This is a genomic window from Burkholderia sp. MSMB1589WGS (genome assembly GCF_001636105.1).
Lineage (GTDB): Bacteria > Pseudomonadota > Gammaproteobacteria > Burkholderiales > Burkholderiaceae > Burkholderia > Burkholderia humptydooensis.
This window is the reverse complement of record NZ_LNJT01000007.1, coordinates 962,906-1,073,299: the sequence shown is the minus strand read 5'-3', so window position 1 is coordinate 1,073,299 and position 110,394 is coordinate 962,906. Positions and strand designations below refer to the sequence as shown.

The following is a 110,394-nucleotide window of genomic DNA, read 5'->3' as shown; positions in this document are numbered from 1 at the left end:
CGGGCAACAACTGTCCGTGCCGCGCGAGCAACTGCTCGCCGGGCTCGAGGACGGCAAGGTGCTGTTCTTTCCGCGCCTGCGCTTCGCGATCGAAGGCGGCGAGGAAGCGCTGCTCGATCCGGCGCTCGCCGATCCGAAGCGCAAGAACATCAGCCTCGCGCCGAACGGCGGCACGCTCGCCGGCGTGGCGGGCGACGCGGTCACGCAGTCGGCCGTGCGCGCGCTGATCGCGCGCTTCCAGCAGCAGGCGGGCATGCTCGTCGACGGGCTCTTTCCCGAGTACCGCGGCAAGCTGCGCGTCGCGCCGACGAGCCTGCGCCTGATGCAGGTCGAGACGCGCCAGACGTCGTGGCGCAAGGACGACAGCCGGCTGCACGTCGACGCGTTTCCGTCGCGGCCGAACTACGGCGAGCGGATCCTGCGCGTGTTCACGAACGTGAATCCGGCGGGCGTGCCGCGCGTGTGGCGCGTCGGCGAGCCGTTCGAGGCCGTCGCGAAGCGCTTTTTGCCGCACATCAAGCCGCAGTTGCCGGGCTCCGCGCGGCTGCTCGAACTGCTGCACGTGACGAAGTCGCGCAGAAGCGCGTATGACCACCTGATGCTGAACCTGCACGACAGCATGAAGGCCGATCTCGACTACCAGAAGAACAGCCCGCAGCAGACGATGCCGTTTCCGTCGGGCAGCGTGTGGGTGTGTTTCTCCGATCAGGCGTCGCACGCGGTGATGTCCGGCCAGTTCATGCTCGAGCAGACCTTCTTCCTGCCGGTCGGCGCGATGGTTCGCCCGGAGCGCGCGCCGCTCGGCATTCTCGAGCGCCTGCAGGGCAGGGCCCTCGTTTGAGCGCGCGCGACTGGTTCGCCGCCGGAGCCGCCGCGCGATGCTGAGGGCGATCTATCGCGCGCTGTGGTGGCTGATCGCGCCGCTCGCGGTGCTGCGCCTTCTGTGGCGCTCGCGCAAGGAGCGCGGCTATCGCGAGCACGTCGGCGAGCGCTTCGGCTTCGGGGCGGGGCGCGCGCTCGCGCGCCACGTCGACGAATCGACGCCGGTCGTCTGGGTGCACGCGGTGTCGGTCGGCGAGACGCGCGCCGCGCAGCCGCTCGTCGACGCGCTGATGCGCGCGCGCCCCGACGTGCACGTGCTGCTCACGCACATGACGCCGAGCGGCCGCGCGACGGGCGAGCAGATCTTCGGCGAGCGCGTGTCGCGCTGCTATCTGCCGTACGATCTGCCGCACGCCGTGCGGCGCTTCCTGCATGCATGGCGGCCGTCGCTCGGGCTCGTGATGGAGACGGAAGTGTGGCCGACCCTCATCGACGAATGCCGCCGCGCCGACGTGCCGCTCGTGCTGACGAATGCGCGGATGTCGGCGCGCTCGTTCGGGCGTGCGATGAAGTTCGGCTCCGCCGCGCGCGAAGTGTTCGGCGGCTTCTCGCGCGTGCTCGCGCAAAGCCCGGCCGACGCGCAGCGCCTGAGCGCGCTCGGTGCGCGCAACGTCGCGGTGCTCGGCAATCTGAAATTCGACATGACGACGCCGCCCGAGCTCGCCGCGCGCGGGCGCGCGTGGCGCGCGGCGATCGGCGGGCGGCCGGTGTGGGTCGCGGCGAGCACGCGCGACGGCGAAGAGGCGCTCGTGCTCGACGCGTTCGCGGCGCTGCGGACGCCGGACGCGCTGCTGATCCTCGTGCCGCGTCATCCGCAGCGCTTCGCCGAAGTCGCGGCGCTCGCCGAGCGGCGCGGGCAGCGCCTCGTGCGCCGCACCGAATGGGCGGCCGACGCGACGGCCGCCGCCGCGGGCCGGCCGGCCGCATCCGCGCTGCCGGCGGATGTCTCGGTGCTGCTCGGCGATTCGATGGGCGAGCTGGGCGCGTACTATGCGGCCGCCGATGTCGCGTTCATCGGCGGCAGCCTGCTGCCGCTCGGCGGCCAGAATCTGATCGAGGCGTGCGCGGTGGGCGTGCCGGTGCTGATCGGGCCGCACGTGTTCAACTTCACGCAGGCGACGGCCGATGCGGTCACGGCGGGCGCGTGCGCGCAAGTGCAGGACCCGGCCGACCTCGCGCGCACGCTCGACGCGCTGTTCGCCGATCACGCGCGCCGCGCCGCGATGGGCGCGGCGGGCGCCGCGTTCGCCGCGCGGCATCGCGGCGCGACGGCGCGCACCGTCGACGTGCTGAACGCGCTGCTGCCGCCGCCGCGCGTCGCGTCGGCGGCAAACGACGAAGGCGAGGCGGGCGGGCTCGACGCGGGCGCCGCAATCGACTGAGCGGCGCGCGCGGGCGCCGTATTCATGCCGTCTCGGCGGCCGCGTCGCGCGGCGGCCGTGCGGCGCGGCCGCGCGAATGCTCGGCGCTCAGACCGTCAGCAATCCTTTCTTCTCGATAAATGCGATCACGTCGGCGACGCCATCGAGCGCCTTCAGATTGCACATCACGTACGGGCGCTCGCCGCGCATCTTCTTCGTGTCGGACGCCATGACGTCGAGGTTCGCGCCGACGAGCGGCGCGAGGTCCGTCTTGTTGATCACGAGCAGATCCGATTTCGTGATGCCCGGGCCGCCCTTGCGCGGAATCTTCTCGCCGCCCGCGACGTCGATCACGTAGATCGTCAGGTCCGACAGCTCGGGGCTGAACGTCGCCGCGAGATTGTCGCCGCCCGATTCGATGAACACGATGTCCGCGTCCGGAAAGCGCGCGAGCATCCGGTCGACCGCCTCGAGATTGATCGACGCATCCTCGCGGATCGCCGTGTGCGGGCAGCCGCCCGTCTCGACGCCCATGATCCGCTCTTCGGGCAGCGCGCCCGCGATCGTCAGGAGGCGCTGGTCTTCCTTCGTGTAGATGTCGTTCGTGATCGCGACGAGGTCGTAGCGCTCGCGCATGCCCTTGCAGAGCATTTCGAGGAGCGTCGTCTTGCCGGAGCCGACAGGGCCGCCGATGCCGACGCGCAGCGGCGGGAGCTTCTTCGTGCGGCGGGCTGCCGCCGCTGAGCGAGGTGCGTTCATGATTCGGTGCGTGACAATGCTCTGGGGTGCTTATGAACGGAACAGCCGCGAATACTGCGATTCGTGCCGCGCGGACAGGATGCCGAGCTGCGGCGCGAACGTGTTGATCGCATCGGGCGGCGTCGCGAGCGCGCGGCGCACCGCGTCGCGGATCGGTTCGCGCAGCGCGACGATGATTTTCTGGCCGGCGAGCTGGCCGAGCGGCACCGCCTTGATCGCGGCGGCCGTCTGGTTCTCGACCCAGCCGAACGCATACGCGGCGAGCGCCGCGTCGGGCGTCGCGCCGTGCGCGGCGGCGGCGAACGCGAACGCGCTCGGCAACGCGATCGGCGAGATCGACGCGAGCGTCGCGCGGCGCGCGGCGTCGCCCCATTCGAGCGATGCGCAAAGCTGCGCGAGCGACCAGCCCATCTGCTCGGTCTCGCGGCGCAGCTCCGACGATTCGCGGCTCGCGACGAATTCCTCGTTCGCGTCGGCGAGCGCCGTCGCGTCGTGCGCGTGCCAGCGCGCGAGCTGATGCGCGAGGAACGGCAGCTCGCCGTGCGCGAGCACGTCGGCAAGCCCGCTCGCGATCCAGTCGCGCACGCCGTCGGCATTGCGAATCAGCGGCGCGTCGAGCGCCGCTTCGAGCCCCTGCGAATAGCTGAACGCGCCGATCGGCAAGGCCGGCGACGCGAGGTGCAGCAGCGCGACGAGCTCAGCGGTGTCCATGACCGTGGCCGTGCGAGCAGGACGGACCATGCTGGTGATCGTGCGAGTGGCCGTGATGCTCGTCGAACACCTGCTGCGCGAGCGCGTAATCCTCGGCGAACGTCGCGTCGTGCCCGTGACGGTGCCCGCCGCCATACGCGCCGGCCTCCGGCTGGAACGGCGCGTTCGCGCGCTCGATCGTCGCGCCGAGCCGCGTCAGCATGTCGGCCAGCACCGGATCGTATTCGAGCTTCAGGCAGCCCGCGCCGATTTCGACGGGCGTATGGCGGTTGCCGAGGTGATACGCGGCGCGCGTGAGCGTGAGCGCGTCGGGCGCGCGCACGAGCAGCACGGCCTCGTGCGCGGCGGCCACGCGCACGAGCGCGCCGTCGTCGGCGACAAGCACGTCGCCGTCGTGCAATACGGTGCCGCGCGGCAGCACGAGCGCGACGTCCTCGCCCGTGTCGAGCGTCGCGGCGAGCCGGCTCCGGCAGCGCGCGTCATAGGCGAGCGTGAGCGCAGGCGCGCGCGCGACGAGCGTCGCGGCGAGTTTCACGTTCGGGGCGATGCGTTTGTCGATCGTGCGCATGATGATTCGTCAGGACTTCAGAACAGGAAGTAGCGCTGCGCCATCGGCAGCACGGCGGCGGGCTCGCAGGTGAGCAGCGCGCCGTCGGCGACGACGTCGTAGGTTTCGGGGTCGACGCTGATGGCCGGCTGCCATGCGTTGTGGATCATGTCGCGCTTCGTCACCGTGCGGCAGCCGCGCACCGGCACGAGCCGCTTCGCGAGTCCGTAGCGTTTGCCGATGCCCGCGTCGAGCGCGAGCTGCGACACGAACGTGAGCGACGTGCGCGCGAGCGCGCCGCCGCGGGTGGCGAACATCTCGCGGTAGTGGACAGGCTGCGGCGTCGGGATCGACGCGTTCGGGTCGCCCATCTGCGCGATCGCGATCATCCCACCCTTGACGATCATCGCCGGCTTGACCCCGAAGAACGCGGGCTGCCACAGCACGAGGTCCGCCCATTTGCCCGGCTCGATCGAGCCGACTTCGTGCGCGATGCCGTGCGTGAGCGCCGGATTGATCGTGTACTTCGCGACGTAGCGCTTCGCGCGGAAATTGTCGTTGCGCGCGCTGTCCTCGGCGAGCGCGCCGCGCTGCACCTTCATCTTGTGCGCGGTCTGCCACGTGCGGATGATCACTTCGCCGACGCGGCCCATCGCCTGCGAATCGGACGACAGCATCGACAGCGCGCCGAGATCGTGCAGGATGTCCTCGGCCGCGATCGTTTCGCGGCGAATCCGCGATTCGGCGAACGCGAGATCTTCGGCGATCGACGGATCGAGGTGATGACAGACCATCAGCATGTCGAGGTGCTCGTCGAGCGTGTTGATCGTGTACGGGCGCGTCGGATTCGTCGACGACGGCAGCACGTTCGGCTCGCCGCACACCTTCAGGATGTCGGGCGCGTGGCCGCCGCCCGCGCCCTCGGTGTGGTACGTGTGGATCGTGCGGCCCTTGAACGCGGCGACCGTCGCCTCGACGAAGCCGCCTTCGTTCAGCGTATCGGTGTGGATCGCGACCTGCGTGTCGGTGTCGTCGGCCACCGTCAGGCAGTTGTCGATCGCGGCGGGCGTCGTGCCCCAGTCCTCGTGCAGCTTCAGGCCGATCGCGCCCGCCCCGATCTGCTCGACGAGCGGCTGCGGCCGGCTCGCGTTGCCCTTGCCGAGAAAGCCGAGGTTGATCGGCCAGCCGTCGGCCGCCTGCAGCATCCGTTCCAGGTGCCAGGGCCCCGGCGTGCAGGTGGTCGCGTTCGTGCCCGTCGCGGGGCCCGTGCCGCCGCCGATCATCGTCGTTACGCCGGACGCGAGCGCCTCGTCGATCTGCTGCGGACTGATGAAGTGGATGTGCGTATCGATGCCGCCCGCCGTCACGATCAGGCCTTCGCCCGCGATGATCTCGGTCGCCGCGCCGATCGCGATCGTCACGCCGGGCTGGATGTCCGGATTGCCCGCCTTGCCGATCGCCGCGATGCGGCCGTGCTTGATCGCGATGTCCGCCTTCACGACGCCCCAGTGATCGAGGATCACCGCGTTCGTGATTACGGTGTCCGCGACGTCGGCCGCGCTCAGTTGCGATTGCCCCATCCCGTCGCGGATCACCTTGCCGCCGCCGAACTTCACTTCCTCGCCGTAGATCGTGTAGTCGCGCTCGACTTCGATCAGCAGCCCGGTGTCCGCGAGGCGAATGCGGTCGCCCGTCGTTGGCCCGTACATTTCCGCGTACGCGCGGCGGCTCAAACGTAATGTCATGTCGTCGAATCCTTCGGATGCCCGTGCGGGCGTGTCAGCGGAGCGCCGGCGCTCAGAGCGGCCCCATCACCTTGCCCTGGAAGCCGTAGACGGCGCGCGCGCCCGCGAGTTCGACGAGCTCGACCGTGCGCGTCTGGCCCGGCTCGAAGCGCACCGCGGTGCCCGCCGCGATGTTCAGCCGAAAGCCGCGCGCGGCCGCGCGATCGAACGACAGCGCGTCGTTGACTTCGTGGAAGTGATAGTGCGAGCCGACCTGCACCGGGCGATCGCCCGTGTTCGCGACGACGAGCGCGATCGTGTGGCGGCCGGCGTTCAACTCGTGCTCGCCGTCGTCGGTGAGGAGTTCGCCGGGAATCATGCGGCCCTCCGGCGTTGCGTGCGATGGGCGCGGAGTCCGCTGCCGGACGGCGGGAGGAAATGAGCCATGCAGTGAATCATGACGCGCCTTCACGGAATCGGGTGGTGGACGGTTACGAGCTTCGTGCCGTCGGGAAACGTCGCTTCGACCTGGATGTCGGGAATCATCTCGGCCACGCCTTCCATCACGTCGTCGCGCGTGAGCAGCGTCGTGCCGTAATGCATCACTTCGGCGACCGTCTTGCCGTCGCGCGCTGCTTCCATCAGCGCGGCGGTGATGAACGCGACCGTCTCCGGATAATTGAGCTTGAGCCCGCGCGCGCGGCGGCGCTCGGCGAGGAGCGCCGCCGTGAAGATCAGCAGCTTGTCTTTTTCTCGGGGAGTCAGTTTCATGAAAGAAACATTTTGGAAAACGTAATATTCGTGCGGCGCGTGTCGCAGCAGTCGCGAAGCTATCGTAGCACCGCGAACGTGCGCGTGCGGCGAAGCCTTCAGGTGTAAGTGAGCAAGGCATGTGCCATGCGTGTTGCGCGCGCGTTCATGCCGCGCGGCGGTGCGGCGCGCACCGCGATGGCGCGTTTTTCCGAAAGGCGTGCGTCAGGAATGTGCGGCGTTCAGGTTTGCCAGAGGCGCAGCGGTTTCGCGTCGACGCCGTGGATGATCGGGCGCAGCGCGAGCCATTGCTCGGCGAAGAGACGCTGCAGCGCCTCCATCGAATGCGCGAGCGCGCGGATCAGCATCGTGCCGGGCGCGACGCAGGTGACGCCCGCGCGCAGCGCGTCGTCGAACGGCAGCGCGGGCACGATCGATTCGGCGAGCGCGTCCGTGCAGGCCGCGCCGAGCGCCCACAGCGTGCCGTACACGGGAAAGCCGCCGAGCCCTTGCGGCGCGGCGCGCAGCGGATCGCCTGCATCGAGGCGCGCGCGCTCGACCCACATCGGCCCGCCCGACGGCCCGACGATCTTCGAGAACGACGCGATGCTGCCCGCCGACCAGGCTTCGCCCGCCGCCTGGCGGCCGAGCTGCGTCGCGTCCCAGCCGAGCGCGCTCGCGCCGTCGCCGAGCTTCAGCACGAATTCGAGCGACGCGTGCGCGGCGTCGAAGAACAGGTTGTTCTGCGGCAGCCAGTCGAGCTTCGCGCGCGCGCCGACGTCGATGTCGATCCGCTGCCGCGCGTCGAGCCCGTTCGACTTGTACCACTTCGTCGCGCCGGGCGTCGTCAGCACCGCGTGCGTGTCGGCGCCGAGCTTCACGTCGATCTCGAGCCGGTCGCCGCCCGCGACGCCGCCCGGCGGATGCACGATCACCGCGTGGCAGATCGCGTCGCCTTCCGGATAGAGCGGGCGCTGCACGCGCAGCGGGCCGACGTGCCGCCGATGCGCGAGCGCCGTGCGCCCGCCCGGCTGCCGCTCGAAGCCGAGTTCGAGGCGGGCGTGCCACGCCTTGGCGGCGGGGCGGATGAGGCGGGCGTGGGTTTCGTGGGCGGACATCGGTCGAATCGGGAGAATCGGGGAAGCGGGCGCGCCAATGCTACAGGATACCGGCTCGCCGCCGCGCGCGGCGGAGGATGACGATGGCGCGCGAACGCGAGCGCGCGCGCGGATGGGCACCGAAGCCGGCCGCTCGCGGACGGCGTACCGCGTCGTGCGCGCCGGGCATGCGACGCATGCCGCCCGGCCTGCACGCCGATGCGGACGCGGGCGCCGACGCTCAGACCGCGATCAGCTCGCGCACGCCGTGCGCGTCCATCTCGCTGCCCGCGCCGCCCGCGACGATCTCGCCGCGGCTCATCACCCAGTAGCGGTCGGCGATCGAGCGCGCGAAATCGTAGTACTGCTCGACGAGCAGCACCGTCATCTTCGTTTCGCCGACGAGCTGCCGCAGCGTGCGGCCGATGTCCTGGATGATCGACGGCTGAATGCCTTCCGTCGGCTCGTCGAGGATCAGGAGCTGCGGCTCGCTCATCAGCGCGCGGCCGATTGCGAGCTGCTGCTGCTGGCCGCCCGACAGATCGCCGCCGCGGCGCGCGCGCATGTCCTTGAGCACCGGAAAGAGCGAGTAAATCCGGTCGGGCACTCTGGACGGCGCCTTGCGGCTCGCCGCGCCGACGAGCAGATTCTCCTCGACGGTGAGGCGCGCAAAGATGTCGCGGCCCTGCGGCACATAGGCGAGCCCCGACGCGACGCGCGCATGGGGCGGCAGCGCGCCGAGCGGCTTGCCGCGCCACGCGATGCTGCCGCTTTTCGTCGGCACGACGCCCATCAGGCAGCGCAGCAACGTCGTCTTGCCGACGCCGTTGCGTCCGAGCAGCACGGTGAGCCGGCCTGCTTCGGCGGTGAGGCTCACGTCGCGCAGGATGTGGCTGCCGCCGTAGTACTGGTTCAGCGATTCGATTGTCAGCATCGCATCATCGTCCGAGGTAAGACTCGATCACCGCTTCGTCGCGCTTCACCTGATCGAGCGTGCCTTGCGCGAGCACCGCGCCTTCCGCCATCACGGTCACGCGCCCCGTCTCGCCCGCGAGCGCCGCGACGAATTCCATGTCGTGCTCGACGACCATCATCGAGCACGTGCCGCGCAGCGTGTTCAGCAGCTCGGCGAGCGCCATCGTCTCGTGGTCGGTCATGCCGGCCGCGGGCTCGTCGAGCAGCAGGAGCGCGGGGCGCTGCATCAGCAGCATGCCGATCTCGAGCCGCTGCTTCTGCCCGTGAGACAGCTCGCCCGCGAGCCGGAACGCACTGTCCTCGAGCCGGATCAGCGCGAGCGTCTCCTCGATCCGCGCCTGCGCCGCGCGATCGAGCCGCGCGCGCAGCGACGCGAGCCAGCGCTTGTCGGCCGCCATCGCAAGCTCGAGGTTCTCCCACACCGGATGCTGCTCGAACACGGTCGGCTTCTGGAACTTGCGGCCGATGCCCGCGCGCGCGATCTGCGGCTCGTTCATCCGCGCGAGGTCGAGCGTCTGGCCGAGGAACGCCTTGCCCGAATCCGGCCGCGTCTTGCCGGTGATCACGTCCATCATCGTCGTCTTGCCGGCGCCGTTCGGGCCGATCACGCAGCGCAGCTCGCCCACGTCGATCGCGAGCGACAGCTTCTTCAGCGCGCGAAAGCCGTCGAAGCTCACTTCGATGTCCTCGAGATAGAGGATCGTGCCGTGCGACGTGTCGATCGCGCCCGGCGTGACGACGTGCGACGTCCCGGCCGTGCCGCTGACGGCGGGTTGATCGGCGCCGTCCGGCTGCGCGAGGTCGGGAATCATTGCGTTCTCGTTCATCGTGGCGTTGCCCGGCGCGTGACAGTTTCGACGAGGCCCATGATTCCGCGCGGCAGCACGAGCGGCACGAGCACGAAGATGAGGCCGAGGAAGAACAGCCAGTATTCGGCGAAGTACGCGGTGAACACGCTCTTCGCGCCGTTGACCGCGAACGCGCCGACGATCGGGCCGATCAGCGTGCCGCGGCCGCCGACCGCGACCCAGATCGCCATCTCGATCGAGTTGCCGGGCGACATCTCGCTCGGATTGATGATGCCGACCTGCGGCACGTACAGCGCGCCCGCGATGCCGCACAGCACGGCCGACACGACCCACACGAAGAGCTTGTACGCGAGCGGGCTGTAGCCGAGGAACATGACGCGCGTCTCGCCGTCGCGGATCGCGGTGACGACGCGGCCGAGCTTGCTCGTGACGATCGCGCGCGCGGCGACGAACGACGCGACGAGCGCGGCGAACGTGATCAGGAACAGCACCGTGCGCGTGCCCGGCGACGTGATCGCGAAGCCGGCGATGCGCTTGAAGTCGGTGAAGCCGTTGTTGCCGCCGAAGCCCGTCTCGTTGCGATAGAAGAGCAGCATCGCGGCGAACGTCATCGCCTGCGTGATGATCGACAGATACACGCCCTTCACGCGCGAGCGGAACGTGAAGAAGCCGAACGCCCACGCGAGCGCGGCGGGCGCGAGCACGACGAGCGCGAGCGCATACGCGAGATGCTCGGTGCCGCTCCAGTACCACGGCAGCCGGTGCCAGTCGAGAAACACCATGAAGTCGGGCAGATCGCTGCCGTACTTGCCGTCGCGGCCGATCGCGCGCATCAGGTACATGCCGATCGCATAGCCGCCGAGCGCGAAGAACAGGCCGTGGCCGAGGCTCAGGATGCCGCAGTAGCCCCAGACGAGATCGAGCGCGAGCGCGGCGATCGCGTAGCACATCAGCTTGCCCGCGAGCGTCATTGCGTAGGATGACAGATGAAACGCGCTCGACTCCGGGGCGGCGAGCGCGGCGAGCGGCACGCCGGCGCCGACCGCGATGCACAGCGCGACGAGCGCGAGCCACGCGCGCCGCGACAGCAGCGCGGGGCGCGGCGGCAGCCCGAGCGCGAAGCGCGGCGAAGCGGGCGCGGCCGATGCGGTCGATGCCGCGGCTGCCGCGGACGACGCGCTGCGCGCGACGGAAAGGAAATGGATCGTCGAAGTCATGTCATGCCTCCGCGCTGCGGCCCTTCAGGGCGAACATCCCTTGCGGGCGTTTCTGGATGAACAGCACGATCATCACGAGCACCGCGATCTTCGCGAGCACGGCGCCCCAGAACGGCTCGATCGCCTTGCTGAGGAGCCCGAGGCCGAAGCCGCCGAGCACCGTGCCCGCGATCTGGCCGACGCCGCCCAGCACGACCGCCATGAACGAATCGATGATGTAGCTCTGGCCGAGGTCCGGGCCGACGTTGCCGATCTGCGACAGCGCGCAGCCGCCGAGGCCCGCGATGCCCGCGCCGAACGCGAACGCATACGAATCGACGCGCGCCGTCTTCACGCCGACGCACGCGGCCATCCGGCGGTTCTGCGTGACTGCGCGCACGAAGAGGCCGAGGCGCGTCTTCGTCAGCACCGCCCACGCGATGCCGACGACGGCGAGCGCGAACGCGAGGATCGCGAGCCGGTTGTACGGCAGGATCAGGTTCTGCATCACGGCCACGCCGCCGCTCATCCACGAGGGATTCACGACCTGCACGTTCTGCGCGCCGAAGATCATCCGCGTCGCCTGGATCAGGATGAGGCTCACGCCGAAGGTCGCGAGCAGCGTCTCGAGCGGGCGGCCGTACAGGTGCCTGAGCACCGTGCGTTCGAGCACGACGCCGAGCGCGCCCGCCGCGACGAACGACACGGGAATCGCGGCGAGCGGATACCAGTCGAACGCGCTCGGCAGATAGCGCTGCACGAGCGTCTGCACGACGTAGGTCGCGTATGCGCCGATCATCAGGAACTCGCCGTGCGCCATGTTGATGACGCCGATGAGGCCGTACGTGATCGCGAGGCCGAGCGCGGCGAGCAGCAGCACACTGCCGAGCGACAGGCCCGCGAACAGCGTGCCCGCGATTTCGCCGCGCCGCTGGATCGTGTAGAGCGCGTCGAGGCCTTGCTGCGCGGCTTCGCGCACGCGCGCATCGGGTTCCGTATCGCTGCCGTCGGGACGCTTCGCGACGAGCGGGCGCAACTGCTCGATCATGTCGAGATCGCTTCGCGCGGCGACGAGCCGCACCGCTTCGAGGCGCTTCGCGGGATCGGCATCGCGCAGCGCGGCGATCGCCCACAGCGCGTCGAGGCGGCGCTTGAGCGTCGGGTCGGTTTCCTTCGCGCGCGCCGCGTCGATCATCGGCTTGACCGAAGCGTCGGGGCTCTTCAGCAGCGCGTCGATCGCGCGGCGCCGCGTGTCGACGTCGGGCGACGCGAGATCGAGCCCCGACAACGCGTTCGCGATCCTCGTGCGCAGCAGATTGTTGAGCATCACGGGCTGCGCGTCGCCCGCCCGCGCGGGGGCGTTCGTCAGCGCGTCGCGAGCGGCGTCGCCGCTCTGGATCAGGATGCGTCCCGCGTCGGTCGCGAGCGCGTCGCCGTTCGCGAGCGCGTTCAGCAGCGCGACGGCGGCGGCGTCGCGCTCGGCGGCAAGACGGTCGATCGCGGCGCTCTTTGCATCGAAGTCGTCGCCGGCGAGCGCGGCGGTGTCGGCGGCCGTGACCGCGAGCGCCGCGCGCGGCGCGCCGAGCGAAAGCGCCGCGCAGACGGCGAGCGCCGCGAGCGCACGAGCGGCGCGGCTCAAAGGCGTGGGCATCGGTAGGTCCTCGCGAAAGGGGAGAAAGCGCGCGGCGTGGCCGCGCGCGACGACGGCGCCGCGCCGTTGCGCGGCGCCTGCGCGGGCGTCAGGCGAGCGCCGCGCGACGGCGGCGCAGGAACTCGGGGATCGAGCCGACCACATCGGGCTTGCCCTGGTTGCCCGCGATGAACGGGCTCCACGGCTGCGCGCGGACCGCCGTCTTCGTCTTCCAGACGACGTTGAACTGGCCGTCGCCGCGGATCTCGCCGATCATCACCGGCTTGTGCAGATGATGGTTGCCGTCCATCGTCAGCGTGAAGCCCGACGGCGCGGCGACGCTCTGGCCGATCATCGCCGTGCGCACGCGGTCGACGTCGGTGCTCTTCGCCTTCTCGACGGCCTGCTTCCACATGTGGATGCCGACGAACGTCGCCTCCATCGGATCATTGGTTACGCGCTTCGCGCCGCCCGGCAGGTTCTGCGACTTCACCCACGCGGCGAACTGCTCCTTGAACTTCGCGTTCGCCGGACCCTTCACCGACATGAAGTAATTCCACGCGGCCAGATGCCCGACGAGCGGCTTCGTGTCGATCCCGCGCAGCTCCTCCTCGCCGACCGAGAACGCGACGACCGGCACGTCGGTCGCCTTGATCCCCTGGTTGCCGAGCTCCTTGTAGAACGGCACGTTCGAATCGCCGTTGATCGTCGAGATCACGGCCGTCTTGCCGCCTTGCGCGAAGGTCTTGATGGTCGCGACGATCGTCTGGTAATCACTGTGCCCGAACGGTGTGTAGACTTCCTGAATATCGGCTTCCTTCACGCCCTTCGATTTCAGGAACGCGCGCAGGATCTTGTTGGTCGTGCGCGGATACACGTAATCGGTGCCGAGCAGGAAGAAGCGCTTCGCACCGCCGCCTTCGGCGCTCATCATGTACTCGACGGCCGGAATCGCCTGCTGGTTCGGCGCGGCGCCCGTGTAGAACACGTTGCGCGACATCTCCTCGCCCTCGTACTGCACCGGGTAGTAGAGCAGGCCGTTCAGCTCCTCGAACACGGGCAGCACCGACTTGCGCGACACCGACGTCCAGCAGCCGAACACGCACGCGACCTTCTCCTGCGTGAGCAACTGGCGCGCCTTCTCGGCGAAGAGCGGCCAGTTCGATGCGGGGTCGACGACGACGGGCTGGAGCGGCCGCCCGAGCACGCCGCCGCTCTTGTTGATGTCGGCGATCGTCATCAGCGCGGTGTCCTTGAGCGAAGTCTCGGAGATCGCCATCGTGCCCGACAGCGAATGCAGGATGCCGACCTTGATCGGGCCTTTGCCCGAATCCGCCGCGCGCGCGAGGGGGCTTTGTCCCGCGAGCGCCATGACGCCTGCCATCGATCCGAACTTCAAAAGACTGCGACGTTTCATCGAGTTCCCCTTGCCTGTTGGAGTGTGGGCGCGCACCGGAGCGGACGCGCGGCGAACCGGTTACGCAAGGCATGTGCCAGATGCGGGCCGGCGCGCGTGCGCGCGCCCGTCCACGGGGCTTCCGACGATGCGCCGCGGTGCCTGCGGCGCCCGCGTGCGTGCATTGCGTGGGCCGTCGCGGTGCAGCGCCGTGCACGCGCGTGCTGCATGGTTGTGCATCGCGAGCCGCATGCTTACACTCTCAAGGCGAATTTCCATCGATGCGGCGCTTGGGTGTCGCATCCGTCAGCGCGCATCGCGACGCATTCCAGACATCGTTCGATCGATCTCCGAGGAGCCTTTCATGACCGAGCACGTTTCGCAGACCCCCGACCTTTCCGCGTTCTGGATGCCGTTCACCGCGAACCGGCAATTCAAGGAAGCGCCGCGCCTGCTCGTCGCGGCGAAGGGGATGTATTACACGTCGCACGACGGCCGCCGCATCCTCGACGGCACCGCGGGCCTCTGGTGCGTGAACGCGGGGCACGGGCGCGACGAGATCGTCGCCGCGATGAAGGCGCAGGCCGAGGAGATGGATTTCGCGCCGACGTTCCAGATGGGGCACCCGAAGGCGTTCGAAGCGGCGACGAAGATCGCGCGCCACACGCCGGGCGACCTGAAGCACATCTTCTTCACGAACTCCGGATCGGAGGCGGTCGACACGGCGCTCAAGATCGCGCTCGCGTATCACCGCGCACGCGGCGAAGGCCAGCGCACGCGTTTCATCGGACGCGAGCGCGGCTACCACGGCGTCGGCTTCGGCGGCATCTCGGTGGGCGGCATCGCGCCGAACCGCAAGGCGTATTCGGGCGCGCTGCTGCCGTCCGTCGATCATCTGCCGCACACGCTGAACCTGAAGGAGGCCGCGTTCTCGAAGGGGCAGCCCGCGTGGGGCGCGCATCTGGCCGATGAGCTGGAGCGGCTCGTCGCGCTGCACGACGCGTCGACGATCGCCGCGGTGATCGTCGAGCCCGTGGCGGGCTCGACGGGCGTGCTGATTCCACCGCAAGGCTATCTCGAACGCCTGCGCGAATTGTGCGACAGGCACGGCATCCTGCTGATCTTCGACGAAGTGATCACCGGCTGGGGGCGGCTCGGCGCGCCGTTCGCGTCGCAGTTCTTCGGCGTGACGCCCGATCTGCTGACGATGGCGAAAGGCACGAACAACGCGGCGGTGCCGATGGGCGCGGTGGCCGCGAGCGGCGCGATTCACGACGCGATCGTGAACGGCGCGCCGGCCGGCATCGAGCTCTTTCACGGCTACACGTATTCGGGGCACCCGCTCGCGGCGGCTGCGGCCGTCGCGACGATCGATCTGTACGAGCGCGACGGGCTGCTCACGCGCGCCGCGCGGATCGCGCCGATCTTCGAGCGCGAGATCCACAAGCTGAAGGACGCGCGCCACGTGATCGACGTGCGCAACCTCGGCCTCGTCGGCGGCGTCGAGTTGAAGCCGCGCGACGGCAAGCCGGGTGCGCGCGCGTACGAGGTTTTCGTCAGGTGCTTCGCGAAGGGCGCGATGATCCGCTATACGGGCGACATCCTCGCGTTCTCGCCGCCCCTCATCGTCGAGGAGGCGCAGCTCGTCGAGCTGTTCTCGATCGTCGCGCAGGCGCTGAAGGAAACGGAGTAGGCGGGCAGGAGAGACGAGCGGTACGCCCAGGTGAAGCGGCGCGCGCCGCCGCCGCGATGCGATACGCGCTCAGTAACGCGGCACCGAAGGATCGACGTCGCGCGACCACGCGTCGATCCCGCCTTGCAGGTTGTAGAGCTTGGTGAAGCCGCGCGATTCGAGGAACATCGCGACTTGCGCGCTGCGCATCCCGTGATGGCACACGCAGACGATCTGCGCTTCGTCGTCGAGCTCCTCGCTGCGCGCGGGAATCTGCTGCATCGGGATCGACACGCTGCCGTCGATCTTCGCGGTCGCGATTTCCCACGGCTCGCGCACGTCGAGCACGACGGGCGCGGGGCGCGCCGGATCGCGCAGCCATTCGGCGAGCGCGGTGGCGGTCAGGATCTGCATCGGCGTGAATCGTCTCAGAACTTGAAGCGCGACGGCTCGATCGCGTTGACGAGGTGGTCGACGTAGGTTTCGAACACGTCGGCGACGCGGTACTGCTTGTCGTCGATGCGCGTGATGATCTGCGCCTTCATCACCGGCCGGCCGCCGACGAACGCCGCGAGGCGGCCGCCCACCTTCAGTTGCTCGAGCAGTTCCTGCGGGACGACGGGCAGGCCGCCCGACACGCAGATCACGTCGTACGGCGCCTTCGCGGGCCAGCCGCGCGAGCCGTCGCCGAGCACGACTTCGGCGTTCGTCACGCCGTTCTTCTTCAGGTTCTCTTCGGCGAACTTCGCAAGATCCGGATCGATCTCGACCGTCGTCACGCGCTGGCCGCGCGCGGCCAGCAGCGCTGCCATGTAGCCGGAGCCCGCGCCGATCTCGAGCACGTTCTCGTGCTTCTTCACCGCGAGTTCCTGCAGGATGCGCGCCTCGACGCGCGGGAACAGCATCTTCTGGCCGTTCGGCAGCGGCAGCTCGACGTCGGCGAACGCCAGGTCGCGATACGCGGCCGGCACGAAGTTCTCACGCTTGACGACCGACAGCAGGCTCAAGACGTCTAGATCCAGTACATCCCAGGGACGGATCTGCTGTTCGATCATGTTGAAACGTGCTTTTTCGATATTCATGGTGTCATGCGGGCCGGGTCGGCCGTCAGCGAGGGGACGAAAAACGCTCGGATTGTACCAAACGGGGTCGAGGTCTTGCCTTCAGAATGCCTGCGTGCCCGAAGCGGCTAGCGCTTGCTGTTCTTGATCTGCTGCTCGAACGCGACGTCGAGCTTGCTGACCTTGCGCGGCTTCTTCGGGCCGAGGCCGTCGACGAACGCGACGAAATCCTCGAGCGGCAACGGCGCGCAGAGCTTCTCGGCGGCGCCGCCCGAGCGGTCGACGAGGTAGAAGAGGCCGCCCGGCATGCCGACCGCCGAATACTGCGGGTTGCCGGTGCGGGTTTTTAGGCGTTCGACCGCGCGGGTCGCTTGCGTGGTGCGCATCGTGCGTCAAAAACGAAAGTGCGGTGAAACCGACACTTTATCAACAACGCGGGCCGAACGCGCTCAGACGGTCTTCGAGTAGCGGCTTTCGGACGCGCCCGACAAATACGCGTCGAACACCATCGCGATGTTGCGCACGTAGAGGCGTCCGGCCGGATGAATCGTCAGACGATCGGCGCCGATCGACAGCATGCCGTCGCGCTCGAAGCCGCGCAGCGTGTCGAGCTCGCGCGCGAACTTGTTCGCGAAGCGGATGCCGTACGCGGCCTCGACGTGCGAGAACGGCAGCACGAGGTTGCACATCAGATGCGTGATCACGTCGCGCCGCAGCCGGTCGTCGGCGGACAGCGTTACGCCGCGCACGATCGGCAGCCGCTGGTCGGCGAGCGCCGCGCCGTAGCGGGGCAGATCCTTCGCATTCTGCGCGTACACGTCGCCTACCTTGCCGATCGACGACGCGCCGATGCCGATCAGATCGGCGTCCGCCTGCGTGCTGTAGCCCTGGAAGTTGCGCTGCAGCGTGCCGTTGCGCTGCGCGTGGACGAGCTCGTCGCCCGTGCGCGCGAAATGGTCCATGCCGATGTACACGTAGCCCGCGCGCGTGAGCTGCTCGATCGCGAGGCCGAGCAGCGCGATGCGCGTCGCGGGCGGCGGCAGCGCGGCGCCGTCGATCTGGCGCTGCATCTTGAACAGATGCGGCATGTGCGCGTAGCCGAACACGGAGAGCCGGTCGGGCTCGAGTTCGACGATCGTGTCGAGCGTGCGCGCGAAGCTCGACACCGTCTGGTGCGGCAGCCCGTAGATGAGGTCGATGCTGATCGAGTGGTAGCCCGTCGCGCGCGCGGCGCGCACGAGGTCGGACGTCATCTTGAGCGGCTGCACGCGGTTGATCGCGCGTTGCACGTCGGGGTCGAAGTCTTGCACGCCGAGGCTCACGCGGTTGAAGCCGATCGTGCGCAGATGGACGAGCGTCGCGGGCGACGCGGTGCGCGGGTCGATCTCGATCGAGAATTCGCCGGTGCGGTCCGACGCGAGCGTGAAGTAATCGCGCGTGGCCGCCATCAGCTCGGTTGCCTCGACGTTCGACAGGAAGGTCGGCGTGCCGCCGCCCCAGTGGAGCTGCGTGACGGTCCGTTCGGGATCGAAGAGCGCGGCCTGCAGCGCGATCTCGTGCTTCAACTGATCGAGATACGGCCGCGCGCGCTTGCGGTTGCGCGTCGCGATCTTGTTGCAGCCGCAGTAGAAGCACGCGGTCGCGCAGAACGGAATATGGAAATAGAGCGACAGATCGCTCGCCGACGCGCCCGGATCGGCCGCCGCGCGGATGTAGTCGGCGGGATCGAAGTTTTCGCGGAACTGCGGGGCGGTGGGGTAGGACGTATAGCGAGGGCCGTTCGCCGTGTACTTGGCGAGCAGGTCGGGGCGAAACAGCGCCTCGGACGGAATCGGCTGCGTCATGCTGGAAGCTTGAAGTCGTGCTCTGTGACGTCGACCAGTATAGGAACCGGCGGTTTCATTGAATTGTGTAATAACGTCGCAGCGGCGGATGGCACAATACGGCGTTCGCGCGCGACTGCCCGCTTGCCGGGCGTTTCGTGACGATTGGCGTGGATTTTCGGATATTTGATGTGATGATTGGTGAAATTGCCGCGAGTTCGAGGGAAACGTCCGCGCATGCGTGCCGCGAAGGCTGCGGCGCGTGCTGCATCGCGCCGTCGATCTCGAGCCCGATTCCCGGCATGCCGGACGGCAAGCCGGCCGGCGCGCGCTGCGCGCAGTTGCTCGACGGCGAGCGCTGCGCGATCTTCGGCCGGCCCGAACGCCCCGCGTGCTGCGCGGGGCTGCAGCCGAGCGACGAAATGTGCGGCGCGTCGCGCGCGAGCGCGCTCGCGTGGCTCGCCCGGCTCGAAGCCGACACGCGGCCCGCCGCACCGCTTGCCTCAGCAGGAGATTCAGCATGACCCACATGAGCGCGCCGGGCCGGCGCCGCTTCCTGATCGCCGCGTGCGCGGCCGCGGGCGTTACCGTGTCGCTTGCCGCGTGCGCGTCGACGTTTCCGTTCATCCCCGATCACTACACGTTCTCGCAAGGCGACGTGCAGCGCGCGGTCGCCCGCAAGTTTCCATACCAGAAGACGGTCGCGCAGGTGATCGACGTCGCGCTCGCGAATCCGGTCGTCGGGCTGCTGCCGGACCAGAACCGCGTCGCGGTGCGCCTCGATGCGCGCTTCGAGAGCCCGTTCCTGCGCGCGCCCGTCAACGGCAAGTTCACGGTGTCGGGCCAGCTCGCGTACGACGCGCCGAGCCGCTCCGTCGTGCTGAAGGCGCCCGCCGTCGATAGCGTGAACGTCGACGGCGATGCGCAACTGTACACGCAGCAGATCAGCGCGGCGGCGGGCCTGCTCGCGACCCAATTGCTGACCAACTATCCGATCTACACGTTCAAGCCGGAGCAACTGCAATTTGCCGGCGTGAATTACGAACCCGGTACAATCACAATTCTTACAAACGGCATACGCGTGGCGATCGTCGAGAAATGACGTCGCGCCGCGCGCGGCCGGAGCGGCCGCGGCGGTTTCGTGGCCTCGGTTGATTCACTTCGGAAGCGGGCCACGGATGGACTGGATACTGATTTGCAAAGCGCTGGCGCTCGGCATCGTCGAGGGGCTGACTGAATTCCTGCCGGTATCGAGCACCGGCCACCTGATCGTCGCGGGCAGCTTCCTGCGCTTTCATCCTGAGCAGGCGAAGACATTCGACGTCGTGATCCAGTTCGGCGCGATTCTCGCGGTGTGCTGGGAATATCGCCGCAGGATCGTCGACGTCGTGACCGGGCTGCCCGCGCAGCGCGAAGCCAGGCGGTTCACGATGAACGTCGTGATCGCGACGATCCCGGCGGTCGCGCTCGCGCTGCTGTTCGAGAAAACGATCAAGTCGGTGCTGTTCGCGCCGGTGCCCGTGGCCGTCGCGCTCGTCGTCGGCGGCGCGGTGATCCTGTGGGTGGAGGGGCGGCAGCGCGAGCGGGGCGAGCCGGCGCGCGTGCAGTCGATCGACGCGCTGACGCCGCTCGATGCGCTGAAGGTGGGCCTCGCGCAGTGCTTCGCGTTGATCCCGGGGATGTCGCGATCCGGCTCGACGATCATCGGTGGAATGCTGTTCGGCCTCGAGCGGCGCGTCGCGACCGAATTCTCGTTTTTTCTCGCGATTCCGGTGATCTTCGGCGCGACGCTGTACGAAACCGCGAAGGACTGGCGCGCGTTCAACGTCGATTCGGTCGGGCTGTTTGCGATCGGGCTCGTCGCCGCGTTCGTCAGCGCGTTCGCGTGCGTGCGCTGGCTGCTGCGCTACGTGGCGTCGCACGATTTCACCGTGTTCGCGTGGTATCGGATCGTGTTTGGGCTGTTCGTGCTGCTCGTCGGGTATAGCGGCTGGATCGAGTGGACCTGAAGTCCGGCGTTCCGGCGGCCGTTCTGCTGCGACGCATTGCCCGGATATTCGTCGATCGCGGCGGCGAGCGTGCCGCCGCCGTTGCGGGCTTTCAGTTCGACCGGCGGCCATGCCGGTCGACGCCGCGCCTAGCGCGCGCGGCGTCGCGCGTCAGTCCGCGCGCTTCTTCCTGAACACGAGATCCCATACGCCGTGCCCGAGCCGCAGACCGCGGCGCTCGAACTTCGTCACCGGACGATAGTCGGGGCGGGGCGCAAAGTCTCGCGCGGTGTTTTCGAGCGACGGCTCCGCGCTCAGCACATCGAGCATCTGCTCCGCGTAGTTCTGCCAATCGGTCGCGCAATGCAGGTACGCGCCCGGCTTGAGCCGGGCCGCGAGCTGCGCGACGAATGCCGGCTGGATCAGCCGGCGCTTGTGATGGCGCGCCTTGTGCCACGGGTCCGGGAAGAAGATGTGCACGCCGTCGAGGCTGCCGGGCGCGATCATGTGCTCGAGCACTTCGACCGCGTCGTGCTGGACGATCCGGATGTTCGACAGTCGCTGCTCGCCGATCAGCTTCAGCAGCGCGCCGACGCCCGGCTCGTGCACCTCGACGCCGATGAAGTCGTCGCCCGGGCGAAGCGCGGCGATCTCGGCCGTCGACGCGCCCATCCCGAAGCCGATCTCGAGCACGCGCGGCGCGCGATGGCCGAAGATCGCGTCCCAGTCCGGCAGTGCGTTGTCGTATGGGACGACGAAGCGCGGGCCGAGCTCGTCGATTGCGCGGCGCTGGCCAGTGGACACGCGGCCGGCGCGCGTGACGAAGCTGCGGATGCGGCGCAGATGAAGCGGGTTCGATTCGTCGTCGGCGTGGCCGGTGGCCTGAGCGGCGTCGGTTGCCGAAGCGGGGGCGGCGTCGTTGGCGTCGTCGTGCGGCACGCCAGGGGCGTTCGGGTCGTCGTGGGTCATCGTGACAATGAAAGGCGAGGGGCGGGCCGGATGCGCGGCGCGCGACGGCGTCGCGTTCGACGGGCCGCCCGTACTGCGTATGAAATACGAAAAAGCCGCCTTCGACGAGGCGGCTTCGCATGCTCCGGCGACGGAGGGCATCCATAGCCGGGGAGGTGGAACGGGCGATGGGAACATAACGCTGCACCCAACCCATTGATTCAAAAACAGTTTCTTTCTGTTCGCTCAATGGGGCAAGGCCGTATTATGTACCGGCCGGTCCTTTTTCGGCAAGTCAGGCTGTCTGCTGACATCCATCGACGGCCACTCACTGCGGCCAAGGCTTGCTTGGTCTGCATCTCAGGATGCGGACCGAGAGCAGGTTCTCGCGGTTCATGTCAGCGGCGAATTCAAACTATCGGCATTGCAGCGAATGCAGCTTCAGCTTCGGGGCCGGCTCGCCTTGGACCAGCTCACGGCGTCGGCCCCGGCCGGGATTCGCAGGGGGCTCGACGGATCGTTCGCCGGGCGCCACACCGCTTCGGCCACGTCCTGCGCGTGCGTGATAAGGCTCGCGTACCGTTGCGATCGGGACGAACTCGGGCGCCGCAACGAAGGCCGTGCCGCCGAGATAGCGCAGCGGGTTGGCTACAGTTCCGCCAGCACCTTCGGCGTCGCCTTCACGCGACACGTCGGCCGGCCGCCTATACAGTAGGCGCGCGAGGAGCGGGTGGCCGGGGCCATCCCGCTTACCGCTCGATCTGCCGATTCCAGCGCGTATCCCACTGCGCGCGGCGCGCGTTGATCGCCGTCCAGTCGACCACCGTCACCTTGCGCACGAGATCGTCGACGTTGCCCAGGCTCTGCTGCATCGCCGCCGGCATCTTCGCGAGACGGTTGGTCGGGATCTGCTTGCCGGCTTCGGCGGCCTTCGTCTGTGCCGGCGCGGACAGCAGGAACTGCGCGAGCTTCTGAGCCAACTGCGGATCGGGATTGTTCGCGACCACGCATAGATCGACGAGCAGCAGCACCGGCCCTTCCTTCGGGTTCACATACGCGACCGGGATGCCCTTGTCCTGCAGGTCGCCGACGGCCGTCGGCGTCAGCGGGAACAGCCCGGCTTCACCCGTCTGCACCATCTCCGAGATCTTCGCCGAGTTCGGGATGTATTCGACGACGTTCGGCCCGACCGTGCTCGGCCACTTGCTGAAGCCGGGCTCGACGTTCTGCTCGTTGCCGCCGAGCAGGCGGTTGATCGCGAGGAAGCCATGCAGCCCGAACGTGCTGCTCGACGCGGACTGGAACACGACCTTGCCCTTGTATTTCGGGTCGGCGAAATCCATCCACGAAGCCGGCGGCGTCCAGCCTTTCTCCGCGAACAACTTCTTGTTGTATGCGATGCCGGTCATGCCGAGTTGCACGCCCGCGCCGACGTCGTCCTTCATCCGCGCGAACGGATACAACTCCTTCAGCGCCGGCGAATCGTCGAGCTTCTGACACACGCCGAGGCTGACCGCGCGCGCCATCACGCCGTCGTCGAGGAACGCGACGTGGATTTGCGGCTTGTTGCGGTTCGCGAGCAGCTTCGCGAGCACGTCCGACGACGTGCCGGGCACGATGACGACCTTTACGTTGTTCGCCTTCTCGAAGTCGGGCAGCACCTGGCTCGTGTAGGCCTTTTCCATCGGTCCGCCGTTCATGCCGACGTAGATCGTCTTCATTTGCGCGAACGCAGGGGCGCTGACGCACGTTACGCAAAGCGCGGCGGCGGCCGCGATCGTCCGGAGCAGTTTCATCGTTGGGTCTCCTCATGAGGGAAAGAGGCGGTCGGCGCGGCTTGCGGCGCAAAGCGGCCGATCGAGAATGCGTCGAGCGGCGTGGCGGTTTCGCCTGTCGTGACGAGATCGGCGAGCGCGTCGCCGACGCCCGGCGCGAGCAGGAAGCCGCCGCCAGAAAAGCCGAATGCATGCAGCAGGCGCGGCGTCGTGCCGCTCGCGCCGATGATCGGGTTGTGATCGGGCGTGCAGCCTTCGACGCCGCTCCACGTGCGGATCAGCAGCGCGTCGCGTAGCGCGGGCAGCAGCGCGCACGCGTCGCGCATCACGGCGCGCGTCGTGTCGACCGACGGCTGGCCGAATTCGCCGTCGCCGCGTCCGCGTCCGCCGCCGATCACGCAGTTGCCGCGCGCGACCTGCCGCGCGTAGACGCCGCCGCCGTACACGCCGAGGTTGTGCGCGATGAACGGCGGCAGCGGTTCGGTCACCCACATGTTCGGATAGATCGGCTCCATCGGCACGGCTTCGCCGAAGCGTGCCGCGATCGCGTTCGCCCAGGCGCCGGCCGAGTTGATCAGCCACGTCGCGGTGCACGCGCGGCCGGCCGCATGCAGATGGAAACGTGCGCCGTCGTGCCGGACGTCGTCGACGCTCGTGTGCTCGAACACGTCCGCGCCCGCCGAGCGGGCCGCGCGCGCGAACGCGGGCGATACGACGCGCGGGTTCGCCTGGCCGTCGGTCGCGCACAGCGAGCCGCCGAGCGCCGCGCGGCCGAGCCACGGATAGCGGCGGCGGAACGCGTCGCCGCGCATCACCCGCAGCGGCAGCCCGTGCTCGCCGGCGAGCGTTGCGTACGCGTCGAGCGCGTCGAGGTCGGCGTCGCTGCGCGCGAGCCGCAAGTGGCCCGACACGATGAATTCGCCGTCGATGCCGATCAACTCGGGCAGACGATCCCAGATGCGCCGCGCGCGCAGCGCGAGCGGCAATTGTTCGACCGGGCGGCCCTGGCAGCGCACGCCGCCGTAGTTCACGCCGCTCGCCTGCGCGCCGCAGTCGCGCCGCTCGAACAGCCCGACGCGCAGGCCGCGCCGGGCCAGCGCAAGCGCGGCCGCCGCGCCGACGAGGCCGCCGCCGACGATCGCGACGTCGTAATGCCGGGTCTCACTCATCGCGCGCCTCGTCCGGAATCGCCGCGACGTCGTCGCCCGCGAGCGCGGCCGCGATCGGAAACGGCTTCACGGGCGGCTGCGCGCGCAACCGGCCGACGTCGGCGAGCGGCCGGCCGGTTTCGGCGGCCAGCACGAGCGCGGCCGCGTCGCCGCACATGCGGCCCTGGCAGCGGCCCATCCCGACGCGCGTCAGCGCCTTCAGCCGGTTGAGCTCGGCCGCTTCGCCGCCACGGATGCAGCGCCGCAGCGCGCCCGCGTCGATCTCCTCGCAGCGGCACACGATCGTATCGTCGGGGCAGCGCGCGGCTTCCTCGGCGGGCGGTGCGAACGCCGCTTCGAGGCCCGCGCGGAATGCGCCGATGCGAGCAAGCGTGCGTTCGAGCGTGGCCGCATCGGGTTTGCCGGACAGCGACGGAGACGCAGACGCGATGCCGGCGTCGTCAAGCAACGCGAGCGCCGCGCGCCGGCCCGACGCCTCGGCCGCGTCGGCGCCTGCGATGCCCGCGCCGTCGCCCGCGACATAGACGCCGCGCACCGACGTGCGGCCGGCTGCGTCGCGTTCGGGCAGCCATGCGCGATTGACCGGATCGAAACGGAACCGGCAGCCGGCGAGATCGGCGAGTTGCGTTTCCGAACGCAGACCGAAGCCGAGACCGAGCGCATCGCAGTCGAGCACGCGCGGCGGCGCTTCGTTGCCGGACGCGCGCCATGCGAGCCCCGTCACGTGCTGTTCGCCGAGCACGCGTTCGAGCGCGACGCCCGTTTCGATCGCGACACCGTGCGCGTGCAGCCAGCCGATGTAATAGAGGCCCTTCGCGAACGTCGACGGCATGCGCAGCAGCGCCGGCGCGGCGGCAGCCTGGCGGCGCAGCGGGCTCGTGTCGAGCACGGCCACGACGTGCGCGCCGGCCTTCGCATACTGATAGGCGACGAGATACAGCAGCGGCCCCGTGCCCGCGAACACGATGCGCCGGCCGATCGCGCAGCCCTGCGCCTTCAGCGCGACCTGCGCGCCGCCGAGCGTGTAGACGCCCGCGAGCGTCCAGCCCGGCACGGGCAGCATGCGGTCGGTCGCGCCGCTCGCGACGATCAGGTGCGAGAACGGCACGGTCACTTCGTGGCCGTCCTGCAGCGTGTCGACGCGGCCCGCGCCGCATGCCCACGCGAGCGTGTCCGGCCGATAGTCGACGTGCGGCAACAGCGCGGCCATCGTCCGGTGCACCGCATCGGCCTTCGCGGCTTCGAAGCCGTACAGCGTGCGCTTGCCGCGCGCGAAGCCGCCGTCGGCAGGCGGTTGACGGTAGATCTGGCCGCCCCAGCACGCGTTCTCGTCGATGACGACAGGGCGCAGCCCCGCGTCGACGAGCGCCTCCGCCGCGCGCACGCCGGCCGGCCCCGCGCCGACGATCACCGGTTGCAGCGCGTCGTTCATCGCGCGTCTCCGGTGATGGGCGGCCGCGCGCCGGTGAGAATCCGCATGCCGTCGGCGATCGGCGTCGAACAGGCGCGCACGCGCGCGCCCGCCTCGGTGCGCACCCAGCAGTCCTGGCATGCGCCGATCAGGCAGAAGCCCGCGCGCGGCTGGCCGCCGAATTCGCTCACGCGCACGCGGCGCTGCGCGACGAGGATCGCGGTGAGCACGGTGTCGCCGGCGAGCGCGTGCGCGGGGCGGCCGTCGAGCGTGAACGCGACGTGCGCACGCTCGCGCTCGGCGATGCGCACGAACTGCGCGCCGTCGGCCGTGGCTTCGGACGTGGTGGAACGGGAAACGGGAGTCGACATCAATGTTGACCGATCAGGATGCGGTTCAGGCCGTACACGCGATCGAGCAGCAGCATCGCGCCGGCGGTGATGAAGATGACGAGCGCCGACACCGACGCCATCATCGGGTCGATCGACTCGGTCGCATACATGTACATGCGCACGGGCAGCGTGACCGTTTGCGGCGACGTGATGAAGATCGACATCGTCAGTTCGTCGAAGCTGTTGATGAACGCGAGCAGCCAGCCGCCCGTGATGCCGGGCACGATCATCGGCAGCGTGATGCGGCGCAACGTCGTCCACGGGTCCGCGCCGAGCGAGCAGGCGGCCTGCTCGACGCTGCGGTCGAGGCCCGCGACGGACGCGAGCACGAGCCGCATCACGAACGGCGTGATCACGATCATGTGCGCGAGCACGAGCCACGCGAACGAGCCGGTCGCGCCGATCAGCGCGAAGAAGCGCAGCAGCGCGATGCCGAGCACGAGGCCGGGGATCACGAGCGGCGACAGCAGCAGGCCGTTCAGGAATGCGCGGCCGGCAAACGTCGCGCGGCCGATCGCAAGGCCGGCGGGCAATGCGATCGCGAGCGACAGCGTCGCCGATGCGAACGCGAGCTTCACGCTGTTGACGAACGCGGTGACGAAGTCGGGGTAGTCGAGGATCGCGCGGAACCAGCGCAGCGACAGCCCGTGCGTGGGCAGCGTCAGCGTTTCGTCGGGCGTGAACGCGACGAGCACGACGATCGCGAGCGGCGCGAGCACGAACGCCATCACGAGCGTGTGGAACGCGAGGGCGAAGGGGCCGTTCTTGCTCATCGGGAGGCGCCCCCGAGGCTGCGCGCGTAGCGGCGTTCGAGCACGCGGTAGTAGGTGAGCATCACGATGAGGTTAGCCACCAGCAGCAGCACCGCGATCGTCGCGCCGAGCGGCCAGTTCAGCGAGCCGAGGAATTCGTCGTAGACGGCCGTGGCGGCGACCTTCAGCCGGCGCCCGCCGAGCAGGCCGGGGATCGCGAACGCACTTGCCGACAGCCCGAACACCATCAGGCTGCCCGACAGCACGCCCGGCACGAGCTGCGGCAGCACGATGCGGCGCAGCGTCGTGAACGGCGACGCGCCGAGCGACAGCGCCGCGTGCTCGGTCTGCGGATCGAGGCGCTGCAGCGCGGTCCATACGGGAATCACCATGAACGGCAGCATGACATGCACGAGCGCGATCACGATCGCGAAGGTCGTGTATTCGAGCTTGTACGGCCCAAGGCCGGCGAGCCCGAGCGCCTGGTTCACGAGCCCGTTCGTGTTCAGCAGCATGCTCCAGCCGAATGCGCGCACGACGACCGACACGAGCAGCGGCGCGAGGATCGCGAGCAGGAACAGCGAGCGCCACGGGTCGCGCATTTTCGACAGCACCACCGCTTCCGGCGTGCCGATCGCGACGCAGATCGCCGTCGTCAGCGCGGCGATGCCGAACGTGCGCGCGAAGATCGTGTGGAAGTAGGACGCGCCGAGCACTTCCGCATAGTTGCGAAGCTGGAACGCGGCGATCGGGCCCGTGGCCGGGTCGAAGCGGTAGAACGTGAGCACGAACGTCATCGCGAGCGGCACGAGCACGAGCGCGGCGAACAGCGCGAACGCGGGCGCGCACATCAGCCACGGCGGCGCATGCGCAGACCCTGTCGCACGCAGTGCGCGCGCGGCGGCGACGCGTGCGGGCACGAGGGCAGGTGCGGCATCCGCGGCGGCGGCCGGGCGCGCAAGGCCGGCCGGCGCGCCTTCGGACGGCAACGGGCGGGAAGGCTGTCGCATTCAGGCCTCCCGGCGCATCACGCGCACCGCGTCGCTGCGCCAGTCGACGCCGACCGGCGCGCCTTCCGCGAGCGGCTCCGCGCCTTCATTCTGGCAGCACACGAGCACCTCACCGAGCGCGCTGTCGACGCGATATAGCCACTGGCTGCCGAGGAAGAAGCGGCTCGTGACGGTCGCCGCGAAGCGGCCCGCGCCTGGCGCGCACAGCCGCAGCTTCTCGGGGCGGATGCACAGCGACACGGCGTCGCCGACGCGCACGTCACGCTCGCGCGGCGGCAGGTGCGCGGTGCGGCCCGTTTCGGCGAGATCGTGCCCGAGGTCGATGCGGATCGCGTCGCCATCGTGCGCGACGACCGTGCCGGGCAGCAGGTTCGCCTTGCCGATGAACTGCGACACGAAATGGTTTTCCGGGCGTTCGTACGCGTGATAAGGCGTGTCGATCTGCGTGATGCGGCCCGCTTCCATCACGACGACGCGGTCGCTGATCGACAGCGCTTCCGACTGGTCGTGCGTGACCATGATCGTCGTCGTGCCGATCTTGCGCTGGATCGCGCGCAGCTCGAACTGCATGTCCTCTCGCAGCTTCGCGTCGAGGTTCGACATCGGTTCGTCGAGCAGCAGCACGGGCGGCTCGATCACGACGGCGCGCGCGATCGCGACGCGCTGCCGCTGGCCGCCCGACAGCTCGCGCGGGAAGCGGTGCGCGAGCGTGTCGAGGCGCACGAGCGCGAGCGCGGCGCGGATGCGCTCGGCGCGCTCGGCCTTGTCGACGCCGCGCATGTCGAGGCCGAAGCCGACGTTCTCCGCGACGCTCATGTGCGGAAACAGCGCGTAGCTCTGGAACACGATGCCGAGCCCGCGGCGGTTCGGCTTCATCCGCGTGATGTCCCGCCCGTCGAGCGCGATGCGTCCGCGCGTCACGTCGACGAAACCGGCGATCATCTGCAGCGTCGTGGTCTTGCCGCAGCCCGAGGGGCCGAGCAGCGACACGAACTCGCCTTTTTCGACCGACAGGTTGACGTCGGCCACGGCGACGAGCTTGCCGAACGATTTCGTCAAGTCGGTTAGCGTGAGAAACGACATGGGGCGCTCCGGATTCGCGCATCGTGCGGCCGATGCGTCGTTGACGCGGACTCTAGCCAGCCATATTTCGGAGCGTCAATTTCGAATTCTGCTGAACGGGAGGAATTTTTGGAAAATTCCGGTGATCGGAATGAGACGGCAAGCCGCGTGCAAACCGTTCCGATGAGTGAAGGGCGCAAAGATCCGGAAATGCATGCGTCAATCCCGTGCACACCCGAATGCCCGCGAAATTTCGACGCAGCGAGAATGGCGGCTACTGTATTCCGTTCAACGAAATCGCCGAGGAGCACCCGCATGCAGGAACCTCTTTCGCACGGAATGGCCGCCGCGGCGCGCTTGCCGGGCGACGACGCGCGCGCCGCCGATCCGGCCGGCGCGCCGGGCACCGGCATGCTGCAACGCGCATTCGCGATCCTGCGCGCGCTGGCCGGCATGCAGCAGGATGGCGTGCGCGTCACGCATCTCGCGAAGGCCGTCGGTCTCACGCAAGGCACCGCGCACCGAATCCTGCAATCGCTGATTGCCGAAGGGATGGTCGAGCAGGACGTACAGTCGAAGCTGTACCGGCTGAGCGTCGACTTCTTCGCGCTCGCCGCGCAGGCCGGCAACCCGAGCAGCATGCGCACGCTGTGCCGCCCGGCACTGCTGCGGCTGTGCGCGAGCCTCGGCGAGACGATCTTTCTGCTCGTGAAGAGCGGCTTCGACGCGGTCTGTCTCGACCTGTGCGAAGGGCCGTTCCCGATCCGCTCGTTTACCGGCGACATCGGCGGGCGCATCGCGCTCGGCGTGGGGCAGGGCAGCCTCGCGATCCTCGCGTTCCTGCCCGAAGCCGAGCGCGAGGAAGTGATCCGCTTCAATGTACCGCGCATTCGCGGCTACGGTGTGCTCGACGAGGTGTACCTGCGCACCGAGATCGAACGGGTGAGGCAACTCGGCTATGCGGGCCGCAACAGCGGCGTGCTCGACGGGATGGCCGGCGTCGCGGTGCCGATCCTCGATCGCACCGGCTATCCGGTCGGCGCGCTGAGCGTCGGCACGCTCGCGTCGCGCCTCGGCGACGACCGGCTGCCGATGGTCGTCGAACTGCTCAGGCGGCAGACCGATGCGATCGGGCCGCGCACCAATCCGTTCGACGCGGCGCTGCGGTGGCCGATGCATGGGTTGGCGGGGAGCGCGAGGACTTTTGATCGATGAAACAGAACCGAATCCGGGTGTGGCAAAGCTATCCGAGCGCCTTCACTGCCGCGTCGCGGCTCGGCGAGCGGTGCGAGCGTGGCGTTGCTCCACCGGGATCGCTTCGGCGTTCACGGGGAGTTCGCGTGCCCCTGCGGCGTGCGCCAGCTCCGACCCACGTCAACCGGGGCCGCTTGCATGCCGTGCTTCCGTGCGAACTCGCTGCTCGTGGCCGTCACCGTCATGCGGAAAATAACAGCGGGTCTCGCTATCGAAATGTCAGGTGGACGTGCCTAACAGCAGTTTGGTAAAGCTTCTGGCGGTTGCGTGCAGTCGATCCGGATCGTGGTAAACGCGCTCGATCACGGTAAGCCCTCGCGAGAACACCACGATCATTCGGGCTGCCTGGGCCGGGGGAATGCTTAACGATGACCGAAGCGGCTCGCGCGAGAGAGATTCCGCTATGCGCGTCTCCAACCTATCGAGCAACGTCCGCAAGCACTCTTGAACCACTGGGCTTACCTCGTCACTTTCTCCCGCCATCTTTGTCGTCAGGCATCCGCGTGGGGGAGAACCAATCGACATGTTTCCGATTGCGAAGTCGAAAAAGCGTCGCAAAGCGAGTGATGCGGAGGGCGCATCAAGCGCGGCTTGCGCTTCCGACAAGAAGCATTTCGTGTATCGCTCATAGGCAAGCAGAAAGATTTGCTCTTTCCCACCGTAGGCGTGATAGAGCGAACCGCGCTGGACCTGAGTCGCCTCGGCGAGGTCCGACATGGACGTGGCCTGCCAGCCCTTCTGCCAGAAGACTTCCAGTGCCTTGTCCAACACGGATTCCTCGTCGAACTGCCTGACCATCGCCATGAAAACGATACTCCTCAAAGAGCGGTTAAGGTTCCACTTGCAACGTTCTTTGACAAATGTGTCAACGTTGACAATAATGACATTATAGGACAACGAGAGACGGTCAGGGTCGGACTGTCTTGAGTCCACGACGCGTTCGAAGCCCGCCAAGCGACGTGTCATCGTCCACAAGGGACTTTTACCTGACTTACGCCGCTCGTCATCCAATTGGAACCGTTTTTCTTCGTTTCTCACTTGATAAATAAGGAGTGCTATAGATGAGAAACAGTCAAATCAAATGCGATTGTGGTTTCGCCGTCTACCGCAGTACGCGCGATTGCCGCTTGACTCGCGGCGTCGCCGAGCGCTATCCGGATGGCTCGGTGGAGATAGTCCTACCTCTGCAATTGGTTGTTATCGACGAGCGCCCTTCTCAAGGGTCGGCTTACTACCGGACCAGTTCGAAGAAAGTACCTCAATGTTGCATCAGGGAGGGCGAAACAGCGGTGTCGAAGTGGCGGATCGATGATCAATCGGCGCTCAATCTCTTTGCTGGCCACGCTAGTGCCGAGGCCGAGCTTCCCGGCGATCTCTTCGAACGCAAGCCGTGTACTCCAGACTCGGTTTGGGCCAGTAGAAGTGCAACCTCTCGGATGTATGGCGCAAGAGCATCTTCACGCGATTTCGGCACGTGTCCAGCACGGTACGCACGCCTTTTTCGAAAAGCCTGAGCAACATTTCCAAGCGGAAGGTCCGCTTTACGGTCCCTTTTATGAGGGCCAATTTGATTTCCTTCGCGATGACGATGCATTCCGAATGCCGGAACTTCGTCGGAACACATCGCTTTGGGACAACCAGGCGGACGAGGACGGCACGTGCATGACGGTACCAATCGTGTCGAGAAGCGTCTACCAACTCAAGCGCGCCGTTGATGAGACCGCAATGTTCACCCGGGCATGATTCGGGCGAGACCGAGGCCCGGCCGAATCGTTAAAGAATCCGAATTGAATCGCCGATCCGGGGAGCGCACGCGCTCGCGATCATGACGTCCCCCATGCAAGGAGAAACAAGCATGCGTCTACTGAATCGCACACGAGTCCTCGTCGTCGGCGGCGGGCCGGCCGGCGCGACCGGAGCGGCATTCCTCGCCGCGATTACGAGGCGTTCGAGCGCCCGACGCCCGCAGCGCTGTCTCGCCATCGTTCCCGCGGTGCGCGGTGCGACGAACGTCCTGTGGTGCGCCGTTCGCGATGCGCGAGCAGATCGACAGCCTGGCGCTGTTAATGCTCGATGAGTTCAATTCAACGGGATGAAAATGCCCGACCTCGCAGGATGCGTGTGTCGCGAAACTCGATGTCGATCGATTGCCACGTAAGGAGGAGACGATGCTATCCGTTCACGAGGATTGCAATCTGACGAACCATCGCAACGAGAACGATTGGATACCCGATCGGATTAGCCTGCGCAACGCGTGGCTTCCACTTGCCCATACGTTTGAGATCAGCGAACGGGTTTCGCGCTGGCATATTCGATCGGTACCGTACTACCTCTGGCGAACGGGTGGTCGCATCCACACATCCCAGTGGCATCCCGAATTGCCAATCTCAAAACGTCCCCCGTCGCATCGGCAGGAGCACGCGGAACATTGCCCGGTGATCGAACGATATGGCTATGTATGGATTTGGTACGGCGATCCCGAGGCCGCAAGCGACACCTTTCTCCCAGATGTGCCGTTTCTGCCGCGCGATGGCGGTCTGCCCAAATATATGCAGGGCAACATCCGTTTCAATTGTTGCGCGCCTCTCCTGATCGAAAATCTGCTGGATTTGACGCACTCGGATTTCCTGCACGCGAAGGTGTTTGGTAACGAACGGTCCGATGAGGATCGGATCGACGTGCGTTATACATCTGAAACGGTGACGATGATCCGCCGCTGCAAGAACAAGTCGGTGATACCAATCATGCGTTGGTTCGGTGGCGTGCGCGCGAAGTATCAGGACGTTCACGCGGTGATTCATGTGCATGTGCGCAGTTCGATCGCGCTCGCGTATGGTCGCCACATTCCGGGCAGCGATCTGCCCTTGTTCCATCCGTGCGTGCCCGAGTCGGGCAACCACTGTCGGCTCAATTTCGCATTGAATGCGACGGCATCGCCGTGGCCGTTGCGCCTCATATTGCCATTCATGCCCTATGTCGTTGGGCCTCAAGACAACAGCATGGTTGATAGGCAACGTGGTCGCTACCTCGAATCTGGCGAGCGTCGTGATCTTTTCTCGCGCTTTGATCAGGCCGGTCTGCGCTATCGAATTCTGCTGCAGCAACTCGCGAAACGGCAGAGAGAAGGGGATTTCGCATACGCGGATGACGCACTGCCGAATCAGGACGCGCGCGATATCCTCGGAATGCCCTGCCTATAGTTCAGGGAGAGCACCGGATAGCTTCCGAACGACATGCGCTCGCATTTGTCGCCCCATGAGCAACGGAAGCGCCAGGTCTTTGGCGCCGGTGGCGGAGACGTAGAGACAGAGGCCGCCGAAATCGGCCAGCGTGTACGGTGTGCCGGTTGTTCGTGGCGATCGTGCTCATCATGTTCGCCGGCATCCCGTTCATCCCGGTCAATCTCTCCACGATCAAGTTCGACACGATCCGCTCCGAGCAGTGCCAGGTCAAAGTCCCGCAGCCAGCGGACACGGGCTGGGGCACGTCGTATACCGCGCTTAACAACCAGAGCGCGCTGGTGCTCGTCTGGTGGTTCTTCATGCACGCCATCTCGAAGGCCGTCACCGGGGCAGCCGTGGCGGCGATCCCGTGCGGCACCGACCTGCGCCAGATCCGTATGGACGTGGATGCCACCCGTATCAACGACCCGGTGCTTGCCCAGGAGGTCGCCGACTTCACGCACGACTGCTACGGGCCGTCGCGCGCCAAGTTCTTCATGAACCGGCCCACGCTGTCGGACGCGCAGATGAACGACGTGACCTGGATCGGCTCGAACTACTTTCTCAACACGGGCGGCTTCTACGACAGCTATCATTCGAGCACGGCGCGCACGGCCTGGCCCTACGATGCCAGCCGCGACGCGGGGTTGGCTCAGGTGGACAGCGGCGGCGGGTATCCGACGTGCCGGCAGTGGCGGTCGGATGGGCGCCAGGGGCTGCGCAGCCGTTTGCTGGCGCAGGTCGATCCCGACTTGCTGACCCGTATCGGGAAATGGGCCGGCTTCCTGTCGCAGGCAGAGGTCGACGACTCGGTGATCCGGGCGACCGTTTCTCCCCAGCAGCAGAAGATGAACCAAGGGCAGGTCTATGCGGATTACGGCGGCCAGGTGGGCATGACGTTGCCGAACGAGGTGACGCGCGGTGCCGGCGACGTGGGGCTGGCCGTGGGCTCGCTGGGCTTTTTCCCGGCGATGGACGTGGTGCGTGAGGCACTGCCGATGGTGCTGTCGTTTCTGAAGATCAAAGAAGTGACCCGCCGCTCAATCGTCGTCGGATACGTGCGGATCAATCCGCCAGTTGCTCTTGTCGTAGAGGCCGAAGCCGTTGGGGCCTTCCCGCCACTCAGGTTGCGGATCATCCTGATCCAAGCCACCGTGCTCCGCAAGCCAAGCTGCTACGACTGCAAATACCAGCAACAGTGCCAGCCAAAAGACGGCGTAGAACAGGATGGCCACCACGCCGAGCTTGACGATCCACAGCGTGGTAGTAGCGCCGCCGGCGGGCATCCCCTGAGCCACCAGCCAGGCCACAGCTTCGCGCTCACGGCGGACGTAGGCACGCCACATCCCGTCTAACCAGCGGCCGAGGCGTTCTGCGTGGCTGCTGGGTCTTCGTGCTCATGGCTCTCGTCACCTGCTACATGCGTGTGGGCTATGCCAGTTTGCTCCAATCGGTTCTGCTAATGGCTTCAATGCGTTCCATACCTGCCTCAGAACACTTCGTCATCAGGTTCCACCGGGCCGGGATCAGGCTCCACGGCGACACGATAGGTATCGACGAAGCGTGGCCAATCCGCATGGTCAATCAGGTCGATGTCCTCAATAACCCTGACCATCGCCTCGGCACGGTCAAACAAGGCGATGCTCGCAGCGGGGTAGTTGTTGCGCGATGGGTAGAGCACGCCTGCGAACAGCGGAAAGCCTTCGTCGCCGAGCATCGCATGCACCTGAGCGGACACCTGCTGCGTGTGCGTGTAGTCGCGGCTGGCCAACTGCTCCAGATTCAAGCCGAAGTAGCCCGCCATGACGCCCGGGGCCGTGAGGTCCGCGAGGCGCAGGTCGTCCAGAACACCCACGGCGCGCACCAGTCGGCTCTGAACTTCTTTCAGCGCGATGGCGCGCTTCGTGTCCGCGAGCCATTGGTGTTTGTGGAACACCGATTCCATCAACGCCGTGGGCAGGTCGCGGCCCAAGTAGAGCACACCGTAGCTCCGTGCGGGGTCGTCGTAGCGGTTGGTGCCGTCGCGGCCGTAGTACAGCGGGTCTCCCCGATACGCAGCGCGGCTTACGTGCTGAAGCAGTTCACCGGCCTCGATCGGGAACGACGGCAATTCAATACTCACTCCAACCTCGTCTCAATGAGCGTGCACGCCCAGCACGTTGAACACCGCCCTGGCGACGTCGTCGATCGAGCCGGCCGTCACCGCATCCACCGGCGAACGCCGGTCCAGGCCTTCGAGCGGCTCGGACAGCGCACGGTAGATCGTCCAGTTGTCGATGCCTTCGACTTCCTGGAGCACGGCCTGCGTCAACTGTTGTTTCACTGGGTCGAGCTGCCAGTCGGGCAGCTTCTGGCCGCGCGGCCCCACGTTCAACGCCAGCAGCCGACGAGCGTCGATGTCCTTGTAGATTTGCTGGCGCGACTTGTCCGCCAACTTGGCGAACTCGGCGAGCGGCAGATTGTGTGGCTGCTCGAAGGCTTCCAGCATCGCGGTGCGACCACGCTGGATGTCAGTTGCACCAGGCGTCCAGCGCGTACCGGCACGCAATGCAGCCGCCTTGCGTGCCAAGGTTTGCTCCACCGTCTCCGCTTCCAGGTTGGCAGGCAGTTCGACCGCTTCCACGCGCTCATGCACGAACGCCTGAAGCTCGGCCGCAAAGGCACGGGCGTCCCGGATTTCGACGGTCGTGAAGAAGCGATGTACATCTTCCACCGTGACGCGCGGCAGGTGGTCGGCAATGAATTCAAGGGTCTTGGGCATGGTCGTCTCCCGCAGGCAGGATGGAAACACAAGAACCACTCTAATCTCCTTTGTCTCGTTTGTCAATTTTGTAAAATTGCGGATTTCCTCCGCGACCCGACCGTCATCGACAGGGCGGACGCGGCACTCGCGCAGCATAGGACGGCTCCTCGCGCCTGAGCGCCGGCCAATCCGATCGGGGCCATCCCACATTGATGGTGGAACCACCTTCCGGGTTGCCCTATACCCAAAAAGTTGAAGGTCAAAGGGCTGGCAAGGGGCAAGGGAACGGGGGGCAAGGGGAAAGGCCCTACCCGAAAGGGCCAAAAGACTCCCCCGCCAGTCCATCACCGGGATTCGCCATGCTCTCGCTGTTCCAGCGCAAAAAGGTTCCGCCGGCCGCCAGCGCGCCGTCGGCACGGCCCATCGAGCCATCCAAAGGGCTGACGCGGCCAGAGCTGGCCGCGTCGCTGCTGGCGACGCCGCGGCGGCAGCGGCTACTGGAACACATCTGGCAACGCACGTCCGTCTCACGCAGCCAATTCGCCGCGCTGTACCGCGCGCCGCTGGAGCGCTACGCCGAGTTGGTCCAGCAGTTCCCCGCATCGGAAAGCCACCATCACGACTACCCCGGCGGCATGCTGGATCACGGTCTGGAGATCGTGGCCTATGCACTGAAGCTGCGGCAGTCCCATCTGCTGCCGGCCGGTGCCACGCCGGAAGCGCAGGCCGCCCCAAGCCGAGGCGTGGACTGCCGGCACCGCCTATGCGGTGCTGCTGCACGATATTGGTAAGGTGGCCGTCGATCTGCACGTCGAGTATGGCGACGGCGTCGTCTGGCATCCTTGGCACGGCCCGCTGTGCCGGGCGTACCGCTTCCGCTACCGCCCTGAACGCGAATACCGCCTGCACAGCGCCGCCACCGGCCTGTTGTACGCTCGCGTGGGTTCTGCTCCAGGCCCGGCATGATCACCAGTGCATACCGGAAAAGCTGGTTGAACCAGGTGCGTACCTTCTCGGCGACGGACGGTGCGCCGCGCTTTTCGATACGACCGACGATCTCGAGCAGATCAACACGGGTGACGTTATAGATCGACTGCTTGCGCAGAAGGGGGAGGATGTTCTTTTCGAAGATGCGCGGGATCATCGCGAGCGTGGTCTGCCGACCCATTTTGAGGCGTCCGTGTTCGCGGCGGAACGTGAGCCACTTTTCGTACACCGCCTCGAAGGTGTTCTGCTCGACTTGAGTGGCGATGTGCCGATCCTTTTCTCGTTGCCGCTGCGGGTTGATGTTCTTGGCCACCAGCGCCCGTGCATGATCGCGGCGGTTGCGGGCCTCGCGCAGGCTGATCTCCGGGTAGTCTCCCAGGGACATCCGCTTCTGACGGCCCTGCCACGTGTAGCGGAAGTGCCAGGACTTGGCGCCTGTTTTCGAGACTGCCAATGAGAGGCCATCGAAATCGGGGAGGGTGTAAGCGTTTCCGGTGGCCTTGGCCTGCCGGACGGCCATGTCAGTGAGTGCCATCTCTGCTCCTGAACAGAGTCAGAAGTCAGATACTCATCCCATGGCTCGCTTGACCCCAGCAACAATCCGGACTCGAACCCGACCGCTTTGGTGGACTAGCGGATGGACCAAATCAGTCCAGCAGTAGGGGGATTTCGATGGATTTCGCTGGAGGACTGTCGAGGAAAAAACCTTTATCGACAGCAGCTTATGGAAATCGGTGGATATCCATGGAAGCTCAAGTGGAGCGGGCGATGGGAATCGAACCCACGTCATCAGCTTGGGAAGCTGAGGTAATGGCCATTATACGACGCCCGCAAAATGGATAATTCTACAGGGTTTGACGGGAGAAATGCAATGGGCCGGCCACCGTTCGATGCATTGCCGCCGTTATCACCCGACGGGCATCGTCCAGCGCCATCACGCGCTGCGCACACGTCCGCACGAGCAGCGCCGCGCGCCCAGATCGATTTCCGCGAGCAGGCGAGACGCATCGCGCCCGCCGCCCTCCGCGTCACACGGTCAATATCACGCTCCCCGTCGTCTTCCCCGCTTCGAGCGCCGCATGCGCGCGCGCCGCATCGCTCAGCGCGTAGCTCGAGCCGATCGGCGCGACCATTCCGTCGGCAAGCACGTCGAGCAGATCGCTCGTGCCGCGCGCATACAACCGAGGATCGTTCGCGTACGCAAGCGAGCTCGGCCGCATCAGGCCGATCGAACGCGCGAAGCCGAGATCCTCGACGCGCACGGGTGGAATCGGCCCCGCCGGCTGACCGAGGCTCGCGACGACGCCGAACGGACGAACGACGCGCAGCGTCTGCGCGACCATGTTCCCGCCGATGCCGTCGATCGCCAGATGGACGCCACGGCGCTCCGCGATGCGCACCGCTTCGTCGGTCCAGCCCGGATCGGTATGGAGCAGCACGTGATCGGCGCCTGCCGCGCGCGCCAGCTCGATCTTGCCCGCCGAGCCTACCGTGCCGATCACTTGAGCGCCGAGCCGCTTCGCCCATCGCACGACGATCTGTCCGAGTCCGCCCGCCGCCGCGTGCACGAGAATCCAGTCGCCGCGCGTCGTTGGATGCACTTCGTGCAGCAGCATGTGCGCGGTGAGGCCGCGCAGCATCGAGCTGCCCGCCGCCTCGAACGACAGCGCATCGGGAATCCTGACGAGCCGGCTGGCCGGCAGCACGCGCGACTCGGCATAAGCGCCGATCGGCGCGCCCGCATACGCGACGCGGTCGCCCGGTCGCAGCCGCGTCACCTCGCTGCCTACCGCTTCGACGACGCCCGCGCCTTCGAAACCGAGCACGGCGGGCCGCGACGCGACCGGATACAGCCCGCTGCGGAAATACGTATCGACGAAGTTCACGCCGATCACCGATTGCCTGATGCGCGCGTCGAGCGGCCCCGGATCGGGAACGTCGAGTTCGATCGCCTTCAGTGCTTCGGGGCCGCCGGTTTGCGTGATCGCCATCGCAAGCGTCATGGTGTTTTCTCCAACGTGATGAACAGAAGGGGGAGCCGGGCGCGGATCCATGCGCCGAATCGAAACCAAGGTTATGGCTCGATGCGGTCCGGTGTAAATTCCCCGGATCTGCACTGTGTCTGTGGAAAATCGCACCGATGTTCGATTGGGAAAACCTGCGGCATTTTCTGGCGGTCGCCCGAGTCGGCACGCTCTCGGGCGCGGCGCGCGCGCTCGGCGTCGATCATGCGACGGTCGGCCGGCGCGTGACGATGCTCGAAACCGAATTGCAGGTGCGGCTCGTCGAGCGCTTTCCGCGCCACTGCGCGCTGACGGGCGCGGGACGGCGGATCTTCGAGATCGCGTCGGCGATGGAGGCGGGCGCGTTCGCGATCGAGCGCACGATCCAGGCGGAGCGCTCGCAACTGGCGGGTGCGGTCGTCGTCAGCGCGCCGCCCGTACTTGTCACGAACTTCTTCGCGAAGGCGACGACTGCGTTTCGCGAGCGCTATCCGGGCATTCAGCTCGCGCTGTCGGGGCAGGCGCAGAGCGTGTCGCTGAGCCGGCGCGAGGCGGACGTCGCGGTGCGGCTCGTGCGCCCGAAGGAGGCGGGCAACGTCGTGCGCCGCATCGGCGCGATGGAGTTCGCGCTCTATGCGGCGCGGCGCTATCCGTATCTGCAGGAGCCGGCACGCTGGGAATTCGTCGGCTACGACGATCAGTTCGACGACATGCCGCAGCAGCGATGGCTGAAGAAGATCGCAGGCAAGCGGGCGATCGCGTGCCGGCTCGGCGACATCACGAGCCAATACGCGGCGACGCGCGCCGGCGCCGGAATCGGGATGCTGCCGCGCTTTCTGCCGGCCGCGGGCGACGATCTCGTCGAGCTCGACGTCGACGCCGAGCCGTTCGTGCGCGACATCTGGCTCGTCGTGCATCGGCAACTGAAGGCGTCGCCGCCGATTCGCGCGGTGATGGATTTCATCGTCGAGCGGGTGCAGGGCACGCCCGCGCTGCAGCGTTCGAGCGCGACGGCGCGTTGATCGCGCGGCGGGCGCGCCGGTGGATGCGCATGGGAGGGGGCGGTCGTGCCCGCGCGCCGCTCGTCGCTTGCCGTCCAAAGTCCAAAACGCTTGGCGGTGCGCCGCGCGAGCGTATGATCGTCCCGACTTCGAACGAAATCTGGAGCGAAACCGCCGCGCCATGTCCGATTCACGCCGCCCGCCTTCGAACCTGTCGTCCGCGATGCGCGCCGCCGCGACGCCCGTCGCGGCCGAACTCGTCGACGCGGCCGTTCGCGCGTTGTCGCGCGCCGATGCGCTGCTCGTCACGGCGGGCGCGGGCATCGGCATCGATTCCGGGCTGCCGGATTTCCGCGGCGCGGAAGGATTGTGGCGCGCGTACCCGGCGCTCGGCGATGTCGGCTACGCGTTCCACGAATCCTGATGTTCGACGATGCCGGTTGGCTCGCGCGCGGGACGCGTGGCGGTGGTCGAAATCGGCGCCGGTACCGCGGTGCCGACGGTGCGCTTCTTCAGCGAACGCATCGGCGACGACGTGATCCGGATCAACGTTCGTGAAGCGCACGCGCGGCGCGGCGACGTGATCGGATTGCCGGGCGGCGCGCTCGAGACGCTGCGCGCGCTCGACGCCGCGTGGCGGCGGGATTGACGCTCGACTGCGCGCGCGACGGCTGTTGCCGTGCGGGTGCTTCGCGCGGTCGAGAGCGGCGTGGGCCACGCGCGTCGGCGCGTGCGGTTGCCGGCCGGTGGGCGAACGATCGACCGGATATCGGCGGCGATCCGGGCGCTGCCGGGAAAAACGAAAGAGGCCATGCTGCGCGCATCGCCTCTCTTGATCGTCTCGAACGTCTGCTCGTCCGCGTTCGGCCCGCGTTACCGGATTCTTCTCGCGGCGCGGCGTCGCCCGCCGCCGAGCGGGGGGCAGCCGGTCAACTCGTCAGGGTTGCGCGACGAGCCCCTGAACCAGGTCGAGCGCCTGCGGCGAGCCCAATCCCGTCACGTAGTCGTAGCCGCCGCTCGCGGTGCAGATCGTCCCGCAACTGCCGTTGGTGCCCGACGTGATGTCATGATAGTCGCTGCCGTATGCGGACTTGCCGACCGTATAGAGCTGGTTGTACGAGCCGGCGAGCTTGCCCTTGCCGGCCGCGGCGCGCATCGAGTTCGCGATCGCGAAGAGCGCCGCCCATTGCGGCGCGCCCGCGCTCGTGCCGCCCACGACGAACCAGCCTGATTGCCCCAGGTAGGTGACGGAGTCGTACACCGCGAAGCCCGAGCCCGGATCCGCGTCGTACGCGACGTCGGGCACGCCGCGGCTGCCGGCATACGGAATCGGCCACAGCGCCTGGCCCGACGGCTCCGGCTCGTATGTGCCGACGCCGCCGCCGCCGCCGCTCCACGCGGTTTCGCCGACGTAGTTGCCGGATGCGTCGACGGCGAGCGTCGTGCCGCCGACCGCGACGACGTACGGCGACGCAGCCGGATATTCGGTGCCGTTGCCGCTGTCGCCGGACGATGCGACGAACGTCACGCGCGACGGCGTGCTGAAGTGGCTGTCGTAGCCCGTTTCCGAGCTGAATTCGCTGCCGCCGAAGCTCATCGACACGACGGATGCGCCCGCGCCGACTGCCGCGTCGACCGCGGTCATCAGATCGTTGAAGCCGTTCGACGCCGCCTCGACGAGCACGATCTTCGCCTTCGGCGCGATCGCGTGCACCCATTCGACGTCGAGCGACATCTCGAGCGACCAGCCGGCGTCGGCGCGCGGCTTGCTGCCGCTCGCGTAGAGTTTCCTGAAGCAGCCGTTCGACGTCGTGCAGGGCGGCAGCGAGAAATTCTTGCTGAAGGCGCCAAGATCGGATTCGATCTTCGGATCGTCGTATGCGTCGACGATCGCGACGATCATGCCGTCGCCCTGGTTCGCGATCGAGTCGAAGCCGTACGCGTGCCGCACGGTGGCGGGCGCGAGGCCCGAGACGGTCGTCGCCGAGAAGCGCGCCGGATTCGTGTGGAACGGCGGCCGCGCGAAGCCTATCGGCACGCGAGTGCCCTCGACGTACGACGGCGGGTGCGCGGGGCCCTGCGCGAGCGAGGCTGTCGCCGCGAATGCCTGAATGCAGGCGGCCGTTATCAGGATGGACAGCAAGGGTTTGTTTTTCATGCTGTATTCTCCATATCAATAAATGGAGTGGTCTGTTTGAATTCTACGAACCGGAAAGGTTTTTTGAATAAAAAAATCGCATGTCGAGGGATTTCCCGAGCCTGTTTCCAAGCACTGAAAACGGGCATCGTTGCCACCGTCGAATCAACGGGGAGACCAGGCCGGGTGGGGGAGGGCTGCCGAGCCGGACGAGCATGCGGCGAATCGACAGAATCGGCAGCATCGGCCGATTCGACCGTTTCGTGCATTCGACATCCTGCGTAACCCGAGCCGTTCGTTCTTAAATAATCCGAATAATTGATTTTTTTGTGTTTATCGTTTTCGTTTTATTCGGCTTGTTGAAAATAGAACGAACGGAAGTTTTATTTGGAGTTTTACGTCATGGCGACGGAGCCGGATTGGCGAAGAGACGAAGCGGCCGGCAGGCGAAACGACGCAGCACGTTCCGGCCGGCCCGCCGATGCGTGCCGATGCGCGCCGAGCAGGCCGATTGCCGGGCGTGCGGAAATCCGCATAAAGTTGAGCATGTGCGTCGCCGGCCGGGCGCGTCCGAAGCCGCGAAGCCATGCAGCCGCGCAACTGCGCCGGCATGACGCCGGGCTCGGGCCCGGCAAGCGTCGCGCCAATCTTCTCCGTCACGCGTGGGGTGCCGCCTTGTTCTATTCGATCGTCGCGATTTTCGTCGGCGCCGGGCTTGGCGCGTTGCTGCGCTGGTTCCTGAGCATCGGCCTCAATGCGCTCCTGCCCGAAGTGCCGCTCGGCACGCTCGCATCGAACCTGATCGGCGGCTATCTGATCGGCATCGCGGTGGTCGCGTTCGCGACGCGGGCGGGGCTGCCGCCCGAATGGCGGCTGTTCGTGATCACGGGCTTCATGGGCGGGCTCACGACGTTCTCGACGTACTCGGTCGAAGTGATGACGCACGCGGTTCAGGGCGAGTTCGGCTGGGCGCTCGCCGTGGCTGCCCTACACTTGATAGGTTCGTTCACGTTGACGGGGCTCGGCATGTGGACCGCGCGGGCATGGCTCGCGCCGGCCTGATCCGGCGTCGGGGGAGGCGGCTATGGACGGGATCTTTCTGCGTTTCTACGTACATGAGAATCACCGGCTGCACTGGAAGCCGCTCTGGGAGTGGCTGCTGGAGGAGGCGAACCGGATGGGCGTCGCGGGCGGCTCCGCGTTTCGCGCGATGGCGGGGTTCGGCCAGCACCGGGTGCTGCACGAGGACCGCTTCTTCGAGCTGCAGGGGTCGCTTGCGATCGAGGTCGAATTCGTCGTCACGGAAGACGAGGCGCGGCGGCTCATCGAGCGCGTGTCGCGCGAGAAGGTGCGCGTGTGCTACGCGACGATTCCCGCGCGTCTCGGCGTGATCGACAATCTCGGCGACGGCACGCCCGGCGCCGCGCCGCCTGCCGCATAGCGCCTGCCGCCGGTCAGATGCCGAACAGCGTGAGCGACACCGCCGCGCGCGTGACGATCATGATCAGCACCTGAACGATCACGAACAGCAGGATCGGCGACAGGTCGATGCCGCCCAGATGCGGGATCAGCCGGCGCAGCGGGTTCAGGAACGGCGCCGTCAGTTGATACAGGATCGCCATCGCGGGGGAGCGCGGGTTCAGCCACGACAGCAGCGCCATCAGGATCGTGAGCCAGAGCACGAGATTGAGCGCCCACTTGACGACGGTCAGCAGCGCGACGACGAGGATCGTCGGGATGATCGACAGCGCGTCGACGCCCGCCATCGTCACCATCAGCGCGACGTAGACGAGCGACGTGACGACGGCTGCGACGATGCTCGCCCAGTCGACGCCGCGCACGCCCGGGACGATGTGCCGCAGCGGCAGCACGAGCCAGTTCGTCACCTGCAGCACGGCCTGCGTGACGGGGTTGTACGGCGGCACGCGCACGGCCTGCAGCCAGACGCGCAGGATCAATGCGGCGCCGAACAGCGTGAAGATGGTATTGAGCAGAAAACGGGCGATCTCGCCGAACATCTTTGAATCCTTTTCGTTATCCAGTCCAGTCGGGTAGCGTGCCGACGCCGCCTTCGGGCGGCGTGCATCGGGCGTCACCTTATCACGGCTCGTCGCGGGCGGGGCGCGCGAGGTCGAGCGAACGGGCGAGCGATGCGTCGAGCGCGTGCTCTAGCGCGTCGAGTGACGGGGGCGGCGACGCGCGCCTGCGCGCGAGCGCGACCGCGCGGCGGGTGTGGAGCGCGTAGAACGCCGCGTGGTCGCCGCCGCGCGATTCGAGCAGCGCGAGCTGCCGCTCGACGATGCCGACGTCGCCGCGCGACACGGGCCCGGCGAGCGCGTTCGCGAGCCCCTTGTCGCGCGCGGTCTCGATCGTGCCGGCGAGCATCGGCAGCAGCGCGCGCAGCGCCTCGTCCTCGGCGAAGCCGAGCGCGCGCCACAGCTCGACGCATTCGGCGAGGTTGCAGAGCGCGAAGCTCGCCGCGTAGTTCGCGGCCGCGTGGTAGAGCATCCGGCCGCCCGCCGGGATCGACAGCGGATGGCAGCCGAGCGCCGCGGCGAGTGCGGCGAGCACGTCCTTCAGCGCGCCGTCGGCTTCGATCGTCACCGAGCACCCGTCGATTCGCTCGAGATCGGCGTCGCCGCCGCCGAACAGGTAGAGCGGATGGAAGCCGCCCGTCGCCGCGCCTTGCGCGCGCGCGGGATCGAGCAGGTCGACGCCCGACGCGCCGCTGCAATGGACGAGCGCCTGGCCGCCGGCGCGCGCGGGGGCGAAGCGCAGCTCGGCGGCGATTCGGCCGAGCGCGTCGTCGGGCGTGGTGACGAAGATCAGGTCGGCTGCGTCGACGACTGCCTGCGGCGTATCGAGCGCGGCGCAGCGCGTGCGGCCGCGGTCGGCGTCGGAAGCGGCGTGCGGGGCGGCAGGCGCGGCGGCGGCGTGCGCGGCTCGCTCGGCGTCGATTTGCGCGGCGAGCGCGGCGGCCGACGCGCTCGAGCGGCTCGCGATCGCCGCGACGTCATGCCCGGCGCGCGCGAAGCGGCGGGCAACGCAGCGGGCGAGGCGGCCGGCGCCGATGAAGCCGATGCGGGGCGTAGCGGAAAGGGACATGGAAGCGATCCGTCATCTGCGGTAAACCATCAGTATCGCGTATTCGGCCGTGACGGCGTTCGGTCTGGCCCTAAAGCCGCATCGATGACGGGGGCGGAGCATGCGGCGGCGTCCTTCCGTGTCGCGCCGTCCGCATACTGTCTCTAATTTGTAATCGTTCATTACCGCGCGCCGAACGAGCGGCGCGGCGGCGTCCGCGGCGGCGCCCGCGATGTCTCGCGATCCGCCGAACGGCCGCCGGACCGCGCCCGCGCCGCCGTGCCGCAGAGCTTTGTGCAATTGCAATTTGCAACAAATGGGCGTGGCTCGCGATTCCGGATTTCGCTACATTCGTCTCATACGGCAAGGATGCCGTCGCTGTCGATACGGCGAGCGCCGCCGCCCGCCGTCAGGAGAACCAAAGTGAAAAAGCTCATTCCGTTGATCGCCGTCGCAGCACTGGGCCTCGGAGCTGCGAGCGCCGCCCAGGCGCACGTGTCGATCGGTGTCGGCATCGGGGTGCCGATCGCGCCGGCGTATCCGGTCTACGCGCCGCCGCCGCCCGTTTATTACGCGCCGCCTCCGCCCGTCGTCTACGCGCCAGCGCCCGTGTACTACGGGCCGCCCGCCGTCGTGGTCGGCGGCGGCTATTACGGCTACGGCCGTCCGTACTGGCACCATCACCGCGGCTACTACGGCCGTCCGTACTGGCGCTACTGATTGATGACGTCGACGCGCCGCCTGGCGGGCGGCAGCGTCTGACGCTGCGGCGCGTCACGGCGATGTCCGTGCCGCGCCGTTTTCTTTTCCGGTTGCTGCGCGAGTCGAGCGAAGCTGGGACAATGGCCGCTTCCTTGTCCAATGCGTTTTCGCACTCGCTGCCATGCCTGTTCAATCCGCCTCCGACCTCGTTCTCCCGACCTTCGACGACGTGACCGACGCAGCCGCCCGGCTCGCCGGCGTCGCGCATCGCACACCCGTCCTCACGTCCAGCACGGCCGATGTGCGCACGGGCGCGACGGTCTTCTTCAAATGCGAGAACTTCCAGCGGATGGGGGCGTTCAAGTTCCGCGGCGCGTACAACGCGATCTCGCACTTCGACGCCGAGCAGCGCCGCGCGGGCGTGCTCACGTATTCGTCGGGCAACCACGCGCAGGCGATCGCGCTCGCCGCGCGTCTCGCGGGCATTCGCGCGACGATCGTGATGCCGCACGACGCGCCGGCCGCGAAGGTCGCGGCCACGAAGGGCTATGGCGGCGAAGTCATCACCTACGATCGCTATACGGAGAGCCGGGAGGAGATCGGCGCGCGGCTCGCGCAGGAGCGCGGCATGACGCTCGTGCCGCCTTACGATCATCCGCACGTGATCGCCGGGCAGGGGACGGCCGCGAAAGAGCTGATCGAGGAAGTCGGCGAGCTCGACATGCTCGTCGCGCCGCTCGGCGGCGGCGGGCTGATGGCGGGCACTGCGCTGTCGGCCGCCGCGCTGTCGGCGGGTTGCGCGGTGATCGGCGTTGAGCCGGAGGCGGGCAACGACGCGCAGCAGTCGCTCGAGCGCGGCGAGGTTGTGCGCATTCCGGTGCCGCGGACGATCGCGGACGGCGCGGCGTCGACGCACGTCGGCGCGTACAACTTTCCGATCCTTCAGCGGCTCGTCAAGCGAATCGTCACGGCGAGCGACGCGCAACTCGTCGACACGATGCGTTTCTTCGCGGAGCGGATGAAGATGGTCGTCGAGCCGACCGGCTGCCTCGGCGCGGCCGCGGTGCTCGACGGCGTGCTGCCCGTCGCGGGCAAGCGTATCGGCGTGATCCTGAGCGGCGGCAACGTCGATCTCGCGCGCTACGGCGAGTTCCTGCGCGGGTGAGCGTGGATGCGGACGGCTGGCGGCGTGCGTTGCCGCGCCGGCCGGAATGCGTTGCGTCGATTCAGGATTGCGGCGCGCGCCTGACCCGATCGGCCGGCACGCGCGGGCGAGCCGTGCCGCGCGCGCACGCTCACCGACGCGCATCGCGCCGCCCGCCCGCGAGGGCGGCGAGCCGCGCCGCATTGCATCAAGCCGCCGCGTTCAGGATCAGGTCGCGATAGCCGCCGACGATCACGCTGTACGAGAAGTACGCAAAAAGCAGCGCCGACACGACGTGGCACGCGCGCATCAGCCCCGCGCCTGCGCGCTTGCGGCCCTGGCTCGCGAGCGTGCAGAGGAAGAGCGTCCACGCGAGCCCGCCGAGGAAGAAGCCCGACAGGAACACCGATGCGGTCGCGGGCGTCGTCGCGCCGGCCTTCGCGATCAATGCGCCGCCGACCGCCGCGAACCACAGGATCGCCGACGGCGACGACATCGCGAGCAGCATCCCGCGCGCGAAGTTGCGCCACGTGCCCTTCCGGGCAAGGGCGGCGGGCGCATCGTCGCCGATGTCGCGCGCCGGCTCGGGAAGGAGCGCCTCGCGCGCCATCTTCCAGGTGAGGAACAGCAGCACCGCGCCGCCGCCGAGCCACACGACCCAACGCACGGCCTCGAACTGCAGCAACACGGCCATGCCGGCGAGCGCGAGCGTCGCATAGACGAGGTCGCCGACGCACGAGCCGACGCCGAGCCAGAAACCCGGCTTGAATCCGTGCGACAGCGTGAGCGACAGCATCGCGACGTTCACGAGGCCGATGTCGAGACACAGGGAAAGCGACAGGAAAAAGCCGTCGGACAGCATCGACGTGGGGGCGAAGCTCATCATGTGCGGTTGTTATTGAACATGTTCGACGCGCGAGCGTTCACGACAGGCCGATTTCGGTCCACAGACGATCGACGCGCGCTTTCACGGCGGCGTCCATCTCGATCGGCCGGCCCCATTCGCGCTGGGTTTCGCCCGGCCACTTGTTGGTCGCGTCGAGCCCCATCTTCGAGCCGAGACCGGCGACGGGCGACGCGAAGTCGAGATAGTCGATCGGCGTGTTCTCGACGAGCACCGTGTCGCGCGCCGGATCGACGCGCGTCGTGATCGCCCAGATCACTTCCTTCCAGTCGCGCACGTTCACGTCCTCGTCGACGACAACGATGAACTTCGTATACATGAACTGCCGCAGGAAGCTCCAGACGCCGAACATCACGCGCTTCGCGTGCCCCGCGTAGCTCTTCTTCATCTGGACGATCGCCATCCGGTAGCTGCAACCCTCGGGCGGCAGATAGAAGTCGGTGATCTCGGGGAACTGCTTCTGCAGCAGCGGCACGAACACCTCGTTCAGCGCGACGCCGAGCACGGCCGGCTCGTCGGGCGGTTTGCCGGTGTACGTCGAGTGATAGATCGCGTCGCGGCGCATCGTGATCCGCTCGACCGTGAAGACCGGAAACCACTCCTGCTCGTTGTAGTAGCCGGTGTGGTCGCCGTATGGGCCTTCGAGCGCATGCTCGTAGCCGGCCGCGGCGCCCGCCGTCGGCCTCGGCGGCGCGCCTTCCGGCGCCGGTGCGGGCGCGCCCCGCTGCGGATGAATGAAGCCTTCGAGCACGATCTCCGCGCGCGCCGGCACCTGCAGCGTGTCGACGCCGGGCGTCAGGCATTTCGCGAGCTCGGTGCGCGCGCCGCGCAGCAGGCCTGCGAACTGGTATTCGGACAGCGTGTCGGGCACGGGCGTGACGGCGCCGAGCGTCGTCGCCGGATCGGCGCCGAGCACGACGGCGACGGGATAGGATTGGCCCGGATGCTTCAGCGCGAATTCGCGGAAGTCGAGCGCGCCGCCGCGATGCGCGAGCCAGCGCATGATCAGTTTGTTGCGTCCGATCAGTTGCTGCCGATAGATGCCGAGATTCTGGCGCGTTTTGTTCGGCCCGCGCGTGACGGTGAGGCCCCATGTGAGAAGCGGCCCGGCGTCGCCCGGCCAGCAGGTCTGGATCGGCAGCTTGTGCAGATCGACGTCGTCGCCTTCCCAGACGATCTCCTGGCACGGCGGCGCGGACACCGTCTTCGGGCCCATGTCCCACACGGCCTTCGCGAGCGACAGCAGCTTGCCCGCGTCCTTCAGGCTCTTCGGCGGATCGGGCTCCTTGAGCGCCGACAGCAGGCGGCCGATGTCGCGCAGCGACGCGAGCGCCGCGTCGTCGGCGGCGTCGACGCCCATCCCGAGCGCGACGCGCCGCGGCGTGCCGAACAGGTTGCCGAGCACCGGAAACCGGTAGCCGGCCGGCGCGTCGAACAGCAGCGCGGGACCGCCGGCGCGCAGCACGCGGTCGCAGAGCTCGGTCATTTCGAGGACGGGCGACACGGGTTGCGTGACGCGCCGTAATTCGCCGCGCTGCTCGAGGCTGTGAATGAAATCGCGTAAATCTTTGTATTTCATGAAGGATGTCCAGGCCGCGCGCGACAGGCGGCGGCGGTGGGGGCTGGGCACGGAGCACGCCCGAACGAGCGCCGATTTTACCCGGCCGGACGGCTAGGCGATGAAAACGTAGAAAATGGCGGCGGATCCGAACGCCAGACGGCATGCGGCTTCCGATTCCGATTCGTAACAAATCATTACTTTTTGTTATGAAATTGCATTTCTATAGTGTTGACGATCTATAAAACCCTGCTAGAATCCGCTCACATTGGTTGCAGGCCCCTGTAGTTGAACCATCAATCCCCGGCCCTATAGACGCAGCGCGTCGCCGTCCGCCGATACCTGCACGGCCTTCTGACGGTCTGTTTGTTGTCCTAGCCAGCGCCCAGTCGACGCTGGTTTTTTGCGTAGGAGCCTCGCGCGTCCGCCTGCCGCAAGTGCAGGCCCTGTTTCGACGTGGCTCCGAACGGTACTTATACCGTTTCTCCGATACCGAGGCGGTCCGACCAAGACGCTCGGTGTCTTGATTCCGCGGCAGCGCGCCATGTCTCGCTTCGAGCGCCAAGCGAGCCGCACGAATCATGTCCGTGGAGGATCTGAATGAACGCTTGGTTAACGTGGCGTCCCAATGAGCGGCATGCGCAGATGTTGCGCGCAGCGCTGCGTCGCGGGACGCGTGTCAGTCACCATCTATTCAGCGTGGTCGGTTGCTGCGCGGTCGCGATCGCGCTGGCGCTGTGGCTGCTGCCCAATGTGCGCGGCACGCTCGCGGCCAAAGTGATGCCGTTCGTGTCGGCCGCGGTCCAGGCCGGTCCTGCGCGGCTGCTGAGCGGCCATCCGCTGCCGACTTTCGGCCCGGCGAACGCCGACGAGAGCGAATCGATCAATGCGGACGCGTCGCCTTCGACGGCAGCTACCCCGGCCGACGCCGGCGCGACGTTCGACGCGACGCGCATCAGCCCGTCGCCCGTGTCGCTCGCGAAGCTCATTCCGACGCAGCGCGTCGCCGCCGATGCGCGCGACGACCGCGCGCTCGCGTCGAACCGCGAACAGGCGCTCGTCGCCACCTATCTCGCGCGCCGCTACCGTGTCGCGCAGGAGCCCGTCGGCCAGCTCGTGAAGGCGGCGTTCCAGACGGGCCGCGACGTCGGGCTCGACCCGCTCCTGATCCTCGCCGTGATGGCGATCGAGTCCGGCTTCAATCCGTATGCCGAAAGCGGCGTCGGGGCCCAGGGGCTGATGCAGGTGATGTCGAAGGTTCATTCGGACAAGTTCGAGTATTTCGGCGGCACCGACGCGGCGCTGCAGCCGGTCGTCAACATCCAGGTCGGCGCGCTCGTGCTGAAGGACTGCATCGCGCGCGGCGGCTCGCTCGCGGGCGGGCTGCGTCTGTACGTCGGCGCAACGACGCCCGACGACGGCGGCTACGGCGGAAAGGTGATCGGCGAACGCGACCGGCTGCGCGATGTCGCGCGCGGCCGCAAGGTGTCGATCTATGCGTCGCAGCAGCCGGCGCAGGGCGCAGTGACGACGGTGTCGACTTCGGGCGCGACGCAAAAGCGCGTGCGCACGACGCTCGACGGCGCGCACCCGCTGACGATCAAGGCTGCCGCCGCGCCGAAGGCGCCGCAGCAGGACGACGCAAGCGTCGACACGACATCGAAGCACGAAGCCTCCGCCTCGGAGCTCGGCACCTGACGACGCGGATCGGCGCGTGCCGGAGCGGTTGGCCGCCTCGGCTGCGATGGCTGCCGGGCATCGAAGACTGGGAATCATTGAAAAAGCCGGGTCCTGCGTTGAGCGGGACCCGGCTTTTTTCGTTTGGGCGAGCGGTGTTTGCAGTATGGTTTTTTGATGCAACTAACGGCAAGTTTGGGCATCCGCTGTTGCGGCGGATGGTTATGGCTCGTCGCCCTTGGTGTGGGGGCGGGTTCCCGGACTACGCTGAAGTCCGGGGCCGAATCTCAAACCGCATACGCCGACGCCATGCCCGAACGCCGAAGCGTGGCGCTGAGGCGTTGGACGAACGGCGCGCCGCGCGGGACCGGCCGCAACGGACGTCGGCCTCCAGCGCACCGGCTGGAGGCCGAGTGGACGGCGGCGAGGCGTCCTTCCGTCCTATCGACTATCGACCGAACAGCTTGCCGAGACGCTCGACCGCCTCTTCGAGCCGCGAGTATGCGGTCGCATAGGACAGCCGGATATAGTCGCGCGGCGCATGAACGCCGAAATCCATCCCCGGCACGAGCACGACGCCCGCGTCGTGCAGCATCGCGCTCACGAGCGCGGCGCTGTCTCCCGACGACGGATGCGCGACGCCGCCGCATTGCGCGTAGACATAGAACGCGCCGTCCGGCATCACGGGCACCTTGAAGCCGAGCGATTCGATCGCCGGCACGATGAAATCGCGGCGGCGCTTGAATTCGGCGCGGCGCGCCTCGTAGATCGCGAGCGTGTCCGGCTCGAAGCACGCGAGCGCCGCGTGCTGCGCAAGTGCGGACGGGCAGATGAACAGGTTCTGCGCGAGCTTCTCGAACGTGCCGACGAGTGCCGGCGGCACGACGAGCCAGCCGAGCCGCCAGCCCGTCATGTTGAAGTATTTCGAGAAGCTGTTGACGGTGACGACGTCGTCGCCGAACGACAGCGCCAACACGGGCGCGCCGTCGTAGCTCAGGCCCTGGTAGATCTCGTCGACGATCGAGAAGCCGCCGCGTGCGCGAACGGCGTCGACGATCCGGCCGAGCTCGGCGGGTTCGAGCGACGTGCCCGTCGGGTTCGACGGCGACGCGAGCAGCACGCCGCGCGTGCGCTCGCCCCAGCGCGCCTTCACGTCGTCCGCGGTCAACTGGAAACGGGTTTCCGGGCCGCTCGGCACGAGCACCGCGCGGCCCTCGGCGGTCGCGACGAAGTGGCGGTTGCACGGATACGACGGGTCGGGCATCAGCACTTCGTCGTCGCGGCCGACGAGCGCGAGGCACGCGAGCAGCAGCGCGGCCGAAGCGCCCGCCGTCACGACGATGCGCTCCGGCTCGATCGCGAGCCCGTACGCACGCGCATAGTGCGCGGCGATCGCCTCGCGCAGCGGCGCGATACCGAGCGCGCCCGTGTATTGCGTGACGCCGCGGCGCAGCGCTGCGGCGGCCGCGTCGACGACGGGCTCGGGCGCCGTGAAATCCGGCTCGCCGATGCTCATATGGATGACGTCGCGGCCTGCGCGCTCGAGCACGGCGGCCTCCTTGACGATTTCCATCACGTAGAACGGCTCGATCGCGTCGACGCGCGACGCGAGTCTCAGGAGCGAATCGGCAGCGGCATTCATCGTCGAATCAAAACGGTGGGGAAGGTGAAAAGCGGGCGCGCGCCGCGCGCCCGCGAACGGAGGATTACGCGTTGCGCCGCGCCTGCGTTTCGGCCGGGCGCAGCTTGACAGCCAGCTTGTCGAGCACGCCGTTGACGTACTTGTAGCCGTCCGAGCCGCCGAACGTCTTCGCGAGCTCGACGGCTTCGTTGATGATCACGCGGTACGGCGTTTCGATCTGGTGCGTGAGCTCGTACGTCGCGATCAGCAGCACCGCCCGTTCGACGGGCGACAACTGATCGATCGGACGGTCGAGGCTCGGCGAGATCGCCTCGGCAAGCGTCGCATGCTCGCGGATCACGCCATGCAGGATCGTGTCGAGCAGCGTCTTGTCGGCCTTGTCGTAACCCAGCGCGCCGCGCAATTGCGCGTCGATCTCGCCCGGCGCCGCGTTCGACAGCAGCCACTGATACAGGCCCTGCGTCGCCAGCTCGCGCGATTGTCGGCGGGCGCTCTTCTTCATGCGCGCTCCTCTTCGTCTTCGTCGTCCTCGTCTTCGTCTTCGTCCTCTTCGTCGTCGCTCAGTTGATCGAGCGTCATCGTGAGGTTCGCCATCTCGATGGCGACGCGCGCGGCGTCGCGCCCCTTTTCGGTCATCCGCGCGATCGCCTGCTCGTCGGTCTCGGTCGTGAGCACGGCATTCGCGATCGGCGTGTTGAAGTCGAGCGCGATGCGCGTGATGCCCGCGCCGCTCTCGTTCGACACGAGCTCGAAGTGATACGTCTCGCCGCGGATCACCGCGCCGAGCGCGATCAGCGCGTCGAACTGGTTGCTTTCCGCGAGCTTTTGCAGCGCGAGCGGGATTTCGAGCGCGCCCGGGACGGTCACGAGCAGCACGTCTTCGCCGGAGACGCCGAGGCGCTCCAGCTCTTCGACGCATGCGTCCGCGAGGCCGTTGCAGACAGGCTCGTTGAAGCGCGATTGAACGATGCCGATACGCAGGCCATCGCCTTCGAGGTTCGGTTGATATTGTCCGATTTCCATATTCTTTCCGTAGAGTGGATGAGCGGTGATAGGGGCTGCAGCACAGGCTGACAACAGTACGGCGATGACGCGAAACCCGCTATGCGGCGTCGGACGCGGACGTTGCGCTCCCCGGCATCGGCGCGAAGCCGGTGACTTCGAGCCCGTAGCCCGACATGCTGCCGAGCTTGCGCGGATTCGACAGCACCTGCATCTTGCCGACACCGACGTCGCGCAGGATCTGCGCGCCGATGCCGAACGTCTTGAAATCGACCGGCCGGCGCTTGAGCTCGGCCGCCTTTTCCTTCTCGTCGAATGCGAGGAACACGTCGACGAGATGCTCCTTCGTGTCGCCGCAATTCAGGAGCACGATCACGCCGAGCTCACGTGCGGCGATTTCCTTCATCGCGGCGTCGAGCGTCCACGAGTGGGTCGACACGCCGGTCTCGAGCAAGTCGAGCACGGACAGCGGCTCGTGCACGCGCACGGGCGTCTCGTCGTGCGGCGCGGGCGTGCCGCGCACGAGCGCGATGTGCGGCGAGCCAGTCGGGTGGTCGCGATACAGCACCGTCTTGAACGGGCCGTGCGCCGTCTGCATCGTGCGCTCGGCGACGCGCTCGACGATCGATTCGGTGCGGCTGCGGTAGTGGATCAGATCGGCGATCGTGCCGATCTTCAGGCCGTGCTCCTTGCCGAATTCGAGCAGGTCCGGCAGGCGCGCCATCGTGCCGTCGTCCTTGATGATCTCGCAGATCACGGCGGCGGGCGTGAGGCCCGCGAGCGCCGTCAGATCGCAGCCCGCCTCGGTGTGGCCCGCGCGCACGAGCACGCCGCCCGGCTGCGCCATGATCGGGAACACGTGGCCCGGCTGCACGATGTGCTCCGGACGCACGTCGTGCGCGACCGCGGTTGCGATCGTGCGCGCGCGGTCCGCGGCCGAGATGCCCGTCGTCACGCCTTCGGCCGCCTCGATGCTGACCGTGAACGCGGTGCCGTACTGGGTGCCGTTGCGATACGTCATCAGCGGCAGGTTGAGCTGCTTGCAGCGCTCCTGCGTGAGCGTGAGGCAGATCAGGCCGCGGCCGTAGCGAGCCATGAAGTTGATCGCTTCCGGCGTGACGAACTCGGCGGCGAGCACGAGGTCGCCCTCGTTCTCGCGGTCTTCTTCGTCGACCAGGATCACCATCCGGCCGGCTTTGAGCTCGGCAATGATGTCGGGCGTGGAGGCGAGCGTCATAAAAGGATCAGGGGGAAGGGAAAGCGCGTATTTTACGCCACGCGCGGCGGGTTTTAGCCGGACGCGGCGTGACGGGCGGCCGCGTTGGCCGGATGGCCGATGGCGGGGCGCCGGGCGGCGCGTCCGGATCGACGGGCAGCGGCCTTCCGGCGGGCGCCGGCGGATATTGGCGCGGTATCCGGCGCGTTTTCCGGTGCGTTTTCCGGTGCGGTAAGAGCGCAGCGGTTGCGGCGCGGCGGTCAGGCGCGAAGAGGGCCGAAACGGGGCCCGAAGAGGCCCCAAGCAGGCCACACGCAGGCCCCAAACGAGGCCCCGAAAAACGGGCCCGAAAAGGCGCAAATGCGCGGGCCGGACCGCTGCTCGCCCGAGCATCAGCTCGTCCGATCGATCGTCGGATAGCCGTCTGGGAGTCGGATCGAACGAACGCGCGTCGCGCTGCGGCAATTCCGGCCGCCCGACGCGCGTGCCGTGCCGATCCGCGCTTATTTCGGCGCGTTCGTCATCCGCTCGACGTACCGCGCGATCATGTCGATCTCGAGATTGACCTTCGCGCCGGCCGTCAGATGCCGCAGCGTCGTCACCTCGACCGTGTGAGGAATCAGGTTGATCGAGAATTCGCAGCCGTCGTCGCGGTCTTCGACCGAATTGACGGTGAGGCTCACGCCGTTGACGGTGATCGAGCCCTTGTACGCGAGATAGCGGCCGAGCGCGCGCGGCGCGAGCACGCGCAACTCGTGCGATTCGCCCACGGGCGCGAAGCGCGTGACGGTGCCGAGTCCGTCGACGTGCCCGGACACGATGTGGCCGCCCAGGCGATCGTGCGCGCGCAGCGCCTTTTCGAGATTCACGTCGCCCGGCTCGGCGAGGCCGACCGTCTTGTTCAGGCTTTCGCGCGACACCTCGACGTCGAACGTGCCGGCCGTCTTCGCGACGACAGTCATGCACGCGCCCTGGATCGCGATGCTGTCGCCGATCGCGACGTCGGCGAGGTCGAGCCCGCCCGCGCGCAACGTGAGGCGCACGCCCGCGTCGGGCGCGGAGGCGATCGGCTCGATCGTTTCGATGCGGCCGACCGCCGCGACGATTCCGGTAAACATCGTGTCGGATTCCGTTATGAATGGGTAGGGGAGGCGTTCGCGAAGCGCGCGAGGATGCGCAGGTCGTCGCCGACGCGCTCGACGCTATGGAACGCAAGCCGCGTGCGGTCGACGAGCGACGCCGGGGCGGCGAGATCGAACATCGCTGCCGCGTCCGCGCCGAGCAGGCTTGGCGCGAGATAGACGAGCAGCTCGTCGACGCAGCGCTCGCGCAGCAGCGAGCCGTTCAGCTTGTGGCCCGCCTCGACATGCAGTTCGTTGATGCCGCGCTCGCCGAGCGCGGCGAGCATCGCGGGCAGATCGACCTTGCCGCGCGCGTTCGCGAGCGGCACGATTTCCGCGCCGCGCGCGCGCAGCGCCTGCGCTCGCGCTTCGCTTTGCGAATCGAGCGTGCCGCAGAAGATGAGGAGCGAGCCGCCTTCGAGCAGGCGCGCGGCGAGCGGGATGTCGAGACGGCTGTCGATCAGCACGCGGCGCGGCTGGCGCGGCGTGTCGACGCCGCGCACGTTGAGCTGCGGATCGTCTTCGCGCACGGTGCCGATGCCCGTCAGGACCGCGCAGGCCCGCGCGCGCCATTTGTGGCCGTCTTCGCGCGCGGCGTCGCCCGTGATCCATTTGCTTTCGCCGGACGCGAGCGCGGTGCGGCCGTCGAGCGACGCGGCCGTCTTCATCCTTACCCACGGCCGGCCGCGCGTCATCCGCGACACGAAGCCGATGTTCATTTCGTGCGCCTCGTGCGCGAGCAGGCCGCAGCGCACGTCGATGCCCGCGTCGCGCAGCATCGCGAGGCCGCGTCCGGACACCTGCGGGTTCGGGTCTTCCATCGCCGCGACGACCTTGTCGACGCGCGCGTCGATCAGCGCGTGCGAGCACGGCGGCGTGCGGCCGAAGTGGCTGCACGGCTCGAGCGTCACGTAGACGGTCGCGTCGCGCAGGTCGTTGCCGCGCGCGCGCGCGTCCTTTAACGCCTGCACCTCCGCATGATCCTGGCCCGCCGGCTGCGTGAAGCCCTCGCCGATCACGACGTCGTCCTTGACGATCACGCAGCCGACGCGCGGATTCGGCGTCGTCGTGTACATCCCGCGCGCGGCGAGCGCGAGCGCGCGCTGCATGTGGGTGAAGTCGCTTTCCGAGAACATCGGTTCGTCCTGTCAGTCGTGCGGCGGATCAGGCTCGCAGCGCGGCGAATGCGCGGCGCGCGGCGTCGAGCGTCGCGTCGAGCGTCGCGTCGTCGTGCGCGCTCGACACGAAGCCCGCTTCGTATGCGGACGGCGCGAAGTACACGCCGGCGTCGAGCATCAGATGGAAGAAGCGGTTGAAGCGCTCGATGTCGCTCTTCGTCACGTCGGCGAAGCTCGCGGGCACCTGCTCGGTGAAGTAGAGGCCGAACATCCCGCCGATCGCGTCGGCCGAGAACGGCACGCCGGCCGCGCGCGCCTCGGCCGCGAGGCCGTCGGCGAGCCGGCGGGTCTTGTCGGCGAGCGCGTCGTGAAAGCCCGGCGCCTGGATCAGCCTGAGCGTCGCCAGGCCCGCCGCGACCGCGACCGGGTTGCCCGACAGCGTGCCCGCCTGATAGACGCCGCCGAGCGGCGCGAGGTGCGACATGATGTCGCTGCGGCCGCCGAACGCGGCGGCCGGCATGCCGCCGCCGATCACCTTGCCGAGGCAGGTCAGGTCCGGCTTGATGCCGTAGTGCTGCTGCGCGCCGCCCAGCGCGACGCGAAAGCCGCACATCACTTCGTCGAAGATCAGCACGGCGCCGTGCTTCGTGCAGAGCGCGCGCAGCGCGTTCAGGAATTCGGGCGTGCCGCGCACGAGGTTCATGTTGCCCGCGACGGGCTCGACGATCACCGCCGCGATCTCGTTGCCGAACGCGGCGAATGCCTCTTCGAGCGCCGCGACGTTGTTGTACTCGAGCACGGTGGTGTGCTTCGCGACGTCGGCCGGCACGCCTGCCGACGTCGGATTGCCGAACGTGAGAAGGCCGGAGCCCGCCTTCACGAGCAGGCTGTCCGCATGGCCGTGATAGCAGCCTTCGAACTTGACGATCCGGCTGCGGCCGGTGAAGCCGCGCGCGAGGCGCAGCGCGCTCATCGTCGCTTCGGTGCCGCTCGACACCATCCGCACCTGCTCGATCGACGGCACGAGCTTGCAGATCTCCTCGGCGATCTCGATTTCGGCTTCGGTCGGCGCGCCGAACGAGAAGCCGTCGGCGAGCACGCGCTGCACGGCCGCGAGCACGTCGGGGTGCACGTGGCCGACGATCATCGGGCCCCACGAGCCGATGTAGTCGATGTAGCGCTTGCCGTCCGCGTCCCAGAAGTACGCGCCCTGCGCGCGGGCGACGAAGCGCGGCGTGCCGCCGACCGAGCGGAAAGCACGCACCGGCGAATTGACGCCGCCCGGAATGGTTCGCTGAGCGCGTTCGAAGAGAGTTTGATTGTTCGACATGAATTTGGACCTGCGAGAGAGTGCGCGCGAGCGGCGAAGCGCCGCGGCTCGCGTCGGGCGTATCGATCCGACTGATTGTACCGGAGACGCGGGGAGCGGGTTTCGCCGGGATTCGTCGGCGCTTCGTCGTCTTGTGGTATCGGCGGTTATCGGCGGTTGGGTGCGACGCGGCACGGCGGCGTCCGCCGAGATTCGTCGCCGTGACACGCGCGGGGCGAGATGCCCCGGCACATGCGCTCCCGCGCGTGCTTCGCGTGTCGCGGCGGGCTGCGCGGGCTACGCGCGTTTCGGCGGCTTGCGCCTGCCGGTGAGTTCGGCCCAGCGCTTTTCGAGCGCGCCTTCGGCGACCGGCTTGATCGAGATGCCGGACGTCTGCGCGTCCCACGTCTGGACCGAGAACGGATGCGCGCGCAGCGCGTCGCGCGGGATCACCACTTCGCGGTGGCCGTCGACGAGCCAGTCGTAGACGAAATCGATGCAAAGCCGGTAGCCGCGCTTCATCTGCGGATCGGCCACCTCGTACGGCCCGCGCGCGACGTAGCTGGAGCCGAACACGCCCTTCGGCTCCTTCGCGACGCGATGCAGGAACACCCGGTCGCCCGGCAGGATGCTGCGCGAGAAGCCGCAACCCCAGACGTCCGCGACCGCTTCGCCCGCCTTCACGCGCGCGGCCATCTCGGGCAACTCGGGCCACGGCCATTTCTTGGGGCTCCAGATCAGCAGGAAGGCGGTCATGTCGCTCACTCGAACAGATGAATTGAATGGAAAGCGCGAGCTTGACCGGAGCGCCGGCAAGCTCGCGCGCGGCGCGCGGCGGATCGTTGGCCCGTCAACTGGAACCCGAGCGGCATCCCGCTCAGAATGCTCATGGCGGCGCCGTCGAGGCGCGACTGTCCGGGCGCGATGAGCGGGTTGACCGCCGCCGCTTCCCCGACGCACAGCCGGTAGGCGCAGGAAAAAAGCGAACTTGATCGCATGCACGGAACCGCCCGACACCGCCGCGACAACCGCCACGCCGGCGACGACCGACGCGGCGGTCACGGCGAACGACGCCGCCCGTTGCGCGACGTGGGCGATCAGCTTGCCGGGCGTCGGGAATTCCCGTTTGCGCTTGATGCGCAGCCACTCGGCCGGATCTCGGACGAGCCGGATTGCGGATATCGCTGCTCGTCGGCATCCAGCGCGTCTGCCGCCCGCCTTTCATCGCGATTCTCCCGTCGCTTCGTGTCGAACCCGCAATATACCCGTTGGCGGCGCGTTCGGCGGCCGGGCGAAGGCACGCGTACAATCAGGACCTTTCGGCGTCGACCCGACCGGCCGCCGTCCTCCTTGTCTGACCGTCTGCGCGCCACCGGCGCGAGGCGCCGCTTTTCGTGGAATTCCAATGCCTCACGTCGCAAGACGCCGGCCCGACGGCCGGCTGATCCTCTTGCTCGGCGCGCTTGCCGCGTGCGGGCCGATCGCCACCGACATGTATCTGCCGAGCCTGCCCGCGATCGCGGACGGCTTCGGCGTGACCGCCGCCGCCGCGCAGCGCACGCTGACGAGCTTCATGGCCGGCTTCTCGATCGGCATGCTGCTCTACGGCCCGCTGTCCGACACTTACGGCCGCCGTCCCGTGCTGCTCGGCGGCATCGCGCTCTTCACGCTCGCGAGCATCGGCTGCTTCGTCGCCGCATCGATCGACATGCTGATCGCCGTCCGCTTCCTACAGGCGTTCGGCGCGGGCGCCGCGTCGGTGCTCGCGCGCGCGATCGCGCGCGACGCGCACGAGCCCTCCGACGCCGCGAAGGTGCTGTCGATGGTCGCGATCGTCACCGCGATCGGGCCGCTCCTCGCGCCGCTCGTCGGCGGGCAGGTGCTGCGCTTCTCCGGCTGGCGCGGCGTGTTCGTCGTGCTCACGCTGTTCGGCGCGGTCTGCGCGACTGCCGCGTTCCTGCGCGTGCCCGAGACCTGGCCGCGCGAGAAGCGCGCGAGCTCGGCCGTGCTGAATTCGTTCGCCGCGTATGGACGCATCCTCGTCGATCCCGTCGCGTGGGGCCATATGCTGTGCGGCGGAATGGCGTTCGCGTCGATGTTCGCGTACATCACCGCGACGCCGTTCGTCTACATCGACTACTTCCACGTGTCGCCGCAGCATTACGGGCTGCTGTTCGGGCTGAACGTCGCCGGTATCATGACCGGCAACCTCCTGAACACGCGCCTCGTCGGCCGTGTCGGCTCGCTGAAGATCATCGCGGGCGCATCGCTGCTGAGTTGCGCGGCGTCGTTCTGCGTTGCGTTCTTCGCGCTGACGGGGCTGGGCGGACTGTGGTCGATCGTCGCGAGCCTCTTCTTCGTCGTTGGCGTGGTCGGAATCCTGTCCGCGAACTGCACGACCGACCTGATGCTGCGCTATCCGCACAACGCGGGCGCCGCGGCCGCCGTGTTCGGCGCGATGCAGCTCGCGCTCGGCGCGCTCGCGAGCGTCGCGATCGGCGCGCTCGCCGACGGCACCCCGTTCGCGATGGGCGTGACGATCGGCGTCACCGGGCTGCTGTGTCTCGGCGGGCGGGCGCTCGTGCTGCGCTGGCACGGCCGGCCGGTGAAGGGCAGGCTCGGTAGCGCCGACGTCGCGTAACGCGGCCGGCGGCGCGGGCGCGCAGGCCGGCGATGTGCGCGTGCGCCGCGCGTCATTGGTTCGCGCGGCACGCGTCCTGATACGCGAACAGCGCGGGCGCGCCGCCCGTATGCACGAACAGCACCGGGCCGTTTCCTTCGATGCGGCCGCGCGCGCAACCGCGCGAGCTCGACCGACGGATCGCCGAGCCGCGCGCCGTCGACGGTGATGCTGCCTTTCTGGAACGGCTCGAGGCCGTTGATCGGATCGTCTTGATGAGCGTCGACTTGCCGGAGCCGGACGGCCCGCAGACGACGACCACTTCGCCTTTCGAGACGGCCGCGCTGCAATCGGCGAGGACCTGATGCGAGCCGTACCACTTCGATACATTGTCGAGCGTGATCATGTCGGGATTCTTCGCGAGATGGGTCGGGCGCGGCCGGGGCGGGCGGCCCCGGTGCGCGTTCAGTGCGCGGACGGCAGCGCGCAGCGCGTTTCGATGCGGCCCTGGAGCCGCGCGAGCAGCGTGCTCAGCGCCCAGTAGATCGCGGCGGCGGCGAGATACAGCGGCAGCGGCTGGAAGGTCGACGCGATCACTTCCTGCGTCGAGCGCAGCAGCTCCGTGACGGTGATGACCGAGACGAGCGACGTGTCCTTGATGAGGCTGATCAGCGTGTTGCCGAGGCTCGGCACCGCGAGGCGCAGCGCCTGCGGGCAGATCACGTGGCGCAGCGTCTGCACATGCGTGAGGCCCAGGCTGTGCGACGCGGCCCACTGGCCGCGGCCGATGCCGAGGATCGCGCCGCGCATGCTTTCGGACAGGTACGCGCCCGCGTTGAGCGTCAGCGTGAAGATGCCGGCGGCCGTCGGGTCGAGCGAGATGCCGATGTCGGGCAGCCCGTAGTAGACGACGAACATCTGCACGAGGAGCGGCGTGCCGCGCATCAGGCTCACGTAGCCCTGCGCGATCGCGCAGAGGAACCGGTTGTCGCCGATCCGCACGATCGCGACGACGAGGCCGACGATCAACCCGAGCACCATCGCCGCGACCGCGAACTTCATCGTGAGGACCGCGCCTTTCGCGAGGACGGGGAGGGTGTGCACGACCAGATCGAACGCTTGCATGAACTTGTCTCCAGATCGTTGACGGGCGCGCCGTCGGCGGCATGCGCGCCGGCGCGCGCGGCGCGTTCGGGCGGCGCGCGGCCGGTCATTGCGCGGTCGGGGTCGACGTGTCGACGCCGAACCAGTGCACGGAGATCTTCTTGAGCGTGCCGTCCGCGCGCATCGACGCGAGCGCGTCGTCGATCGCCTTCGCGAACTTCGGATTGCCCTTGCGGAACGGGATGCCCATCTGCGTCTCGCCGCCCTTGATCGTCGCGCCGGGCCGCAGCGGCATGTGCGCGTTCTTGATCAGATACGGCAGCATCAGCCGGTCGTCCATGCTGACGTCGATGCGGCCCGCGGCGACGTCGCGCAGCTTCTCCGGCGCGCCCGGATAGGTCTTCACGTCGACGCCTTGCAGCGTCTTCGCGAGATCGGCGAAGTTGGTGCCGAGCGTGACGCCGATCCGCTTGCCCTGCAACGCGCCCGGCGCGCCGTAATCGTGCTTGTCGTCCGCGCGCTGGATCAGTTGTGCGGCCGAGTACACGTACGGCTGGCTGAAGTCGAGCGCCTGCTTGCGCGCGGGCGTGATGCCGACCTGGTTGACGATCACGTCGAACTTGCCCGCCTGCAGGCCGGCGAGAATCCCGCTCCACTCGGTCGTGACGAATTGCGGCTTCACGCCGAGCCGCGCGGCGACTTCCTTCGCGACGTCGACGTCGAAGCCTTCGAGCTGGCCGTCGCCGTTGCGGTAGTCGAACGGAGGGTAGGTGCCTTCGAGCGCGATCTTCAGCACGCCGGCCTGCCTGACGTTGTCGAGCAGATCGGCCGCGTGCGCGGACGCGGTTGCGATGCCGAGCAGCGCGGCGACGAGTGTTGACGTGAACATCGGTTTGAATGCCTTCATCTTTGATCTCCGTGGGGGAAAACCGAGCGAGCGATTTCGAGACCGCATCGTCATGTCGACGGCGCTCGCCGCGAACGCCGATCTTGCGGCATGCGCGCGGCGAGGGCGCCGTTCGGCACGCTGCAAATGCGTGACGATTGACGGCAAGCTTAATTTCGCCAAAATGGAAAATGTTTCCAAAGAAGTACGGATTTACAGCGCCGCGTGGAAAGTTTTTCTATCGTTTGCGCGGGTTGCGCAACCGGTGCGATCGGGGCGGCGCCGCGTCGTCGCGGGTCTCGTAAGCGATGAATCATTGCGACTTGTGCCGTGTGCCGGCGGCGACGTTCTGGTCAGCCGCGCTTGCTCTTTTTGAAACATCCTCGAAAACGGATCATCGGGCCGAGGCAAACGCTATTCGGACGCTAACGGTTCATCGGCGATCGAACGGGTTCGCCAATCGGCATCACTTGCGCCCTGATCAAAACGTATTGGCGCGATGTCCGGATGTTCGCCGAGCCGGGCGGCCAGGAAGTCCATGAGCAGGCGGCTTCGTCGCGGTACGTGCGTTCGCTGCGGCATGCACAGGTAGGGCCCGTAACGGCAGGTGACGTGCCGGGTCAGCAGCGGCACGAGGCGGCCGACGCGTTCGCCGCGCTCGAGCTGACGCTTGACGACGACGAAACCGCGCTGCTCGAGGCTGCGTTCGAGCGCACGCTTGAACCGGCGCAATGGTGAGGGCTGCGGCGCCCGTCAGGTCGGATGCCGTGCGGCTAGTGTCGCGTGCCGGAAATTCACTGGATAAGAAAACCGGAGCGCGAAGGCTCCGGCATGGCTGCAAGCCGCGACGCGCAACGCGCGTCAGTCTTTCGCCGCGGGCGCCGCGCCGTGGCTCAGCCAGTCGAGCACGTCGGCGGCCTCGTCGCCCGCGCCAGCGCGCGCCTTCGCGCGCGCCATCGCCTCCGCGAGCTCGGCGTTCGGCGCGGCGCGGCGGATCGCGACGCCGACCGCGAGGATGTCGATCATCACGAGATGCAGGATCCGCGAGATCATCGACAACTGCGACTCGCGCATCTCGATGTGATCGGTCTCGAGCGCGACCGTCGCGCGCTTGGCGAGCGGCGTGTTGCTCGACGTGATCGCGATCACCTTCGCGCCCGCCTGCATCGCGACGTCGAGCACGCGCAGAAGCTCCGGCGCGCGTCCCGACTTCGACACCGCGACGATCACGTCGCCCTTGCCGAGCAGCGCGGCCGACGCCGCCTGCATGTACAGGTCGCCGTAAGCGATCGTCGGGATGCCGAAGCGGAAGAACTTGTAGTGCGCGTCCTGCGCGACGATGTTCGAATTGCCGAGCCCGTAGAACTCGATGCGCCGCGCGTTGTTCAGGATGTCGATCGCCTGCTCGACGTGCTCGAAGTTCAGGTGCTCGCGCAACTGAAGGATCGCCGACACCGTGTTGTCGAGCACCTTCGCGCCGAAGTCGGTGGCCGTATCGCCGAGATGCACCTGGCTGTGGCTCATCGGGATCGTGCCCGTCAAGCCGGTGGCGAGCTTCAGCTTGAAGTCCGACAGCCCCTGGCAGCCGAGCGAGCGGCAGAAGCGGATCACGGTCGGCTGGCTCACGTCGGCCTTGCGCGCGATGTCGACGATCGGATCGTTGATGATCGAGCGCGGATGATTGAGCGCGAGATCGGCGACGCGCCGCTCGGCGGGCGTCAGCGCGTCGCGCATCTGGCGGATCCGCTCGAACACGGCCGACGACGCGCCGCCCGTGCGGTTCGACAACTGCTCCGCGAGGATCGCCGATACGCCGAGGAACGCCGGGTATTCGGCTGTGATCAGGTAAGTCGGGATGTTTGCGAGATACGCGTCGAAGCGGCCCTTCGCCTCGAAGCGCGCGCGAAACGACGAGCGCATGAACAGCTCGCCCAGCTTCGGCACGACGCCGCCGCCGATGTAGATGCCGCCCAACGCGCCGAGCGTGACCGCGAGGTTGCCGGCGAACGTGCCGAGAATCCCGCAGAAGCACTCGACCGCTTCGAGCGCGAGCGCGTCGCCCGCGTGCGCGCGCTCGACGATGTCGGCCGTGTCGACGTTCGCGGCGATCCGCTTCTTGTCGCGCGCGGCAAGCGCGCGATAGATGATTTCCATGCCCGGGCCCGCGCACACGCGCTCGAACGACACGTGCGGGTACTTGCGGCGCGCGTACTGCAGCACGAGATCCTCGCGCTCGTCCATCGGCGCGAACGTCGCGTGGCCGCCTTCGCTGCCGAGCGCGATCCAGCGGTCGTCGGCGGGGATGAGGCCCGACACGCCGAGCCCCGTGCCCGGCCCCATCAGGCCGATCACGCTGTTCCGCCGGCGCGCGCCGCCGCCGATCTGCATGCGCTGCGCGTCGGTCAGGCCGGGCAGCGCCATCGCGAGCGCGGTGAAATCGTTGACGACGAGCAGCGTGTCGAAGCCGAGCGCGCGGCGCGTCGCCTCGATCGAGAAGCTCCAGTTGTGATTCGTCATCCGGACCTGATCGCCGTCGACGGGATTCGCGATCGCGATCGCCGCGTGATTCACGCGGCCGATCTTCGCGTCCTTCAGATACCTGCGGATCGCGTCGGTGAGCGTCGGATACTCGGCGCCGGGGTACACGCGGATCTGCGAGATTTCGCCCGGACCCGTCTCGAGCGCGAAGCGCGCGTTCGTGCCGCCGACGTCGGCCAATAGGCGCGGCCCGTCCGCATGCTGGCTCGCCGCGGCGGCCTTAGTTTGCGCACCAGTAGACATCGAGCTTCGTCCCGTTGTGGTTGGCCAGTTGCGAAATCGCGTTCTTCTGCGACGCGGCCGCGGCCGCCTCGAGCACCGCGCGCTTGCGGCTTCCCGCGATCAGCAGGAATAGCCGATCGATGCGCTTGAGCGCGCTGAGCGACAGGCTCACGCGCGCATGGGGCGCGGCGCCCGGGTGGACGCCGACGAAGCGCTCGGTCGTCGCGATCGCGTGGTCCCATTCGGGCGCGTCCGCGAAGATCGACGCAGTGTGGCCGTCCTCGCCCATGCCGAGCACGGCGACGTCGGGCAGCGGGTGCGCGGGGCTCTGGTTGAGCGCGGCGACTTGCGCGTCGAGCGACTCGCGCATGTCGACGAGCGGCGCGAAGCGCGCGTGCGCGGCCGTGTTCTGCAGCAGCGTCTCGCGCACGAGCTTCGCGTTGCTTGCGTCGTCGGTGTCGGGCACCCAGCGGTCGTCGACGAGTGTCACGTCGATCCGCGGCCAGTCGAGCGCGGCGCCCGACAGCGTTTGCAGGAACGGCCGCGGGCTCGTGCCGCCCGACACCGCGAGCGTTGCGCGCGCGCGTTGCGCGAGCGAAGCCGCGAGCGCTTCGCCGACCGCTTGCGCGAGCGCTTCGGTTTGCGCGCGCGGGGTTTCGAAAGCGTGAACCTCGATCACTTCTCCTCCAGACTGCCTTTATTGAATGGATTGAATTCGATGGGGACATCGGGCGGCGCGCGGACGAAGCCGCCCGCGCGCCGCGTTGCATCAGTTTTCTTCTTCGAGCCAGCAGGTGCCGTGCTGCGCGAGCATCGCGCTCGCCGCGGCCGGCCCCCACGTGCCGGCTGCATACGGCTTCGGCGGCTTCAGCGAGCGCGCCCATTCGTTCAGGATCGGCTCGACCCAGCGCCATGCGGCTTCCTGCTCGTCGCGCCGCACGAAGAGGGCGAGGCGGCCGTTGATCACGTCGAGCAGCAGGCGCTGGTACGCCTCCATCTGGCCTTCCTTGAAGAACTGGTCGAACGCGAGGTCGAGGTGCACGCTCGCCAGATTCATCCCTTCGCCCGGCTGCTTCGCGAGGCAGTACAGGCGAATCGATTCGTTCGGCTGCAGCCGGATCACGAGGCGGTTCGCGCCCGCGCGCAGCGCGGTCGGCCCGAGCGCCGAGTGTGGCACCGGGCGGAAGTTGACGACGATCTCCGCGACGCGGTCGGCGAGGCGCTTGCCGGTGCGCAGGAAGAACGGCACGCCGGCCCAGCGCCAGTTCTCGATCTCGACCTTCAGCGCGACGAACGTCTCGGTCTGGCTGTCCGCCTTCACGCCGGGCTCGGTCGCATACGCGGGCACCTGCGCGCCCTTGATCACGCCCGCGTGGTACTGGCCGCGCACCGCGACCTTGCCGATGTCGCGCGGCTCGACGGGCTTCAGCGCGCGCAGCACGCGCAGCTTCTCGTCGCGCACCGAATCGGAATCCATCGAGTGCGGCGGCTCCATCGCGACGATCGACAGGAGTTGCAGCAGGTGGTTCTGCACCATGTCGCGCAGCGCGCCGGTATTGTCGTAGAAATCGCCGCGCGCCTCGACGCCGAGCTCCTCGGCGATCGTGATCTGGATGCTCTCGACCCATTCGCGGCGCCACAGCGGCTCGAACAGCGCATTGCCGAAGCGCAGCGCGAGCAGGTTCTGCACCGGCTCCTTCCCGAGGTAATGGTCGATCCGGTAGATCTGGTCTTCGGCGAAGATCTCGCCCACCGCGTCGTTGATCGCGTTCGACGAGCGCAGGTCGTAGCCGAGCGGCTTCTCGAGCACGATCCGCGCGCCCTCGTTCAGGCCCACGGCGGCGAGCGCCTTGCAGATCGGCACGAAGAGCGACGGGCCCGTCGCGAGATAGAACACGCGGATGCCCGAGAGCTGGCCGACCGTGTCGCGCAGCAGCGCGTAGTCTTCCGCGCGGCCGAGGTCGAGCTTCACGTAGACGATGCGCTCGAGGAAGCTTCGCCAGACCGCTTCGTCGAACGCGCCGCCCGCCGCCTTCGCCGCGTGCGGCTTCACGTGCTCTTCGACCCACTGCAGGTAGCCGTCGCGGTCCGCCGCATGGCGGGCCACGGCAACGATCCTGCCGGCTTCCGACAGCATGTTCGCGCGATGCGCCTCGAAGAGCGCGGGGAGGATCTTGCGCATCGACAGATCGCCGGTGCCGCCGAAGAGAACGAAGGTGAAGCTCGAATCGGTATGCATGTGTCTCCGCCGTTTGGGGATGCCCGCGCCGCGGGCCGTAGTGCGATAAAAATATTTTTGACACTGAATTGTAGTTTAACTACAATCCGCCGCAAGGGGTAGCACCCGAACGAAGAAAAGAAGCGCACGGCATGAAGAGGCGCGAACTTCGGGCGGGCCGTGCGGCGTGTGAGCCGCACGCGGCAAATGTTATCGGACATTGATGAAGCGCATGTTCGCGCGCGTCGCTGCCCCGGGTTCGAGCCATGCGGCGGCGGAACCGGATAGCCCAAAGAGGAGACGGTCGTTGAATCTCGAGTCACTCAGTTCCTGAGCCCGCGGCCGGCATCGGCCCGAACGCATCGATCATGCGTCGTTCGCGGCTCGATTTCCCGTGTCGTTCCGTAGCAAAGCCGGCTTTCGCGCATCCGCGCAGTCGAAAGCCTGACGAATCGATCCAAATCTGGAGGAGATAACTGATGAAAATTCGCGCGATCATGGGCGCGCTCGGCGCCGCAGGCCTGCTGTTCGGCGCTGCCGCGGCGCAAGCGGCAGAGAACGTCACGGTGCTGCACTGGTGGACGTCGGGTGGCGAATCGAAGGCGGTCGGCGTGCTGAAGGACGACCTGCAGAAGCAGGGCTACGTCTGGAAGGACTTCGCGGTCGCGGGCGGCGCGGGCGCCGCGGCGATGACCGCGCTGAAGACGAAGGTCATCAGCGGCGACGCGCCGTCGGCCGCGCAGATCAAGGGCCCCCTCATCCAGGAGTGGGCGGACCAGGGCGTGCTCGTGAACATCGACTCCGCCGCGGGCGACTGGAAGCAGAACCTGCCGCCCGAGATCGACAAGATCATCAAGTACAAGGGCAACACCGTCGCGGCGCCGTTCTCGGTGCATCGCGTGAACTGGCTCTACATCAACAAGGCCGCGCTCGACAAGATCGGCGCGAAGCCGCCCGCGACGTGGCCCGAATTCTTCCAGATCGCCGACAAGCTGAAGGCGGCGGGCATCCAGCCGGTCGCGATGGGCGGCCAGCCGTGGCAGGACCTGACGCTGTGGGAAGATGTCGTGCTGTCGCAAGGCGCCGACTTCTACAGGAAGGCGCTCGTCGACCTCGACCAGAAGACGCTCACGTCGGACAAGATGCTCGACGTGTTCAACACGGTCCGCAAGATCCAGGGCTACTTCGATTCGGGCCGCAACGGCCGCGACTGGAACCTGGCCACGGCGATGGTCATCAACGGCCGCGCGGGCATGCAGTTCATGGGCGACTGGGCGAAGGGCGAGTTCGAGGCGGCCGGCAAGAAGCCGGGCAAGGACTACATCTGCGCGGCGGTGCCGGGCACGGCGAATGCGTACACGTTCAACGTCGACTCGTTCGTGTTCTTCCAGCAGAAGGGCCAGAAGGCGGCGACGCCCGGCCAGATCGCGCTCGCGAAGACGATCATGACGCCCGCGTTCCAGGAGCAGTTCAGCTTGCTGAAGGGCTCGATCCCGGTGCGCCTCGGCGTGAAGATGGACAAGTTCGACGATTGCGCGAAGAAGTCCTACGCTGATGAACAGACGGCGATCAAGTCGAACGGCTACGTGCCGTCGCTCGCGCACGGCATGGCGCAGGGCGACGCGACGGCGGGCGCGATCTCCGACGTCGTGACGAAGTTCATGAACTCTCAGCAGGATGCGAAGAGCGCGGTTGCCGCGCTCGCGCGCGCCGCGAAGGTGAAGTAACGCACGGCGCGTAACGCACGGCTGCGCCGGGCGCTTCGTGCCGCAGGCGCAGCAAACGGGCCGCGAGCCGGCCCGCGCCGTACCCGCCGCCCGCGCCGGCTTCGCGCCCGCGCGCGGCGGCCTCGTTCCAGGAGTCGAAATACGTGGCTGCCCCTCTTAGCGGAAACGGAACCAGCGCGGCTGACGCGCACCGCACGTCGCCGCTGTCGGCGTTCGCCGACCGCTGGATTCCGAAACTGGTGCTCGCGCCCAGCATCGCGATCGCCTTGGTTTTCATCTACGGCTTCATCGTCGTCACCAGCTATCTGTCGCTGACGAATTCCCGGCTGCTGCCGAACTACGAGTTCGACGGCTTCGGCCGCTATTCCGACTTGTTCCAGAACGACGTCTGGTGGACGTCGGCCGCGAACCTCGGCTGGTTCGGCATCCCGTTCATCGCGATCTGCGTCGCGCTGGGCCTCTTCCTTGCAATCCTGCTCGATCAGAAGATCCGCAACGAAGGCGCGCTGCGCGCGGTGTTCCTGTATCCGATGGCGCTGTCGTTCATCGTCACGGGCACCGCGTGGCAGTGGATACTGAACCCGGGCCTCGGCCTCGAGAAGGTGATGCACGACTGGGGCTTCACGAACTTCTCGTTCGGCTGGCTCGACGATCCGGACAAGGCGATCTTCTGCGTCGTGATCGCGGCCGTCTGGCAATCGACGGGCTTCGTGATGGCGCTCTTCCTCGCCGGCCTGCGCGGCGTCGACAGCGAGATCTTCAAGGCCGCGCAGGTCGACGGCGCGACGCTGCCCACGATCTACCGCAAGATCGTGATCCCGAGCATGCGCCCGGTGTTCTTCTCGGTGCTGCTGATCCTCTGCCACATCACGATCAAGACCTTCGACCTCGTCGTCGCGCTGACGGCGGGCGGGCCGGGCACGTCGTCGTCGCTGCCCGCGATGTTCATGTACACGTATTCGTTCAACCGCGGGCAGCTCGGCGTCGGCGCGGCGTCGTCGGTGATGATGCTCGCCACCGTCGTCGCGGTGCTCGTGCCGCTCATGTATCTGGAATCGAGGAGCACCCGCAATGCAGCCTAAGATGACACTCAGTCGGGCGGTCATTTACGCGGCGCTGATCCTGTTCGCGCTGTACTTCCTGTTCCCGATCTACGTGATGCTGTCGACGTCGTTCAAGGATCTCGACCAGTTGCGCACGGGCAACCTGCTGACGCCGCCGTCGAGCTGGACGGTCGCGCCGTGGGTGAAGGCATGGGGCGAGGCGTGCACCGGCGTGCGCTGCGACGGAATGAAGCCGTTCTTCTTCAACTCGATCAAGATGGTGATCCCGGCCGTGCTGATCTCGTCGCTGATCGGCGCGTTCAACGGCTACGTGCTCACGCACTGGCGCTTTCGCGGCGCGGATGCGCTCTTCACGATGCTGCTCGTCGGCTGCTTCATCCCGTTCCAGGTGATCCTGCTGCCGATGGCGCGCCTGCAGGGCTACTTCGGGATGGCCAACACGATTCCCGGCCTCGTGTTCGTGCACGTCGTGTACGGGATCGCGTTCACGACGATGTTCTTCCGCAACTTCTACGTGAGCGTGCCGGCCGAGCTCGTGAAGGCGGCGCGCATCGACGGCGCGGGCTTCTTCACGATCTTCACGAAGATCCTGCTGCCGGTGTCGCTGCCGATCTTCATGGTGTGCCTGATCTGGCAGTTCACGCAGATCTGGAACGACTTCCTGTTCGGGATCGTGTTCTCCGGCGTCGATTCGATGCCGATCACGGTCGCGCTGAACAACCTCGTGAACACGTCGACGGGCGTGAAGGAGTACAACGTCGACATGGCGGGCGCGATCATCGCCGCGCTGCCGACGCTCGTCGTCTACGTGATCGCCGGCCGCTACTTCGTGCGCGGCCTGACGGCGGGCGCGGTCAAGGGGTGAGCGCGGCGCGCACGACGCGAACACGGGCGCCGCGCGCGGCGCAACGATACGAGACATGACGCGGCGCACGCGCGCCGCAATGAGACAGAGGATTCACAGCATGGCAAGCCTTTCCATCCGTGACGTGTACAAGACCTACCCGAACGGCGTGCCCGTCCTGAAGGGCGTCGACATCGACATCGAGGACGGTCAGTTCCTGATTCTCGTCGGCGGTTCGGGCTGCGGGAAATCGACGCTTCTCAACATGATCGCGGGCCTCGAGACCGTGACGAAGGGCGAGATCCGGATCGGCGAGAAGGTCGTCAACGATCTGTCGCCGAAGGATCGCGACATCGCGATGGTGTTCCAGTCGTACGCGCTCTATCCGTCGATGACGGTGCGCGAGAACATCTCGTTCGGCCTGAACATCCGCAAGGTGCCGAAGAACGAGCAGAAGAGCATCGTCGAGCGCGTCGCCGCGATGCTGCAGATCGAGCACCTGCTCGATCGCAAGCCGGGGCAGCTCTCGGGCGGCCAGCGGCAGCGCGTCGCGATGGGCCGCGCGCTCGCGCGCGACCCGGCGCTCTTCCTGTTCGACGAGCCGCTCTCCAACCTCGACGCGAAGCTGCGCATCGAGATGCGCGCCGAGATCAAGCTGTTGCATCAGCGCCTCGGCACGACGATCGTCTACGTGACGCACGACCAGATCGAGGCGATGACGCTGGGCGACCGGATCGCGGTGATGAAGGACGGCGTCGTCCAGCAGTTCGGCGCGCCGCAGGACATCTACGATTCGCCGTCGAATCTGTTCGTCGCGGGCTTCATCGGCGCGCCGCCGATGAACTTCATCAACGGCAAGCTCGTCGAGCAGGGCAGCGGCGTCGGCATCGAGCTCGACACGGGCGCGATGCGCGGCGTGCTAAACCTGCCGTTCGACGCGAAGCGGATGAACGGCCACGTCGGCCGCGACGTGATCCTCGGCCTGCGGCCGGAGCGGATCACCGACGCGAGGAGCGCGCACAACGGCGAGAGCTCGCGCCTGCAGCCCGTCGACGTGACGGTCGACGTGACCGAGCCGACGGGCCCCGATACGCATGTGTTCGCGCAGGTCAACGGCAAGCGGATCGTGAGCCGCGTGCATCCGGCCGCGAACCCGCAGCCGCAGCAGAAGCTGTCGCTGTTGTTCGATGTGTCGAAGGCGGTGCTGTTCGATCCGTCGACGGAGGCGCGCATCGCGTGATCGCGCGCGATCACGCGCGCGGGCGGCGGCGCTGGATCGTGGCGCGGCTCGCGCGGGCGTGACGTCGCCATTCGGCGCGCGCGGACACGGCGATCGACCGGGATGATTCGGGCGATCCGGACGATGGTGGAATCAAGGAGGGAAAAGGGCGGCCGCCTTCGTGCGCCGCCCTTTTTGCGTCGCGTGTCGCGTGCGAGTTGAGGCTAGGCCGGCTGCAGCAGCACGAGCACGGCGCCCGCCCCGCCGTCATGGCCGCGCGCCTGACAGAACGCGATCACCTCGTCCTTCTGCACGAGCCACGCGCGCACCTTGCCCTTGAGCACCGGCTCCTTGCCGATCGAGCCGAGCCCCTTGCCGTGGATCACGCGCAGGCAGCGCAGGCCTTTCTTGCCCGATTCGCGGATGAATTCGGCGAGCGCCTCGCGCGCCTCGTCGCGCCGCATTCCGTGCAGATCGAGCTGCGCCTGGACGATCCATGCGCCGCTTCTGAGCTTGCGCACGACGTCGCGGCTCACGCCGGGGCGGTGGTAGTACAGCGTCTCGTCGGTATCGAGCAGCGTCTCGGGATCGAATTCGTCGGACAAGGTCTCGGACAGCACCGCCTCCTCGTCCTGCTGCGTGTGCTTCGGCACGGGTGCGGGCGCCGGGCGGCCGCCTGCGGCGCGCGGCGGCGCCGCGAGCGGCGTGATCGCGCCGATCTCGCGGCGAAAGAGGTCGGCGTCGGCGTTGGCCTGACGGGCCGCCTGCTTCGCCTGCACCGCTTCGCGCGTGCGGCGCTCGGATTCGCCGGCGAGGGTGGCGCGCAGCGCGTCGAGCCCGGCGAGGCCCTGGCCGCGCAGCGCGGCGGGCGCGGGAGGCGGGCTTGCGGGCGCGGGCGCCGGCTCGCGGGCGGCGGCTTGCCGCTTCGCGGGGTCGCTCGGATGAGGCTGGTTCTTCGCCATGATGAATCGGATACGAAAAGGGCGGGCGCGCCGACGCTGCGGTTCGGCCCGACGGACGTGAAAAAGCCGCTGCGCGGGGCACAGCGGCTGCGGTATGTCAGACCCGTCAGTCAGACCCGTCAGGCGGCGCGCGGCGACGCCATTGTAGCGCCGCGCCGCTTCTTACTTGTGGTCGTGCAGGCTTTCGAGATAGCGCTGCGCGTCGAGCGCCGCCATGCAGCCCGTGCCCGCGCTCGTGATCGCCTGGCGGTAGATGTGGTCCTGCACGTCGCCCGCCGCGAACACGCCCGGCACGCTCGTGCCCGTCGCGTTGCCCGACAGGCCGCTGTTCGTGATGATGTAGCCGTCCTTCATCTCGAGCTGGCCCTTGAAGATGTCGGTGTTCGGCTTGTGGCCGATCGCGATGAAGAGGCCCTGCACCGCGACGTCCTCGGTCGCGCCCGTCGCCACGTGCTTGATGCGCACGCCCGAGACGCCTGAATCGTCGCCCGTCACCTCGTCGAGCACATGGTTCCACTTGATCTCGACGGCGCCTTCCTTTTCCTTTTCGAGGAGACGATCGACGAGGATCGGCTCCGCGCGGAACTTGTCGCGGCGGTGGATCACCGTGACCTTCTTCGCGATGCCCGTCAGGTAGAGCGCTTCCTCGACGGCCGTGTTGCCGCCGCCGACCACCGCGACGTTCTGGCCGCGATAGAAGAAGCCGTCGCAGGTCGCGCACGCCGACACGCCGCGGCCCATGAACGCCTCTTCCGACGGCAGGCCGAGGTATTGCGCGGACGCGCCCGTCGCGATGACGAGCGAGTCGCACGTGTATTCGCCCGCGTCGCCGACGAGGCGGATCGGCTTCTCGTGCAGCTTCGCCGTGTGGATGTGGTCGAACACGATCTCGGTGTTGAAGCGCTGCGCGTGCGCGAGAAAGCGCTGCATCAGCTCGGGGCCCTGCACGCCGTCCGCGTCGGCCGGCCAATTCTCGACGTCGGTCGTCGTCATCAGTTGGCCGCCTTGCGCGATGCCCGTGATCAGGAGGGGCGACAGGTTCGCGCGGGCCGCGTAGACGGCCGCCGTGTAGCCGGCGGGGCCGGAACCGAGAATCAGGACTTTCGCGTGTTTGGGCGTGGACATGAGCAGGATCCGTAAAAAGCGGCCGGCCGGGCGGACGATGCTGCCGGGCGGCCCGTTGCGAGCGGGATACCGTCGCAGATGGGTGCAAAGCCCGCATTATAAAGGGCTGCCTGCTGCGCCGCCGAATGGACTTTTCAATCGGCGCGATAGCGTCGCGCGGCGCGGTTGTGGCGGCGCGCGCACATTTCGGCGCGACTCGGCCCGCGCGTTACCGTCATTTACACTTGGCGCGGCGGCGCAGCGTTTACAATAGATCGGATCGAACGATCGGCGGTCCTGCCGCGCGCAGCCGCCTCATCGCCCCTTTTGACGGATTCATGGCAAAAGCACCTTATACCGCTCAGGCCCAGGCACTGCCGCACCGGATGTCGCGCCTGCTGACCGAGATCCGCTGGATTCTCCAGGTTGCGCTGCTCGCCTTCCTGCTGATGGCGCTTCTGAGCTACAGCCGGCGCGATCCGAGCTGGACGCACGCCGCGCAGGTCGACCACATCGCGAACTGGGCAGGGCGCGTCGGCGCGTGGACGGCCGACATCATGCTGCTCCTCTTCGGCCTCTCCGCGTATTGGCTCATCGTGCTGCTCGGCCGGCGCGTCGCCGCGAACTATCGCCGCATCACCCGGCACGACGCGCTGCCCGACGAGCCGGAAAAGCCGGCCGGCTGGCTCGCCGAAGGCTTCGCGTTCGTGCTCGTGCTGCTCGCGAGCGACGGCATCGAGGCGTTGCGGATGTGGTCGCTGAAAGTGCAACTGCCGCGCGCGCCGGGCGGCGTCGTCGGCGAGGCGGTCGCGCGCGGCATGTCGCACGCGTTCGGCTTCACGGGCGGCACGCTCGCGCTCCTGATCGCGCTCGCGATCGGGCTGTCGCTGTATTTCCGCTTTTCGTGGCTGTCGGTCGCCGAGCGCGTCGGCGACGCGATCATCAACGCGTTCACGCTCGCGAAGCTGCGCCGCGAGGCCGAGCGCGACCGCAAGCTCGGCGAGGCCGCGGCCGTCAAGCGCGAAGGCAAGGTCGAGGAGGAGCGCGTGCGCATCGAGGAGCACGAGCCCGTCACGATCGTGCCGCCCGTCGTCACGCCCGCGAAATCCGAGCGCGCCGAGAAGGAGCGCCAGCAGCCGCTCTTCACCGATCTGCCCGGCGATTCGACGCTGCCCGCGATCTCGCTGCTCGATCCCGCGCCGGCGTCGCAGGAGACGATCTCCGCGGACACGCTCGAATTCACGTCGCGCCTGATCGAGAAGAAGCTGAAGGATTTCGGCGTCGAGGTGAGCGTCGCCGCCGCGTACCCGGGCCCCGTCGTCACGCGCTACGAGATCGAGCCCGCGACGGGCGTGAAGGGCAGCCAGATCGTCAATCTGTCGAAGGATCTCGCGCGCTCGCTGTCGCTCGTGTCGATCCGCGTCGTCGAGACGATTCCCGGCAAGAACTGCATGGCGCTCGAATTGCCGAACCAGCGCCGCCAGACGGTGCGGCTGTCCGAGATCCTCGGCTCCGAGGTCTACGCGGACGCGCCGTCGATGCTCACGCTCGGCCTCGGCAAGGACATCGGCGGCAAGCCGGTGTGCGCGGATCTCGCGAAGATGCCGCACCTGCTCGTCGCCGGCACGACGGGCTCGGGCAAGTCGGTCGGGATCAACGCGATGATCCTGTCGCTGCTCTACAAGGCGAGCCCCGAGCAGGTGCGTCTGATCCTGATCGATCCGAAGATGCTCGAAATGAGCGTCTACGAAGGCATTGCGCATCTGCTGTGTCCGGTCGTCACCGACATGCGCCAGGCGGGCCACGCGCTGAACTGGACCGTCGCCGAGATGGAGCGCCGCTACAAGCTGATGAGCAAGCTCGGCGTGCGCAATCTCGCCGGCTACAACAACAAGATCGAAGACGCGAAGAAGCGCGAGGAGAAGATCCCGAATCCGTTCAGCCTGACGCCGGACGATCCGGAGCCGCTCGGCCGGCTGCCGAACATCGTCGTCGTGATCGACGAGCTCGCCGATCTGATGATGGTCGTCGGCAAGAAGGTCGAGGAACTGATCGCGCGGATCGCGCAGAAGGCGCGTGCGGCGGGCATCCATCTGATTCTCGCGACGCAGCGCCCGTCCGTCGACGTGATCACGGGCCTCATCAAGGCGAACGTGCCGACGCGGATCGCGTTCCAGGTGTCGTCGAAGATCGATTCGCGCACGATCCTCGACCAGATGGGCGCCGAATCGCTGCTCGGCCAGGGCGACATGCTGTACCTGCCGCCCGGCACCGGGCTGCCCGTGCGCGTGCACGGCGCGTTCGTGTCGGATGACGAGGTGCACCGCGTCGTCGAGAAGCTGAAGGAGCACGGCGAGCCGAACTATATCGAGGGCCTCCTCGAAGGCGGTACGGTCGACGGCGACGAAGGCTCGGCCGCGGGAACGGGCGACGCGAACGGCGAGTCTGATCCGCTGTACGACCAGGCGGTCGAGATCGTCATCAAGAACCGGCGCGCGTCGATCTCGCTCGTGCAGCGCCACCTGCGCATCGGCTACAACCGTGCGGCGCGGCTGCTCGAGCAAATGGAGCAGTCGGGGCTCGTGTCGGCGATGTCGTCGAGCGGGAATCGCGAAATCCTCACCCCCGCGCGCGACGCGGAGTGAATCCGCGCCGGCGCGCCTGTCGAACGCGCGCCGGCCGTCTACGGAGAAAACCACAGCATGCAGCATCAGTCGTTGGCAGTTCATACCGGTTCGGGTTCCGCGCCGAAGCGCGGGTTCGCGCGCACGCTGCGCGCCGCGCTCGCGGGCGCCGCGCTCGCGCTCGTCGCGTCGCGCGCATTCGCGAGCGGCACCGAGCAACTGAAGGCGTTCGTCGCGAAGGTTCACGCGGCGAGGGGCGACTTCACGCAGCAGATCGTCAAGGCGCCGTCGAAGGCGGCGAGCGGCGCGGTGCCGACCGTGAAGCCCACTGACAATTCGAGCGGCAGCTTCGTGTTCTCGCGGCCCGGCAAGTTCATCTGGACGTATCAGAAGCCGTACCAGCAGGTGCTGCAGGCCGACGGCGATAAGCTCTACGTGTACGACAAGGATCTGAACCAGGTCACCGAGCGCAAGCTCGCGGGCGCGCTCGGCGCGAGCCCCGCCGCGATCCTGTTCGGCAGCAACGATCTCGAGAAGAACTACACGCTGCGCGACGCGGGCGAGAAGGGCGGGATCGACTGGCTCGAAATGGTGCCGAAGGCGCAGGACACGCAGTTCCAGCGGATCGGCATCGGCTTCAGGAACGGCATGCTCGCCGCGATGGAGTTGCATGACGTGTTCGGCAACGTGACGCTGCTCACGTTCACGAACATTCAGACGAATCCGCCGCTCAAGGCCGATCAGTTCAGGTTCGTCGTGCCGAAGGGCGCGGACGTCGTTACCGGCTGAGCGCGGCGGCCGCATCGATTCGCGACCGGGCCCGCCAGCGATGGCGGGCCCGATTCGTTTCTTCGGCGCGGCGCGCCGCCGCCTCGAGAGGCGGCCGTCGCGCCGCTGTCCGGCGCGCCGTGGCGTTGCGCCGCGCGGCTGTCATAATGTCCGGTCCGGCGGCGCATGCGTGCCGCCATCGTTTTTCGTGGGAGCCAAGGTCCATGTCCGACCTGTTTGCAGTCGAACCGCGCCGGCCGCTCGCCGAGGCGCTGCGCCCGAAGACGCTCGCCGACGTGATCGGGCAGACGCATCTTCTCGGCGAAGGCAAGCCGCTCAAGCTCGCGTTCGAATCGGGCAAGCCGCATTCGATGATCCTCTGGGGGCCGCCCGGCGTCGGCAAGACGACGCTCGCGCGCCTGACCGCGCTCGCGTTCGATTGCGAGTTCATTGCGCTCTCGGCGGTGCTGGGCGGCGTGAAGGACATCCGCGAGGCGATGGAGCAGGCGCGCGATACACTGAACCGCACCGGCCGCCACACGATCCTGTTCGTCGACGAAATCCACCGCTTCAACAAGGCGCAGCAGGACGCGCTGCTGCCGTTCGTCGAATCGGGGCTTGTCACGTTCATCGGCGCGACGACCGAGAATCCGAGCTTCGAGGTGAATTCGGCGCTGCTGTCGCGCGCGCAGGTGTACGTGCTGAAGTCGCTGACGGAAGACGAGTTGCGCCAGTTGCTCAAGCGCGCGCAGGACACGGCGCTCGACGGGCTCGCGTTCGACGGCAAGGCGGTCGACACGCTCGTCGGCTATGCGGACGGCGACGCGCGGCGTTTTCTGAATCTGCTCGAGCAGGCGCAGACGGCGGCGACGTCCGCGGGCGTGACGACGATCGACGCGGCGTTCGTCGAGAGCGCGATGACGATGAACGCGCGCCGCTTCGACAAGGGCGGCGACAATTTCTACGACCAGATCTCCGCGCTGCACAAGTCGGTGCGCGGCTCGAGCCCGGACGGCGCGCTGTACTGGCTGTGCCGGATGCTCGACGGCGGCGCGGACCCGAAATACCTCGCGCGGCGCGTCGTGCGCATGGCGTGGGAGGACATCGGCCTGGCCGACCCGCGCGCGATGCAGATCGCGAACGATGCGGCGCAGACCTACGAGCGGCTCGGCTCGCCGGAGGGCGAGCTCGCGCTCGCGCAGGCGGTGCTCTACCTCGCGTGCGCGGCGAAGAGCAACGCCGGCTACAACGCGTACAACGAGGCGATGGCGTTCGTGCGGCAGGACAAGTCGCGCGAGGTGCCGGTGCATTTGCGCAACGCGCCGACGAAGCTGATGAAGGAGCTCGGCTACGGCCACGCGTACCGCTACGCGCACGACGAGCCGAACGCATACGCGGCGGGCGAGACATACTTGCCGGACGGCATGCGCGAGCCGCGCTGGTACAAGCCGGTGCCGCGCGGGCTCGAGACGAAGATCGCCGACAAGCTTGCATGGCTGCGCGAGCTCGACCGCGAAGCGGGCAAGAAGGACTAGCGAGGCCGGCGCGGGCGGCGGCGGTCGTCCGTCGGCTGCTTCAGCGTTTGCGCGCCGGCTGCTTCTTCCAGTAGCCGAACGGCTCCTGATGGCAGTCGATGTCGAGCTCGGCGACGCGCGCGTGCAGGCTCGACTGCGCGTCGGCGATCGCGAGGTTGTAGATCGCCGGGCCGATTTCCTCGACGAAGAAATTCAGCAGCGCGCCGGCCTGGATATTGCCGATCGGCTCCTCCAGGTTTTCGGTGAAATAGCGTTGCAGCGACGCGATTGCGCGATCGCGCACGTCCTTGTCCAATTCGATGGCCATCGATTCTCCTGTGAAGCGGATGTGGACCGGCGCGCATGCCGGCAACGCGATACTGCCACGGACGCCCGGTTTGCGACACCGGCCGTTTGGCCGACGCCGTGGCGGACGCGCGGTGCGTTAGAATTCCCCTCTTACACAACGATTCTCCTGTCCTCCCATGCTTGACATCCAGTTGCTGCGCAAAGACCTCGACGGCGTCGCGAAACGCCTCGCCGATCGCGGCTACACCCTCGACGTCGCCGCGTTTTCCGCGCTCGAAGCGGAACGCCGGGCGATCCAGACCCGCACCGAAGAACTGCAGGCGCGCCGCAACAGCCTGTCGAAGCAGATCGGCGCGATGAAGGGGCGGGGCGAGGACACGACGGCGGTGATGGCCGAAGTGGGCGGCATCGGCGACGAGATGAAGGCATCGGCGGTGAAGCTCGACGAGATCCAGGCGCGCGTGTCCGACCTGATGCTGCAGATGCCGAATCTGGCGCACGAGAGCGTGCCAGTCGGTAGCGACGAGACGGAGAATGTCGAAGTGCGCCGCTGGGGCACGCCGCGCCAGTTCGATTTCGACGTGAAGGACCACGTCGACGTCGGCACGCCGCTCGGCCTCGATTTCGAGACGGGCGCGAAGCTGTCGGGCGCGCGCTTCACGGTGCTGCGCGGCCCGATCGCGCGCCTGCATCGCGCGCTCGCGCAGTTCATGCTGGATACGCACACGCTGCAGCACGGTTACAGCGAGACGTATACGCCTTACATCGTGAATCCGGACGTGCTGTACGGCACGGGCCAGTTGCCGAAGTTCGCGGAGGACATGTTCCGCGTCGAGAAGGGCGGCGCGGAGAACACGGTGACGCAATACCTGATCTCGACATCGGAGATCTCGCTGACGAACACCGTGCGCGATTCGATCGTCGAGGCGTCCGCGCTGCCGATCAAGCTGACCGCGCATTCGCCGTGCTTTCGCTCGGAAGCGGGCTCGTACGGCCGCGACACGCGCGGGATGATTCGCCAGCACCAGTTCGACAAGGTCGAGATGGTGCAGATCGTCACGCCGGAAGCGTCGTACGCGGCGCTCGACGAGATGGTCGGCCATGCTGAGGCGATCCTGCAGAAGCTCGAACTGCCTTACCGCGTGATCACGCTGTGCACGGGCGACATGGGCTTCTCGGCGGCGAAGACGTTCGACCTCGAGGTATGGCTGCCCGCGCAGAACACGTATCGGGAGATCTCGAGCTGCTCGAACACCGAATCGTTCCAGGCGCGCCGGATGCAGGCACGGTTCCGCAACGCGCAGGGCAAGCCGGAACTCGTGCATACGCTGAATGGCTCGGGGCTCGCGGTCGGCCGTACGCTCGTCGCGGTGCTGGAGAACTACCAGAACGCCGACGGCTCGGTGACGGTGCCCGTTGCGCTGCGCTCGTACATGGGCGGCGTCGAGCGGATCGACGCGCCTTCGAGCGCGGCCTGAACGGGCGTCCGGGCGGCTTCGAAAAATATTTGAAGAAAAAACTTGGAAGTCCGCGAAGAGTTGTTCTATAATCTTCGCTTCGCCGGGATGACCTGCCGGTGAGCGAAAAAGGAAAGGTGGCAGAGAGGTCGAATGCGCCGGACTCGAAATCCGGTATACGGTTATACCGTATCGTGGGTTCGAATCCCACCCTTTCCGCCAGATACACAGGAAACCCCCGCAACGCCAAAAGGCTTGCGGGGGTTTTTCTATTGCGTCACGGGAATCGTGGCTGAGCGGCGCATCAACAATCCGTTCCGATCGGGCAATGTGGTTGCACGCCGTGAGCGGTCAACGTCGATGATGCGCTCGGCTTGTTCCGCGCGTCGCGCCAATCGGCGCCCTGGTGCCGTTCAGAGGCCAATGTGCCCGGTTTCTTGTCGCGCGCTCAGCCAAAACGCTTGTTTGCGGGAAGGAGCGTTTGCCCGCTATCCGTCACCTTGTCGTCGTAGATCACGATATTGCTGGTGCTCAGCACATAGTACGGCATCGCCGACCCGCCCAACTGCACATACATGACGTAGCCGCGAAAGTCGGTGCAATTCCAGGAATCGCTGGCTCCGGGCGCCATCTTGAACGGCTTGGTGTCGCCGTCCGTTCCCCAGTGATTGATCGACACTTCAACCGTGTTCGATGCGCTGTTTTTGACGCTTATCGCATGATTTCACCTCGGTCTATCAGTCTGTTTTAGTCGGATTCCCATAACGAAATTTCTCTTTCTGAAATTCGTTAAAGGACTGGGTCAATCGAAATGCGCGGGTAATGGCAGATCGACCGCAAACAATAATAAATTAATCGATCCGAGACTAAACACCCAGATTTGGTAGGCGTGCCGGCAATTGAACAAGGGGGTTGCGAAATCGGACTCATGCCATTGCTGTTTATAGTTCGACTCAATGCCGGAATCTGAAAAATCGTCTCGAATCTTTGAAGTTTAAGACACGACGGAACGTTGACGTTCGTCGTCGGCATGTGTGCATGTCGAGCAGACACGAGAGCCGAGTGGAGATCGTCGTGCGTCGCCGGCGCATCGGGAGGGCGTTTCGGTAATCGTTGTCGGACAGATATGCCTGCGCCAACGAGGCGGCGGCATATTGATCGAGGGGATCGATTATTGGGATGATTTGATCCTTGGATCGGCGTGAGATTTTTTTCGGCGGTGCGGAGTGCGCCTCGATGAAGGTATTGGGCGATTGGAGATGCGGGAGCGCCGTGACCGAAGCGAATGAATCGAGGTGCGCGGGTGGACACGTTCGACCGCTCGATCGATGTCGAAAGACGCGGCTCGGGCCGGGGCAAGACGGTAGCCGCCGCCGATGCGCGCACAGGTTTTCCCGACTCGCTCCGATCGAACGGACTGCATAAGAACTGAACGGCGCGACCAATCGGAGCCATGCGCGCACGACGTGCGAGGCGAACGCGTCGACTGATCGAACCCATGACGTTGATGCCCGTTTTCGCGCGGCACGTCCCGTCGACCGACCGCCGCATATTGCTGCGCTGCCGCATAAGCGCGAAATTGCGCTCGATATCGCGTTTATCGACGACATTTCGCAGCCATTCAAAAATTACGATTTGACTCATGCCCCGCTTTCGGTTGAAGCTAACGGCTTGCTGTCCGAAGGGGGCTGTGCCTGCATGAGTTCGACCTTGACTGTTCGTCGTATTGCCGCGGATCAGGGCGGCGTGTATCGCGAACTGCGCGCGGCCTCGCTGCGCGAGCCCTATGCGAGCGGCGAGACGCCGGAAGCCGAACTGGCCGTCGACGCCGCGCGAGCGGCCGCGATCGCGCAGCAGCGCGCGGCGTCCGATGAATCGACCACGTTCGTGCTGTACACCGAAGGCCATCCGGCCGGCATGATCGGCGCGTATTTCGACAGTACGCCCGCGCGCCGCGCGTTCGTGAGCGAGCTGTGGGTCGCGCATGCGGTCCGTCATCTGCGCGGCGGCGTGCTGCTCGTCAACACGGCGCGCTCGTGGCTCGCCACACGCGGCGCCGGCGAGATCTACGCGTGGATCGCCGACCAGAACCGCAGCGCGATCCGTTTCTATGAGCACGTCGGTTTCGCCGACACCGGCGAGCGTGCGCCGATCACCCGCGTGCCGGGTGCGATGAAGTCGCTGTTCGTCTGGCGCGAGCACGCGTAAGCGGCGTGCGAACCGGTCCCGGACCTTCCTTGCCGCGCCCGGACGGGGTGCCGCGGGCAGGCCGGCCGCCGCGCGCGCATTCGGCGCGCCCGAAAATGATGGCCCCGGGCGCGGACGCCTGTAAAATACGCAAAATTTTTTTGCAGAACGTCCATGTCGCTTAAAAAATCGCCATTCTTCGAACTGCGCAGCGGCTCGGTCGACACGTTGCTGTTCATCGTGAAAACCGCCGACCTCGATGCGTTGCGCGCCGAGTTGGTCAAGCGTTTCGAAGCGACTCCCGAATTCTTTGCGGATGACGTCGTCGCGATCGACGTGCGCCGGCTCGCGGATAACGAGCGCGTGCCGCTCGACGACATCCGCGGGATGCTGAGCGACGTGCGGATGCGCGCGATCGGCGTCGTCGCGCAACCGGGGCAGCACGCGTGGGCGGCGGGCGCGGGTCTGCCGCTGCTCGAGGCGCGCGACCGGCGCGCGCCGGTGCCGAAGGCGGAGGACGACGCGCCCGCGCAGCAGGCGGAGCCGCCCGCGCCGGCCGGCGCCGACGCGGGCGAGCCGCCGGCCGTGTCCGCCGTGCCCGCTGTCGCGGCTCAGTCGGCGACGCTCGTCATCGACAAGCCGCTGCGCTCAGGACAACAGATTTACGCGAAGGGAGATCTCGTGGTGCTCGGCCCGGTCAGTTACGGCGCCGAGGTCATCGCGGAAGGCAACATCCACATCTACGCGCCGTTGCGCGGCCGCGCGCTCGCGGGCGTGCACGGCAATCACGACGCGCGCATCTTCTGCACGTGTCTCGAACCGGAACTGATCTCGATCGCGGGCATCTATCGGACCACCGAGAACCCGCTGCCGGCCGACGTGCTCGGCAAGTCGGTGCAGATCCGGCTGGAACAGGAAAAACTGATGATCGAACCGCTGCGTCTCACGTGACACGCGTGGCGCGACAAACGGGTCGGTCGGTCCTCATTGACGAACACAGGGTAGGTAAATGGCAAAAATCATCGTGGTGACTTCGGGCAAGGGCGGCGTGGGCAAGACGACGACGAGCGCGAGCTTTGCTTCCGGTCTCGCGCTGCGCGGCCACAAGACGGCCGTGATCGATTTCGACGTCGGTTTGCGCAATCTCGACCTCATCATGGGCTGCGAGCGCCGCGTCGTGTACGACCTCGTCAACGTGATCCAGGGCGAAGCGAACCTGAACCAGGCGCTCATCAAGGACAAGAAGTGCGAGAACCTGTACATCCTGCCCGCGTCGCAGACGCGCGACAAGGAAGCGCTGACGCGCGAGGGCGTCGAGAAGGTCATCAATGACCTGATCGGGATGGACTTCGAATTCATCGTCTGCGATTCGCCAGCGGGCATCGAGTCGGGCGCGCTGCACGCGATGTACTTCGCGGACGAGGCGCTCGTCGTGACGAACCCGGAAGTGTCGTCGGTGCGCGATTCGGACCGCATCCTCGGCATCCTGTCGTCGAAGACGAAGCGCGCGTCGGAAGGCAAGGATCCGATCAAGGAGCACCTGCTCATCACCCGCTACAACCCGAAACGCGTGACCGAAGGCGAGATGCTGTCGCTCGACGACATCAGCGAGATCCTGCGCATCAAGCTGATCGGCGTCGTGCCGGAGTCCGAAGCGGTGCTGCACGCGTCCAACCAGGGCCTGCCCGCCGTCCACCTCGACGGCACCGACGTCGCGGAGGCGTACAAGGACATCGTGTCGCGCTTCCTCGGCGAGGACAAGCCGCTGCGTTTCACCGACTATCAGAAGCCGGGCCTGCTGCAGCGCCTCTTCGGCTCCAAGTAACGGAGGCGCGTCATGTCGATTCTGTCGTTTCTGCTTGGTGAGAAAAAGAAATCCGCGGCCGTCGCGAAGGAGCGCCTGCAACTCATCATCGCGCACGAGCGCGTGGGCGGCCGGCCGCCCGCCGATTATCTGCCCGCGTTGCAAAAGGAACTCGTCGCGGTCATTTCGAAGTACGTGAAGATTTCGAACGATGACATCCGCGTGAGCCTCGAGCGCCAGGACGATCTGGAAGTGCTCGAAGTGAAGATCGAGATCCCGCAAGCCTGACGCGTTTCCCGTCTCATCGCGCGCGGCGCGCCGCCGCCGCGCGCGCCTTTACTTCTCGTTGCACTTTCGGGCCTCCGGTAACGCAGCGCCTGTCCGCCGTTACGCCTTCCTGAGCATTGAATGGATACGCTCTCGTCGCGTGTTCAATCGTTCATGGAGGCCGTGATGTCTTTCTCTCTTCATCGTGTCGTGCTGCCGTTCGCCGTCGCGGGCGCGGGCGTTTGCGCGCTCGCCGCGCCGCTTGTCGCGAGCGCCGACGAAATCGTCGTCGCGCAGGCGGCGCCCGTCGTCATCGAGCCGGCCGTGCGCGAAGTCGTCGTCGTCGCGCCGAGCGCGCCGCCGCCCGTGCGCCACGAGGTCGTGCCCGAGCCGCGTGTCGGCTACGTATGGGATCGCGGCCACTGGCGCTGGGATCACGACCGCTATGTGTGGATCGCCGGGCATTGGGAAATCGAGCGCGTCGGCATGCACTGGGAGCCGGGGCACTGGTCGCAGCGCGGCCCGGGCTGGGTCTGGGTTCGCGGCCACTGGGCCTGAGGAGGGGCGAGCGATGAAACGGACCCTGTTCGCCCTCGCGCTCGTCGCGCTGACGCTGGCCGGCTGCGTCGTCGTGCCGGCGCGGCCGGTGTATTACCGGCCGGCGCCTGTCGTCATCTATTGAGCGGGACGATGCCGCGGCTCGCGATGCGCGGTGTCGCCCGACGGCGACGTCGAGCCGTCGGCGCGCGCATTCGGCTCGTCGGCCGCGCCGGGCGTCGATACCGAGCCCGCGTGGGGCGGCGAGGCCGCGCGTTCGGCATCGGCCGCGGTCATCGACGCGTCGTCGGCGCGCGCCGACGCATCCGCGCCGACATTGCCGTCGGCGGCGCTCGCATCGTTCGCCGCGTTTGCTTGCGCGTCGCCCGTCGCTTCGTCGCGCAGCGTGTCGAGCGGATCGGCGGGCGCCGATTCGGCGTCTTCCGGCATCCTGACCGCCGCGATGCCGGCGTGCGCGGGAGCGGGGGCGGGCGCAGCCGTCGCGCGCTTCGGCTGCGGCGGCTTCAGATAGCGCTCGGCGAGCGTCTCGTAGAGCGGCGGCACGAACAGGCGCGATACGCGGCTTGCGATCAGCGCGGTCGCCATCAGCGAGATCACGAGCGCGTGGCCGTTGATCATCTCCATCACGATCACGAACGACGTGATCGGCGATTGCGTGACGGCCGCGAGATAGCCGACCATCGCGAGCGCGATCAGCATCGGCAGATGCATGCCGCTGAACACGAAGTGCAGCAGATTGCCGAAGCCCGCGCCGATCGACAGCGACGGCGCGAAGATCCCGCCCGGAATGCCGGGCAGATACGACGCGACCATCGAGATCATTTTCAGGAACGGATACAGGACGGACAGTTGTTCGCGGCCGTCGAGGAGCCCGCGCGCCTCCGCATAGCCGCTGCCGAACGTCGTGCCGCCGGACGCGACGCCGACGGCGGCGATCGCGAGGCCGCATGCCGCCGCGAACACGATCGGCCGCTCGCGGTAGAGCGTGAGCAGCCTTGCCGGCAGCCAGCGGCCGGTGTTCAGCAGCAGCCAGCCGAACAGCCCGCCTGCGACGCCCGTGACGAGCGCCGTCAGCAGCACGGCGGCCGCGAGCATTTTCGGAAAATGCTGGCCGATCTCGATCGTGCCGAAGTACGTGTAGTTGCCGTTCAAGCCGAGCGCGATCACGCCGGCGATGATGATCGCGGTGATCAGCACGCCGCTCGCGCGCGCCGAAAAGCTGCGGCTCAATTCCTCGATCGCGAACACGACGCCCGCGAGCGGCGTGTTGAACGCCGCGGACAAGCCGGCCGCCGCGCCCGCGAGCACGAGCTGGCGTTCAATCAGCGCGTTCGAGCGCGGGTAGAAGCGGCGCAGGTTGAACATCAGCGACGCGCCGATCTGCACGGTCGGCCCTTCGCGGCCGATCGTGAAGCCGCCGACGATCCCGAGCAGCGAGATCAGGATCTTGCCGAACAGGATGCGCAGCGTCAGCAGCCGCGAGCCGAACGCGCTCGGCTGCGCGTGCAGCGTCGCAATCACCTGAGGAATCCCGCTGCCCTCGGCGCCCCGGAAGAAGCGGCGCGTGAGCCACACGGACAGCGCGGCGAGCGCGGGCGTCAGCACGAACGGGAGCCACGGGCGGCCGCCCTCGAGCGAGCGGAACGCTTCGTAGCCCCAGTCGATGAGTCGCGCATATGTCACGGCCGTGAGACCGACCACGATCGCGCCGAGCCAGAACACGCCATATTGGCGCCAGATGCGCTGCGTGCGGCGGGTGAGGGTCGGGAACAGGCGAGGGCGTTGCATGGGCGTCGGCGCGTAAAAAGGTGACATTATAATTGCGCGCTTAGCACGATATCGGCGTGGGGACAAATGTAAATTCTTCGCAATTTGTGCTGTTTGTGACGTTCTGTCTATTTAGAATGCCCAACTAACGAGTTGGATACATCCATATAAAAATGAAACGTATTCTCATTGTGAAGGTCACGTCGCTAGGCGATGTCGTGCAGACGCTGCCCGTCGTAGCGGACCTCCACCGCGCGTTCCCCGGCGTGCAGGTGGATTGGGCCGTCGACGAGTCGTGCGCCGACGTCGTGCGCTGGAACACCGGCGTGAGCCGCGTGTTGTGCGCGCCGCTGCGTCGCTTCAAGAAGGCGCGCAGCCCGGCCGACCTGAAGGCGATCGCGGCTTCGATCAGCGGGTTGCGCGCGTATCGCTACGATGCGGTGATCGATCTTCACGGTGTTTACAAGAGCGCGATCATTTCATTTCTTGCACGCGCGCGGCGGCGCTACGGCTACCGGAACCAGGATCTCGGCGAGCTTGGCGCGATGTTCGCGTACAACGGCCGCTTCGGTCCGCGTCCCGCCTGCGACGCGTGGCACGGCATGCGCGTGAGCGCGGGCGAGGCGCTCGGCTACGAGCCGCAGGGCCGCGCCGATTACCTGCTCGACGTGCCGCCGGAATCGCGCGAGCCGCATACGGCGCCGCTCGCCGCGCTCGCGGAGCCGGCCGGGCCGTACGCGCTGTTCTTTCATGCGACGTCGAACGACGACAAGCGCTGGCCGACCGATCACTGGAGCGCGGTCGCGCGCGAGATGCGCGCGCGCGGGCTGCACGTGCTGCTGCCGTGGGGCAGCGAGCACGAGCGGGAAGAGGCGCAGCGGATCGCGGCGCGCGCGCCGGACGCCGTCGTGCTGCCCAAGCTGACGCTCGCCGACGTCGCGCGCAAGATCGATCGCGCGACGCTGGTGGTCGGCGTCGATACCGGTTTCGTGCACATGGCGCATGCGCTCGAGAAGCCGACGGTCATGATCTTTCGCGCGACGTCGCGCCAGCATCTGGGCGTGAGCGGCGCGCCGCACTCGCTGTCGATTGGCGACGAAGGGGCGACGCCGGGCGTCGGCGACGTGCTCGGCGCGATCGAGCGTGTTTATCCGGCGGGCGTCATCGAGCAGCCGCGGCGCGTCGCCGCGATGTGAGCGTGCGCCGGCCGTCGGCCGGGCGCCGGCGCGCTCAGGACAGCAATAATTCGAACGCGATCACGGCCGCAATGGCCGCGAGATTCGCCGCGAGCGCTTCGACCGCGATGCCGAGCCAGCTTTTCGGCTTGAAGCGCACGGAAAGCAGCAGCGCGCCGCCGAGCGACAGCGCAACGATCAATACGAGGTCGGCGTTCTGCAGGCGGATCAGATCCATCTCGACGGCTCCTGTCGGCTGATGCCGAAAGCGTTGCGCGCGCCGCTGCGCGGCAGGCGCCCGTGCAATCGAGTATAGACACGACGAATCGCGCCGGATGACGCGGGCCCGCCCGCGTCAGTGCGTTCGCGCCGGCTTGTTCACGTCAGCTTCGCGTCGCGCGTCTCGCGCATCAGCAGCACGCCGACGAGGCTGATCGCCGCCGCGACCGACACATATCCGCCGACCCACGCGAGCCCGCCGCGCGCGGCGAGCAACTGCGCGATGTAAGGCGCGATCGACGCGCCGAGAATGCCGCCGAGGTTGTACGCGACGCCCGCGCCCGTATAGCGCACGTTGGTCGGAAACAGTTCCGGCAGCAGCGCGCCCATCGGCGCGAACGTCACGCCCATCAGGAACAGCTCGATCGTCAGGAACAGCGCGACGAGCGCCGTCGAGCCGCTGCCGAGCAGGGGCGCCATCGTGAAGCCCGACAGCAGCGCGGCGATCGCGCCCGCGATCAGCACCGGCTTGCGGCCGAAGCGATCGGCGGCCGCGGCGGCGAGCGGCGTTGCGAGCGCCATGAACAGCACCGCGAAGCACAGCAGGCCGAGGAAGCTCTGGCGCGAGAAATGCAGCGTCGACACGCCATACGACAGCGAGAACACCGTCGAGATGTAGAACAGCGTGTAGCAGACGACCATCGCGAGCGCACCGAGCAGCGTCGGCCGCCAGTGGTGCGCGACGAGCGCCGCGACCGGCACGCGCACGCGCTCGTGCCGGTCGAGCGCAGCCTGGAACGCGGGCGTCTCGGCGATCTTCAGGCGCACGTACAGGCCGACCGCGACGAGCGCCGCGCTCACGAGAAACGGAATGCGCCAGCCCCACCCGCGAAACTGCTCGTCGGACAGCGTGAGCGCGAGCGCGAAGAACAGGCCGTTCGACGCGAGAAAGCCGATCGACGGGCCGAGCTGCGGAAACATCCCGAACCAGCCGCGCTTGCCGGCGGGCGCGTGCTCGGTCGCGAGGAGCGCGGCGCCGCCCCATTCGCCGCCGAGGCCGATGCCCTGACCGAACCGCAGCACGCAGAGCAGCATCGGCGCGAGCGCGCCGATCGCGTCGTAGCCGGGCACGAAGCCGATCGCGGTCGTCGAGACGCCCATCACGAGCAGCGACGCGACGAGCGTCGATTTGCGGCCGATCCGGTCGCCGAAGTGGCCGAACAGGAACGAGCCGATCGGCCGCGCGATGAATGCGATGCCGAACGTGACGAATGCGGACAGCGCCTGCGCGGTGGCCGAGCCGTGCGGGAAGAACACGGGGCCGATCACGAGCGCGGCGGCCGTCGCGTACACGTAGAAATCGTAGAACTCGATCGCCGTGCCGATGAAGCTCGCGAACGCGATGCGACGGTGGCTCGTCGTGTCGGCGGCGCGCGGCGCGGCGGCGGAAGCGGAAAGACGGGTATCCGACATGCGGGTCTCCGGTTGTGGCGGCGCAGCGTTCGCTCGAGCGCGCGTCGCTCGTCGCGCGCGGTCGGCGGTCGTTGCCCCTTTGTTCGAATCGAGAGTCGGGCGCGAAGCGGCACTCGGCGCATGCCGGCGGTTCGCGCGCAGCAATGCGGAAGTGCACGCGGCGCCCACGCGGGCCGTCGCTTGCCCGCGAGCCGGCCGCGTATCGTGCGGCCGCGTGTCGTCGATGCGTTGCGCGGCCCGCCGGGTGGGCGCGCCGCGCAAGCGGGCCTTGCGGCCGAATGCGGATGCGGGAAATTATAGCGACGCGGCCGCGAGCCGTCGCGCGTTGTCGCGCGCCGCGTGCGAGTGCGCGGTGGATCGCGCGCGAGTGCGTGCGTGTTCGCGTTCAGTTGAGCGTCTGCGCCTGCGGCGCCGCTTTCGTGCGCAACTGGAATTGTCCGTTGTCGTTGAAGAGCCAGCTTTCCATCATTTCGATCTGGCCGCGCCCGTCGAGCAACTTCGCGGGAGGCGGCGGCAATGGCGCGGCGCGGCGCAGCGACGCGAGCGCGATGCCCTCGGCTTCGTCGTCGCCGTTGCTGCGGTAGACGGCCGACTTCACGAGCTGCCCGTTGCGATCGACGGTGAACGCGACGACGACGAGCGAGCGCAGCATGGCTTGTGGCGTGCCGTGCAGGATGCGATCCGAATTGCTGTCGGCGATGCGTTGCGCGACGGCCGCGCGGTATTCGGTCGTGCTCATCGACGAGACGCTCGGCACGACGACCGCGCCGTGCGGCGGCGGCAGCGTGATCGTGCAGGCCGCGAGCGCGGCCGCGCACGCGGACAGGACAGCGCCGCGCCATGCGGCCCGGATTCGGAGGAACTCGTCGCGCGTCGTCATGATCGCCTCCCGGAAGATCGGCAGAGCGCAGATTTCATGATAGGTCTGAGCGTATCGCTGTGCATCGGGACAAACGATCTCCGTTCTCCGGGGAGCGGTTTCGGCGCCGCGCGATGGCGGCGTGGTGACGATGCGAAGCCGCCTCGCGCCGGATTTCGGCGCATGCGAACTGCGTTGATTGTGTGTTCCGGTCCGTAATATGATTGCGTCTGTTTGAATGCCCACTGCCAAAGAGCGTGCGATGGACGACTGGAAATTGCCCTGGACGGGAGGATGTCGCTGTGGACGATTGCGCTTCGAGATCACCGCGCCGCCGCTGCTGACGATGGCGTGCCACTGCACCGGCTGCCAGAGGATGAGCGCAAGCGCCTTTTCACTCTCGATGGCGATTCCGGAAGGCGGCTTTCGCGTGACGGCCGGCGAGCCGGTCGTCGGCGGCGCGCATGGCGCGGAGATTCATCACCGGCATTGCGACTGGTGCAAGAGCTGGGTGTTCACCGAGCTCGAACCCAGCATGGGATTCGTCAACGTCCGCCCGACGATGCTCGACGATTGCGGATGGTTCAAGCCCTATATCGAAACCTATGCCAGCGAGGCGCTGCCTTGGGCGAAGACGGGCGCCGCGCACAGCTTCGACCGATTCCCGGCGATGGAGGCGTATGGCCCGCTCGTCGCCGAGTTCGCGGAGAAGGGTGCGCGCCCCGGGCGGTAGAAGGCGACGCAGGCCGTTTCCGAATCGCCGGCCGGCAGCCGAACGGCGGCACGACGCCGAATTGCCGTCGCGCCGCCTTCTTTCATGCCTATTCGCAGCGCTTCATTTTCAGGACGCGCGAAACCTGGCCGATCGTGAATCCGCTGTTGCGCACATAGGGCGTGTAATCGAGCGGCGCGATCAAGGATTCGCTGACTGCAAACAGGCCGACGAACCGAAACGCGTCCGTCTCCGCCTTGATGAACACGGGGATCGTACCGCCCTGACCGGCGAGCGTTTTGCCTGCGGCGCGCGCTGATGCGCTGCCGTCGCAGATGATGACGTCCGGCGCTTGCGGATTGAGATCCGTTCGCAGGCAGGCGGCCACGACCTTGCCGTTCTTCGTCGGCAGAAAGGCCTGCTTGCTGCCGCCGCAGGCGGTGTGGATGAATTCGCGCGTGTAATGCTTGTTGAGTTCAAACATGTCAGGACTCCAGTTCGTCATTGCAATGCATGCAGGCGGGCATGCCCGTGGATCAAAGCGTGTTCGCGCCGACGTGCATGGGGTAGCGGCTCGCGCGTTTGGCGAGACGCTCGCGAAATCAGGACCGATACGCCGCTGAGGCAATGCTTTCCCGTGGGACCAGCACGCTCAGGATTCGCAACAGGACCTTGCCCTTTCGCGTGATGGAGAACTTGGGCTCACCCTTTTCCCGATCGACCAGTTCCGCCAGCCCTGCGTCGCGGAGCGCGGTCATGTCGAGCGTTCCCTGCTCGACCTCGACGGGCGCATGTTCGAGCAGCATCAGTGCGGCCACTTCATGCGCGCTCAATCGCGGCATGCTGGTCGGTGTCGCCGTTCCATGAAGCTCGTTCATCAGTCATCCTTTCTTCTTCGGTGCAGATGGCGCGCGTGCTCGCGCATCATCCGCTGCGTGCAAGCGAGGTGAAGTTCGAAAGGGCGGGCGAAGCACAGGGGGACGCACCGGCCATCGCGGCCGGGCGCGTCACATCCCGAATCGCTGCAATCGCGGCTCCGGGTATGCGCAAAGGCACTCGAAAAGGTTGCTACGGGCGCGCGTCGTCCGCCTGTCGGCAGGGCGACCGCTCGAAGAAAAGAGCCGGCGTCCTGCCTGTCAGGTCGCGATGCAACTTGGGGGACGAGGACATCGAATGGTCATGTCGCCGGCTCTCGGTGGGATTACAGGGATATTTTATTGAGCCGCCATCCGGTTACAAGTAAAAAGGTCGTAAAGGGCGGTCGGTTGAAGCGCGTTCATCGGTGTCGAAGCCGGTGTTCGTGCCGGTCGGCCTCGGTGTCGACTCGACGAATATCGCGGGCCGCCGTCCACGTGCCGACACGGAATGACCGTGGCGAGCAGCAGTGACCCGACTCGGCCTTGGAGCGCACGGGTCGAGGCGTCGAGCGCACTTGCTCCATCGCAGCACGACTTCAGGCGCGTGCGCGTCCGGCTCGAACGCCTTGGCGTCGTGAGCGGGACGATGCATCGATGAAAGCGTCGTTCGCATTGTCTGGCATCGACAGATTCAAAACGCTTCCTGGCGGCGCGTCTTGTCTTGACGAAGGCCACGCGTTGAAGGTCACGCGTGCGGGGAGGTGACTGCCGAATCGATTCGGAGACGGCGAGAGGAGGACTTGGCGGAAGCGGTGTCAGGCGTACTAGTCCGTCTGACAAGGGTTTGGTAGCAATCGATATAAAAAGTACCCGCCAAAGTACCCGGATGACGCTGGCATTGTACGGAGGGCGCAAAGTGTCGCCTTTTCGCCGCCGGAAACAAAGGTTGTTGGAGATTTGGAGATGAACATAAAAATCGGTCGGAATCCCTTGTTAGATAAGGCCCGACGTATCTCCAAGTGCATCTCCAAAATACCTATTTGCTTGGAGAGAGGTTTGGAGATTGGCGGGGGAACGCATCGGGACCTGCCGCTCATTTCGGGAATGGCCCCGCCGTCTGGAACGCTGCGCGCAAAGAATCTCCCCGCGCCGCCGCCTCCCGGTCGGGACAGGGAAAGCGGGCCTTGCGGAGCCTGTGAAAAGTCACTTTGGGACGGTTGCGCCTGATGCCGAGTCGTGCACCTATGAACTTGCCCGGTAACTTTGACAGGGTAGTTACCCTTATTCGGCGCGTGCTACAGTCCTCGCGTGTTTTCCACTGAGGATTCGGTATGGGCTTTGCATTCATTCGGGAGGGCGACACGACCTCTCATGGCGGCCGCGTGCTCGCGTGCGATCCGACGAACACTGACGACGGAAAAGCAATCGCGTTGCTCGGCGATATGGTTTCGTGTCCGCGTTGCGGTGGGGTGTTCTCGATTGTCAGAGTCAAGACAGAACTCCATATGACGTTCAACGGCCGTCCTGTCGTGACCGAAGGCGACATGACCGCGTGCGGTGCAACCTTGATCGCGTCACAGAGCACGACGACCGCCTCCCCCACGTCGGGTACGGGTGCCCCGGTCGGCAGCGGGAAAAGCGTGCTCGCGCAGCGCGACGGAGCCTACCGTGGTCGCTTCCAGCTCGTTGACGATGAAACGCGTGCCCCGCTCGCGAATCACCCCTACACCGTCACGTCGGCGGAAGGCAAGACGATCCAAGGCACAACGGACGCGAGCGGCCACACGGACTGGCTTAACAGCCATCAGGCTGCGTCGCTTTCGTTCAGCCATCGGGGAGCGTCCGGGCTGACGAGCACGAGCGACGCATGAGCGGCGGGTATTCGGGCGGTTCCGCTGTCGGAGGATCGGCCAGCGGCGACGGACAAACGACGGTCGTAGGCGCGACTGAGGGTCTTTCGCCAGACGACAAGAAGGTGCTTTGCGACGCGTTATGCAAATGCAGCTCGATTGGCGTCGCGACTCGGGGGGGCGGGCGCATACTTAGGCAGGCATGCGTAGCGCAGCGACTGGATTTGGCGAACGAAACTTCGCGCATGATGAGCGGCAAGCCAACGGAATACTTGCCGGAAGTCTCATATGACATGAGACAGGATCCACCCGCCCCGATCATGTCGGACGACGATCCGCTACAACCCCAGGACTCGCTGTTAGACTGGATTCGCGATAAGTGGCCGGGAAGGGTGGGCGGCTATCGAAGGGACAAACGGACCGGCGGCCCCGGTGTTCGCCGGCCCGACGTTGTTATCGTGAATGACCCCTCTCAGCCGCCGGTACAATCGAATATCAAGAAAGTTGTTGAGATGAAATTCGATGACGGTTTCGGGCGGGGCCAAAGAGACGCGTACATTCGCATTGCCGGCAGCAGAGGCAAATATGCTCCGCTGAGTCGGGCCAACTGCGGGTGCTCAGACATACAGTCAGAGACACAATCGGCCCGGTCGACACAAAGCCATTCTGCAACCGATGACGTATTCGGGAGCGACACAGGAAGCAATAGCAGCATGGGACCATCAGGTCTGCCACTTCCTCCGCAAAACCCCGGCGTTACCGTATTTCCCTAAAGATCATGACGCGTGACGAGCTGGTAGCGTGGGCCAACGATCCACGACGACAAGACACCCTGCCATTCGGGCTATACGAGCCTGCGTATCAAAAGGCGATCGTCGGCGCGGCGCTAGTCGTGCGCGGCACATTGTACTTCAACGGCGGCCACACCAAGGCTGTTCGTCAGGCGCTTGTGCGTTGCTATGACCGTTACATGGCAACAATCGCAGACTACGAATTGGCGATTGCCAAGGCAGCAGGACTTGAGCCACCAAAGGGCGGGCCGATGCGCTGGTTCTACGAAGAAGGCAAAAGCCCGGTGGCATTCGACAAGGCTCGCGGCTTCGCACGACTGGCAACAGATTTGCAAAGCAATGAAATGCTTGTGTCCGTCACGACAAGTGCAGACCATAAGCTCGCAACGGGCTTTTACGAGTTTTCCGTGTTTTGCCTTGAAGACTGGCAAGCCGCAATGGGAACTCGTGGTCTCGATGTGATGACGTTCACCGTTCCGCGACGTTTCCTGCAAATTTTCCCCGGCGCATTTCAGGCAATGTTTGCCGAGTTCGCGGCAACGATTCCAACCGTTTGGGGACACGGTGGATTCGGCGTGAACCTTCCCCCGCTCGATGCTGAGGCGAATGAAGCGAGCGAGTATTTTTGGTGCCGGCGGTACGGTCCGGGTATCGACGTCGGAGATCCCGCTAGTACGTCCATTCGTGATCTAACGGGCAAGATCAAGACTGTTGACTGGTTGACGGCACTTGATGCCGATCTCGTCCGCAACGTCGGCGGTGCCGACAGCCTGATGCTCCCGCCTGACTGGTTTCGCAAAACATCGCTTGGCGATGGCGGCCTCATCATTCAGGCAGGTGTAGAACCGGTTGCCGGTGTGCCGATGGGTAAAGGTGTTCCGCCTGCGCCGCCAGCGGCGTATGTCCTGCTGAATCATGCCCTGCGTCCAATCGTGGCAGAAACGTCCGATATCCTGCAAGGCGGCACGGTAGATAGCACAGCGCCCTTGCTTAACACACGCGTGGCCACAGAGGCATGGCTGCAGCGCTTCAATGTGCCAGACGACGAACTCAACGGCTACTGGATCGAGTTGCACAAGACGCCCAAATTCCCGGAGTCCCCGTAATTTGATCGGCCGCACGCGAGGCGAGACGTGCGGTCGGCACAAAATAACTTGGCGAGGCTCTTACTTGGCCGCTGCGCATGCCCGCTTTATCGTCGCAGCGCTGACGCCGAAGTGTTCGGCCGCTTGGGCGATGCTCGCGCCGTGTTCGGTCCGCCAGTTCTTAATATCGGAGTAGTTGGCGGCGCGTTGGCGGCCGACGTATTTCCCCTCTGCCTTGGCGATGGCAACGCCCCGGCGCTGCATTTCGGCGCGATTTTTGTAATCGGCTTCACCCTGCGCCGCCATGAATGCCAGTACGGCATCGCGCGTCGCCTTCTCAATCGGGTCTTGCGCGCCGCCGTCGAACACCATGCCGTTAAGAGTACATTCGACACGTACCCCCATATCCATCAGGTGGCGCATCGTGCGGTGCAGCTCGTCATATCGGCGGCTAAGTCGGTCGAGCCAGCGGACAATCAACACGCCGCCATGCCGCAGGTCGTGTTCAACCTTGCGCCACTGTTCGCGGGCATCCGGCGCGACGTGATAGCCGCTTACGCCTTCGTCAACACAAATACGTCCTTCGCGTTGACGCCGTGTGCCTTGGCATCAGCGTACTGGCTGAACGTGAGGGCGCGAGCCGTATCGATCTTGCGCCGTGCCTTTTCTTGCTTGCGCAGCATCGCGGGGTCGTCCCCACGCTGCAACGCTGCTCGATGTTCGTTCCGCGCGGCCCTAGCCGCGTCCAGTGTGCCCCGTGGATATGGGCCGATCTGTATTAGCCCCTCCCTGCCATCCTGTTTTGTGTATCGGAACTGCCAATACTTCAACCCATTGGGTTTTACAAGCAGGGCAAGACCGCCGCCATCGTTGAGACGAAAAACGCGTTCGCGAGGCTTCGCTGTGCGGCACTGTAGGTCACGTAGAAGGCTTTCAGGCATCGGTGCGCAAGTCACAAAAGTACCCGGAAAAATACCCGGAGAAAACCGGGATTCTATAGGGTTTTATGGCACCTTGCGGAACTTTGGATTCGCCGGAAAGCCTTGTCGGAAAAGGGTTTCCGGGACCTTGTTGAACTGCGCGAAATGCTATGGTGGCGGAAGCGGTGAGATTCGAACTCACGGACAGTTGCCCGTCGCTGGTTTTCAAGACCAGTGCCTTAAACCACTCGGCCACGCTTCCAAGGTCGAACATTGTAACCGAAACGGCGCGCGAATCGTCGCGTCGCGGCGTTCGATTCGCGCGTGCGCGCCTGAGCGCGCACGCGTCGGTTCACGCCGGTCGGTCGCCCGTCATTCGTCGCGCAGGAAAAGCGCCTGCAGATCGTTGAGGAAGCGCTGGCCGAGCGGCGTCGGCGCGATGCGCGTGTGATCATGCACGATGAGGCCGCGCCGCTCGGCTTGCGCGAGCGCGGGCCCGATCGAGGCGAGCGACATGCCGGTGCGCTCCGTGAAGCTGTGCGTGGGCACGCCTTCGACGAGCCTCAGCGCGTTCAGCATGAACTCGAATGGCAGATCGTGCGGGCCCACTTCCCGCTCTTCCTGCACGGCCGCGCCGGCTTTCGCCTGTTCGATGAACGTCGCCGGATGCTTGTAGCGCGCCTGGCGCAGGATCCGGTTCGGAAACGACAGCTTCGTGTGCGCGCCGGCGCCGATCCCGAGATAGTCGCCGAAGCGCCAGTAGTTGAGATTGTGCCTGCACTGCCGATGCGGCTTCGCATATGCGGACACCTCGTAGCGCGCGTAGCCCGCCTGCGCGGTGCGTTCGTGCAGCCAGTCCTGCATGTCGGCCGACGTGTCGTCGTCCGGCACGGTGGGCGGGAACTTCGCGAAGTACGTGTTCGGCTCGAGCGTCAGGTGATAAAGCGACAGATGCGGCGGCGCGAACGACAGCGCGGTTTCGAGATCCGCGCGGCATTCGTCGAGCGTCTGGTTCGGCAGCGCGAACATCAGGTCGAGGTTGAAGTTGTCGAACGTGCGCGCGGCGATCTCGACCGCGGCGCGCGCCTGCGTGGCGTCGTGGATGCGCCCGAGCGCCTTCAGGTGCGCTTCGCTGAAGCTCTGGATGCCGATCGACAGACGATTGACGCCGCTCGCGCGGAATTGCGCGAACTTCGCCGCCTCGAACGTGCCCGGGTTCGCCTCGAGCGTGATCTCGGCGTCCGCGTCGAGCGGGAGCAGCGCGCGCACGTCGGACAGCAGCCGGTCGAGCCCCGCCGCCGACAGCAGGCTCGGCGTGCCGCCGCCGATGAACACCGTGTGCACCTGGCGCCCCCAGACGAGCGGCAGCGCGTGCTCGAGATCGGCGCGCAGCGCGTCCAGATAGTCGCGCTCGGGCAGCGCGCCGCCGTCCTTCCATTCGTGCGAATTGAAGTCGCAATACGGGCACTTGCGCACGCACCATGGGAAGTGCACGTACAGCGCGAGCGGCGGCAGCGACGCGAGCCGGATCCGGCCGGGCGCGGCGAACGTCGCGACGACGCGCGCACCGTTGGCGGCCGCGTCGCTCATCGAATCTCTCCGAGCCGCGCGACGAGCGCCTTCAGCGCGAGCGCGCGATGGCTCACCGCGTTCTTCGCGGCCGGATCGAGCTCGGCCGCCGTCGCGCCGAGCGCCGGCACGAGGAAGTGCGGATCGTAGCCGAAGCCGTGCGCGCCGCGCGGCGCATCGACGATCTCGCCCGCCCAGCGGCCTTCGGCGATGATCGGCTCCGGATCGTCCGCGTGGCGCACGAGCGCGAGCACGCAGCAGTAGTACGCGCGCCGGTCGGCGACGTCGTGCAGTTGCTCGACGAGATACGCGTTGTTCGCCGCGTCGCTCTTCTCGCGCCCGGCGCGCTGCGCGTAGCGCGCCGAGTAGACGCCCGGCGCGCCGCGCAGCGCGGGCACGCACAGGCCGGAATCGTCGGCGACGGCGGGCAGGCCCGTCGCGCGCGACGCATGGCGCGCCTTCGCGAGCGCGTTCTCGACGAACGTCACGTGCGGCTCGTCGGCTTCGGATACGCCGAGCTCGCCTTGCGGCACGATATCGATGCCCGCTGTCGAGAAGAGGGCGGCGAACTCGCGCAGCTTGCCCGGATTGTTCGACGCGAGGACGATGCGCGAGCGCGCGGCGCCGGGCGATGCGTGCGACATCGTCAAGCCTCCAGCGCGGCGCGCTGCAGCCGCACGAGTTCGCCGATGCCGGCTTGCGCGAGGTCGAGGAGCGCGTTCATCTCGGCGCGCGAGAACGGCGCGCCTTCCGCGGTGCCCTGCACCTCGACGAAGCCGCCCGCGCCTGTCATCACGATGTTCATGTCGGTGTCACACGCGGAGTCTTCGTCGTAGTCGAGATCGAGCACCGGCGCACCGCCGAATACACCCACCGAGATCGCCGCGACGTAGTCGGTGATCGGCGAGCGCGCGATCTTGCCCGCCGCGACGAGCTGTGTCACCGCGTCGTGCGCGGCGACGAACGCGCCCGTGATGCTTGCCGTGCGCGTGCCGCCGTCGGCCTGGATCACGTCGCAGTCGAGGTGCAGCGTGCGCGGGCCGAGCGCGTTCAGATCGAATACCGCGCGCAGCGCGCGGCCGATCAGGCGCTGAATTTCCTGCGTGCGGCCCGTCTGCTTGCCGCGCGCCGCTTCCCGGTCGCTGCGCGTGTGCGTCGCGCGCGGCAGCATGCCGTATTCCGCGGTGAGCCAGCCCTGGCCGCGCTCGCGCAGGAACTCGGGCACGCGCTCGGCGACGCTTGCCGTGCAGATCACTTTCGTGTCGCCGAACTCGACGAGCACCGAGCCTTCCGCATGCTTCGTGTAGTGGCGCGTGATGCGCACGTCGCGCAGTTGGTCGGCGCGGCGGCCGCTCGGGCGTGGGGAGGAATTCGTCATCGGGGCAATCTGCTGAGGAGAAACCCGAATTTTACCGCGCGCGCGGCACATCGGCCCGGCGGGTCCGGCCCGCAAAAATGGGATAATGACCGTTTCGCGCCCCGCGCCTCGTAAGCGCCGGGCGTCTCGAATCCTTCCGGCCCGCTGGGCCATCAAACGACGGGACGAACGATGATCTACAGCATGACGGGCTATGCGAGCGCGACGCGCGATCTCGCGACGGCCTCCGGCAATGGCGGCACGAGCGTATCGGTTGAACTGCGGACCGTGAATTCGCGGTTCCTCGACCTGAATTTCCGGATGCCGGACGACGTGCGCGCGTGCGAACCGGCGCTGCGCGAGATGCTGATGAACAAGCTGTCGCGCGGCAAGGTCGACGTGCGCATCAACCTGCAGCGCGGCGATCAGAACGTGAACGCGGGCGCGCTGAACCGTGCGGCGCTCGGCCAGCTCGCGGAGCTCGAGCGCGCGGTGCTCGACGCGTTTCCGGGCGTGGGCCGCCTGCGCGCGGGCGAGATCCTGCGCTGGCCGGGCGTGCTCGCCGAGAGCGGCGTGTCGGCCGACGCGCTGCGCGAAGCGGTGCTCGCGTGCGGCAAGGAGGCGGTCGGCGAGCTCGTCGTCGTGCGCTCGCGCGAGGGCGCGCAGCTCGCGACGATGTTGCTCGCGAACGTCGCCGAGATGGAGGCCATCGTCGCGCGCATCGCGCCGCTCGTGCCGGAGCTGATCGCGAAGCATCAGCAGAAGATCGTCGAGCGGCTGCAGGAAGCGCTCGGCGTCGCGGCGCCGGAGGGCGGCGCGCCTGTCGTGTCGCGCGAGGAGGCGGCCGAGCGCATCCGCCAGGAAGTGACGATGTACGGCATCCGCATCGACATCGCGGAAGAATTGTCGCGCCTCACCGCGCATCTGAACGAGACGCGCCACGTGATCGAGAAGGGCGGCCGCGTCGGCAAGCGTCTCGACTTCATGATGCAGGAGCTGAACCGCGAGGCGAATACGCTCGGCTCGAAGGCGGCGGCGAAGGAGCTCGCCGACGCGTCGATGGCGCTCAAGCTGTTGATCGAGCAGATGCGCGAGCAAGTGCAAAACCTGGAGTAACGCAACATGACCGATTCGAACCACGACGGCGCGGCGGCGCATTCGCTGCACGCCGGCGTCTATCCCGGCAATCTCTTCATGGTCGTCGCGCCGTCGGGCGCGGGCAAGTCGACGCTCGTCAACGCGCTGCTGTCAAAGGATCCGGACATCTGTCTGTCGATTTCGTACACGACGCGCAAGCCGCGTCCGGGCGAGCAGGACGGCCAGCACTACCACTTCACGACGGTCGAGGACTTCCGCGAGCGTCACGCGCGCCACGAGTTTCTCGAGAGCGCCGAAGTGCACGGCAACTACTACGGCACGTCGCGCGTGTGGATCGAAGAGCAGATGAAGAACGGCCACGACGTGCTGCTCGAAATCGACTGGCAGGGCGCTCAGCAGGTGAAGAAGCAGTTCCACAACGCGGTGGGCATCTTCATCCTGCCGCCGTCGCTCGCGGCGCTCGAGGAGCGGCTGAAAAAGCGCGGACAGGACGAGCCGAACGTGATCACGCGGCGCCTGCTCGCCGCGGGCAGCGAGATCGCGCACGCGGCGGAAGCGGAGTACGTCGTCATCAACGAGACCTTCGCGCGCGCGCTCGCCGAGCTCGAGTGCATCGTCGCCGCGACGCGCCTGCGCTTCACGTCGCAATATGCACGGCATGCCGAACTATTCGTCGAGCTCGGCATTCATCTGCCGCATGCGGAGTGACGGCGGCCAACAAGGCACATAAGGTAGAATAAGCAACATATTCAGAAGGAATGACCCAACATGGCTCGCATTACCGTTGAAGACTGCCTGAAGCAGATTCCGAACCGCTTCGAACTGGCGCTCGCCGCCACCTATCGCGCGCGGCAGCTCGCGCAAGGCCATACGCCGAAGATCGAAAGCCGCGACAAGCCGACGGTCGTCGCGCTGCGCGAGATCGCGGCCGGCCAGGTCGGCGTGGAAATGCTGAAGAAAGTGCCCGTTTAAGGCGCACCCGGTTTCTTCAGCCATGTAGTCCCCCGCGCAACCGACGAGCGAACCAAGGAGGCGAAAATGAGCACTACACCATCGTCCGCCTCCTCGGAGGCCGGGCACGCCGAAGCCACCGCTGCGTCGCACGCGCGTCAATATATCGACGCGGTCCTCGAACAGTCGTTTCGCCATCTGTTCGGGCCGACCGCGACACCCGAGCAGCCCCGCAAGCACGGCGTCGTTTCCATCGCGAAACTGACCGCCGCGCTTGCCGATTACCTCAGCCCCGAGGAAATCAAAGAGGTCAAGGCGGCGTTCCACTTCAGCGACGAAGCCCACCTCGGCCAGTATCGCCAGAGCGGCGAACCCTACATCACCCATCCCGTCGCCGTCGCGGAAATCTGCGCCGGCTGGAAGCTCGACGCGCAGGCGATCATGGCGGCGCTCCTGCACGACGTGATGGAAGACCAGGGCGTGACGAAGAGCGAGCTCGCCGAGCGCTTCGGCCCGAAGGTCGCCGAGCTCGTCGACGGCTTGTCGAAACTCGACAAGATGGAATTCCGCAGCCGCGAGGAAGCGCAGGCGGAGAACTTCCGCAAGATGCTGCTCGCAATGGCGCGCGATGTGCGCGTGATCCTCGTGAAGCTCGCCGACCGCCTGCACAACATGCGCACGCTCGGCGCGGTGCCGATGGAGAAGCGCCGCCGCGTCGCGCGCGAGACGCTCGACATCTACGCGCCGATCGCGCACCGCCTTGGCCTGAACAATACGTATCGCGAGCTGCAGGACATGAGCTTCGCGAACTTCAATCCGCATCGCTACGCGACGCTCGAAAAGGCCGTGAAGGCCGCGCGCGGCAATCGCCGCGAAGTGATCGGCAAGATCCTCGAGTCGGTGCAGCGCGCGATGGCGGACGCGAAGATCGATGCCGAAATCACCGGTCGCGAGAAGACGATCTACAGCATCTACAAGAAGATGCGCGACAAGCAATTGTCGTTCTCGCAGGTGCTCGACGTGTACGGCTTCCGGATCGTCGTCGAACATCCGCTCGACTGCTACACGTGCATCGGCGTGCTGCACGCGCTTTACAAGCCCGTGCCCGGCAAGTTCAAGGACTACATCGCGATTCCGAAGGTCAACGGCTATCAGTCGCTGCACACGACGCTCGTTGGCCCGTTCGGCGCGCCGATCGAGTTCCAGGTGCGCACGCGCAAGATGCACGAGATCGCGGAAGCGGGCGTCGCCGCGCACTGGCTGTACAAGAACGGCGGCGCGGATCTGAACGACGTGCAAAAGCGCGCGCACCAGTGGCTCAAGTCGCTCCTCGACATCCAGAGCGAGGCGGGCGATTCGAGCGAATTCCTCGAGCACGTGAAGATCGACCTGTTCCCGGATGCGGTCTACGTGTTCACGCCGAAGTCGAAGATCATGGCGCTGCCGCGCGGTGCGACCGCGCTCGACTTCGCGTATTCGATCCACAGCGATCTCGGCAATCAGTGCGTTGCCGTGAAGATCAACAACGAGTTGCTGCCGCTGCGCACCGAGCTGAAGAGCGGCGACATCGTCGAGGTGATTACCGCGCCGTACTCGAAGCCGAACCCCGCGTGGCTCGGCTTCGTGCGCACCGGCAAGGCGCGCTCGGCGATCCGGCATTACCTGAAGACGATGCGCCTGAACGAATCGGTGCAGTTGGGCGAGCGGCTCGTCGATCAGAGCCTGAAGGGCTATGGGCTCGCGCTCGCCGACGTCGCGCCCGAGGTATGGGAAAAGCTCGTGCAGTGGACGGGCAACAAGAGCCGTCAGGAGATCTTTGCGGACATCGGCCTCGGCCGCCGCGTGGCCGCCGTGATGGCGAAACGGATCGAGGTGCTGACGAGCGGGCGCGACGCGGACGACGATCTGCCGCGCGCCGAGCGTCATGCGGCGAACCATGCGCCGCCCGTCGTCATCACCGGCACGGAAGGCATGTCGGTGCAACTGTCCGCGTGCTGCCGGCCGATTCCGGGCGACGACATCATGGGCTACATCGGCATCGGGCTCGGAATGGCAATCCACACGACCGCCTGCCGCGTCGCGCAGCGCATCCACCGGCGCGATCCGGGCCGCTGGATCGACGTTGCATGGGCGCCGCAGCCGGGCCGCCTGTTCGACGTCGCGGTGAAGGCGCTCGTGAGCAACACGAAGGGCATCTTCGCGCGCGTCGCGGCCGACATCACGTCGGCCGACGCGAACATCGTCCACATCGCGATGGACGAGGATCTGACGCACGAATCGACGGTGCTGCGCTTCGTGATCCAGGTGAGCGATCGCGTGCACCTCGCGAACGTGATGCGCCGCGTGCGCACGAATCCGGACGTGATGCGGATCATGCGTGAGCGCTCGAGCGACGATGTCGTGCATGCGCGCCACGATGGCGGGATGCGGATCGATCGCGAGCGGCAGGACTACTAGTGCGTGGGCGGCGCCCGGCGGTGGGGCGCATGCGCCGCGCTTGCCTCGGCGTGATGCCGGCGGGGCAGCGGGGTGCGTTTGTCCGAGAATGGGCAAAAACAAAGGGCCTTCCCGGAGGAAGGCCCTTCATAAATGGCGCGGCTGGCAGGATTCGAACCCACGACCCCTTGGTTCGTAGCCAAGTACTCTATCCAACTGAGCTACAGCCGCACGCAAAGCGGTACAACTTCAACTGAAAGGGCCTTCTCGGGAGAAGGCCTCGAAAAAGTGGCGCGGCTGGCAGGATTCGAACCCACGACCCCTTGGTTCGTAGCCAAGTACTCTATCCAACTGAGCTACAGCCGCACGCAGAAGTGAGATTATAGCAAACAAATTTAAAAAGGGAAGCCTTTCGTGATGATTTATCGGATGAGGCCGTTCGTGTAACCTTGCAGTATCCGATAGTCGTTGAAATTGCATCATGAACAAGGCGTTTGTGAAGGAGTCGGACGGAGACGACGACGACCTCGAACACGCGCAGGCGGCGATTCCGCCCGGCGCGAAGAACTACATCACGCCGGCGGGCCACAAGCGTCTGCGCGACGAGTTGCTGCACCTGATCGACGAAGAGCGTCCGGAGGTGGTGAAGCTCGTGTCGTGGGCGGCGTCGAACGGCGATCGCTCCGAGAACGGCGACTACATCTACGGCAAGCGGCGTCTGCGCGAAATCGATCGCCGCATCCGCTTTCTGACGAAGCGCCTCGATCTTGCCGAAGTCGTCGACGCGAGCCGCCAGGAGAACGCGGATCAGGTGTTTTTCGGCGCGACCGTCGATTACGCGACGCAGGACGGCACCGAGCACACGGTGACGATCGTCGGCGTCGACGAGGTCGATCTCGATCGCGGGCACGTGAGCTGGATCTCGCCCGTCGCGCGTGCGCTGCTGAAGGCGCGCGTCGGCGACACGGTCACGCTGTTGACTCCCGTCGGTCCTGAGCCGATCGACGTGCTCGACGTCCGCTACCCGTCGCCGGGTGCAGCGTGAGCGCCGCCGTGGGGCGCGCTTTGATTTCGTCGCGCATCGCAAGGGCGAGAATTCGCTCGGCGCGCGTGCCTGGATAAGCTTGCGAAGGCGCGAACGATCGTCGCGACGGCAGCACGCAAGACGCGCGGCGCAACAACGCGCGCGCGACCGGCTGGATACGATCGGATATAAAAAAAGCGCCCCGGGCGGGGCGCTTTGGATCGGTGCCGAAGAACCGATTAGAAGCGGTGGCGCAGGCCGGCCGTGACGGCGATCTGCTTTTCGCTCGACGACATGCCGCCGACACCGTTGATGTAGGCGCCGAGGCCCGTGCCGTCGCTGTTGACCTTCTGATACACGCCTTGCAGGTACACGTCCGTGCGCTTCGACAGCGCGTAGGCCGTTTGCAGGTTGAACTGGTTCCAGCCCGGGTGATGGTTCTCGATGAAGCCGGCAGTGTACGTGTACGAACCCGCGACCGTCCATGCCGGCGTGATCGCGTAGCGCCCGTTCACTTCGTAGTTGTTGAAGCGCATGAACGTGCCGTCGAGCGCGATGCCGCTCGAGATGCCCGATGCGCCCGCGCTGATCGCCGTCGCGCGGTTGACGCGCGATTGCGTGAACACGAAGCCGGCCGTCGCCGGGCCGTACGTGTAGTTCAGGCCGCCGCCGAACACGCGCTGGCGCTTGCCGACGAACGTGTTGTCGAGCGCGACCGCGCCGGCCGCGTTGGAGACCGTCGGGCCGAATTCGTTGTTCAACTGCAGGTAGCCGGCGCCGACGTTGAAGCCGGCGTAGCTGTACGATACGCCCGCGCTATATGCGCGGTTGTTCGTGAACTGATTGTTGTTCGAGAAGCCGTACAACGCACCGAACTTCAGGCCGGCCCAGTTCACGCTCGTGTACTTGACCGCGTTGTTGATCCGGAACGAATTGTTCAGGTTGTCGTTGTCGAACGGGTGGGCGAACTGCGTGCCGCCGAACTGCGTGCCCGTCAGCGACAGCGGCCCGATGTAGTCGACAACGCTATCGTATTGGCGGCCGAGCGTCAGCGCGCCGTATTGCTCGTGCGACAGTCCGACGAACGCCTGACGGCCGAACTCGCGGCCGTTCTGCTTCAGCGTGCCGTTATTGATGCCGAAGCCGTTTTCCAACACAAAAATCGCCTTCAGGCCGCCGCCGAGATCTTCGGCGCCGCGCAGGCCCCAGCGGCTGCCGTTGACCGAGCCGGTGGACTGCGACCAAGCGCTGTGGCCGCCTTGGTTGTTCGTGTAGGTGATGCCGGCGTCGATCAGGCCGTACAGCGTCACGCTGCTTTGCGCGTGAGCGGCCGTCGCGAAAACGCCAGAGAGAGCGGCAACGATGAGGGTCTTTTTCATTGGGTTTATCTCCGTCCGAAACAGGGTGGATGACGATATCTGACCTGTCCTTCGATGTACCCGGCCGCTGCTGCGAGAAACGGAGCCGGGGCATGTCTCGGGCGTGTACCGACGCCCGTCATCACAAGCTATCCGCAGTGTAAAAGAGCGTTGCCGAAAGTCGATGAATTCAATTTAAGAAATAATATATTTGCGTTTTAGAAATAATTGGGGTTGCGACGGAAACCCTTGTGGAGCAAGGCTTTGGCCCGAATCGAGGGAATATTTTTCCGTTTCCGAACCTGCCGTAGCGTTGCGTGACAGCGACAATCTGTTGGGGGAGGCGGCCGAGCTGCGTGCGTGGGAATGGGATTATTGACGCTTCGGCAATAGAGGTTTGTGGGGAGTATGACTAATGAAAGGGAGTCAACTCGTTATACTGCAACTTCTGCTTACCTAAGCAGACTTTTTCGTTGACGGAAAAGATCTCCAAACCTTTGTCAGCGCGACTTTCCGGTCGCGCTTTTTTTTTGCCCGCCTATTGTTCATACCAGCGCGTGCGACGCTTGGGCGGCGACGTGTCCGCCTGTTCGTCTCGCTCGGGCATGGCGGGTTGCGCCCAATCTTCCATCACGTAATGACGCGCATCGAGCGGCGAGGCGAGCAGGTTCTGCCAATGATCGCCGTGCCAAGTGGAATCGAATTCGCTGGCGAACATGTCGGACGCCGCCGGTGCGCGACCTGCCGCATTGCTGCGGCGCACAATGCCGAGCCGGTGTGCGAAACGTTTGATGCCGTTCAGCATGACAGTCTCCAGCGCCTTTCTGGGCGAGGACCAGCATTGCAAAGCTTGTTGCGCACCGCAACCCGGACAAATACTGAGCCGTGGTCGATTCGCTTGATTGCGGTAGATTTTTCTTTTGCAGATTTAATTAACCGTTTTCCCCGGTAATAATGACAGGTGTTGTTGCGGTTAATTAATTTCTTGGCCCTAGTGTACCGATTCCAGTTGTATTCGTATCAAATCGCATAAGCGGTCATCAAAAATTTTCTTGACTGGATTGGATTTTCCAATTTATAAAAGCAACACCAAGCTTGCGGTGCTTCCAGCAGATCGTATGAGGGGTGGAGGAAGCGTCGGAGCTTTGTGTGACGGTATAAGGGCGTAGCCCGTGTGTTATTTTTATTTAGTGGGGAACTAGGAATATGGATACCGGTATCGTGAAATGGTTTAACGATGCTAAGGGCTTCGGCTTTATTACGTCGGACAATGGCGGCGAGGATTTGTTTGCCCATTTCTCCGAAATCAAGATGGAGGGGTTCAAGACCCTTAAAGAGAATCAGCGTGTGTCGTTCGAAGTGAAAACCGGCCCGAAGGGCAAGCAAGCTGCGAATATTCAGGCGCTTTGAACGCCTGAAACGCGCCGAGGGCCGTGCAAACCCCCGCTTCGGCGGGGGTTTTGGTTTTCCAGGCGGGTAGAATAAGGACTGCCAGTGCCGGGAGCCGCTCTCCCGGCTCCGTCCGACACAATACGAAGCGCCGTCCGCCCATCCATGTCCGCCTCGCCGCTGCTTCATCCCGCGATCGACACGCCGCTCGCGTTCGTCGACCTCGAAACCACCGGCGGCTCGGCCGCCGAGCATCGCATCACCGAAATCGGCGTCGTCGTCGTGAATGCGAACCACGTGTCGACGTGGACGACGCTCGTCGATCCGCGGCAGCCGATTCCACCGTTCATCCAGCAACTCACGGGCATCACCGACGCGATGGTGCGCGGCGCGCCGACGTTCGCCGACATCGCGTCCGCGTTGTTCGAGCGGCTCGACGGCAAACTCTTCGTCGCGCACAACGCGAGCTTCGACCGCGGCTTCCTGCGCGCGGAGTTCGAGCGCGCGGGCGTCGCGTTCAATCCCGACGTGCTTTGCACGGTGCGGCTGTCGCGCGCGCTTTTTCCGCGCGAGTCGCGCCACGGGCTCGACGCGCTGATCGAGCGGCACGCGCTCGCGCCGTCGGCGCGCCACCGGGCGCTTGCCGACGCCGATCTCATCTGGCAGTTCTGGCAAAAATTGCACGACGCGATACCCGCCGAGCGGCTGCGCGAGCAGATCGCGCGCACGACGCGCCGGTTCAGGCTCGCCGGGGAGTTGACGGAAGCGCATCTGGAAAGCGCGCC

108 protein-coding genes, 5 tRNA genes and 10 pseudogenes (2 of these 123 only partly in view) are annotated in these 110,394 nt (G+C 66.9%); 50 read left to right on the top strand and 73 right to left on the bottom strand.

The window, feature by feature from the left end; translation table 11 throughout:
- Positions 1-841, top strand: the 3' portion of a protein-coding gene (locus tag WT16_RS12935; protein ID WP_006025527.1) for a Kdo hydroxylase family protein. The gene continues 44 nt to the left of window position 1, outside the view; only the last 841 of its 885 coding nucleotides appear in the window; its start codon lies beyond the left edge, outside the window; the stop codon is at positions 839-841.
- 37 nt (positions 842-878) lie between these two features.
- Positions 879-2,264, top strand: coding sequence for a lipid IV(A) 3-deoxy-D-manno-octulosonic acid transferase (waaA, locus tag WT16_RS12930; RefSeq protein ID WP_063533465.1), 1,386 nt, complete (start codon positions 879-881; stop codon positions 2,262-2,264).
- Between the two features lie 87 nt (positions 2,265-2,351).
- Here waaA and ureG read toward each other — a convergent pair whose 3' ends face one another.
- The 12 genes from ureG to urtA all read right to left on the bottom strand — a co-directional run bounded on the left by ureG (position 2,352) and on the right by urtA (position 13,858).
- A complete protein-coding gene (ureG, locus tag WT16_RS12925) occupies positions 2,352-3,002 on the bottom strand; it encodes an urease accessory protein UreG (protein WP_015601222.1) in 651 nt (216 codons plus the stop codon).
- Positions 3,003-3,032: 30 nt separating this feature from the next.
- The gene (locus WT16_RS12920; protein ID WP_063533464.1) at positions 3,033-3,713 is read right to left on the bottom strand and encodes an urease accessory UreF family protein; all 681 of its coding nucleotides are present in this window, start codon (positions 3,711-3,713) and stop codon (positions 3,033-3,035) included.
- A complete protein-coding gene (gene ureE, locus WT16_RS12915) occupies positions 3,700-4,281 on the bottom strand; it encodes an urease accessory protein UreE (protein WP_063533463.1) in 582 nt (193 codons plus the stop codon). Before ureE ends, WT16_RS12920 begins: the two co-directional genes overlap by 14 nt.
- 17 nt (positions 4,282-4,298) lie before the next feature.
- Positions 4,299-6,005: an urease subunit alpha gene (gene ureC / locus WT16_RS12910; protein ID WP_006025532.1), complete on the bottom strand. Its 1,707-nt coding sequence runs from the start codon at positions 6,003-6,005 to the stop codon at positions 4,299-4,301.
- A 52-nt stretch (positions 6,006-6,057) separates the two neighbouring features.
- Complete coding sequence (locus WT16_RS12905) at positions 6,058-6,363, bottom strand: urease subunit beta (protein WP_006025533.1); 306 nt, start codon at positions 6,361-6,363, stop codon at positions 6,058-6,060.
- A gap of 89 nt (positions 6,364-6,452) precedes the next feature.
- Entirely contained in the window at positions 6,453-6,755 is a 303-nt protein-coding gene (gene ureA, locus WT16_RS12900; protein ID WP_006025534.1) for an urease subunit gamma, read from the bottom strand.
- Between the two features lie 221 nt (positions 6,756-6,976).
- Complete coding sequence (locus tag WT16_RS12895) at positions 6,977-7,852, bottom strand: urease accessory protein UreD (protein WP_063533462.1); 876 nt, start codon at positions 7,850-7,852, stop codon at positions 6,977-6,979.
- A gap of 220 nt (positions 7,853-8,072) precedes the next feature.
- On the bottom strand, positions 8,073-8,765 hold the full coding sequence (gene urtE / locus WT16_RS12890) for an urea ABC transporter ATP-binding subunit UrtE (RefSeq protein WP_006025536.1): 693 nt from the start codon (positions 8,763-8,765) through the stop codon (positions 8,073-8,075).
- A 4-nt stretch (positions 8,766-8,769) separates the two neighbouring features.
- The gene (urtD, locus tag WT16_RS12885) at positions 8,770-9,633 is read right to left on the bottom strand and encodes an urea ABC transporter ATP-binding protein UrtD (protein ID WP_063533461.1); all 864 of its coding nucleotides are present in this window, start codon (positions 9,631-9,633) and stop codon (positions 8,770-8,772) included.
- Positions 9,630-10,832 carry an urea ABC transporter permease subunit UrtC gene (urtC, locus tag WT16_RS12880; RefSeq protein ID WP_063533460.1) on the bottom strand — a complete coding sequence of 401 codons (1,203 nt, stop codon included), beginning with the start codon at positions 10,830-10,832 and terminating at the stop codon, positions 9,630-9,632. Before urtC ends, urtD begins: the two co-directional genes overlap by 4 nt.
- Position 10,833: 1 nt before the next feature.
- The gene (gene urtB, locus WT16_RS12875) at positions 10,834-12,462 is read right to left on the bottom strand and encodes an urea ABC transporter permease subunit UrtB (RefSeq protein WP_063533459.1); all 1,629 of its coding nucleotides are present in this window, start codon (positions 12,460-12,462) and stop codon (positions 10,834-10,836) included.
- A gap of 88 nt (positions 12,463-12,550) precedes the next feature.
- A complete protein-coding gene (gene urtA / locus WT16_RS12870) occupies positions 12,551-13,858 on the bottom strand; it encodes an urea ABC transporter substrate-binding protein (protein ID WP_063533458.1) in 1,308 nt (435 codons plus the stop codon).
- Between the two features lie 343 nt (positions 13,859-14,201).
- Here urtA and WT16_RS12865 point away from each other — a divergent pair, with 343 nt between their 5' ends.
- The gene (locus WT16_RS12865) at positions 14,202-15,530 is read left to right on the top strand and encodes an aspartate aminotransferase family protein (RefSeq protein ID WP_015601910.1); all 1,329 of its coding nucleotides are present in this window, start codon (positions 14,202-14,204) and stop codon (positions 15,528-15,530) included.
- A gap of 69 nt (positions 15,531-15,599) precedes the next feature.
- Here WT16_RS12865 and WT16_RS12860 read toward each other — a convergent pair whose 3' ends face one another.
- From WT16_RS12860 to hemN, 4 genes are all read right to left on the bottom strand, one after another.
- Positions 15,600-15,923, bottom strand: a complete 324-nt coding sequence (locus tag WT16_RS12860) for a rhodanese-like domain-containing protein (protein WP_006025542.1) — start codon at positions 15,921-15,923, stop codon at positions 15,600-15,602.
- 14 nt (positions 15,924-15,937) lie between these two features.
- The gene (locus tag WT16_RS12855) at positions 15,938-16,591 is read right to left on the bottom strand and encodes a protein-L-isoaspartate O-methyltransferase (RefSeq protein ID WP_006025543.1); all 654 of its coding nucleotides are present in this window, start codon (positions 16,589-16,591) and stop codon (positions 15,938-15,940) included.
- Between the two features lie 107 nt (positions 16,592-16,698).
- Positions 16,699-16,956 (bottom strand): hypothetical protein, encoded by a 258-nt coding sequence (locus WT16_RS12850; protein ID WP_006025544.1) that lies wholly within the window; start codon positions 16,954-16,956, stop codon positions 16,699-16,701.
- Positions 16,957-17,019: 63 nt separating this feature from the next.
- Positions 17,020-18,414 (bottom strand): oxygen-independent coproporphyrinogen III oxidase, encoded by a 1,395-nt coding sequence (gene hemN / locus WT16_RS12845; RefSeq protein WP_063533457.1) that lies wholly within the window; start codon positions 18,412-18,414, stop codon positions 17,020-17,022.
- A 24-nt stretch (positions 18,415-18,438) separates the two neighbouring features.
- Between hemN and WT16_RS31120 the strand changes: the two are divergent.
- From WT16_RS31120 to WT16_RS12830, 4 genes and pseudogenes are all read left to right on the top strand, one after another.
- A pseudogene (locus WT16_RS31120) lies at positions 18,439-18,516 on the top strand (coproporphyrinogen III oxidase); the annotation flags it as partial.
- Positions 18,517-18,587: 71 nt separating this feature from the next.
- Entirely contained in the window at positions 18,588-18,917 is a 330-nt protein-coding gene (locus tag WT16_RS12840) for a YkgJ family cysteine cluster protein (protein WP_059931351.1), read from the top strand.
- Positions 18,914-19,495 carry a DUF1439 domain-containing protein gene (locus WT16_RS12835; protein WP_015600981.1) on the top strand — a complete coding sequence of 194 codons (582 nt, stop codon included), beginning with the start codon at positions 18,914-18,916 and terminating at the stop codon, positions 19,493-19,495. The genes WT16_RS12840 and WT16_RS12835 overlap by 4 nt, the downstream gene beginning before the upstream one ends.
- A 76-nt stretch (positions 19,496-19,571) precedes the next feature.
- Complete coding sequence (locus tag WT16_RS12830; protein WP_006025549.1) at positions 19,572-20,402, top strand: undecaprenyl-diphosphate phosphatase; 831 nt, start codon at positions 19,572-19,574, stop codon at positions 20,400-20,402.
- 150 nt (positions 20,403-20,552) lie between these two features.
- On the opposite strand, the gene trmB is transcribed toward WT16_RS12830, so the two are convergent.
- Both trmB and WT16_RS34890 read right to left on the bottom strand, forming a co-directional pair.
- On the bottom strand, positions 20,553-21,350 hold the full coding sequence (gene trmB, locus WT16_RS12825) for a tRNA (guanosine(46)-N7)-methyltransferase TrmB (RefSeq protein WP_063533854.1): 798 nt from the start codon (positions 21,348-21,350) through the stop codon (positions 20,553-20,555).
- A 420-nt stretch (positions 21,351-21,770) separates the two neighbouring features.
- Positions 21,771-21,896 (bottom strand): annotated as a pseudogene (locus WT16_RS34890) (short-chain dehydrogenase/reductase); the annotation flags it as partial.
- Positions 21,897-21,924: 28 nt separating this feature from the next.
- Between WT16_RS34890 and WT16_RS34885 the strand changes: the two are divergent.
- Positions 21,925-22,044, top strand: a pseudogene (locus WT16_RS34885) (AraC family transcriptional regulator); the annotation flags it as partial.
- Positions 22,045-22,078: 34 nt separating this feature from the next.
- On the opposite strand, the gene WT16_RS12815 reads toward WT16_RS34885, so the two are convergent.
- Genes WT16_RS12815 through WT16_RS12785 form a run of 7 tightly spaced genes read right to left on the bottom strand, consistent with a single transcriptional unit; the run spans position 22,079 to position 28,921 of the window.
- Positions 22,079-23,125 (bottom strand): ABC transporter substrate-binding protein, encoded by a 1,047-nt coding sequence (locus tag WT16_RS12815; protein ID WP_015601726.1) that lies wholly within the window; start codon positions 23,123-23,125, stop codon positions 22,079-22,081.
- Complete coding sequence (locus tag WT16_RS12810; protein WP_059931358.1) at positions 23,122-24,273, bottom strand: FAD-binding oxidoreductase; 1,152 nt, start codon at positions 24,271-24,273, stop codon at positions 23,122-23,124. Before WT16_RS12810 ends, WT16_RS12815 begins: the two co-directional genes overlap by 4 nt.
- Complete coding sequence (locus WT16_RS12805; protein WP_063533456.1) at positions 24,266-25,705, bottom strand: NAD(P)/FAD-dependent oxidoreductase; 1,440 nt, start codon at positions 25,703-25,705, stop codon at positions 24,266-24,268. The genes WT16_RS12810 and WT16_RS12805 overlap by 8 nt, the downstream gene beginning before the upstream one ends.
- Positions 25,702-26,055 (bottom strand): (2Fe-2S)-binding protein, encoded by a 354-nt coding sequence (locus WT16_RS12800; protein WP_006025554.1) that lies wholly within the window; start codon positions 26,053-26,055, stop codon positions 25,702-25,704. Before WT16_RS12800 ends, WT16_RS12805 begins: the two co-directional genes overlap by 4 nt.
- On the bottom strand, positions 26,055-26,849 hold the full coding sequence (locus WT16_RS12795; RefSeq protein ID WP_006025555.1) for an ABC transporter permease: 795 nt from the start codon (positions 26,847-26,849) through the stop codon (positions 26,055-26,057). Before WT16_RS12795 ends, WT16_RS12800 begins: the two co-directional genes overlap by 1 nt.
- Entirely contained in the window at positions 26,846-27,838 is a 993-nt protein-coding gene (locus WT16_RS12790; protein WP_063533455.1) for an ABC transporter permease, read from the bottom strand. The genes WT16_RS12795 and WT16_RS12790 overlap by 4 nt, the downstream gene beginning before the upstream one ends.
- Entirely contained in the window at positions 27,839-28,921 is a 1,083-nt protein-coding gene (locus WT16_RS12785; RefSeq protein ID WP_006025556.1) for an ABC transporter ATP-binding protein, read from the bottom strand.
- 294 nt (positions 28,922-29,215) lie between these two features.
- On the opposite strand from WT16_RS12785, the gene WT16_RS12780 reads away from it, so the two are divergent.
- The gene (locus tag WT16_RS12780) at positions 29,216-30,115 is read left to right on the top strand and encodes an IclR family transcriptional regulator (RefSeq protein WP_015602013.1); all 900 of its coding nucleotides are present in this window, start codon (positions 29,216-29,218) and stop codon (positions 30,113-30,115) included.
- Between the two features lie 258 nt (positions 30,116-30,373).
- Here WT16_RS12780 and WT16_RS12775 read toward each other — a convergent pair whose 3' ends face one another.
- Positions 30,374-30,958: a helix-turn-helix domain-containing protein gene (locus WT16_RS12775; RefSeq protein WP_015600956.1), complete on the bottom strand. Its 585-nt coding sequence runs from the start codon at positions 30,956-30,958 to the stop codon at positions 30,374-30,376.
- Positions 30,959-31,215: 257 nt separating this feature from the next.
- On the opposite strand from WT16_RS12775, the gene WT16_RS33670 reads away from it, so the two are divergent.
- The 3 genes and pseudogenes from WT16_RS33670 to WT16_RS12760 all read left to right on the top strand — a co-directional run.
- A complete protein-coding gene (locus WT16_RS33670) occupies positions 31,216-31,668 on the top strand; it encodes a hypothetical protein (protein WP_156521433.1) in 453 nt (150 codons plus the stop codon).
- A 654-nt stretch (positions 31,669-32,322) separates the two neighbouring features.
- On the top strand, positions 32,323-33,354 hold the full coding sequence (locus tag WT16_RS12765) for an aromatic ring-hydroxylating dioxygenase subunit alpha (protein ID WP_063533453.1): 1,032 nt from the start codon (positions 32,323-32,325) through the stop codon (positions 33,352-33,354).
- A gap of 149 nt (positions 33,355-33,503) precedes the next feature.
- A pseudogene (locus WT16_RS12760) lies at positions 33,504-34,397 on the top strand (conjugal transfer protein TraG N-terminal domain-containing protein); the annotation flags it as partial.
- A gap of 18 nt (positions 34,398-34,415) precedes the next feature.
- Here the strand turns inward: WT16_RS12760 and WT16_RS31105 are convergent.
- The 3 genes from WT16_RS31105 to WT16_RS12750 form a co-directional block, all read right to left on the bottom strand.
- Complete coding sequence (locus WT16_RS31105; RefSeq protein WP_082874880.1) at positions 34,416-34,721, bottom strand: DUF3742 family protein; 306 nt, start codon at positions 34,719-34,721, stop codon at positions 34,416-34,418.
- A gap of 143 nt (positions 34,722-34,864) precedes the next feature.
- Positions 34,865-35,497 carry an RES family NAD+ phosphorylase gene (locus WT16_RS12755; protein WP_063533452.1) on the bottom strand — a complete coding sequence of 211 codons (633 nt, stop codon included), beginning with the start codon at positions 35,495-35,497 and terminating at the stop codon, positions 34,865-34,867.
- Between the two features lie 12 nt (positions 35,498-35,509).
- Positions 35,510-36,136 (bottom strand): hypothetical protein, encoded by a 627-nt coding sequence (locus tag WT16_RS12750; protein ID WP_063533853.1) that lies wholly within the window; start codon positions 36,134-36,136, stop codon positions 35,510-35,512.
- Between the two features lie 341 nt (positions 36,137-36,477).
- Here WT16_RS12750 and WT16_RS12745 point away from each other — a divergent pair.
- Positions 36,478-37,060, top strand: a pseudogene (locus tag WT16_RS12745) (TraI domain-containing protein); the annotation flags it as partial.
- Here WT16_RS12745 and WT16_RS35615 read toward each other — a convergent pair.
- From WT16_RS35615 to WT16_RS12735, 3 genes and pseudogenes are all read right to left on the bottom strand, one after another.
- Positions 37,059-37,640, bottom strand: a pseudogene (locus WT16_RS35615) (Arm DNA-binding domain-containing protein); the annotation flags it as partial. The pseudogenes WT16_RS12745 and WT16_RS35615 overlap by 2 nt on opposite strands.
- A 222-nt stretch (positions 37,641-37,862) precedes the next feature.
- Positions 37,863-37,937: transfer RNA gene (locus tag WT16_RS12740), tRNA-Gly, on the bottom strand.
- A 196-nt stretch (positions 37,938-38,133) separates the two neighbouring features.
- Entirely contained in the window at positions 38,134-39,108 is a 975-nt protein-coding gene (locus tag WT16_RS12735; RefSeq protein WP_063533451.1) for a quinone oxidoreductase, read from the bottom strand.
- Between the two features lie 137 nt (positions 39,109-39,245).
- Between WT16_RS12735 and WT16_RS12730 the strand changes: the two genes are divergently transcribed.
- From WT16_RS12730 to WT16_RS34415, 3 genes are all read left to right on the top strand, one after another.
- A complete protein-coding gene (locus WT16_RS12730; protein ID WP_015600309.1) occupies positions 39,246-40,130 on the top strand; it encodes a LysR family transcriptional regulator in 885 nt (294 codons plus the stop codon).
- Between the two features lie 160 nt (positions 40,131-40,290).
- Positions 40,291-40,533 carry a Sir2 family NAD-dependent protein deacetylase gene (locus WT16_RS34420; protein ID WP_015600372.1) on the top strand — a complete coding sequence of 81 codons (243 nt, stop codon included), beginning with the start codon at positions 40,291-40,293 and terminating at the stop codon, positions 40,531-40,533.
- Positions 40,534-40,542: 9 nt separating this feature from the next.
- Positions 40,543-40,758 carry a hypothetical protein gene (locus WT16_RS34415; protein ID WP_063533450.1) on the top strand — a complete coding sequence of 72 codons (216 nt, stop codon included), beginning with the start codon at positions 40,543-40,545 and terminating at the stop codon, positions 40,756-40,758.
- 288 nt (positions 40,759-41,046) lie between these two features.
- Here the strand turns inward: WT16_RS34415 and WT16_RS12715 are convergent, their stop codons facing one another.
- Positions 41,047-42,267 carry a S53 family peptidase gene (locus WT16_RS12715; protein WP_063533449.1) on the bottom strand — a complete coding sequence of 407 codons (1,221 nt, stop codon included), beginning with the start codon at positions 42,265-42,267 and terminating at the stop codon, positions 41,047-41,049.
- Positions 42,264-42,515, bottom strand: coding sequence for a hypothetical protein (locus WT16_RS33665; protein WP_156521432.1), 252 nt, complete (start codon positions 42,513-42,515; stop codon positions 42,264-42,266). Before WT16_RS33665 ends, WT16_RS12715 begins: the two co-directional genes overlap by 4 nt.
- Positions 42,516-42,921: 406 nt before the next feature.
- Here WT16_RS33665 and crcB point away from each other — a divergent pair, with 406 nt between their 5' ends.
- Together crcB and WT16_RS12705 are read left to right on the top strand one after the other, a co-directional pair.
- Positions 42,922-43,308, top strand: a complete 387-nt coding sequence (gene crcB / locus WT16_RS12710; protein WP_004522284.1) for a fluoride efflux transporter CrcB — start codon at positions 42,922-42,924, stop codon at positions 43,306-43,308.
- Positions 43,309-43,330: 22 nt separating this feature from the next.
- Positions 43,331-43,687, top strand: coding sequence for a DUF190 domain-containing protein (locus tag WT16_RS12705; protein ID WP_063533448.1), 357 nt, complete (start codon positions 43,331-43,333; stop codon positions 43,685-43,687).
- A gap of 13 nt (positions 43,688-43,700) precedes the next feature.
- Here the strand turns inward: WT16_RS12705 and WT16_RS12700 are convergent, their stop codons facing one another.
- Positions 43,701-44,264, bottom strand: a complete 564-nt coding sequence (locus tag WT16_RS12700) for a YggT family protein (protein WP_009917458.1) — start codon at positions 44,262-44,264, stop codon at positions 43,701-43,703.
- 82 nt (positions 44,265-44,346) lie between these two features.
- Positions 44,347-45,351, bottom strand: a complete 1,005-nt coding sequence (locus WT16_RS12695; RefSeq protein WP_063533447.1) for a DUF2520 domain-containing protein — start codon at positions 45,349-45,351, stop codon at positions 44,347-44,349.
- A 402-nt stretch (positions 45,352-45,753) separates the two neighbouring features.
- On the opposite strand from WT16_RS12695, the gene WT16_RS12690 reads away from it, so the two are divergent.
- Complete coding sequence (locus tag WT16_RS12690) at positions 45,754-46,050, top strand: hypothetical protein (protein ID WP_009913340.1); 297 nt, start codon at positions 45,754-45,756, stop codon at positions 46,048-46,050.
- 163 nt (positions 46,051-46,213) lie between these two features.
- Entirely contained in the window at positions 46,214-47,197 is a 984-nt protein-coding gene (locus WT16_RS12685; RefSeq protein ID WP_063533446.1) for a threo-3-hydroxy-L-aspartate ammonia-lyase, read from the top strand.
- A 187-nt stretch (positions 47,198-47,384) separates the two neighbouring features.
- Here WT16_RS12685 and WT16_RS12680 read toward each other — a convergent pair whose 3' ends face one another.
- Both WT16_RS12680 and WT16_RS12675 read right to left on the bottom strand, forming a co-directional pair.
- Complete coding sequence (locus WT16_RS12680; protein WP_063533852.1) at positions 47,385-48,059, bottom strand: LysE family transporter; 675 nt, start codon at positions 48,057-48,059, stop codon at positions 47,385-47,387.
- Between the two features lie 40 nt (positions 48,060-48,099).
- Positions 48,100-49,659 carry a UbiD family decarboxylase gene (locus WT16_RS12675; RefSeq protein WP_006025574.1) on the bottom strand — a complete coding sequence of 520 codons (1,560 nt, stop codon included), beginning with the start codon at positions 49,657-49,659 and terminating at the stop codon, positions 48,100-48,102.
- A 579-nt stretch (positions 49,660-50,238) separates the two neighbouring features.
- Here WT16_RS12675 and WT16_RS12670 point away from each other — a divergent pair.
- Positions 50,239-51,336: a lytic transglycosylase domain-containing protein gene (locus WT16_RS12670; protein WP_015600530.1), complete on the top strand. Its 1,098-nt coding sequence runs from the start codon at positions 50,239-50,241 to the stop codon at positions 51,334-51,336.
- Between the two features lie 427 nt (positions 51,337-51,763).
- Here WT16_RS12670 and WT16_RS12665 read toward each other — a convergent pair whose 3' ends face one another.
- The 9 genes and pseudogenes from WT16_RS12665 to WT16_RS34875 all read right to left on the bottom strand — a co-directional run.
- Positions 51,764-52,957, bottom strand: a complete 1,194-nt coding sequence (locus WT16_RS12665; RefSeq protein ID WP_063533445.1) for a pyridoxal phosphate-dependent aminotransferase — start codon at positions 52,955-52,957, stop codon at positions 51,764-51,766.
- A gap of 64 nt (positions 52,958-53,021) precedes the next feature.
- Positions 53,022-53,459, bottom strand: coding sequence for a transcription antitermination factor NusB (gene nusB / locus WT16_RS12660; protein WP_006025577.1), 438 nt, complete (start codon positions 53,457-53,459; stop codon positions 53,022-53,024).
- Positions 53,456-53,980, bottom strand: a complete 525-nt coding sequence (gene ribH, locus WT16_RS12655; RefSeq protein WP_006025578.1) for a 6,7-dimethyl-8-ribityllumazine synthase — start codon at positions 53,978-53,980, stop codon at positions 53,456-53,458. Before ribH ends, nusB begins: the two co-directional genes overlap by 4 nt.
- 79 nt (positions 53,981-54,059) lie before the next feature.
- A complete protein-coding gene (gene ribBA / locus WT16_RS12650; RefSeq protein WP_006025579.1) occupies positions 54,060-55,196 on the bottom strand; it encodes a bifunctional 3,4-dihydroxy-2-butanone-4-phosphate synthase/GTP cyclohydrolase II in 1,137 nt (378 codons plus the stop codon).
- A gap of 482 nt (positions 55,197-55,678) precedes the next feature.
- Complete coding sequence (locus tag WT16_RS12645) at positions 55,679-56,293, bottom strand: riboflavin synthase (protein ID WP_015602247.1); 615 nt, start codon at positions 56,291-56,293, stop codon at positions 55,679-55,681.
- Between the two features lie 14 nt (positions 56,294-56,307).
- Complete coding sequence (ribD, locus tag WT16_RS12640; protein ID WP_063533444.1) at positions 56,308-57,432, bottom strand: bifunctional diaminohydroxyphosphoribosylaminopyrimidine deaminase/5-amino-6-(5-phosphoribosylamino)uracil reductase RibD; 1,125 nt, start codon at positions 57,430-57,432, stop codon at positions 56,308-56,310.
- A 28-nt stretch (positions 57,433-57,460) separates the two neighbouring features.
- On the bottom strand, positions 57,461-58,744 hold the full coding sequence (gene hemL / locus WT16_RS12635) for a glutamate-1-semialdehyde 2,1-aminomutase (RefSeq protein WP_006025582.1): 1,284 nt from the start codon (positions 58,742-58,744) through the stop codon (positions 57,461-57,463).
- Positions 58,745-59,020: 276 nt separating this feature from the next.
- A complete protein-coding gene (locus tag WT16_RS12630; RefSeq protein ID WP_063533443.1) occupies positions 59,021-59,479 on the bottom strand; it encodes a hypothetical protein in 459 nt (152 codons plus the stop codon).
- Between the two features lie 89 nt (positions 59,480-59,568).
- Positions 59,569-59,908 (bottom strand): annotated as a pseudogene (locus WT16_RS34875) (hypothetical protein); the annotation flags it as partial.
- 220 nt (positions 59,909-60,128) lie between these two features.
- On the opposite strand from WT16_RS34875, the gene WT16_RS12625 reads away from it, so the two are divergent.
- Complete coding sequence (locus WT16_RS12625) at positions 60,129-61,364, top strand: Bcr/CflA family multidrug efflux MFS transporter (RefSeq protein ID WP_015601338.1); 1,236 nt, start codon at positions 60,129-60,131, stop codon at positions 61,362-61,364.
- Positions 61,365-61,510: 146 nt separating this feature from the next.
- Here the strand turns inward: WT16_RS12625 and WT16_RS12620 are convergent.
- The 3 genes and pseudogenes from WT16_RS12620 to WT16_RS12610 form a co-directional block, all read right to left on the bottom strand.
- Positions 61,511-61,749, bottom strand: a pseudogene (locus WT16_RS12620) (ATP-binding cassette domain-containing protein); the annotation flags it as partial.
- A 59-nt stretch (positions 61,750-61,808) separates the two neighbouring features.
- On the bottom strand, positions 61,809-62,468 hold the full coding sequence (locus tag WT16_RS12615) for an amino acid ABC transporter permease (protein WP_006025587.1): 660 nt from the start codon (positions 62,466-62,468) through the stop codon (positions 61,809-61,811).
- Positions 62,469-62,553: 85 nt separating this feature from the next.
- Entirely contained in the window at positions 62,554-63,354 is an 801-nt protein-coding gene (locus WT16_RS12610) for a transporter substrate-binding domain-containing protein (RefSeq protein ID WP_006025588.1), read from the bottom strand.
- Between WT16_RS12610 and WT16_RS34410 the strand changes: the two genes are divergently transcribed.
- Entirely contained in the window at positions 63,329-63,709 is a 381-nt protein-coding gene (locus WT16_RS34410; RefSeq protein ID WP_167359292.1) for a hypothetical protein, read from the top strand. The two genes, WT16_RS12610 and WT16_RS34410, sit on opposite strands and share 26 nt — an antisense overlap.
- Before the next feature lie 131 nt (positions 63,710-63,840).
- Positions 63,841-64,071, top strand: a complete 231-nt coding sequence (locus WT16_RS12605; protein WP_015600978.1) for a hypothetical protein — start codon at positions 63,841-63,843, stop codon at positions 64,069-64,071.
- A 123-nt stretch (positions 64,072-64,194) separates the two neighbouring features.
- Here the strand turns inward: WT16_RS12605 and WT16_RS12600 are convergent, their stop codons facing one another.
- The 3 genes from WT16_RS12600 to zwf all read right to left on the bottom strand — a co-directional run bounded on the left by WT16_RS12600 (position 64,195) and on the right by zwf (position 68,332).
- Complete coding sequence (locus tag WT16_RS12600; protein ID WP_063533441.1) at positions 64,195-66,114, bottom strand: bifunctional transcriptional regulator/glucokinase; 1,920 nt, start codon at positions 66,112-66,114, stop codon at positions 64,195-64,197.
- Complete coding sequence (pgl, locus tag WT16_RS12595; protein WP_015600696.1) at positions 66,092-66,772, bottom strand: 6-phosphogluconolactonase; 681 nt, start codon at positions 66,770-66,772, stop codon at positions 66,092-66,094. The genes WT16_RS12600 and pgl overlap by 23 nt, the downstream gene beginning before the upstream one ends.
- 90 nt (positions 66,773-66,862) lie before the next feature.
- Positions 66,863-68,332, bottom strand: coding sequence for a glucose-6-phosphate dehydrogenase (gene zwf, locus WT16_RS12590; protein ID WP_006025591.1), 1,470 nt, complete (start codon positions 68,330-68,332; stop codon positions 66,863-66,865).
- A gap of 458 nt (positions 68,333-68,790) precedes the next feature.
- On the opposite strand from zwf, the gene WT16_RS12585 reads away from it, so the two are divergent.
- From WT16_RS12585 to ugpC, 4 genes are all read left to right on the top strand, one after another.
- On the top strand, positions 68,791-70,038 hold the full coding sequence (locus WT16_RS12585; RefSeq protein WP_009913323.1) for an ABC transporter substrate-binding protein: 1,248 nt from the start codon (positions 68,791-68,793) through the stop codon (positions 70,036-70,038).
- A gap of 143 nt (positions 70,039-70,181) precedes the next feature.
- Complete coding sequence (locus WT16_RS12580; RefSeq protein ID WP_006025593.1) at positions 70,182-71,120, top strand: sugar ABC transporter permease; 939 nt, start codon at positions 70,182-70,184, stop codon at positions 71,118-71,120.
- Positions 71,110-71,967: a carbohydrate ABC transporter permease gene (locus WT16_RS12575; RefSeq protein WP_009913322.1), complete on the top strand. Its 858-nt coding sequence runs from the start codon at positions 71,110-71,112 to the stop codon at positions 71,965-71,967. The genes WT16_RS12580 and WT16_RS12575 overlap by 11 nt, the downstream gene beginning before the upstream one ends.
- 100 nt (positions 71,968-72,067) lie before the next feature.
- Positions 72,068-73,186 carry a sn-glycerol-3-phosphate ABC transporter ATP-binding protein UgpC gene (gene ugpC, locus WT16_RS12570; protein ID WP_009913321.1) on the top strand — a complete coding sequence of 373 codons (1,119 nt, stop codon included), beginning with the start codon at positions 72,068-72,070 and terminating at the stop codon, positions 73,184-73,186.
- A gap of 203 nt (positions 73,187-73,389) precedes the next feature.
- On the opposite strand, the gene WT16_RS12565 is transcribed toward ugpC, so the two are convergent.
- Positions 73,390-74,127: a Smr/MutS family protein gene (locus WT16_RS12565; RefSeq protein ID WP_006025596.1), complete on the bottom strand. Its 738-nt coding sequence runs from the start codon at positions 74,125-74,127 to the stop codon at positions 73,390-73,392.
- A gap of 162 nt (positions 74,128-74,289) precedes the next feature.
- Entirely contained in the window at positions 74,290-75,252 is a 963-nt protein-coding gene (trxB, locus tag WT16_RS12560) for a thioredoxin-disulfide reductase (RefSeq protein ID WP_006025597.1), read from the bottom strand.
- Between the two features lie 317 nt (positions 75,253-75,569).
- On the opposite strand from trxB, the gene WT16_RS12555 reads away from it, so the two are divergent.
- The 3 genes from WT16_RS12555 (at position 75,570) to WT16_RS12545 (ending at position 80,158) form a co-directional block, all read left to right on the top strand.
- Complete coding sequence (locus WT16_RS12555) at positions 75,570-77,876, top strand: DNA translocase FtsK (RefSeq protein ID WP_063533440.1); 2,307 nt, start codon at positions 75,570-75,572, stop codon at positions 77,874-77,876.
- Between the two features lie 57 nt (positions 77,877-77,933).
- Complete coding sequence (gene lolA / locus WT16_RS12550) at positions 77,934-78,644, top strand: outer membrane lipoprotein chaperone LolA (RefSeq protein WP_006025599.1); 711 nt, start codon at positions 77,934-77,936, stop codon at positions 78,642-78,644.
- Between the two features lie 203 nt (positions 78,645-78,847).
- On the top strand, positions 78,848-80,158 hold the full coding sequence (locus WT16_RS12545) for a replication-associated recombination protein A (protein ID WP_059934111.1): 1,311 nt from the start codon (positions 78,848-78,850) through the stop codon (positions 80,156-80,158).
- A 40-nt stretch (positions 80,159-80,198) separates the two neighbouring features.
- Here the strand turns inward: WT16_RS12545 and WT16_RS12540 are convergent, their stop codons facing one another.
- The gene (locus WT16_RS12540; protein ID WP_063533439.1) at positions 80,199-80,465 is read right to left on the bottom strand and encodes a DUF2164 domain-containing protein; all 267 of its coding nucleotides are present in this window, start codon (positions 80,463-80,465) and stop codon (positions 80,199-80,201) included.
- Between the two features lie 157 nt (positions 80,466-80,622).
- Here WT16_RS12540 and serS point away from each other — a divergent pair, with 157 nt between their 5' ends.
- The gene (serS, locus tag WT16_RS12535; RefSeq protein WP_006025602.1) at positions 80,623-81,924 is read left to right on the top strand and encodes a serine--tRNA ligase; all 1,302 of its coding nucleotides are present in this window, start codon (positions 80,623-80,625) and stop codon (positions 81,922-81,924) included.
- A 110-nt stretch (positions 81,925-82,034) separates the two neighbouring features.
- Positions 82,035-82,125 (top strand) — tRNA-Ser (locus WT16_RS12530).
- Between the two features lie 226 nt (positions 82,126-82,351).
- Here the strand turns inward: WT16_RS12530 and WT16_RS12525 are convergent.
- Positions 82,352-82,582 (bottom strand): hypothetical protein, encoded by a 231-nt coding sequence (locus WT16_RS12525; protein WP_059934107.1) that lies wholly within the window; start codon positions 82,580-82,582, stop codon positions 82,352-82,354.
- A 624-nt stretch (positions 82,583-83,206) separates the two neighbouring features.
- On the opposite strand from WT16_RS12525, the gene WT16_RS35385 reads away from it, so the two are divergent.
- The 6 genes from WT16_RS35385 to WT16_RS12495 all read left to right on the top strand — a co-directional run bounded on the left by WT16_RS35385 (position 83,207) and on the right by WT16_RS12495 (position 86,719).
- A complete protein-coding gene (locus tag WT16_RS35385; RefSeq protein WP_009913314.1) occupies positions 83,207-83,335 on the top strand; it encodes a hypothetical protein in 129 nt (42 codons plus the stop codon).
- Between the two features lie 278 nt (positions 83,336-83,613).
- Positions 83,614-84,111, top strand: a complete 498-nt coding sequence (locus tag WT16_RS12515; RefSeq protein ID WP_063533438.1) for a GNAT family N-acetyltransferase — start codon at positions 83,614-83,616, stop codon at positions 84,109-84,111.
- Between the two features lie 153 nt (positions 84,112-84,264).
- A complete protein-coding gene (gene minC, locus WT16_RS12510) occupies positions 84,265-85,041 on the top strand; it encodes a septum site-determining protein MinC (RefSeq protein ID WP_063533437.1) in 777 nt (258 codons plus the stop codon).
- Between the two features lie 58 nt (positions 85,042-85,099).
- Positions 85,100-85,915, top strand: coding sequence for a septum site-determining protein MinD (minD, locus tag WT16_RS12505; RefSeq protein WP_059934103.1), 816 nt, complete (start codon positions 85,100-85,102; stop codon positions 85,913-85,915).
- 12 nt (positions 85,916-85,927) lie between these two features.
- Entirely contained in the window at positions 85,928-86,182 is a 255-nt protein-coding gene (minE, locus tag WT16_RS12500) for a cell division topological specificity factor MinE (RefSeq protein WP_004186076.1), read from the top strand.
- A gap of 120 nt (positions 86,183-86,302) precedes the next feature.
- A complete protein-coding gene (locus WT16_RS12495; RefSeq protein WP_006025607.1) occupies positions 86,303-86,719 on the top strand; it encodes a YXWGXW repeat-containing protein in 417 nt (138 codons plus the stop codon).
- Between the two features lie 117 nt (positions 86,720-86,836).
- Here the strand turns inward: WT16_RS12495 and WT16_RS12490 are convergent, their stop codons facing one another.
- Positions 86,837-88,534: a chloride channel protein gene (locus WT16_RS12490; RefSeq protein WP_063533436.1), complete on the bottom strand. Its 1,698-nt coding sequence runs from the start codon at positions 88,532-88,534 to the stop codon at positions 86,837-86,839.
- A gap of 125 nt (positions 88,535-88,659) precedes the next feature.
- Between WT16_RS12490 and waaC the strand changes: the two genes are divergently transcribed.
- Entirely contained in the window at positions 88,660-89,682 is a 1,023-nt protein-coding gene (waaC, locus tag WT16_RS12485) for a lipopolysaccharide heptosyltransferase I (protein WP_063533435.1), read from the top strand.
- Between the two features lie 34 nt (positions 89,683-89,716).
- Here the strand turns inward: waaC and WT16_RS12480 are convergent, their stop codons facing one another.
- The 3 genes from WT16_RS12480 to WT16_RS12470 all read right to left on the bottom strand — a co-directional run bounded on the left by WT16_RS12480 (position 89,717) and on the right by WT16_RS12470 (position 92,233).
- Positions 89,717-89,899, bottom strand: coding sequence for a hypothetical protein (locus tag WT16_RS12480; protein WP_009913304.1), 183 nt, complete (start codon positions 89,897-89,899; stop codon positions 89,717-89,719).
- A 140-nt stretch (positions 89,900-90,039) separates the two neighbouring features.
- Positions 90,040-91,353: an MFS transporter gene (locus WT16_RS12475; protein ID WP_059934097.1), complete on the bottom strand. Its 1,314-nt coding sequence runs from the start codon at positions 91,351-91,353 to the stop codon at positions 90,040-90,042.
- Positions 91,354-91,738: 385 nt separating this feature from the next.
- The gene (locus WT16_RS12470; RefSeq protein WP_015601272.1) at positions 91,739-92,233 is read right to left on the bottom strand and encodes a TonB family protein; all 495 of its coding nucleotides are present in this window, start codon (positions 92,231-92,233) and stop codon (positions 91,739-91,741) included.
- Between the two features lie 241 nt (positions 92,234-92,474).
- Between WT16_RS12470 and WT16_RS12465 the strand changes: the two genes are divergently transcribed.
- Entirely contained in the window at positions 92,475-92,945 is a 471-nt protein-coding gene (locus tag WT16_RS12465) for a GFA family protein (RefSeq protein WP_015600281.1), read from the top strand.
- Between the two features lie 88 nt (positions 92,946-93,033).
- Here WT16_RS12465 and WT16_RS12460 read toward each other — a convergent pair whose 3' ends face one another.
- Positions 93,034-93,408 carry a hypothetical protein gene (locus tag WT16_RS12460; RefSeq protein ID WP_063533434.1) on the bottom strand — a complete coding sequence of 125 codons (375 nt, stop codon included), beginning with the start codon at positions 93,406-93,408 and terminating at the stop codon, positions 93,034-93,036.
- Between the two features lie 118 nt (positions 93,409-93,526).
- Complete coding sequence (locus tag WT16_RS12455) at positions 93,527-93,802, bottom strand: hypothetical protein (RefSeq protein WP_063533433.1); 276 nt, start codon at positions 93,800-93,802, stop codon at positions 93,527-93,529.
- 1,310 nt (positions 93,803-95,112) lie between these two features.
- On the opposite strand from WT16_RS12455, the gene WT16_RS12450 reads away from it, so the two are divergent.
- Positions 95,113-95,652, top strand: a complete 540-nt coding sequence (locus WT16_RS12450; RefSeq protein WP_063533432.1) for a PAAR domain-containing protein — start codon at positions 95,113-95,115, stop codon at positions 95,650-95,652.
- Between the two features lie 757 nt (positions 95,653-96,409).
- A complete protein-coding gene (locus tag WT16_RS12445) occupies positions 96,410-97,528 on the top strand; it encodes a DUF3396 domain-containing protein (RefSeq protein ID WP_063533431.1) in 1,119 nt (372 codons plus the stop codon).
- 60 nt (positions 97,529-97,588) lie between these two features.
- Here the strand turns inward: WT16_RS12445 and WT16_RS12440 are convergent.
- From WT16_RS12440 to rph, 6 genes and pseudogenes are all read right to left on the bottom strand, one after another.
- Positions 97,589-98,190 (bottom strand): annotated as a pseudogene (locus WT16_RS12440) (recombinase family protein).
- Positions 98,185-98,448: pseudogene (locus WT16_RS34405) on the bottom strand (Arm DNA-binding domain-containing protein); the annotation flags it as partial. The pseudogenes WT16_RS34405 and WT16_RS12440, both read right to left, overlap by 6 nt.
- A gap of 153 nt (positions 98,449-98,601) precedes the next feature.
- Positions 98,602-98,689: transfer RNA gene (locus tag WT16_RS12435), tRNA-Ser, on the bottom strand.
- Positions 98,690-98,799: 110 nt separating this feature from the next.
- A complete protein-coding gene (gene hemW, locus WT16_RS12430; RefSeq protein WP_063533429.1) occupies positions 98,800-100,017 on the bottom strand; it encodes a radical SAM family heme chaperone HemW in 1,218 nt (405 codons plus the stop codon).
- Positions 100,014-100,640, bottom strand: coding sequence for an RdgB/HAM1 family non-canonical purine NTP pyrophosphatase (gene rdgB / locus WT16_RS12425; RefSeq protein ID WP_059934087.1), 627 nt, complete (start codon positions 100,638-100,640; stop codon positions 100,014-100,016). Before rdgB ends, hemW begins: the two co-directional genes overlap by 4 nt.
- A 2-nt stretch (positions 100,641-100,642) precedes the next feature.
- Positions 100,643-101,374 carry a ribonuclease PH gene (gene rph, locus WT16_RS12420; RefSeq protein ID WP_006025617.1) on the bottom strand — a complete coding sequence of 244 codons (732 nt, stop codon included), beginning with the start codon at positions 101,372-101,374 and terminating at the stop codon, positions 100,643-100,645.
- Between the two features lie 171 nt (positions 101,375-101,545).
- Between rph and WT16_RS12415 the strand changes: the two genes are divergently transcribed.
- The 4 genes from WT16_RS12415 (at position 101,546) to WT16_RS12400 (ending at position 105,859) form a co-directional block, all read left to right on the top strand.
- Entirely contained in the window at positions 101,546-102,469 is a 924-nt protein-coding gene (locus WT16_RS12415) for a YicC/YloC family endoribonuclease (protein ID WP_006025618.1), read from the top strand.
- A gap of 6 nt (positions 102,470-102,475) precedes the next feature.
- A complete protein-coding gene (gmk, locus tag WT16_RS12410) occupies positions 102,476-103,159 on the top strand; it encodes a guanylate kinase (RefSeq protein WP_006025619.1) in 684 nt (227 codons plus the stop codon).
- Between the two features lie 60 nt (positions 103,160-103,219).
- A complete protein-coding gene (rpoZ, locus tag WT16_RS12405) occupies positions 103,220-103,423 on the top strand; it encodes a DNA-directed RNA polymerase subunit omega (RefSeq protein WP_006025620.1) in 204 nt (67 codons plus the stop codon).
- A gap of 66 nt (positions 103,424-103,489) precedes the next feature.
- Entirely contained in the window at positions 103,490-105,859 is a 2,370-nt protein-coding gene (locus tag WT16_RS12400; RefSeq protein ID WP_006025621.1) for a bifunctional (p)ppGpp synthetase/guanosine-3',5'-bis(diphosphate) 3'-pyrophosphohydrolase, read from the top strand.
- Positions 105,860-105,992: 133 nt separating this feature from the next.
- On the opposite strand, the gene WT16_RS12395 is transcribed toward WT16_RS12400, so the two are convergent.
- Positions 105,993-106,069, bottom strand: a tRNA-Arg gene (locus tag WT16_RS12395).
- 58 nt (positions 106,070-106,127) lie between these two features.
- Positions 106,128-106,204, bottom strand: a tRNA-Arg gene (locus WT16_RS12390).
- A 115-nt stretch (positions 106,205-106,319) separates the two neighbouring features.
- Between WT16_RS12390 and greB the strand changes: the two genes are divergently transcribed.
- A complete protein-coding gene (gene greB, locus WT16_RS12385) occupies positions 106,320-106,883 on the top strand; it encodes a transcription elongation factor GreB (protein ID WP_015600480.1) in 564 nt (187 codons plus the stop codon).
- A 218-nt stretch (positions 106,884-107,101) separates the two neighbouring features.
- Here greB and WT16_RS12380 read toward each other — a convergent pair whose 3' ends face one another.
- Complete coding sequence (locus WT16_RS12380) at positions 107,102-108,241, bottom strand: porin (RefSeq protein ID WP_006025623.1); 1,140 nt, start codon at positions 108,239-108,241, stop codon at positions 107,102-107,104.
- Between the two features lie 517 nt (positions 108,242-108,758).
- A complete protein-coding gene (locus WT16_RS12375) occupies positions 108,759-109,025 on the bottom strand; it encodes a hypothetical protein (RefSeq protein WP_006025624.1) in 267 nt (88 codons plus the stop codon).
- A 401-nt stretch (positions 109,026-109,426) separates the two neighbouring features.
- Here WT16_RS12375 and WT16_RS12370 point away from each other — a divergent pair, with 401 nt between their 5' ends.
- Positions 109,427-109,630, top strand: coding sequence for a cold-shock protein (locus WT16_RS12370; RefSeq protein ID WP_009913299.1), 204 nt, complete (start codon positions 109,427-109,429; stop codon positions 109,628-109,630).
- 144 nt (positions 109,631-109,774) lie between these two features.
- A protein-coding gene (locus WT16_RS12365; RefSeq protein WP_063533428.1) for an exonuclease domain-containing protein crosses the window boundary here: on the top strand, positions 109,775-110,394 show its 5' portion. Its footprint extends 520 nt past the window's final position; only the first 620 of its 1,140 coding nucleotides appear in the window; its start codon is at positions 109,775-109,777; the stop codon falls past the right edge of the window.

Bases quoted from the DNA above. Each gene is read 5' to 3' on its own strand.
- waaA (WP_063533465.1), top strand. From the start codon at position 879: ATGCTGAGGGCGATCTATCGCGCGCTGTGGTGGCTGATCGCGCCGCTC.
- ureG (WP_015601222.1), bottom strand. From the start codon at position 3,002: ATGAACGCACCTCGCTCAGCGGCGGCAGCCCGCCGCACGAAGAAGCTC.
- WT16_RS12920 (WP_063533464.1), bottom strand. From the start codon at position 3,713: ATGGACACCGCTGAGCTCGTCGCGCTGCTGCACCTCGCGTCGCCGGCC.
- ureE (WP_063533463.1), bottom strand. From the start codon at position 4,281: ATGCGCACGATCGACAAACGCATCGCCCCGAACGTGAAACTCGCCGCG.
- ureC (WP_006025532.1), bottom strand. From the start codon at position 6,005: ATGACATTACGTTTGAGCCGCCGCGCGTACGCGGAAATGTACGGGCCA.
- WT16_RS12905 (WP_006025533.1), bottom strand. From the start codon at position 6,363: ATGATTCCCGGCGAACTCCTCACCGACGACGGCGAGCACGAGTTGAAC.
- ureA (WP_006025534.1), bottom strand. From the start codon at position 6,755: ATGAAACTGACTCCCCGAGAAAAAGACAAGCTGCTGATCTTCACGGCG.
- WT16_RS12895 (WP_063533462.1), bottom strand. From the start codon at position 7,852: ATGTCCGCCCACGAAACCCACGCCCGCCTCATCCGCCCCGCCGCCAAG.
- urtE (WP_006025536.1), bottom strand. From the start codon at position 8,765: ATGCTGACAATCGAATCGCTGAACCAGTACTACGGCGGCAGCCACATC.
- urtD (WP_063533461.1), bottom strand. From the start codon at position 9,633: ATGAACGAGAACGCAATGATTCCCGACCTCGCGCAGCCGGACGGCGCC.
- urtC (WP_063533460.1), bottom strand. From the start codon at position 10,832: ATGACTTCGACGATCCATTTCCTTTCCGTCGCGCGCAGCGCGTCGTCC.
- urtB (WP_063533459.1), bottom strand. From the start codon at position 12,462: ATGCCCACGCCTTTGAGCCGCGCCGCTCGTGCGCTCGCGGCGCTCGCC.
- urtA (WP_063533458.1), bottom strand. From the start codon at position 13,858: ATGAAACGTCGCAGTCTTTTGAAGTTCGGATCGATGGCAGGCGTCATG.
- WT16_RS12865 (WP_015601910.1), top strand. From the start codon at position 14,202: ATGACCGAGCACGTTTCGCAGACCCCCGACCTTTCCGCGTTCTGGATG.
- WT16_RS12860 (WP_006025542.1), bottom strand. From the start codon at position 15,923: ATGCAGATCCTGACCGCCACCGCGCTCGCCGAATGGCTGCGCGATCCG.
- WT16_RS12855 (WP_006025543.1), bottom strand. From the start codon at position 16,591: ATGAATATCGAAAAAGCACGTTTCAACATGATCGAACAGCAGATCCGT.
- WT16_RS12850 (WP_006025544.1), bottom strand. From the start codon at position 16,956: ATGCGCACCACGCAAGCGACCCGCGCGGTCGAACGCCTAAAAACCCGC.
- hemN (WP_063533457.1), bottom strand. From the start codon at position 18,414: ATGACGCAGCCGATTCCGTCCGAGGCGCTGTTTCGCCCCGACCTGCTC.
- WT16_RS12840 (WP_059931351.1), top strand. From the start codon at position 18,588: ATGATTGGTGAAATTGCCGCGAGTTCGAGGGAAACGTCCGCGCATGCG.
- WT16_RS12835 (WP_015600981.1), top strand. From the start codon at position 18,914: ATGACCCACATGAGCGCGCCGGGCCGGCGCCGCTTCCTGATCGCCGCG.
- WT16_RS12830 (WP_006025549.1), top strand. From the start codon at position 19,572: ATGGACTGGATACTGATTTGCAAAGCGCTGGCGCTCGGCATCGTCGAG.
- trmB (WP_063533854.1), bottom strand. From the start codon at position 21,350: ATGACCCACGACGACCCGAACGCCCCTGGCGTGCCGCACGACGACGCC.
- WT16_RS12815 (WP_015601726.1), bottom strand. From the start codon at position 23,125: ATGAAACTGCTCCGGACGATCGCGGCCGCCGCCGCGCTTTGCGTAACG.
- WT16_RS12810 (WP_059931358.1), bottom strand. From the start codon at position 24,273: ATGAGTGAGACCCGGCATTACGACGTCGCGATCGTCGGCGGCGGCCTC.
- WT16_RS12805 (WP_063533456.1), bottom strand. From the start codon at position 25,705: ATGAACGACGCGCTGCAACCGGTGATCGTCGGCGCGGGGCCGGCCGGC.
- WT16_RS12800 (WP_006025554.1), bottom strand. From the start codon at position 26,055: ATGTCGACTCCCGTTTCCCGTTCCACCACGTCCGAAGCCACGGCCGAC.
- WT16_RS12795 (WP_006025555.1), bottom strand. From the start codon at position 26,849: ATGAGCAAGAACGGCCCCTTCGCCCTCGCGTTCCACACGCTCGTGATG.
- WT16_RS12790 (WP_063533455.1), bottom strand. From the start codon at position 27,838: ATGCGACAGCCTTCCCGCCCGTTGCCGTCCGAAGGCGCGCCGGCCGGC.
- WT16_RS12785 (WP_006025556.1), bottom strand. From the start codon at position 28,921: ATGTCGTTTCTCACGCTAACCGACTTGACGAAATCGTTCGGCAAGCTC.
- WT16_RS12780 (WP_015602013.1), top strand. From the start codon at position 29,216: ATGCAGGAACCTCTTTCGCACGGAATGGCCGCCGCGGCGCGCTTGCCG.
- WT16_RS12775 (WP_015600956.1), bottom strand. From the start codon at position 30,958: ATGGCGATGGTCAGGCAGTTCGACGAGGAATCCGTGTTGGACAAGGCA.
- WT16_RS33670 (WP_156521433.1), top strand. From the start codon at position 31,216: ATGAGAAACAGTCAAATCAAATGCGATTGTGGTTTCGCCGTCTACCGC.
- WT16_RS12765 (WP_063533453.1), top strand. From the start codon at position 32,323: ATGCTATCCGTTCACGAGGATTGCAATCTGACGAACCATCGCAACGAG.
- WT16_RS31105 (WP_082874880.1), bottom strand. From the start codon at position 34,721: ATGTGGCGTGCCTACGTCCGCCGTGAGCGCGAAGCTGTGGCCTGGCTG.
- WT16_RS12750 (WP_063533853.1), bottom strand. From the start codon at position 36,136: ATGCCCAAGACCCTTGAATTCATTGCCGACCACCTGCCGCGCGTCACG.
- WT16_RS12735 (WP_063533451.1), bottom strand. From the start codon at position 39,108: ATGACGCTTGCGATGGCGATCACGCAAACCGGCGGCCCCGAAGCACTG.
- WT16_RS12730 (WP_015600309.1), top strand. From the start codon at position 39,246: ATGTTCGATTGGGAAAACCTGCGGCATTTTCTGGCGGTCGCCCGAGTC.
- WT16_RS34420 (WP_015600372.1), top strand. From the start codon at position 40,291: ATGTCCGATTCACGCCGCCCGCCTTCGAACCTGTCGTCCGCGATGCGC.
- WT16_RS34415 (WP_063533450.1), top strand. From the start codon at position 40,543: ATGCCGGTTGGCTCGCGCGCGGGACGCGTGGCGGTGGTCGAAATCGGC.
- WT16_RS12715 (WP_063533449.1), bottom strand. From the start codon at position 42,267: ATGAAAAACAAACCCTTGCTGTCCATCCTGATAACGGCCGCCTGCATT.
- WT16_RS33665 (WP_156521432.1), bottom strand. From the start codon at position 42,515: ATGCACGAAACGGTCGAATCGGCCGATGCTGCCGATTCTGTCGATTCG.
- WT16_RS12705 (WP_063533448.1), top strand. From the start codon at position 43,331: ATGGACGGGATCTTTCTGCGTTTCTACGTACATGAGAATCACCGGCTG.
- WT16_RS12700 (WP_009917458.1), bottom strand. From the start codon at position 44,264: ATGTTCGGCGAGATCGCCCGTTTTCTGCTCAATACCATCTTCACGCTG.
- WT16_RS12695 (WP_063533447.1), bottom strand. From the start codon at position 45,351: ATGTCCCTTTCCGCTACGCCCCGCATCGGCTTCATCGGCGCCGGCCGC.
- WT16_RS12685 (WP_063533446.1), top strand. From the start codon at position 46,214: ATGCCTGTTCAATCCGCCTCCGACCTCGTTCTCCCGACCTTCGACGAC.
- WT16_RS12680 (WP_063533852.1), bottom strand. From the start codon at position 48,059: ATGAGCTTCGCCCCCACGTCGATGCTGTCCGACGGCTTTTTCCTGTCG.
- WT16_RS12675 (WP_006025574.1), bottom strand. From the start codon at position 49,659: ATGAAATACAAAGATTTACGCGATTTCATTCACAGCCTCGAGCAGCGC.
- WT16_RS12670 (WP_015600530.1), top strand. From the start codon at position 50,239: ATGAACGCTTGGTTAACGTGGCGTCCCAATGAGCGGCATGCGCAGATG.
- WT16_RS12665 (WP_063533445.1), bottom strand. From the start codon at position 52,957: ATGAATGCCGCTGCCGATTCGCTCCTGAGACTCGCGTCGCGCGTCGAC.
- nusB (WP_006025577.1), bottom strand. From the start codon at position 53,459: ATGAAGAAGAGCGCCCGCCGACAATCGCGCGAGCTGGCGACGCAGGGC.
- ribH (WP_006025578.1), bottom strand. From the start codon at position 53,980: ATGGAAATCGGACAATATCAACCGAACCTCGAAGGCGATGGCCTGCGT.
- ribBA (WP_006025579.1), bottom strand. From the start codon at position 55,196: ATGACGCTCGCCTCCACGCCCGACATCATTGCCGAGCTCAAAGCCGGC.
- WT16_RS12645 (WP_015602247.1), bottom strand. From the start codon at position 56,293: ATGTTTACCGGAATCGTCGCGGCGGTCGGCCGCATCGAAACGATCGAG.
- ribD (WP_063533444.1), bottom strand. From the start codon at position 57,432: ATGTTCTCGGAAAGCGACTTCACCCACATGCAGCGCGCGCTCGCGCTC.
- hemL (WP_006025582.1), bottom strand. From the start codon at position 58,744: ATGTCGAACAATCAAACTCTCTTCGAACGCGCTCAGCGAACCATTCCG.
- WT16_RS12630 (WP_063533443.1), bottom strand. From the start codon at position 59,479: ATGACCGCCTTCCTGCTGATCTGGAGCCCCAAGAAATGGCCGTGGCCC.
- WT16_RS12625 (WP_015601338.1), top strand. From the start codon at position 60,129: ATGCCTCACGTCGCAAGACGCCGGCCCGACGGCCGGCTGATCCTCTTG.
- WT16_RS12615 (WP_006025587.1), bottom strand. From the start codon at position 62,468: ATGCAAGCGTTCGATCTGGTCGTGCACACCCTCCCCGTCCTCGCGAAA.
- WT16_RS12610 (WP_006025588.1), bottom strand. From the start codon at position 63,354: ATGAAGGCATTCAAACCGATGTTCACGTCAACACTCGTCGCCGCGCTG.
- WT16_RS12605 (WP_015600978.1), top strand. From the start codon at position 63,841: ATGTTCGCCGAGCCGGGCGGCCAGGAAGTCCATGAGCAGGCGGCTTCG.
- WT16_RS12600 (WP_063533441.1), bottom strand. From the start codon at position 66,114: ATGTCTACTGGTGCGCAAACTAAGGCCGCCGCGGCGAGCCAGCATGCG.
- zwf (WP_006025591.1), bottom strand. From the start codon at position 68,332: ATGCATACCGATTCGAGCTTCACCTTCGTTCTCTTCGGCGGCACCGGC.
- WT16_RS12585 (WP_009913323.1), top strand. From the start codon at position 68,791: ATGAAAATTCGCGCGATCATGGGCGCGCTCGGCGCCGCAGGCCTGCTG.
- WT16_RS12575 (WP_009913322.1), top strand. From the start codon at position 71,110: ATGCAGCCTAAGATGACACTCAGTCGGGCGGTCATTTACGCGGCGCTG.
- ugpC (WP_009913321.1), top strand. From the start codon at position 72,068: ATGGCAAGCCTTTCCATCCGTGACGTGTACAAGACCTACCCGAACGGC.
- WT16_RS12565 (WP_006025596.1), bottom strand. From the start codon at position 74,127: ATGGCGAAGAACCAGCCTCATCCGAGCGACCCCGCGAAGCGGCAAGCC.
- trxB (WP_006025597.1), bottom strand. From the start codon at position 75,252: ATGTCCACGCCCAAACACGCGAAAGTCCTGATTCTCGGTTCCGGCCCC.
- WT16_RS12555 (WP_063533440.1), top strand. From the start codon at position 75,570: ATGGCAAAAGCACCTTATACCGCTCAGGCCCAGGCACTGCCGCACCGG.
- lolA (WP_006025599.1), top strand. From the start codon at position 77,934: ATGCAGCATCAGTCGTTGGCAGTTCATACCGGTTCGGGTTCCGCGCCG.
- WT16_RS12545 (WP_059934111.1), top strand. From the start codon at position 78,848: ATGTCCGACCTGTTTGCAGTCGAACCGCGCCGGCCGCTCGCCGAGGCG.
- WT16_RS12540 (WP_063533439.1), bottom strand. From the start codon at position 80,465: ATGGCCATCGAATTGGACAAGGACGTGCGCGATCGCGCAATCGCGTCG.
- serS (WP_006025602.1), top strand. From the start codon at position 80,623: ATGCTTGACATCCAGTTGCTGCGCAAAGACCTCGACGGCGTCGCGAAA.
- minC (WP_063533437.1), top strand. From the start codon at position 84,265: ATGTCGCTTAAAAAATCGCCATTCTTCGAACTGCGCAGCGGCTCGGTC.
- minD (WP_059934103.1), top strand. From the start codon at position 85,100: ATGGCAAAAATCATCGTGGTGACTTCGGGCAAGGGCGGCGTGGGCAAG.
- minE (WP_004186076.1), top strand. From the start codon at position 85,928: ATGTCGATTCTGTCGTTTCTGCTTGGTGAGAAAAAGAAATCCGCGGCC.
- WT16_RS12495 (WP_006025607.1), top strand. From the start codon at position 86,303: ATGGATACGCTCTCGTCGCGTGTTCAATCGTTCATGGAGGCCGTGATG.
- WT16_RS12490 (WP_063533436.1), bottom strand. From the start codon at position 88,534: ATGTCACCTTTTTACGCGCCGACGCCCATGCAACGCCCTCGCCTGTTC.
- waaC (WP_063533435.1), top strand. From the start codon at position 88,660: ATGAAACGTATTCTCATTGTGAAGGTCACGTCGCTAGGCGATGTCGTG.
- WT16_RS12480 (WP_009913304.1), bottom strand. From the start codon at position 89,899: ATGGATCTGATCCGCCTGCAGAACGCCGACCTCGTATTGATCGTTGCG.
- WT16_RS12475 (WP_059934097.1), bottom strand. From the start codon at position 91,353: ATGTCGGATACCCGTCTTTCCGCTTCCGCCGCCGCGCCGCGCGCCGCC.
- WT16_RS12470 (WP_015601272.1), bottom strand. From the start codon at position 92,233: ATGACGACGCGCGACGAGTTCCTCCGAATCCGGGCCGCATGGCGCGGC.
- WT16_RS12465 (WP_015600281.1), top strand. From the start codon at position 92,475: ATGGACGACTGGAAATTGCCCTGGACGGGAGGATGTCGCTGTGGACGA.
- WT16_RS12460 (WP_063533434.1), bottom strand. From the start codon at position 93,408: ATGTTTGAACTCAACAAGCATTACACGCGCGAATTCATCCACACCGCC.
- WT16_RS12455 (WP_063533433.1), bottom strand. From the start codon at position 93,802: ATGAACGAGCTTCATGGAACGGCGACACCGACCAGCATGCCGCGATTG.
- WT16_RS12450 (WP_063533432.1), top strand. From the start codon at position 95,113: ATGGGCTTTGCATTCATTCGGGAGGGCGACACGACCTCTCATGGCGGC.
- WT16_RS12445 (WP_063533431.1), top strand. From the start codon at position 96,410: ATGACGCGTGACGAGCTGGTAGCGTGGGCCAACGATCCACGACGACAA.
- hemW (WP_063533429.1), bottom strand. From the start codon at position 100,017: ATGAGCGACGCGGCCGCCAACGGTGCGCGCGTCGTCGCGACGTTCGCC.
- rdgB (WP_059934087.1), bottom strand. From the start codon at position 100,640: ATGTCGCACGCATCGCCCGGCGCCGCGCGCTCGCGCATCGTCCTCGCG.
- rph (WP_006025617.1), bottom strand. From the start codon at position 101,374: ATGACGAATTCCTCCCCACGCCCGAGCGGCCGCCGCGCCGACCAACTG.
- WT16_RS12415 (WP_006025618.1), top strand. From the start codon at position 101,546: ATGATCTACAGCATGACGGGCTATGCGAGCGCGACGCGCGATCTCGCG.
- gmk (WP_006025619.1), top strand. From the start codon at position 102,476: ATGACCGATTCGAACCACGACGGCGCGGCGGCGCATTCGCTGCACGCC.
- rpoZ (WP_006025620.1), top strand. From the start codon at position 103,220: ATGGCTCGCATTACCGTTGAAGACTGCCTGAAGCAGATTCCGAACCGC.
- WT16_RS12400 (WP_006025621.1), top strand. From the start codon at position 103,490: ATGAGCACTACACCATCGTCCGCCTCCTCGGAGGCCGGGCACGCCGAA.
- greB (WP_015600480.1), top strand. From the start codon at position 106,320: ATGAACAAGGCGTTTGTGAAGGAGTCGGACGGAGACGACGACGACCTC.
- WT16_RS12380 (WP_006025623.1), bottom strand. From the start codon at position 108,241: ATGAAAAAGACCCTCATCGTTGCCGCTCTCTCTGGCGTTTTCGCGACG.
- WT16_RS12375 (WP_006025624.1), bottom strand. From the start codon at position 109,025: ATGCTGAACGGCATCAAACGTTTCGCACACCGGCTCGGCATTGTGCGC.
- WT16_RS12370 (WP_009913299.1), top strand. From the start codon at position 109,427: ATGGATACCGGTATCGTGAAATGGTTTAACGATGCTAAGGGCTTCGGC.